This is a genomic window from Acidaminococcus fermentans, from assembly GCF_009696675.1.
In the GTDB taxonomy this organism is placed as follows: Bacteria; Bacillota; Negativicutes; order Acidaminococcales; family Acidaminococcaceae; genus Acidaminococcus.
Map to the genome: position 1 here is coordinate 1 of NZ_VULN01000008.1, position 103906 is coordinate 103906.

The window sequence follows — 103906 nt, forward strand, 5'->3', positions numbered from 1 at the left end:
TATCGATGGCATGGTTTGTCTAACAAGCTTGAAGGATGTCAGAAAAGTTGATGAATCTTGTACATCGATTCGTTTTTTATGCCTGATTTTTTTAGTTTTGTGTCCAATTTTTGTTGACAAGTGCAAGTGACTGCATCTTTGATTGTATGAAGTGATGTATTAGTAATGGCAATAAGAGTGCTAATTGCTGATGATCACGCTCTATTGAGCCAATACGACCCGTTGAATTTGGCGGGTCGTTCAACAGATAGTAGGAGGTTATTATGAAGAAATTTTGTTTTTTGTTTTTGATAATCTGTGGCTTGATGGTTTTCTGCCTTCAGGATTGTCAAGCGCGGCAGAAATTAAATCTTGCTGATCTGGAAAATAAATATAACGCCGTGATTGGTGTTTACGCCGTTGACATGGAGAATGGAAAAAAAATTTGCTACAAACCTGATACGCGTTTTTCCTACTGCTCGACACACAAAGTTTTTACGGCTGCAGAATTGCTAAGACAAAAAAATACCTCCGATTTGAATGAAATTCGTAAGTTTTCGGCGGAAGATATTTTGTCCTACGCGCCAATCACCAAAGACCATGTTGCTGATGGCATGACGCTGGCGGAAATTTGTTCGGCATCGCTCAGGTGGAGTGACAACACGGCGGCAAATTTAATTTTGCAGGAGATCGGCGGCGTGGAAAATTTCAAGGTGGCACTTAAAAATATTGGCGACAAAACTACCAAACCTGCGCGAAATGAACCTGAACTTAATCTTTTCAATCCAAAAGATAATCGTGATACTAGCACGCCGAGACAGATGGTAAAAAATTTGCAAGTCTATATATTCGGCGATATTTTGAGCGACGACAAGAAAAAACTGCTGATTGATTGGATGAGCGACAATTCCATAACCGACACGCTTATCAAGGCAGAAACTCCGCAAGGTTGGAAAGTTATCGACAAGAGCGGTTCAGGCGATTATGGGGCGCGGAATGATATTGCCGTGATTTATCCGCCCAATCGCAAACCCATTGTCATGGCGATAATGTCGCGCCGCACGGAAAAAAATGCAAAATCTGACGACGCTATGATTGCGGAGGCGGCAAAACGAATTTTTGATAATTTAGTATTTTAAAGGGGCTTGATAGCATCGGTATTGCCGATGGGCAGAGAGGGCCATCACGCAAAAATATTTCGCCAAACATTTATATCTCACTCAAACTTCGCACACCTGAAACCCTTACTATTATATCATATTCCGATTTTCTTCATCAAAAATACGGCAGAGAATCCTGCGTTTCCTCTTGGATTCTCTGCCGTAATCCTTTTTTCCTGCTTATGCTCTGATTTCCGTCCCGTCCTTGAAGGTCACCCAGATATCGTCTTTGCTGTACACTGTGATGAAATCCACCAGGCTGCCCCACAGCCGGGCATCGAACTCCTTAATGAGATCCTGATTCCTAAGCTCCTTGATGAAGCTGTCCATCTGACGGCTCCGGGCCTTGCGATACTGGATGGCTTCACAGGTCTTGTCGTACTGCGTCTTCGCTGCTTCATACCGACTGACCAGTTCGTTGTAGTTCCGGTCATAATCATCCTGGTTCTGCGCGACCCTGGCGTTCTCGGCTATGAGCTGCTGTATCTTGTCGGCCAGCAGGTTCAAATCTGTGCTTATCCTGTCCCGCTCCTCTTCCAAGTCTTCTGTGTCAGTGAGCCGTTCCTTCAGCAGTGTGATGCTGTCAAGTACGTCCGCTTTGTTTTCGATGAGCTGATTGACGGCCCGGACGAAGGCTTCCTTGATATCATCCTCTGTCAGATGTGGTGTCTTGCAATGGCTCTTGAACTTATCGTTGCATCGGTAGATGGTTCTGCGGTACTTGTCGGTCGAATGCCAGACCTTGGCCCCGTACCAGCCTCCGCACTGGCCGCACTTGATTTTGCTGGAGAAGATGGATACGCCGCTGTAACGTCCCCTGCCTTCACGCCGCCGCTTGATTTCTTCCTGTACCCAGTCGAAGACCTGCGGGCTGATGATGGCTTCGTGGTTATTTTCCACATAGTACTGCGGCACTTCCCCTTCATTCGCTTTCGTTTCTTTGGTCAGGAAGTTGACGGTGAACCGCTTCTGCAGCAGGGCATCGCCCTTGTATTTCTCATTTGTCAGGATGCTCTCTACCGTCCCCGGATACCAGCGTTTCTTTCTTGCCGGAGTTTCCAGCCCTCTGGAAGTCAGCTCCCTGGCAATGGAGTGGAAGGTATACCCGTCCAGGAACAAGCGGTAAATCAGTTTCACCGTCTTGGCCTGTTCCCGGTTGACGACCAGATTCCCGTCCGGTCCCCGGTCATAGCCAAGGAAATGGCCGAACGGCACACACACCTTCCCGTCAGCGAATCGCTTCCGATGGCCCCAGGTGACGTTTTCCGAGATGCTCCTGCTTTCTTCCTGCGCCAGGGAACTCATGATGGTGATGAGGAGTTCGCCCTTGGCATCGAGCGTCCAGATATTTTCCTTCTCGAAATATATCTCGATGCCCTTGTCCTTGAGCTTGCGTACCGTTGTCAGGCTGTCTACGGTATTTCTGGCGAAGCGGCTGACTGATTTTGTGACGATGAGGTCGATTTTCCCATCCATGGCATCCCTGACCATCCGCTTGAAGCCATCGCGGTGACGCGTGTTGGTAGCCGAGATGCCTTCATCGGTGTAGATGCCGACAAATTCCCAGTCATCCCGTTCCCTGATATAGTTCGTATAATAATCGACCTGTGCTTCATAGCTGCTGATCTGGTCATCATGGTCCGTGGAAACCCTGGCATAGCCCGCTACTCTCCGCTTCTTCCGGCTGTTAATCGGAGCCGCCGTATAACGGCTGATGGTGGCCGGGATGGCCCTTACTGTCTTTGCCACTTTTCTCCGCTCTCCTTTCTCCGTGCCTTGGGACGCCGCTTGGATGGCGTAGGCGTATAAGAAATCTCTTCTGTTCTCCCACTCTTGAAATGGACAGTCAGGCAATTTGGCTTTCCGGCTTCGATATATTCCACTTTCTCCCTAAATCTATCCTCATCAAAAGCTTTTACCCCCATGGCCTCTGCGGCCACACGCTTCAGGTCATCTTCCCGGATGCTGACCGATTCACATTTGCCGCCTTTGCTGCATCGCCAATAAACAGGCCTGTCATGCTTCGTTTTGCACCGCCGGAAAGAGGATCCGCACAAGGCGCACCGGACACGTGTCGTAAAGGCGGAGAACCGTGTTCCCTTGCCATTGGCCATGTAGTTTTTCATCCATGCCCTCTGGCGATCCTTATACTCATCGGTCCAGCAATCCTTCTTCGCCGTTGATACCCAGTGCCGGATAAGTTTCTGTCCGTTTTTCATACAGAAAACCATCACATGGTATTCTGGCACTACTATCTTTTCGACCCGGTCAAGAAACGCCTGCTCATCGAAATCATCCAGGCCTAGGACTTCTGTACTCTCCTTCACGAGGACTGCATGCGGGATACTGCCTTTTGCGCCGCAATTCCGGCCTTTCAGTTTATGGGAGCCGCAATCCCAGAATTCTTCAAAGCCCCGGTCTGTGCGGCGATTGTGCATATAACTCCGACCGCAGATGCCGCATTTGATTTTTCCCGTGAAGCAGGTCGTGTTCAAGGACTTATTGGCCAGCGCCCCCAGTTCCTTTCGCCGCGCCATCTCCTGCTGCACGTAATCAAAGGTTTCCTTGTCGATGATAGGCTCATGCGTGTTTTCAACATAATACCTAGGAAGTTCGCCCCGGTTCTTCTTCCGCTTCTTGAGGATTGGATCCGTCACATATTCCTTCTGGAAAAGCATATTGCCGGTATAGGTAACATTGGTCAGGACAACCCTGATGTTGGAATCCATCCAGCGGCAGCCATTCCGGGTCGTGATGCCTTCGGCTGCAAATTCCCGTTCGGTTTCAAGACGTGACTTGCCATCCAGGAAATTCTGGAATATGCGTCTGACAACAGCCGCTTCCTTGGGGACTATCACCAGGGTATCCCCTTCCCAACGATACCCGTAAACACGGAACCGCCCGTTAGGATTCCCCTGCTCAAATTGTTTCTTGATACGCCACCGGATATTTTCACTAATGGAACGGCTTTCTTCCTGGGCAAAAGATGCGAGGATGGTCATCATCAATTCCCCATCCCCGCTCATGGTATGGATATTTTCTTTCTCGAACCAGACCTCGACGCCTTGCTCTTTCAGCTGGCGTACTGTCTGGAGGAGGTCGACCGTATTCCGGGCAAACCGCTGGATGGATTTGGTGAGGATGATGTCGATTTTGCCCGCTTCCGCATCTTCCAGCATGCGCTGAAAATCCTGCCGCTTTTTGATGCCCGTCCCGGATATGCCGTAGTCCGCATAGACACCGGCGTATTCCCAGTCTGGGTTCTTCTGGATCAGGCTGCTGTAATAGCTGACCTGTGCCGAAAGGGAATGCTGCATCCGCTCCGATTCCATGGAGACACGGGCATAGGCTGCGACTTTCTTGCGCTTCTTGATTTTAGGTATGCTTTGTTCGATTTTACGGATAGTCCGCATAAAATCAGCTCCTTTCGACACTATATATCACTCTGTTTGATACAATTAGCAAGTGTATAAGTCGCCGGAAAAGGGCTGATATTTGAGAAGCATCTCCTGCTCGAAAGCCCGGTATTCCTTCTCGGTGATGAGTTTCTCCGCCAGCATCGTCCTCGCCATATGCATCGTCACCTGGAAGGTTGCTTCATCATGAAATGTCCTTTTATCCATGGTGGCCACCCCCGAAGCGGTATTCGATATAACAGGCATGGGAGCAGAACTTCCGATGGCTGTTGCCGTAGACGCTGAACTCTTTGCCGCAGTTCGGGCAGGTGAAAGTATAGACTGCCTTCCGCTTCACCAGCTCCAGATGGGTATTCCACCACTTGTTCCGGCAAGAATCTGAGCAGAAGCGTTTCCGTTTCCGTCCAGGATTCTGTTCAATAGGTCTGCCGCACTGTTCACAGACTGATGCCGCCGTCTTCGCCGCCAAGTTATGACGCCTGCAAAACGACTTCACCGTATTGATGGAAATGCCGACTGCTGCCGCAATCTGCCCGTACCCTGCCCCATCCCGGCGCAGGGCGATAATTTTTTGCTTCTGTTCATCCGTCATCGAGGACACCTCCTGAAAAATTTGCTTTCAGGAGTAATAGGACAGAACGGCTATCGTTAAGTACTTCAAGGGCAAAAAAAAATTACGGACGCCCATGTGAGCATCCGATTTTTCATTACTTGTACTAAACAATAAGTACTGCTGTATTGTACCTATAGTAGCCTTCGTTGCAGTGTGTTATAATTAAAGAAATTCGATATAAACACACCATAGCTTAGAAAATTTACAGACGGTGTGTACAAGGAGTTTCTATGGCCGCTATCGTCACCTTGAATCAAGACAGTCCTTCTGTCCAATATTTATGCAAAAAAGATAAACGGCTTGCAAAAGTCATCAGTATGGTAGGTCCGATTTCCTATGAACCACACACTGATAATCCCTTTCCTTTTCTAATCCATGAAATCATCGAACAGATGCTGTCGGTAAAAGCCGGAGCAAAAATCTATGGACGGTTTGAAGAATTGTGTGAGGGTCAGATAACCCCGGAGGCTATCTCAAAGCTCTCCGTTGAGGAAATCAAGGCAATTGGTACTTCTACTGCCAAGGCTAACTATATAAAAAACGCAGCTTCAGCCGTCTTGTCAGGAGAACTCGATTTTACGAAGTTCCCTGATATGACGGATGAAGCTGCGCTCAAAGAATTAGTCAGCCTTCGCGGCATTGGTACTTGGACCGCAAAGATGTATTTGATTTTCGTCCTGGACAGACAGGACATCTTGCCATTCGAAGACGTTGCTTTTTTACAAAGCTACAAATGGCTTTACAAAACAGAAGATGTGTCGAAAGCATCTATAGAAAAGAAATGTAAAAAGTGGAAGCCCTACTCCTCCATTGCTGCCCGGTTTCTTTACCGTGCTTTGGACATGGGCTATACGAAAGAAGCGTTTCACTTATATAAATGAAGTGAGGAGATTTTGACATGAAAAAAATCTATCGAATTCATGGTGATAATATTGTTGAATGTGAACGGATTGCTAATTTAATTTTAAATGAAGTGCATCCTCAAAATATGAAAAAGACTCTTATATCTCCTGCAACTATTTCTGAGAATATAATTTTTTCCTATTCAGGGTTTGACTTTGAATGGGAGTTAATATTATTGCCCGGATTTAATAAAGCTGGTCGTTCTCGTTGGAAGGGAGATATATTTAAAGCATTAAGAGAAAATGGTAGTTTCTTAGATGAAACCCCTGATGCAATTATTACAGAAGTCACTAACAATAGTGAAAAAATCATATGCGCAATTGAGTTCTGTAGCGCATTACAAGCAGGTAATCAAGCTTGGCAAAGAAGTGGTCGTGCCTTTTCCACAGGAAGAACAGGATGTCCATATATCTATATCGTGGATTTTGTAAAATATGAACTCGATCCCCAAACACGAAATCGCAAAGCTTTACGATTTCCTAATGCAGCTGTCCCCTATAGCTATGTGAACTTTTCTAGAGTATCTGGAAATTTTGTTGCCCAAGTTTACGTTAAATCAGAATCATTTGATAAAGAATTCGACTCCGCGCTTAAAAATTTTGATGAAAATAACTTCGCTGAAAAAGATCTCTCTTCTTTTTTGGTGAAAACGATGGCGGGACTTGACACATCATCAGAAAGGAATTCTATACTCACTAAAAATTTTAATGTAGTTTGCTTTTTATCTGAATCTGCAAAAGAAAATACTAATTTTACATCTTCAGATTGGAAAAAAATCCAAAAAACAGGTCAAAATGTAATTGATTATTGTATTGCAAATGCACGTTTTAATTTTCACAAAAAAATCACTAAAAAGGGCGCCCATGGCCATATACTTGAAGTTTTAAGTTTAATCGATAAACTAAGCGTTGGTTTCACATCTCGAGATCTTCCAATTGGTATCATACCCGCAAAAAATCGTATTGCTTTAGCAAATGGGATAAAAAAGATTTATCCTAATTTCAATGATGCCACTATATCTCAATTAAGCAATACTGAAAAAAATCTTGTACTATGCTTAATTAAAGGGTTTAAACCTCGTGGAGATGATAATCGGCCAGACCGAGGATTACTCCCATTAGCCGCGATGCTTTCAGATAATAAAAACGAAACATTAACAATCATTTATGGCCCATTATTATTCAATAATTATAAACTACTATTAAATCATCCTAGGCAGCTAGCAAAGGCAAATGGATTATGGAAATCAATACTTTCCTTAAGTGATTTTTTGATTTTAGATGTTCCAATTCTCTCAAATTCAGACATCAAAGATGCCGAAGAATTAATTAGCACTTCTTCTTTAAAACAATATTATATAGGTAAAAATCATACTAATCCCAATTTGGAAAATGAAGTCTTTTCAAATTCTCCGCGTGAATATCATGAAGATGATGTTGATACAGGAATCCATTATACGTTCACAAAGGTCTTGAAAAAATACTGCTTTGAAGGAATGTGCAATCCTCCTGGTGGAGACTGGAGTGGATTTTCAATCATTGATAATAACAAAGAAAAACGATGGTTATCTCTGCCACGCGTAAGTGAAGATGTTAATGGAAAACGCCCGGATCACATTCTTGAACTTTTTGGTGTTTTTGACAAGCCATTACTTCTAAGTATCGAATCAAAAGAAAAATCATCAGACCTAGAGCCGTCAGTAGGCATTGGGTTAATTAATTATATAAAAAGTCTAATGAGCTACATTCCAAATGTCGAACGTTCTATAAATCCAGAAGGCCCTTGGTATCGTCCTATAAAAGCGGTAGATTTCGATAAATTTAAAGTAATCTCTGCCGCAGCTTATTTAGAGAACAATGCAGAAGAAGACGCAGTTGTGCATCGTAATAGTCAGTGCGATATGCTATTCATAATGGCTCCCAAATCAATAGGATGGAAAATAAAAATCGTACCATTTACTATGGACGCTACAACTCTAAAAAAAAGAATGGTCGAAATTATAAATTCATCAACTGATGGAACTATAGAAATTGAATAAAAATAGGGGGAGATGAACCTCCCCCCTATTTTTATTCAATAATTCATATATATGGATTCATACACTTGCTGCGATTCTTTATCCATAACCTTTTTAAAGCTAGAATTTCCAGAAGCAATAAATTTATGTCTTTTGTAAAGTTCTTTAGGGAGATTAACTGTATAATCAGTATCTCCGCGTTTTCCATCGAATGAAAGCATATACTTTATTCCCCGGCTGTTTAATTTCTCTAAAAAAATCACGAATTCGTCAAAATCAATAGATTTCGTCCCATAATACCGTCCTACAGTATGGAAATATGGCGGATCTAAATAAATAAAATCACCTGCGGTTGCACTTGCTGTAGTCGTTACATAATCGTTTGCTAGGAATAGCGTTCCTTTTATACGCTTTGACCAGTCCATAATAATTTTTTCCAGACTTTCAGGTTTAATACCTTTTCTCGTGTGATGCAATGAGTTATTAAACTCACCTTTGGCGTTAAATCGTATAAGGCCATTGACACATGTTCGCGATAAAAACATCAAATCTTCTGGCGAATGGGTCCGGTTAAAATCATCACGAATAGAATAATACGCCTCATATCCTTCGCTCTGTAATCTATTCCAGCGCAATGTATATGCTTCAGCTAACTCTTCTGGTCTATCTTTTATTTCATTCCAAAGAGCAATCAGTGGTTCGCAAATATCGCCACAGATAGCCTTTTGTGGATGAATTGCATATAAAATTGAACCACCACCAACAAAAGGTTCGAAATAAGTATTAAATTGAGCGGGGATATTTTTTAAAATCTCATCTGCCTGTGATCTCTTACTCCCACTCCATTTTATTACTGGTTTTATCATTTGATTTCATCTTTCTTTTCAATATTTATTTCCATATCAAATATGGATAATTGGTCATCATCAGTCTTTTTATTATTATTTTTTCTGCTTTCTTTCTTTTTAGATGCTGCTTCTTCAGTCATCTCATTTGGATTATCAATTTTTTCTTCATTAAATTCAATATCAGCATTTTTTAACCGTTCTTCTGCTATATTAATATATTGCTTATCTATTTCAAATCCAAGATAATGTCTTTGACATTCTTTTGCAGCTACACACTCACTTCCTGCTCCTGCAAACGGAGTCATCATTATGTCCCCCACCTTTGATGACAATCGAATCATTCTTTTTATTATCTTGATAGGCTTTTGTGTAGGATGCTTTCCATATGCTAACTCTTTTCGAGCTTTGTTATTAGAAATATCCCAAACAGTACGCATCTGCTTTCCTGAACTTTTTAATTCATCTTTGCTAAAATCTCCATTTTTCGAGTAATTGTAGTTGAAATAATATTCCCTTTTCTTTGCGCCTTTATTACACCACAGGATAGTTTCGTGACTTGCTGTTAATCTGCGACCAGAAAGATTAGGAAAAGCATTTTTTTTATACCAAATAACTTCATTGATGATTTCGATTTTCAATAATTGGCAAACAACATTAATGATTCCTATGTTGTGATAAGTTCCAAAAATCCACATAGATCCTGTTGGCTTTAAAATTCTTTTCGCTTCTGTAAGCCATGCCTTAGTAAATTCAAAATAGGTTTCTAAAGTATAGTCATCCCACGACTGCATGACTTTATTCCAATTTCCACCCATACCGTCAAGTTTTACACTATTATCCCATTTCCAAGTCCCACCTTTTGAAAGATTATATGGAGGATCTGCTATTATCAAACCTACACTATCATTTGGAAGTTTTTTCATACCTTCCACGCAATCTATATCATAAATTTTATCAATATCTAATATATTCATTTTTTCCTCTTAATCATTAAGATAGTATTTTGCTGGTTTTTTTGATGTTTGCTTAAAACGAACATGACTTGCGCTAGCAATATGTCTTCTAATGCTCGCATTTAATGTGTTTTCAGGTGTCTTACCCACAGAAATCAATTTTTTATCAAGTCTCATTTTTAACGCGTATTCCCAAATCTCCGGAATCGTCATTTCACATTTTTCTTCTCGTAACACTTCTTCAATAAGATCAAGATAAGTATATCCCTTATGCGACATTATATTCTCCTTTGCATTCAACAGTGTGATGGTTGCTGAATACATAATGATTATGGAACATCATTGCATTCAATCGTATTCCTATTATACAAAAAACTCAGTAGCAAGGCAAGAAAACAAAAGAATTATTTAAACAAGAGCAAAAAATAGTATTTTAGGCTTTACATGGCAATGAAAGCCGGTATGGAACATCTCCCTGATGTCCCATACCGGCTTTTCTCATGCAATCTTCTGTTTAATATCAGCTACGATGGATTTGACTGCCTGCTGCAGCAAAACGATATACAACCTGTTACGGATTTTGACCCACCAGCTCGTTGTGGTCTGGATTTCAGTTTCCAGCGGGTCGGTGAGGTTCTTCATCTGCGCTTCGACGAGCTGCTGCAGGTCATCAAGGTCGATGGCTTTGATGGCAGCTTCCGCTTCTTCCCTGGCAAAGGATACAACGGTTTCAGCTACGGCTTTCTTGATTTCTTCCCGGTTCATGATCATTTCCCTCCATAAATCAAAAGTTCATAATCGGTAATACCACGAGCTACGGCTCTGGCTATGGCGTCTTGGGAGTTTGCCAGGATTTCTTCATCGTCTGGATTGGTGATGAAAGCCAGTTCGACGAGGACAGCGGGCATGTCGGTATTGGTCAGAACGTAGAGTCCGTTGACGCCAGGGGTGGCAATCTTTACGCCACGGTCGGTCGTATCCAGAGCATCGACGAGCTGCTTCCGGATGCAGTTGGCCAGCGTGCTGCCGCGATAACTGCCCGCACAGGCCCAAGTCTCAGTGCCATTTGCCTGCTCTGCTTCAGCAGCATTACAGTGGATGGAAACGAAGATATCGGCATCACTGCCATTCGCTGCTTCGCAGATATCGTACAGGCTGTCAGACTGGAGCAGCTCTGTTTCAACACCAGCAGCATTCAGATAACTTGCCGCAGATTGACCGACCGCCAGGGCGACGTCGCACTCGCGCAGCCCCGTTTCTTCATTTACGGCACCGGGATCAGGATTGCCATTCGGCGCATGGCCGGGATTCAGGAATACTTTCATTGTTTTTCTTCTCCTTTCTGGTTGACGGCGGACTTGACCGTGCCGCCAATGTAGCCGAGCAAGCCGGATGCGATGGACATGGCCAGCTCGTTGAGGTTATAAAAAATGGCCATGATCAGGGCTGTGACCAGCCCGATGATGACCAAACAATCAGGAATATTGATTTTATCGATAAGCAAAAACTCACGCTCCCTTCGGGGTGACGCTTACAGCACCGTCTTTACGGACGATATCGAAATCTTCCATCGGCAGGATGCGGTCAGCTACAGACTTCCAATGGCTGTCTGCCTTATAGGCTTCCAATGCCGCCTTAGGTACAAGGACTTTCGTCTGAGATGGAATACCACGGTCACTATCTGTTCCACCCTCGACAACGAAATCAACGTTCACATTATCCAAGATGAGATATTCCAATGCGGTACAGGTAGAAAAGGTATGGTACGTATTGATAGTCGCATTGCCGACATTCCTCAGTGTATCGAAGTAGACACATTTGAGGCTCTTGCAGTATGCAAACAAGCTGTAGATGCCTTCAATGTCCCCAAAGCCGCTCATATCCGCTGATTCCAGATTGCTGTTGCCCAGGAACAGCGAGCCCAGGCTTGTGATGAGGCTTTTAGAGATACCGCTCAAATCGACATATTTTTCATCAAAACCTGTTCCCACATTATTACTTTTGGATGGGCAGAACAGGTTAAGAAGTGTATACGAATTGCGGGTAACATCCATGACGTAAATTTTGCTGTTGGCTTCGATCTGTCTCTTTGAAGTCAGTTCTACCGTCAGGCCCTGATCCTGATAGAGCTTGTTTTGCCCTAAGTAAACAGTAGTATATCCTTCCGGGACCGTGATGTCGGTCGGGATTTGAATTGCTTCCGAAGCCGTAATGGTAACGTCACCGCAAATCAATCCATCTTCGAGCTTTCCTGACACCACAGCCTTACCGCCGATCCACCCCGCGTCGGGTGTTATCTTTGTCTTGAAAGCATACGAAATACCAAGAGTGGCTTCAGATTCCAGATTTAGTGTTTCGTTTCCGGATTTTGCAAGGGTATTTATCGTTCCCGCCACTTGCGGGGTAAAAGAAGCAGAAATGGTCTGGTGCGGCACCTGCTGGATGGTCACCTTATAAGGTGTGGCAGTAACAGTGCTGGTGCTACCGCCGCTTCCCGTATTCGTCCCTGCCGTATAATTGCCGTCTGCATCATAGAAAGTCTTGCCTTTGGCCACATCAGCCGCTTTTGCCGTCGTATCAGATACTTCACAGAAACGAGCCTTGCCGCCACTCTTTAGCGGAATCAGGACGGCCGGCACTTCACTGTAACTGGCACCGGCAATCTTCACATCTACTTTCATATCTCTTCCTCCCTACACGACCGTCAGTACTTTCGTCAGGCTGTCCTGGGAAACGGAAACGGTCGTCAGGCTGCCTGTCACCTTGGTGCCGTTGATATAGGCCGTCTTACCGCTGACAATCGTCCCCGCAGCCGCAGTGGCATCACTGGTATCGACCACGCTGGACTTGCCGCTGATGCCAAGGACCGTCACCCCGGACTTGATGTTGCCGCTGACGAGTTTGGCCTGTTCCTCTTTGCTAATACGCACGGAGCCGCTGCCATTATGGAAGCCGGCCGGGATGGTATAGGCACCATCGGCTTTCGCGATGCTGCCGCTGACGGCACCGTTATTACTCATTGTCCCGGTAACAGCCCCATTTCCAAGAAAGGCCGACTTTCCGATCAGGATATCGCCGGAAGAGGCAGTAGCACCGGAGGTATCATAAAAGACAGCAGTACCTTCTCCTTCTGCCAAAGGAATTGAAACCTGCGGCACTTCTGCATAGATAACGGAATTGATTTTTACGTTCTTCGCCATGTTGATTGCTCCTTTACTCGACTTTTAACTCATAACCGTTGAAACTGATTCTGCCATAATTCGACGGAATGGCAGCCACCGTCACCTTCGAAAGAGCCGCATACCCGACATCTGCTGTGATGACCTGTTCCTGAGCTTCTGGGGTGACACATTTTTCCTGAAAGGCAGAAGAGGGTGTCTGCGGCATAGAAAGGATGCCGACCAGGGTATTCCGTTCATGTGCCATGCCCCATCACGCTCCTTTCCAGGAAAAAGTCTCTGGCCGGGATAAAGGTATCGGTATAACCGTTCTTCCGCATAAGTTTCATCTCATAGACGTAACGGCCACAGGCCAGCAGCTGTGTATCTTCCGGCAAAAACTGCAGTACGCAGCGTTCTTGCTCCTGCCGGATGCCTTGTCCCAGTGTTTTTGTGAGAACGGGTTCCTTATCCGTAATGAAGCGTTTCAACGTAAATGTCAACCGGTCGCCATCGTCCAGGATAAAGACGCTGCCCGTCACCCGGTCCCGGATGGTCAGGTCGAATTCTGCCGAATCGCCCCTCGTCAGGTGGATCCGGTTCTTTACTACAAAAAAGCTCATCCTCCTCACCCCTGTTCATGCTGGCGCTGCTCCATCACATCCAGACGGTGATGGGCATGTTCTGCCGATTCTTCCACACGGGACAGCCGCTCGGCCATCTTCTGCCGCTTCGCTTCCGTATCCGTCAGCTGTCGGCGCAGTTCAACGATGCAGTCCCGAAGGCCCCGCACCGATTCATTGAGCGGCTTGATGACGCTGAAATTGAAGATGATGCCACAGAGCATCAGGACGGAAACCAGGGAGCCTGCTACCTGCATCCATTCCATCATGATTCTCACCTCCTAACCTGTTCGCTGGAACATGTAGACCACCAGCGATGGCTGCATGTTGTTGTGAGCCTGGCCCCCGCCTGTCCGGGAAAGGCTGTGGGAATGATTGCCGTCCCAGGAGGTATGGCCATCCACCTGGTTGCCATGCCAGCAGCCGTCCCCATAGCCGACAGCGACGGGAGCATCGTTGCCTTCACAGGCATCCCACTGAAAATTACGGGGCAAGGCACCACAGGACCAGTGGTTATGGCCACCGGCATTCCCTACACTGTGATCATGGGGCGGTGCTTCCTGGAGGCTAAGAGTGTGCTTCTCTTCACCCAGCTTATCGCCGGCTTTATACATGGTCCCGCTGTCAGCAGCCCCCGCACCAATCAGGCAGCGGCCCATGGCAAACGCCACCCAGGTGGTTCCCGGCCAGTACGTTGCCGGATTCCTGCCGTCTACGGAAATATAGACAGAGCCTGTTGGGAAGGGGCAGGCCTGGATTTTGGCCACGGCTTCTTCATCCATATCAGCATAAGTGACCTTGCCCCATGCACCGTTGCTGTGCAGGACGGTGTTCATCCTGCCTGCTGCTGGTGCTGGCACGACACCACTCTGGCCAGCTGTCTTTTCGCCGCAGCCCGTAAAATCAGGTAAGGTAATATCCCGGGTGCCGTCAAAGAGGATCCGGTGAATCCTGCGTCCTGTCTGCAGCTTCGTCGCAGTAGCGGCATTGCCGCTGATGCCATTGGCATGAGCCTTGGTATCGGTCAGGTGCGCATTGATGTCCGCCGCCGTCGCCGAGATGCGTTCATAAAGCCGCGCATCATTACTGACGAGCTGCGAGACCGTCCGATTCTGTTGGTTAAAGACAACTGGATCTTCGGCTAGATACTGTGGAAAGCACACATCGTAATCAAGACTGTTTTCCACGGCTTCGCTTGGCCGCACTTCCTGCCCGGCACGGTCCGGGAAGTCAGCGGACCATTTCTCTTTACTGTATTCATCCATTTGTCGTCACTCCTTCCCTGGATACGACGGTCGCCGTCGAGAAGGTGGCTTCCCCGTTCCAGTAAATCTTGCCATTCCAGGAATAGCCAAGATAAATGGCATAACCCAGATGGGCCGGTTTATAGATATTGAGCTGCGTGATGAGTTTCTGTAAGGTCGCCGTATCTTTATCGTTCATGATGCAGTAGACCTTAAAGTAATATTCTTCATTGACTTCCTCGATGTGACCCACACTGTAGAGGTTGACGATGGATTCCATAAAAGCCTTCGTCGACACATCTGTGTGCTGTAGCTTGAAGAGGATGCGCTGGCGGCGGAATTCATCGGTTTCACCATCGCTTGCCCGGATGCCGAGGAACGATTCAAAGAGCGGCAACGCCCAGGTGGCCGTACTGACGAAGAAGTTATCCGCCAGGTCCTGCAAGGTTACACGGATGCGGTCATGCTCCTTGTTGCAGGTTTCTGCCGCGCGGCGAAACATCGGGTCCCGGGATAAGAAATGCGGCAAATACTTCAGGATATCCATCCGGCTCTGCCGCATCCAGTCATTGGCTGACAAGGTTCAGCACCACCTTTCCCGCAACTGGAATCTGCTCGTTTGTCAGTTCCACGTTGGCCGCTTTCCCGTTGAGCTTCAATTCCTTATAGTCCGTAATGCCGCTGATGGAAAGAAGGAGCTTTCCCATCTGGGCCAGACTGACATAAGAAAGCGTGAAACCTGTCTGTTTGAGATAAGTCATCATGGCGGCCTTCACGGCATCCGGATTGGCCGTACCATAGACATCTGCCGTAAGGTCAATGGAAAGTGGCGCCGGCGAAACGACAGTCACGGTTGCCCCAATGGGCCGCTGGCTTTCAATGTAGTCGTAGACTTCTTGGATTAATTCTTGGGAAGCCGACTCATTTTCTGCCGTGACGATGATTACCTTCACCGTACCATTGCCTTGCCAGAGCGGGATGACCTTGCAATTCCCGACGCCATCGACAGACATGGCCCAGTCACGGTAGTGATTGGCATTGCCCGAGGTGATGGGCTGGCGCACCCGGAAAAGCAGCCGGGCGAGGAGTGCCGCATCCGTTTCTTCATCCGCCCCATCGGTACATTTCTTATGGTTGATGACTGACGCTACATTGGGGATGGAATACGGAATTTCAGTAATCGTCCCTTCTGCCACATTGCCCACCGTGCCGGCATCGGCCGCTTCCACAGGAATGGTGATTTCTGTGGTATCCGCAGGGATCGTAGCGGACTCCAGAGTGTAAAAGCGCCGACCGTCCTTCGTCTGAAAGAGGCTGCTACGGATGATGTACGCACCGGCCATGCCCGTCACGGTCACTTCGCCTTTCGCCTTGACGGCCTTCTTGCGATCGACGCCAAACTCCGCTGCCCGCAAGGTCAGGTAATCACCCCAGGACGTTTCGGCAAAAGCCGCATCGCGCAGCATGGCCATCTCGGCATAGTTGCTTTCAAACTCTACGGCATTGGCGTCAATCAGGTCGCGGGCAAAGGTGCCTTCAATAGTACTCTGCTCTTTTTCTGCGATGGTGTGCAGGGTCTGTGCCATACGGCTTTCAATCACATCTTTTGTCTGTGCATCAAATAAATTACTCATGCCTCGCTCCTTCCTGCCGTTACGGTCAGCGATTCTTCGCTGTAGATACTCGTCACATCGACCGTGATGATAAGGTCATCGTATTCCCGTTTCTCCACATCGATATGGTTGATACGGACAATATAAGGATTGATTAGCAGCCCTTCACGAATGTTTTGTGAAATCTGGTCCGCCGTATAACGGCTGTTCGGTGCCCTGCCCTGGTACGGCTCGATAGTAATGCCGTAGCTGTCATCATACGCTAAGTAGCGATACCGTTCGGTAAGAATCGCTTTATAAATCCAGACCTTGAGGGCTTCATTTTCCGTCACCATCAGGTTCTGGCCTTTTTCGTCATAACGGAAACACTGCTTTTCAAAGTCATAGCCGTATTCTACGAAAAGAGGCAGCGATTCATTGGAATTCGCTGCCTGGGTACTATTCATTGCTACAAAAGGATTAGCCATGGCCATCAATCCTCACAATCTCGTCTAAAATAATGTACTGCTGAATCCTGCCGTTAATGAGCATGGGCATGATGGCCACGTACATGCCGGGCTTCAGGGTATCCGTGTAAATGACGGAATCGGTATAGTCATTATCGATGTCATGGTTATGGGACTGATAAGCCGCATCCCCACTGCCACCGGCTCGGTTCTGTGTCGCTGACACCAGATGGCCTTTAGCCGTGCGGCCATACCCTGCCAGGAGATAATGGGAAATCCACAGCTCCTCTTTCGTTAAAATGATGCCGTTGTAACGGACCTTGATATCTGGCGGCGAGGACAGAATCTGTCCAATCTGGATATCCGGGCTGTTGCTGCTACGGCTCACCTGCTCCATCAGATTCAGCAGGCCGATATATGGATTCTTCTGCACACGCTCACCCCCTTGAGGTCTTGATAATCGTTGCCGGATAATAATCGCCGCCCATGTCGATACTGCCTTCATAATGATGGAAGCAGCCATAGACATTGGAGCTGTTGCCCCAGCAGCCACCGCTGCCATCGTAGACCACGACATGCCAGTTCGGGTCCGGCTTACTGTAGCGGTTGTACATGATGATGTCGCCCTTTTCGAGCTGTGATGGATCATAAGGAATGGCCAGACCCTGTGCTTCTGCATCGGCCCGCAGCTGATCGCAGCCTTTGACGCCATTGTTATATTCCTGCGCTGCAAAAGGTGAATAGCCCGCCGCGGCAATGGTCGCCCGGTCTACACAGCCTTCCGAGCCATAGGGCGACACGGTGCCGTCGAAGTTTGCCATACACCCATCGACCACACTGCTGCCAGCAATACTCCCTCCTAACGAAGCCGCCTGGGCAGACGTCTTCGTTTCTGCCGGCGGTACATAGTCCGGATTGGCATTGTACGAAGCACTGTCCAGTTCCTTTTTCTGCTCATCCAGCAGCTTATGGAAGACCAAGTGCAGTTCCATCAGGTGTTTATTGCCTTCGATCTTATGGCTGTCTGACTTGATGAAGAACTGGCCTTTAAGCTGTTCTTCCTGGACCGAGACAGAAAAACCGGCGATGCACTGGATATGACCGATGGCCCGGATGGACATGTCATGGGCGACGGTCTTTAGCATGGCCCGCGCCTGCGAGGCATCATCCTGCTTCGGGTCCGCTTTGCAAATAGCCTGGATGAGACCGAAGCGGTCAATATCCGTCTGATTGGGCAGCTCCCCTTTCGTCTGCCCGGCACTGTCGACAACGATGACTTTAGAAACCATGTCTTCGACCGATTCAGAAACAGAAGCGCCCGTCAGATTCGTCACATCGCTAATCAGGAAATCTTCCACTACCTGGTCGTTCATACAGACCACGTTGAGCTTCCCCTCTGTCATGTAGATGTGGTAGCCCTTCTGGTCTTGGGCAGACTGATAGGATAATGCCTGCTTGATGGCTTCTGTAGCCGAGATGTCATCAGCAATGAAATTACAGATGACAGATAAATCCGGGATGGTCCCGGCAGGAATGGAGAAATCATTGATGGTCTGACGGATGGCATCGGCCACTGTAACGTTCGTATACTTCTTGGTAATGCGGGATTTGGCCAGATAGACGATATTGTCGAAGGCTGTAAAATGCATCACGGAAGAGCCGCTTTCCCGGCTGCGGCCAAAAATGCGTCCCTGGAAGAGATGGAAGGTTTGCTGCGAGGTATCGTCGATGCATTGCAGCAGTACTTCATCTCCCAGCTCCAGTTCCGGATTCTGCCAGGCTTTGTCCCGCGTCGTATAGGCCAGGTCGAATTCCAACTTGCGGCCGGCCTGCTCGACATCGCCGGACCAGGTTGCGGAAATCAACCAACCTGTAAGATCTGTATTCTCCGGCTGGTTGTTTTCCGCAGGTTGTGTGGACGCAGTATTCTCTTTTTTATTGATTTTTTGTAACTGGAACATTTTCATCATTCCTTTTGATGTTCATCGTTGTCAGGCGGATGATATCCCCTGTCGACAGACCGCCGTTACGGACGATGCTGCGATAAATCTGGAACTTCGAGAACTGCTCATTATTGAGCGTCACCGATTTTCCCACGGCCCGGCCGATGACGTTCCCAATGCTGTCCCCGGGATAATAAGTAATGTTTTTCTTCATCTTCGACCAGAACGATTCCGGCCGCTTCTTCAGTCCTGTCGTGGCATCGGTCTTCCCTGTCTCCGGTGCTGTGACGTAGCGGTACTCTGTCAGGCCCAGCTCGTAATAGACATCGCCGCTTCCGTCCTTTTCGCCAAACTTGAAGGATGAAATCAGACAGGGCATAGAAAGCGGCGTATCCGACACCGTCAGCTGACAGACGCTGTCGCCGGTACGCATCGTTTCCAGTTGGGCAATGTACGTATAAGGCGCCAGCCCCATCATGGCAAAGGGATAATCCTGGGCCGGGAAAAAGCCGGAGAGGGTCAATGTCTTGAGACCCGTCTTCCCTTTCATCAGATAATCGCCGAAGTTGTTAATGTTCACCGTGCCGTGATTCGTATTGACCGCAACCATCAGTTCCGAAGGCAGGACGGGAAAGACTACGGTTGCCGTATCCGAGGAAAGGGAAATGGTAATAGAAGACGCTACCAGGCCGATGGCGTTCAACAGAGATGCTAAAAATGAACTCATCAGAGGGTCGCTCCTTTCATGCGGTTCATGCCGTACAGTCTCATTTTTTCGACGAGCTTTTCAGCGACGGCATCGATATCCTGCTCGCTGCGAACATTCATGGTATCGATGCGGATCGTAATACCGCCGCTGCCGGCGTTCATGGCCTGGCGGATACTTTCATCATGGGGTACAACCGTGCTGCCATTGGGCAGATGGACCAGTTCTCCGCGCCGGTCTTCGTTGATGACGGCAAAACCGCCACGGAAATTCTCGACACCGCTTTCGAAGTGGCTGATGCTGGGGATATCAAAACCCACATGGGTCGGTGCGCCGCCAGTCAGGGATGGGATATCGATGGACAGACCGTTGATGCTGGAAATCAGGCCATTCACCTGGTCGATGACCCAGTTCACACCATTGCGGAAGGTATCCTTGATGCCTTCCCAGATGTTCGAGGCCGTTTGGCTGATAGCATTCATAGCGCTGTCCCAGGCCGAGCTGATCCAGTTCATCCCGGCATCGACGGCTTCCGACACAGCCTGGATAGCTTGTTCGATGTACTGCGACACCGTATCCCAGTTACTCCATAAGAGATACAAGGCGGCAATAATCGCGGCAATGATGATAATGATAGGATTGGCCATGGCCGCAGCGCCTACGGCACGGATGATGGTGATTATCATACGGCCGGCGGTAAGGAAAGTGCTGCCCATACCCTTGGCCACAATGGCAATGCCCCGGCAGACCGGAATGAGTCCTTTGAACTGCGTCGAGAGGTATTTCGAGACACTGCCGGCTTTACTGATGCCAGTAGCGATGGAGTTGAAAGTACCAAAAGCCCTGCCGCCGACCGTCAGGATACGGCCCAGGGTCGAGCCGAAAAGCTGAAAGGTCACGATGCCAAACGCCACCTGGCCAATGAGCGTTTTCTGTTCCGGTGTCAGTGTCCGGAACCAGGCAGCCAGTTCCTTGACGCGCATCGACATGGCCTTGAAATACGGCGTAAAAGATACCGCCAAATCCATGCCGGCATTCTTCAGCTGGTTCATGGCAATCTGCATCTGTTCGGACGGCGTCAGCATCTTTTCATAGGCTTCCCGGGTCATGCCGGCAGATTTCGCCATCTGGTCCATGACCTTGTCGAAGTCCCCGGTCCCTTTCCCTGTCAGGACCAGGACGCTGTTCAAGGCTTCCACGGAACCAAAGAGCTGTGCCATCTGCTGGGCATCGCCGCCAGTCGCCCTTTTTACTTCATCAAGGAATTTCACCCAGCCCACACTCTTGAGGTGCGCGGCATTGAATTCGACGCCCAGGGACTGGGCCAGTTTTGCTGCCTCGGACGAAGGCTTCAGGATATTGCTGTATGCCGCCTTCAGGCCAGTAACGGCTTCACTGGTACGGATACCATTCTTCGTAAGGACGGCGATGGAACCAAACAGTTCCTGGGTACTGACATTGAGCTGTGCGGCAATGGGGATGACGTTGCCCATGGCTTCAGCCATTTCACCAAAGGAAGTCTTGCCGAAGTTCTGGGCAAGGAGCATCTGGTCCGTGATGGCGGACGCTTCTTCTGCTGATTTCCCATAGGCATTGAGGACCGTCGTGACCCCGTTGACGGCGGTCGTCGTATCCGTAAAGCCGGCCTTGGCGGCAATCGTCATGTCTTTAACGAAACTTACCGCATGGGCCGCATCGACACCAGCCGAAATGGCCTGGTAGACGGATTCCGAAAGGTCGGCTACCCCTGCGCCCGTCTCATCACTGACGGCACGGATTTCGTTGCTGATTTTCTGCATGGAAACGACTGTCGTATCGACAAGGGTCGAAATCTTGGCGATGCCGTTGGCAAAATCGCTGTGAAGTTTGAAACCCGCCGTCGCTGCTGCCAGGATAGGTGCCGACAGCAGAGCCATCTTGTCGGACAGACCGGAAATCTTGCTGCCCGTCTGCTCGATGCTCTTGGCCGTCCGTTTCTGGATGCGTTCATGTTCCGTCAGCTTATCCGAAAAGCCGCTGACCGATTGTCTCGCCGCTGCCATCTGGGTTTTCATGGAACCCAGGCTGGCATTGACGCTCTTCACAGTCGGCGTAAACAAGTCCCTCAATCGGATGGCGGCATCGATGACGTTATTGGCCATGCTGTTTCACCTCTCTTTCCATCCCGACAGCCTATGCCAGGATCATCTAGCGATGGTTTTTCCTGTCGCCTTGCAAGCGACCTGTTTCAAAGAATTTTTTGTTATAATGAAGATAAATAGTGAAAAGGCTGATACGCCATAGAAGAAATGATTATGGAGGCGGGCATCATGAAATCTAAAAAGGTAGGGAAAGCTTTTCTTAATCATATTGCCTGTATAGAAAAGCTGATTTTTACAGATGGCGGCTTTTTTGACGGGTATAGAACGACAACGGTACAATTTGAGGGTGACCAGGTAGTGTATGAGGTCAAGCACTCACTTTCACCTGCTCCGTCTTTTCCTGAGATTGATTTAGATAAAAGCGAATTTATTGCAAAGCTTCAGTCGCTCCATCTTGAAGATTGGGATAGGGAATATGTAAATTCGGGTATCCTCGATGGAGAGCAATGGAAACTGACCATCCGGTTTTCAGATAAGAAGCGGCCACTGAAGATTTACGGAGACAATGCTTACCCACCGAACTTTAAAGAATTCCAGAAGTTAATGAAATCAGAAGACGTACTGCCGGAGTAAATGCTTTCACAAGAAATCGTAATGTAAGAACTATGAAGCAGGAACTTCACATCAGTGGAGTTCCTTTTTCATTGCGTTCTTCCATCTCATACCGGACAAAAGCGTACAGTATCTGCCGTTCACCATAGCCGCATTGCAGGACCGCTGACGGCAGCAGGTGATGGTCCCGGAATAAGAGATACATCGCCTGCACCTCGCCATCGGTCCGGATCAGTTTTTTACGGCTTGATCCACCTTGTCCTGTGTGGTATAACCGTTGAGTTCGGTAATCTGTGCAGTGAGATCTGCGATTTCGCCAGCCAGGAAGAGTTTCCGAATAATGTCTGCCGGAATAGCGGCACCGAATTTTTCTAAGAGGTCTTTGTTCTTAAGGTCCGGGTCGGCGATACCCGCCAGGAGCGTCTGGGTCTGCATCTTGTAAAGGTCGATGTTTTCTGCACTGCCGTTTGTGAAATCGACGGCCATCTTCTGAATATCGGCGTAGCGTTCCGGGTCAATGGCCTGCAGTGTCACGATGAAATCAAAGCCCAGGAGCTTACTCAATCGTTCCATTTTTACTTTTTTCGTCGGTTTATTCGCCAGTTTATTGGCGATGTCTGCTTTCAGCAGTTTGTCTACCATATTCATGTGCATGTCCTCCTTATGCTAAATCCAACAGGTCCCAGTCAGAGAAAGTAAAGCTGTAGCTTTCTTCGCCCATCTTATCGACTTCCCAGTCGGCCAGAATGAGGCTGTCGAAGGTGGCGTCCTTAATGACGATGCGTTCGCTGCCGATGGCATCTTTATCGTCAAGGACGGAAACAATGGTCACGACGGTCTGTTTGCCCGCCTTGATGTTATCGTTCATCTTCTTGATCATGTAGCTCGAGACTTTATGGAGCTTCAGCTGTCCTTTGCAGTCGTAGCCCGTGACCTTGTAGCCCTTGCCCACATGACGAAGCATCTTCACTTCTTCCTTGGTCAAGGTGACTTCGGCCTTGAAAGCCGTGGCTTCGGCCATCAGATCACCGTCGATATAGAGGTCGGCATACTTGCCGTTCATTACCCGTTTGGCTTCCATGCTGTTCACTGTACTTCACCTCCTCAGATATTGACGGCAATCGTGACATCTTCCATGGCATCCAGGAGCGAAGCATCTACAGAAATAAAGACATTACTGCCGATGTTGGCCAGTTTGATGTCCATTTCCGACATATCCGCCAGTTCCTCTTTCGTATACTTGCCATTGGATTCCAGCCAGATTTTCGTAGATTCTACATCGATATAAGCGGTGTTCTGACCCTGTTCTAACAAGCCCTCCTGGGCCAGCTGGTCCAGATAGCCCTGAACCGCCGTCACCAACAAACAGCGATTGGCATAGCTGTTCGAATACTTGCCAAGGTAATGGTCCTGGGCGGTCGTGCGGATATCGTCGTACATCATATCCATCAAATCGACAAGCTTGATTTTCTGGAATGATACCCCTTTGCCCTGGACGGTCGTGACCAGAGAGTTGATGCCGCGGCCCAGCTTGACCTTTTCCCCGTCAAAGAAGAAGAACAGTTTGCCGGCATCCGTCATGGTATCCATTTCTTCCTTCGTCCATACGTCGCAGCCAATGACTTCCGGCAGCGGTGCGTAGGTGCAGGCAATGGTCATGGGCGTTCCCGCGATGACGCCTGCGATGCGCCCGCAATACTGGGCAGTCGTGTAGGTCTTCGCTTTCGTGCGGATGACCTTGTTGACGAAGTTGATGACGCCTTCCGTATCCGCCGTGCAGTCCGGCAGGACTGCCTTGATGCGCTTGTTCTTATTTGTCCGCATCCCCTTGATCCAGGTCGCAATCGTGTCGATGTGGTTTTCTTCGATGTCCGGGATGACCAGATAATCGAAGCGCTTGTTTTCGATGGTCTTCAGGATATCGGTATAATCTTCTGCGTCCTTACTGATGATTTCGGCGATGACTTTCTTCGGGCTGTTCACATAGCCGCGGAGGGTCAGCTCCAGCTGCTCACGGTTGCTGTCCGAGAGTTCTTTGGGGATGTCATCCGCCGTATACAGGTTCACTTCCGTCTGGGACGGCAGTGTCTCTTCTTTCAGAATCAGAAGGACAATACCGCGTTCACTGCGTTCGATGGCACTGATGCCTTTTTCTTTGAACGCGATATTGATGGATGGCATTTTCATGGGTTACGTCTCCTTTCCCTGGTACCGCTGATGCAATACCTTCATAATTTCTGCCGTTTCTGCTTTTTCCTGGGCGTCATAGTACTGGAAGGTCAGTGTCAGGCGCCCGCCGTCATTGTCCGTTCCCATCAGCTCCTCACTCATAGAAACGACAGGAAGATAGCGGTCACTGACTTTCAGCCCGTCCCGGAACAAATCTTCCGCAGCAAAAAGCACGGCGTAGATAGCCGTGCTTTTTTCCTGCTTCTTCGGCAGATAGGTAATGTAGAGGTCCGTATCCCGGTAGACCTCGTTTTCTTTCTGCGGCGTCGCCACCGTCATCGTTTTCAGGAAAAAAGCCGGCGGCGCAAAGCCTTCCTTGACTTCCTGCAGATGGACGGGATACGGGAACCGCTCTTTGAGTTTCTGCTGCACTGCCTGCAGGATATCGATGTCATGGATCATGTGCCGCCTGCTTTCTTAAGGAGCTTTTTCGTGAGTTTCTCCAGTCCCGGATGCAGGTCACTGGCTTCGAACTGCTTGACCGATTTTTCCGTATAGTGCTGGCCTTCATAGTAGCCCACGGTCCTGCCGCCAGGCGTTTTCTTCACATGTCCGTTGTTCAAGAGGTGATGGACGGGATGTGTATTGTGCAGCTCATAGACCAGTTCGGAACCGTTGTAGCCTTCCACTTTATGCTTCCAGCCTTTCTTCAGCTTTCCTGTACTGCCTTCGGGGGTATTTTTCACGCACTCCTTCTTGAGCTTGTTGCCGATGGTAATCAGGCCCTTTTCGGCAGTCCCCGGGAAATCATCGACGGCAACCAGCAGTTTGGAAGACAGCTCCTCCAGGCCAGTCATGTCAAAGTCGCCTTTACTCATGTATCCGTCCCCCTTATTTCTTCCGTACAGTACAGCTCCAGTGCTTCATGGCGCATGTATGGGTCTACGATGGTGTCGATGTCGTAGAGGTGGTCCTGGTACTTCACTTTCATGTCGTGCGTAATATGCGGACGCCAGCGGATGGTGATCAGGGTGTACTCGGTATCCGCCTTACGTTCCAGTTCATAGAACACTTTGCCCCGGGCCGGCTTGATGGACGCCCAGCAGCGGCAGATGACTGCATCGACCTGGGTATCGAAGCCGTATTCATCGGTCATGGCCTTTTTGCCCAAGATTTCGATGCGCTTATTCAAGAGTCCCGTCTTCATGGCACACCTCCTTAAAATGCGCTGCGGCGTACCCCGAAAAGAAGCCAGCGCAGGCACTTCAAAAGGCCTGCGTAGTCCGCTTCCTCCCGGTGTTCATACAAAAAAGCCGCGGCGTAGAGAATCGCTTCGTGGAAAACCACGGGATTCTCTTCGGCATCGGCTTCCTCGCAGCGGGATATATCCAGGCAGAGCGCCTGGGCTGTTTCCAGGGAAGACTGGATGACCTCGTCGTTCGAGGTGTCACCCTCGTCAATCCGCAGGTATTCCCTGGCTTCTTCCAGCGTCACAATCATGGCTTATCCCTTCGCTTTCATCTCCAAGGCCTTGACCGCTTCCTTGAGCATCAGCATACCGTCCACGCGCTGGCTGGCGAGGAAGCCAATCTGGCCGTTCGCAGCATACAGTTCATTGAGACGCTTAAAGGAGCGGTATTCACGGTCCGCAATCCAGTAATAACTGAAGTCCCCGAAGAGTATGGGCCGGTTGCCCGCCACCAGTTCCGGTGCAAAGGAAGTGCAGTAGCAGGGACGGTTCAGGATGGTGTCCGGCGTACCTGCCGTGACAGACGGCTGCCAGATGTAGTTGCCGTTGTTATCTTTCACTTTGCGCAGGGCCTTGATGGTTGCATCGTTCAGGAGCCAGACAGCCTTGCGGCGATACGGGATGCGCAGGGAATGATAGAGGTCGATGACGTCGTCAAAGGTGATGGAAGCGGTCGTGACCGTAACCCCCACTTCGGCAGACGGGAAGACGCCGGTCGGCTTATTCTTGCCATCGCCAGTCAGGAAGGCTTCTTCTTCCTTCGTACCGATGCGGCGGGCGAATTCGCCAGCAATGTAGCTTTCCAAGTCGAAAACGCTGTCGTTCAGCAGTTCTTCGGAGACACGAATGGCCGTACCCAGCTTGTAGGCACCGATGGACTGCTGGCCGAAGGTATCCTGGCTGTCCGGGTAGAGTCCGTTCTCTTCCATCCAGGCCGCTTCCCCATGGCCCGTCACGACGGGAATCTTGCGGTCGCCGCTGGTGTGGATGACCGTCGCCAGACTGCGGAAGAAGTTTTCTTCCTGCAGCTTGTCGATGAGCTGATGTTCAAATTCGTCCGGCACCAGATAGCCGCCATCGGCATCGGTCCCTACGCTCAGGGCGTTCTGTACATCGATGAAGTTCTTATGGCGGATGCTGTCCCAGAAGGCCTTACGGTAGGTATCGGACGCCCGGCCCTTCTTTTCCGCTCCGCCCTGGCCTGCACCAGGGAATTCGGTAATCGGTGTCGTAGTTGGCTGGGCAAGCTGGGCATCGAGCTGCTGCTGGCGTTCCATGCGGTCGATCTCTTTGCCGAGGTTCACCACATCCTCTTCCATCTTGTCGTAGCGGGCTGCATCTTCCGCAGACACCATGCCGTTTTCATCACGGACCGTGTCCAGAAAGGCCTTGGCTGCATCCCACAAATTCTTACGTTTTTCACGCAGTGCTAAAATCGTATCCATTGTTGTCCTCCTTAATGAATGAGCAATGCCAGCCGTTTTTCTAAGGAAGCGGCTGGCACTTTATGAATCGGTTCATGGGGTTTCAGTTTTTGTACCAACGAATTGGTAACAGTGACCGGCGTATAAATCATGGCTTCCGGCTGCTTTCCATCGTCCTTCTTCTGGTCGAACAGGATTTCATCCGCAAAGCCAAGTTCTACCGCCTTTTTCGCATTGAGCCAGGTCTCGTCATCCATCATGTGAGAAATCTTCGTACGGGCCAGGCCGCTCTTGATTTCGTAAGCATTGATGATGCTTTCCTTGACTTCGCTCAGCATGCCGATGGTCTTTTCCATCTCTGCCTGGTCGCCATAAGCCAGGGTCGCCGGATTGTGGATCATCAGCATGGCCACCGGCGACATACAGACCTTGGTCCCGGCCATGGCGATGACGGAAGCTGCCGATGCCGCCAGGCCGTCGATTTTGACGGTGACGTTGCCCGGATAATCCATGAGCAGGTTATAGATCTGTGCAGCCGCGAAGCAATCCCCGCCCGGGCTGTTAATCCAGAGCGTGATGTCACCACTTCCCGCGTTCAGTTCATCCTTGAACGCCTTCGGCGTCACCTCATCGCCCCACCAGGTTTCGTCAGAAATCTGTCCGTCCAGGTAGAGTGTGCGCTCACTGCCGAAGGCATCCGGCGCTTCGTTCGTCACCCACTTCCAAAATTTATGTTTCATTCGTGTCTCCCTTCTGGGCAAAAGCCCCGGCATCCTTGAGTTTCGTCATGCTGCCGTTCACAAGATACAGATTGCCACCTTCTTCATCCGGTACCGGGTTCATGTCTTCCATTTCCCGGATATCGTTGGCAGACAGCCAGCCATTCTGCCGGCCGATGCTGTAGCCGGTCATGCGGCTCTCATAATCGCCGCGCATCAGGCCGTTGACATTGAACTTGAGGAAATACTGCTTCTTCTCTTCTGGCAGGAACAGGGCTTTCTGCATGGCCTGTTCCCAGCGGATGACCCAGGGGTCCAGGGTATATTTCACAAATTCCATGGACTGCTGCTCTATATTATTGAAAGAACTTTTCTCCAGGTCCCCTATCATGTGCGGCGGGATGCGGTAGAGCCTTGCGATTTCATTGAGCTGGAACTTCCGCGTTTCCAAAAACTGTGCTTCTTCCGGCGGGATACCGATCTGCTGGTACTTCATCCCTTCTTCCAGCACAGCTACCTTATGGGCATTGGCACTCCCTTGATAGACAGCGTTCCAGGAATCCCGGACTTTCGCCGGGTCCTTGAGGACGCCCGGATGCTCTAACACACCGCTTGGGCTGGCACCGTTGGCAAAGAAGGAGGCGCCATATTCTTCACAGGCCATAGTCATGCCTACGGCATTCCGTGCCATGGCAATGGGCGAATAACCGACCAGGCCGTCAAAGCCAAGGCCTGGGATGTGCAGCACTTCGTCTTTCCGAAGCGGCACCTGGCCATAGGGTTTGATGGCCGGATTCTCGTCGGTGGTCTTGGTGTAGATGTAATAAATCTGGCCGCTTTCATCACGGCAGACTGTCATCTTATCCGGCCTGAGCGGATATAAGCCCTGTACCCTTCCTAACCTGTCTCGGATAATCTGGGCATAGGCATTACCCCAAATCAGCAGATGACTCATCAGGGTTTCCCGGAAGATAAATGATGTCATCTCCGGATTCGGCTCATCATGCAGGATATGGTAAAGCGGATGGTCATAGACCCTTTCTTTGCCGCCCGCTGTGTAGCGGTAGAGCTGCAGCGGCAGTGCCGCCAGCGTTTCCGACAGGATGCGGACACAGGCGTAGACCGCCGTCGTCTGCATGGCCGTGAACTCATTGACGTTCTTGCCGCTGGTGGACGGCCCGAAGAGATAGCGGAAATCCGTGCCGATGTAATAATCCCGCGGTTTGTCCCTTGTCCGGAACAGTTTCGAAAAGAATGGGATGTGCATAGAAGTCTCCTTCCGTTAAAACGAAATGACGCCCCGTTCGTCATAGACGCTGCCGCTGCCTGTCCCGTTACGGATGCAGCGGTCGAGGGCCATGATGCAGGCTACGATGCCGTCGATCTTTTCGACGGATTTTTCTTTGTCCGGCTTGATGTTCCCCGCCGGGTCCTGGCGCATGACCACGTTCCCGGCCATCCACTTGAGGACAGGATTGCCGCCATGGATGATGTTCCCTTCCATCAGAAGCTTGAACAGTTCCTTTGAAGGAGGCGACATATCCTTGAAGCCCTGGCCAAAGGGCACCATGGTGAAGCCCATGTCTTCCAGATTCTGCACCATCTGGGTGGCGTTCCAGCGGTCATAGGCGATTTCCCGGATATTGTAGGTTTCCCCCAGCTGTTCGATGAATTTCTCGATGAATCCGTAGTGGATGACGTTCCCTTCGGTGGCCTGGATGAAGCCCTGTTTCTGCCAGACGTCATAAAGCACATGGTCGCGCCGGCAGCGCAGTTCCAGGGTGTCTTCCGGTAGCCAGAAAAACGGCAGCAGGACATATTTCTCATCCTCCGTCCGTGGCGGGAAGGCCAGGACCAGGGCCGTGATATCCGAAGTGCTGGATAAGTCCAGGCCGGCATAACACATCCTCCCCCGAAGGGCATCGCGGTCGATAGGGAGATTGCCCTTGTCGTAGACCTGCTCCGGAATCCAGCGGATGCTGGCACTGGTCCAGATGTTGAGCCGCAGCTGCTTGAACACATTTTCTTCGGCAGGATTCTCGACAGCGTTCTGATACGCTTCCCGGACACGGTCGATCTGGATGGTGTGGCCAAGGGAAGGATTCGCTTTGTACCAGTTGGCTTCATCCGTCCAGTCCGCTTCCCCTTCCAGACCATAGACAACAGGGTAAAAGGTGTAGTCTTTCTTCCGTCCTGCCATCAGGTCAAGGGCTTTCGTGTGCAGTTCATAGCAGATGCTGTTCTTATCGTTGCCCGCCGTCGTGATGATGAAGAAGAGCGGCTGTTCCCGGGCATCGCCGGACCCTTTCGTCAGGACATCGTAGAGCTTTCGGTTTGGCTGCGCATGGATTTCGTCGAAGACCAGCCCCGACACATTCAGGCCGTGCTTGGTCCCCGTTTCCGCAGACAGCACCTGGTAAAAGCCGGCATTGCGGTAGTTGATGATGCGCTTCCCTGCCGTCCGGATCTTAGAGCGGCGCATCAGGGCGGGACTCATTTCAACCATCTGACGGGCCACATCAAAGACAATGGACGCCTGGTTCCGGTCGCAGGCGGCACCATACACTTCGGCGCTCGGTTCGTTATCGGCATACAGCAGGTAAAGAGCGATGGCTGCTGCCAGCTCTGACTTCCCGTTCTTCTTTGGAATCTCTATATAAGCCGTCAGGAACTGCCGCTTCCCGTTTTCCTTGACGATGCCGAAGAGATCACGCACAATCTGTTCCTGCCACGGCAGGAGCAGGAACGGTTGTCCGGCCCATTTGCCTTTTGTATGACAGAGATTCTCGATGAAAGCAACCGCCCTGTCGGCCTTGTCCTTGTCGTAATGGGAATCCGGCAGCATGAACGCTGACGGCCTATATACAAACGCCAAACCACTCACCCCCTTAAAATCAATTCCATTTCATCCACTCCCCGTTCACTGCCCGTGTCTTCTCCAATCATGCGGCTCCGGGCAGACGGCGTCAGGCCGAACTGCTCGCAGAACTTCAGCATGATCTTGAGGTTCGTCTGGGCGATGGACACCTGCGGCACCTGCTGCAGGTAGCCGTTCGGTGTCCGCACCATGTCGCCGTGCTGGGTAATGAATTCTTCAGCGCCTTTCCAGCGGGCGTAGGCCTGACAGTAGCCTGCAAAGGCCGCACGGTCGATTTCGGTCAGCATCCCCATCTCGGCGAGAACTTTTCCCAGCCGCTTCCATTCTTTCTTGGCGTCGTCTTCCAGCCACTCCGGGCAGCGCGGCAGTTTGCCCTTGGGCATGGGTTCTTTCTTATTGAGCGGCCGATGGCCGGGATTGCCCTCCAGCACTTTGAGGGCTGTCGGCTTCGGCTTCCTTCCTCGTACTGCCAAGCCATACACCTCCTTTCTGTAATAAAAAACAGCCCCGCAGGGCTGTCTGTGTGTTAAGTTAGAAATCTTCCAGTTCATCCGCTACGCTTTCCAGCCAGGGGCCGACTTCTTCGAGACTGCTAAATTCGGCTCTGGGAAAACCGTAAGGGCTGTCCATGGTGCCATCCCCAAATGCTGTAAGCCAGAGGCTTTCGTCGGTAATGATGTACTTCCCAAGGTAATGGAAAAGGTAAGCAGTGTCATCCAGGTACTCCAGAGCTTCTTTCGCCTTTTCGGAAAGGTCTTCCGGCCAATCCATCGCTACTGCGGTGGCTCCGTATACTCCGTCCAGGTTCTGTTTGTCGATTGCGTTCAAGTTTTTCATGTTCTTTCCTCGCTTTCATGTGCTTTTCCTTTGGGGGTGTTCCCCTTTGGCATGTATATATATCACTCTAAAGGCACATAATAGCAAGCTTTATATTGAGGATTTATGCATTTTATTAGGAATCTGGATGAGAAAAGAGGGCTGATTCCCAGCCCTCTTTCGGTACCTGCTTCTTAGCGGAAGCTGATGTTCAGCATCCCTGTTCCCATCCACCAGCTGTTTTCGACCCATGGATCTTCTCTAAAAATCTGCTTTGCTTCTTTAATTTTTCTTTCCATTTCTTCTTTGCCGAACTGTTCGCAGGCGGCTTTCTTGCTGATTTTCTTTCCATCCAAGGTAATGATTGTTCTCATCGTTGTTTCCCCGCTTTCTTATGCTTTGCGTGTTTTCCCTTTCGGTATGTATATATATATCACTCTAAATGCATAATATAGCAAGTTATTTCTGATGGATTATTTGAGGATTTTCCATTCATCAACACCCGGCACCAGACCGAGACTGCAGCCTGTATCCCAGGCCACATGGATGGTCCCCAGGTCGTCGATGTACTGTACCGTCCCTTCCGTCCCTGGGGCCGGCGCTTGCGGGTCTTCCATGTAGATCAACTTCACCCGCATCCCCGCCATACGTTCTTTACTGATGGCCAGGGCGTTTTTCAGAATGGTGCGGTCAAAGCCGAACTTCTGGTAGTCCCGGTCCATCTGCTCATAATACCAAGGGAATGGCATACCACAGTGGCGGTCTTCATGCATGATGTAGACCAGCCCTGTAATCGTCCCATCTTTCATCTGCACTTCGATGTCCTTCTTGTAGTAGAACGTCGGGAAACCTTCGTAACGGTCCAGCCGCTTCTCGTCGGCTTTGGAAATCGTCCAGACGGTGACAGGGACTCTGCTTTGTTCCTTGGACTCGATGGTGGCGTAGCAGCCTGTCAGCGAGCCTTTGAAAAGCAGCTCGTAGCCTTGAATGAATCCTGTCCCCGTAAGGACTGCATCGCGGCACCGTACGGCCATCTGCCGCTCGTCCATATTGCTTCCGTAAGCGATATAGTATTTCTTCATGTTGCTCATCCTTTCTGAAGGGAATGTCCTTCTACCCCCTTAAGGGCAGCCAAGGCTGCCCTGTATGCAGTTATCGTTCCCTTCAGGCGGCTGCGTGTCTCCATGCGGCGTTGCCCGTCAGATTCTTCAAAAGGTGGTGGCGGCAGGTCTTGAACTCGTCACCGATCAGGCCAAGGCGGAGCATCCAGCAGCGGAAGGCGTATTTTTCATTGTCTGTTTCCGTTTTCCGTGCCGAGGCTTTCTTCTGGGTCAGCGCCTGATGGGTCATGGCAAGGCAGAACTGGATGTAGGCTTTGATTTCGCCGGCGTGGAGGGTGCCGTTGAAAAGGCGGAACTCGACGGTCCCCTTGGTGAAGGTGGCGTGGAGGTTCAGGCCGTGGTAGCGGCTGCTGTTGTAATGCATGTTCCGTCCGCAGGGGGCTTCCATGTACCAGAGGTCTGCGAATTTCGCCATCGTCGCCGGCCGTTTCTTGTTGAGTTCCTTGAGGAACCGTTCGTTGGTCTTGCGGCAGTAGCGGTGTTCCCTGCCCGGGTCGATGCTCAGTGCGCGGTAAATCAGGTCTTCCTTGCTGTAAAAGACGTTCACCAGATTCCGCAGGGTCTTCGGCGTGAACCGTTCCGCTCCCACATGGATGTGGATGCCGCAAGAGCTGTTGGCGAAGGCGCCGGCTCTGCGCAGGGTGCGGATGAGTTCCTGCAGGCTCGGGATGTCGTCGTAGGAAAGGATGGGGCTGACCACTTCGGTGCGGTAGTTCGTCGTTGCTTCAACGGTGCGTCCGCCGACCTTCTTTTCGGGATACAGGCTGGAGTCGTTCATGGCTTTCCATTTCCGTCCCTGTCCGTCTTCTGCGATGTAGGTATCGTAGGCGCCGCCTTCGTGGTATTTGCGTTCCGTCCCGAAGAAGGTGGCCATCAGGCTGGCCGCCTTGCTGCGGGTGATTCCTGTCATTTCGATTTCGATGCCAAAGTGTTGTGTTTTCATAATTATCTCTGTCCTTTCTATGTGTGCGTGTGTCCTTTCGGTACACTATATATCACTCTAAAGGCACACAATAGCAAGTCATTTTGAGAATAATTATGGATTAATTTTACCGATTCCGGTGTGCTTTCACCCGCTCTGCATGACGCTTTGCTGCTTCTTCCGTGCGGAAAGCACTCCAGCCGTTGAGTGCCTTCATCAGGGCCATGCGGGATTCATGGCTGGCTTTGGTCCCCATGCCGATGCGCAGGAGCCAGCTCCTGAAGTAGTACTTTTCATTTTCCGGTTTCTTCACCGCAGGCTGTACCCGCTTTGCCTTGCGGGCCGCGCTGATCAGGAAGGCGAAGAGTTCCACCATGGCCCGGTTCTTTACGGTGTTCCCCGTGTCGGCAAAGCAGAAGGTCACCGATTCTTCATTCAGACGGATGCCCTTATTGCCATTCTGGCAGGCACCGTACACCTTGAAGAAGGAAGCGGCGTCGGTCAGTGTAGCTTCTTTCAGGGCCGTTACGCAGTCTTCGGTAATCTGGAAGTTCTCAGAGCCTGCAGCGCGGTTCAGCAGGTACTGCTGGGCGCTTAGGGTGAAGATCAGGCTGCGGAGGTGGATGCCATCCATCCCGTCAATGGGCACACTGACTTCGATGGTTTCCGTTTCGGTGTCTGCTTCCGGTTCCACCAGCCCTTCCTCTTCGAGGAAGCGGCGCAGGGCCTGCTGCGTCTTTTCGTTGTCGCATTCGATTTCTCCGCTTCGGAGGATGCGGAAGCCGCGGCCTTCAAAGGCGAAGGTCGGGGTCCCTGCGTAATGCAGCTTTTCGTTATGGTTGAAGGGAATCAGGCGTTTCGCCAGTTCCTTGCGGTCGTCCAGATTGGTTTTGATGGTCATAGGTATGTACCTCCTTTTTTTTGTTAGTACATATATCACTCTGAACGCCGATAATAGCAAGTTATTTCTGCATCTTTTTGAGAAATTAATCATCTGCTTCCGGCACAATATCGCCGTAGGGAATTTTCTCATCCCCGCGCAGTACAAACACACCTGCGTCCCCGCATTCGCTGATGTATCGCTTTACAATGACATCGACGAACTTCTCATCAAGCTCGATACCGTAACAGATGCGATTCGTCTGCTGGCAGGCCATGAGCGTCGAACCGGAGCCGAGGAACGGGTCCAGGATGATGCAGTGGCTCATGGACGAATTCTGTATGGGGTACGCCATCAAGGCGATGGGCTTCATGGTCGGATGCTCTTTGCTGGCTTTCGGCCTGTCGTATTCCCAGATGGTCGTCTGCTTGCGGTCGGAATACCATTGATGCCTGCCGTTCAGCTTCCAGCCAAAAAGACACGGCTCATGCTGCCATTGGTACGGGCTGCGCCCCAGCACCAGGGCGTTCTTCTTCCAGATGCAGCAGCCGGACAGGTAAAAGCCTGCGTCCTTGAATGCCTTGCGGAAGTTCAATCCCTGGGTATCGGCGTGGAACACATAGATGGAAGCATCCTGCTCCATGTTCTGTTCCATATTGACAAAAGCCGCAAAGAGGAACTGGTAGAACTTATCGTCCGGCATATTGTCGTTCTTGATCTTGCCGGCTGTTTCTTCCACATCGACGTTATAGGGCGGGTCCGTCAGCACCATGTTGGCTTTCTTCCCGGCCATCAGCCGTTCATAAGTCTCCGGCAGTGTGGCATCGCCGCAGATGACGCGGTGGTCACCCAGGAGCCAGATATCTCCTTCCCTGGCAACAGTCGGCTTTTCCAGTTCTCCGTCGACGTCGAAGTCATCTTCCTTGATTTTCTTGTTGTACACTTTCGAGAAGAGCTGCTCGACTTCCGGTGCTTCAAAGCCTGTCAGGTCGACGTTGAAGTCGACGCTCTGCAAATCGACGATAAGGTCGGCCAGGAGCTGTTCGTTCCAGGCACCCGTGATTTTATTGAGCGCGATGTTGAGTGCCTTGACCTTGTGTTCATCCTCGATATGAACGACGACACACTGGACTTCTTCGTAGCCCAGGTTCTTCAGCACCGTCAGTCGCTGATGTCCGCCGATGACCGTCATGTCGTAGTTGACGATGATGGGTTCCACATAGCCGAACTCCTCGATGGACTTCTTGATTTTCTCGTATTCCTTGTCGCCGGGCTTCAGCTGTTTCCTGGGGTTATAGGCTGCCGGCTTCAGTGAACCGATGGGCAGCATCTTCCATTCCATATCCGATGTCTTCACACGCTTGCTCCTCTCTGAAGGCAGCTGCTACCGCCCGGCCGTAACCGGCGAGGTGGTGCCACCTGCAATAATTCCGTACGCTGTCCCGTGACAGCTTGGTCTTCCTGGCGATGGCCTTATAGCCCATTCCCTGTTTTCGCAGGCTTTCAATCTGCCGCCGTTGGCAGTCATTCATACGCGGCTCCTTTCACACAACAAAAAAGCCCCGGGCCAATCGGCCTAGAGCAAAGAATTCAATTTTAGATGCCGGGTATCCCCCCTTATGAATTTCGCGTTTTTTCACGTTTGAGGGGGCGGCGGTCATGGGCAGAAGGGTCACAGAGATTTGCATCCCCCCAGCCCCATTGGTCTTTTTGAGACGCTGATGCTTGTTTCCGTCAGTTGCTCAATGATAAACTATAAGTAAATGATGATAAGGAGTTGGTACTATGCTGGCAAACCGGAAAAGGATTCACCTGTTCGCCGCTGTATGGCTGAGTCGTTTCAAAAGACATTCCTGCCAACCGAGTAATTTCTTTCTCAATGATTTTGAACATTGGTTTGGTGAGGAATGCCGTTTACTTGGATTTGAAATGGATTGCAGCAAAAGGTACGAACAGAGGATAACGGAAGAACGCCTGAAGTCTGATAACAATGCCACTGACTTAAATCTCATTCCTAATATATACAATTGGGAAACCCTGGGGTCTGGCTTGATCTCCCAATGGCGTTATCTAACACATTGGGAAATGGGGCCCTTGGAAAAGGTCATGCCAGAATACCTTCCATGGTTCATTCTCATGCTGGAGCAACTCTACAAAAGCTCAGCGCCCAAAAAAGAAAGCTAATATTTATATTCGACGTTCCGGTCTTCCGTCATCGTCTTATGGTCATGGCAGCTCTTGCAAAGGGGCTGCCAGTTCTTTTCATCCCAGAACAGCTTGGCATCGCCGCGATGCGGTTTGATGTGGTCCACAACCGTCGCAGGGACGAGGCGTCCCTTTGCCTTGCAGCGGACGCACCAAGGATGACGTTTCAGATAGAACTTCCTGGCTTTCTGCCATTCCCGTCCGTAACCGCGCGTCTCTGCACTGGCCCGGTCGCCCTGGCACTGCCGTTCGTGTTCGTCACAATATTTTCTTCCATAGGGTACCAGCCTGGGGCAGCCCGGATACTTACAGGGCGTCTTCGGTCTTCTTGGCATCTTCATCATCTCCGGCATCAAAAAAGGACCGATGGCATTTCGCCACGGTCCTTTATCCTTTTCTTGGTGATTCTATCATATCACACAGATGGGACTGTAAACAAGAGAAACCTACTGCAACTTCGTGCAATCCGGCTGATTAATTTCTGTCAGATCAAGGTGTGACAGGGCATCCCGATGGATCTGGTACACACGGCGGGGCTGCAGCTTCATTTTCTCTGCAATCTCCGGCCAGTCTTTAAAGGCCAGGTATCGCAGTTCCAATACGATTCTTTCTTTGGGGTCATCCAGCTTGCGGATTGCTTTCATGATGCTGCCTTTGATGTCCACTAAGCGGTCGATGGTTTCGTCCACCTCTTTTTCCAGGTCCACGAACCGGATGATCACGTTTTCCATCCGCTTGGGGTCCGGCGTACCACTGGGCGGTGTTTCACTAAAGGTATTATTCACCTTGCAGGCCAGATGCCGCAAGGCCGTCACATGCTCCAATTTGCTATCGATTTCCATGTTGATGTAACGTGCCCGTTCTAAAAATTCTCTTACTTCCATCTGTTTATCTGCTCCTTCTCTTTCCTCTTTCATAGTATACCCCCATTTCACACATTCGTCATTTTCAAGTCCGCTTGAACGGCATCAATCAAAGCCGCCTGGGTTCCGTCCTTCTGCTCCAGCACCTTCAGGATGCGTTCGTCGATGGTGCCTTTGGCCACGATGTGCTGGACGACGACAGTCTGATCCGTCTGCCCCTGCCGCCAAAGCCGGGCCACCGTCTGCTGATACAGCTCTAGGCTCCAGGTCAGGGTGAACCAGATCAGGATGGAACCGCCGCGCTGCAGGTTGAGTCCATGGCCGGCTGAGGCGGGATGGATGAGGGCCACTGGGATTTTCCCCGCGTTCCAATCGGCAAAGTCCTTCGAAGACTTCAGCTCCCGGGCCTTCATCCGCTTCTGGATGCGTTCCTTATCATGCTTGAACCAATATGCCACTAGGACCGGTTTTCCGTTCGCACTTTCCACCAGATCTTCCAGGGCATCCAGCTTCCGGTCATGGATGGTCACGATGCCTTTGTCATCGGTATAGATAGCCCCGCTGGCAATCTGGCAGAGTTTCAGCGTGAGGGAAGCGGCATTGGCAGCGGTGACCTCGCCACTCGGCAGTTCCAGGACGAGGGACTTCTTTAACTCCTCGTACCGCTTCCTTTCCTCATCACTGAGATGGACTTCCTTGGTTACGCTCACGAGTTCCGGCATCTTCAAGTAGTCCCGGGCTTTCATCGATACGGTAATGTCCGAAATTTGATGATAGATGGCATCCGCCGCACCCGGAAGCGGCTTATACGAATAAACAATGGGGCCGTTGTACCGGTCCGGTTTGAAGTACTGGTTCCGGTACTGGCTGATGAACCGTCCCAGCCGTTCGCCCATATCCAGGAGCCGGAATTCGGCCCAGAGGTCCATCAGCCCGTTCCCGGTCGGTGTCCCGGTAAGCCCTACGATGCGTTTCACCTTCGGCCGCATGGCCTTCATGGCTTTGAAGCGTTTGGACTGGTGGTTCTTGAAACTCGACAGCTCATCCAGTACGACCATGTCAAAAGACAGCTTGCAGTGTTCATAGAGCCAGACCAGGTTCTCCCGGTTCACGATATAGATATCAGCCTGTTTCTGCAAGGCCCGCCACCGTTCTGCCACGCTGCCGACCACAACGGAACAGGTCAGGTCTTTCAGGTGATCCCATTTCCGGATTTCTTCCGGCCATGTATCCCTGGCAACCCGCAGTGGCGCTACGACCAGTACCCGCTTCACTTCAAAGGTATCATACATGAGGTCACGGATGGCCGTCAGCGTCGTCACCGTTTTGCCCTCAGCCAAGGCCCATATCAAGAAAGACTGCAGCGATTTTATGTTGCTTGATATAGTCAATGGCATATTCCTGGTAGTCATGTGGTATGAACCTCATTTGGCATCACCCCCTTTCCCATCAGGTGTGTGGGCGATAGTTTCCAGCACTTCGGGAATCGTCTCAATGGCATCCAGGACGAATACCTGGTAGCCCAGCCGCCGCAGCATGGCATGACGCTTCAGTTGCAATGGCCGCGGCTTTTGCCCCGGCGCCTTCACTTCCACAAAGCCCATCTTCCCATCAGCCAATAAGACTAAGCGGTCCGGCATACCGGCAAATGACGGCGAAACAAACTTCACTGCCTTACCGCCAGCCTTCTCCGTTTCCATCACCAGATGGTGTTCGATTGCTTTTTCCCGCATATTTATCACCTTTTCTTTATAGGGGTGCAGGTCGGTGAAGGTCGTTTCATAAACTCCTCTTAAAGACATTTTTTCTATTTTTCAGCCCTAAAGGGGGTTTATATATTGACCTGCACCGACCTGCACCCTTCACTTTTTTTACAGGAAATCTGTAACTTTCAGCTTCAGTCCATAAATGAAATACCCGGCTTTCCGCTTACGCCTGTCGAACCCGGCTTTCTCTAATGCTCCGTAAAAATCCGTCGTGCTGCGGGTATACTCGTTCATCTGCTGGCAATATGCCCGGTAGGCCGTATAAAGCTCCCCGGACTTCTCGCTGAAAGCGGCATCTTCTTCACAGCAGTCATCCAGGAAGTGCCGAAGCCAGTCATTCTGCCCGCGATATTCATTGATGGCAGATGCGACACATTCGGGCGTATCCAGGTGATAATTTTTGGCAATGACCCTCTCCGCCCCTTCGATGATCCACTGCAGGATGGCAGGGCCGGCTTTCTCCACCAGGTAATCTGCGTAATTCTTGATGTCGCTCTTTCCTTCGAACTGGGCCTTGAAAGGCATGACGATAAGCCGCCGCCACGTCCCTTCATCATTGGCGCCTACCCTGGGCAGGTGGTTCGTATAGAGGACCAGCGTATGTGTCGGTACGAACTTGAAAGGATCCTTATACTTCTTTTCACCACTCACCTCATCGGTCGAGCAGAGCTGTTTCAGGATGGACGTAGAGAGCCGGACGCCTTCTTCCATTTCAGCAGCAATGATCATACGCTTCCCTTTCAGCTCTGCCATTTCCGGACGGACGTTTCGTTTGCAGCCTGCCGTCAGGGCATCAGCAGAGATGCCGCCGCAGTAGCTGCCGAGGACCCGGGCCAGGGAGTTCCAGTAGGTCGATTTGCCGTTGCGGCCATCGCCATAGGCGATGACCAGAGCTTCTACATAGACTTTGCCGATGGCCATAAGGCCGCTGATTTCCTGGGCGTAGTCGATGAGCACCGTATCGCCGGTAAAGAACTGCTGGACGGCCTGTTCCCAGATATCTTTTCCTTCGCTGCCCGGGTCGACAGAAGTACATTTCGTGATGAAATCCGTCGCTTGGTGTTCCTGCCGTCCCCGCATCCCCTTCCGCAGATCATATGTATAAGATGGGGTGTTCAGCAGAAACTCATCTGCGTCCAGTGCCTGGATGGGCATCTGGACCATGGGCTTCAGTGCCTGCAGAGCCGACAGGATATAGCGCATATCGCGGCGCTTCAGGACAAACTTCCGGTACGCTTCTGCGGCAAGGTAGGCGGCGTAGGCTTTGGCCTGTGCTGGCCCAATCATCTTTTCCAGCGTCCGTCCTCCCTTACGGATGATGTCTTCCGAAATCCCTGTCCTGGCTAATTCTTTCAAAGCCTGCTCGGACTGTTCATTGGCATCGGCGAGCTGCAAATCCAGGAATTCTTCTGCTGCACCGACCGCTGCCTGCCGCGATTCTTCCCAGCAGATGCCGTCATAGCGGATGAAATCCGTGCTGTCGGTATAGCGCAGTTCATTGCCGTATTCCCTGGCGATGACCTTTGCCTGGCCGATATCCGAGTAATCTTCCGGCCGCAGGGAGTCCCGGGTGCCGAAGTCGTTGTTGTATTCATCCGGGCTGACGTAGCCGTCCTGTTGGGCGATGCGCTTGCCGAAACGCACAGCACTGTTCCAGATGGTGTTCAGTTCGGCATCGGGAAGCGGCGGGTCGCACTTTTCCGCTTCGTCGAGGAAAATCTGGTACGCCTTCTCCGTCGCTCCATAACGTTTGATGACGCGGCCGGCAAAACGGCTCATGGTGCTGTTCCGGCGTCCGGCCGGGATGCTGCGCGACTCGGTATCTCCCACTTTGAGTACCTGGTCGATTGTCACCTCTCCGTCCTGCCACAACACTTTCTCGACGGGACAGCCATAGATGAACCGGGCCGCATCGAGAGCCGCTTCATCGAAGAAGGGATAGGCACGATGGATTGCCCGTTTCAGTTCCGTATAGTGCTGTTCATCCGTGATATCGGGAATCCCGAAATAAGCATGGAAGCGTGGTCTGGCACACTTCCCTTCCTTGGGTTTCATGTGATTCCTTGATGGCACGACGGCAACCGAGACGTTCGGCAGCATGGCCAGGAGCTTTTCCATGGAAATCCAGTCAGCAGGATTCTCCGAGTGGGTGTTGTCACAATCCATGACCAGGACGTCGGCAGAGAGAAAATTTTCCCGCTTCCGATAATAATCTTTGAAGGCCACGCAGACATGGTCAAAGGCTGCTGTCTCCTTCAGGTCTTCTGCGCGGCAGATGTTCTGCTGCCTGGGATAGCGGCAGTTTGCTTCCACGCCAGCAAAATCTGACCTATAAAGTGTAAAATCCATTTATTTCACCTCGTTAATATACCGAATTGGCTTTCCTTTTCTTTGGGCGTACTGGATCTCTTTTTCCATTCCCGCCGAAATCACATCGCCAAATACCCAAAGTTCGACGCAGCGGGATAATAGGGCGATATCCATAAAGAGCGCCAGTTCCCATTCCGATTCTTCATCGAGGAACTGTGGCAGATATAGATGCGGTGCCAGAGGGATACATCCCTGGTCTACTGTATAGCGGCAATAGGTACAGGCTTTCCGGATATTTTCTTCCACATCACCGGCATAGGGCGAACAAACGTATACAACCGGCATGAACGGGAACCTTTGGGGTTCCACGTTCCTGATTGCCTGATACGCCGTCGGGTCCGGATAGTACTCTGCATTACGTTTCGGATTTCTTTCCATGCAGTTCCATCCACCCCTCCGCACATTCATCGCACAATACTGCCGTCCCCACCAAATCGGCGTCCCCGTCTGACAGGACATCCTGCAGGTCGACAGGTACTTCCCTGCCGCAGACCGGGCAGCGGCAGAAGACGTTTTCATCATTGATTTCGACCGTCACATCGACACCATCCTTAAGTGCTTCTTTTACGTAAAACATGTGTCATACCTCCAATTCAGTCTTGTAATATGCCATTAGCAGCTGTTTCCGCTGCTGGAAATCCGGGCAGGAATACAGAAGGCCGTAGTCCAGGTGCTGCAATCGGTCCAGTGCATGAATCTGTTTTGCTGTCAGGTACGGCCGGATACTCTGCCCCTTTTCGATTCCGTTGGCCAGCCGGAACTGTTTAGCTGACATTCCCAGGACGATGCGGTTCAGCATGTCGGCTTCATTGCTGAAGTGATATGCCTTTGGGCTTTCATGCAGCCGGCAGATCATCTCGGTCAGCATCGGGAATTCCTGCCGGGCAGATAGGAGTGACCGGACACATTGTTCCATCTCGTTGAAGCGCTAAATGTAGAGTTCCTTGAAGTGCATCGCCTTCGGTCCTGTATAGCCCATGACCAGCATAGTGAAGCCATCGCGAGTCAGAAGGTAACGTGGCAGTTTTCTTCCTCTGGCATCACGATATGTATTGCCCTCAAAATTGAGTGCAATGAATTCTGGGCTTAATCCAGAATTGGATGCGGTGATTCGTCCGATATCACGCAGAACGTTGTAATGCTGCTTTTCAAAAGTCGCTGCGACAAACAGACTGTCAACCCTAGCCACACCTCCCTGATCTGCAAACACGCCGAACTCATCTTCCGGAACCAAAAACTTCATAGCGAATCCCGCCTTTCGTAAAATAAATGTCCGAGGAAATTTCCTCTGATAGTGAAAGGACAGGAACCGCTATGTTAAGTACCGGGAAATCAATCTTTTTTATAAAAATTACATTCATAGCCGTCAGCCCGTAACAAAAGCCCATCTGCCCAGGGCGGTGTCCGGCCCATCTGCTCACAGATGGCAGCCACGCTGGTGTCTTTCGGGCACTCGATAATCAGTTCATCATGGACATGACCCACGATGGCACAGCAGCGCAAGGTCTGCATGGCATAGCAGAGGATATCCCGGCTGATGGCCTGGACGATGTTCTCTACGAACTTCGGTCCATAACTTTCCAGCCGTTCCCATTTCTTCGTGGCTCCGATGCCTTCATAGGTGACGGATTCGCCGCCGAATCTGTTCTGGCCGATTTTCGGTTTGACATAGGAAAGCCGGCGACCACTCGGCAGCCGGATGAACAGCATCCCGCTCTGCCAAAGGAAATGGATGCCTTGGGCCATCTGCGGTATGTGTGTCTTGATGACCTGTTTCACACAGCGGTCGACGTCCCACCAGAACTGAACGATGTGAGGATTCGCCGAGCGCCAGGAATCGACCAGGGGCTGCAGTTCTTCTTCGGCAAGGCCCATGTCAAGCGCACCCATTGCTTTCAAAGCACCGACTGAGCCCCCATATCCAAGGGCCAGTTCTGCAATCTTGCCTTTCTGGCGCAGATGCCCGTTGACGCCATGTTTGACGACCGGGACGCCGAACATCGAACTGGCTGATGCACAATAGATATCCCCGTTCTGGGCAAAGACATCTGAACGCCAGGTTTCCTGGGCCAGCCACGAAAGGACGCGGGCTTCGATGGCCGAGAAATCCGATACGACAAATTTCAGTTCGTTCCTCGGGACAAAGGCAGTACGGATGAGCTGAGATAAGACATCCGGCACCGAATCATAGAGGAGCGTCAGGGCTTCGTAGTTTCCCTGCCGCACCAGCGCCCTGGCTTCTGCGAGGTCGGGCATATGGTTCTGAGGAAGATTCTGCAATTGGATATGGCGGCCGGCAAAACGCCCGGTCCGGTTGGCACCATAGAACTGGAACATGCCGTGCGCCCGGCCGTCCTCGCAACAAGTCATTTCCATAGCCTGGTATTTCTTCACGGACGATTTCGCCAGCTGTTGACGCAGCAGCAACACAGAGCGAAGCGGTTCCTTGGCTGTTTTCAAAAGCTCCTGCACCTGCTTCTTGCCAAGAGAATCCGTTTCCATCCCCTGCTCCGCCAGCCAGGAACGCATCTGCAGCACAGAGTTCGGATTTTCCAGCCCGGTCTTTTCTTTCAAAACCGCCATCAGATGTTCCCGAGATACTGCATCCATGGCCACGGCCTGCTGCACCAGTTCCTTATCGATAGCGATGCCCCGATCGTTGATTTCCTGGTCGATATGATATTCATCCCAGACCTGTTCAGGCACCGGATAATGGTGGAGCCGCTGCTGGATGGCCATCTCCACCTCCACATCCCGCTTGTTGTAGGATTTAAACATTGTCCATTTTTCTAGTGCGTGAAGCGGCAGATTCCGTCTCCTGCCGCCATTGGCCTTCGTCGGTTTACAGGGAACACAGAAATAGCGGATGAGGTCTTTGCCTTCTTTCATCTTCTGGCTGTCCAACTGCAGGACTGCCCCCGCCCCTTCCAGGGAAAGCGGCAGTCCCATGTAGGCCGACCAGATCATGGAGCATTTCCACCCGGCCGGATTCAGGAAACGCGCACACTCCCGGGTAAGCGGATGATGGTCGTGGAAAGGGTCCACACTCCTGCCAAGGTTAAGCAGATACCGTGACAGGCAGACCCGTTCGAAGCTGGCATTGAACGCCCATTTGGTGACGGACTCATCCGTCAGGGCGTCCAGGATATCTTCGGGGATAGTTTCTCCTTTGGCAAGGTCGATGACCTGTACTTCGCCACCATCGACGGCATAGCCAAAAAGCAGGATTTCAAATGCCGGTGATTCGGCGTATTTGTACACGCCACACTTGGCCAGATTAACGTCACTGAAGGTTTCGATGTCGATGCTAATAGTTTGCATATTTTTCACCTCGATAAAAACGGCGAGGCACAAGGCCCCGCCGCCACTATTTACCAATACTTATTTCCTAAAGGATTCCATCTGTCTGCGGTGATATGCTTCTTCCCGTTCATCCCGGTGGCGGGCCATTTCTTCATCCCGCTGGTCCTTTTTAAGATCCGTATAAATCAGGGCTACGAAGAATCCGCCGGCGCACAGTGCCACCAGGCAATACAATACTTCCAGAATCATTTTCAGTGTCGTTTCCATTATGAATCACTCCTTACGCCAGAAAATCATCATCGGCAGCTGTCGCAAAATCATCTTCTGCACGCGGTTTGCCGCCGAGAGGTTCCCCATCACGGATTTTCTGCAGGTTGTTCAGACCGCAGGCGATGCCTTTGTTGCCGTTGCTGTTGAAAGCATAGAAACTGATAGAAGCGCGGCCATACACACCGGAGTAGACTTCCGAACGTTCAATGATGTGCTGGCAGTCGGCGTCGACGATGCCCGGCTTCGTAGCAGAGTTGGCATTAATAAAATAACTGTCTTTATAAGCATCATCGCCCGGGCGTTCCAGGTCGCCGTCGCGCAGCGGGGTCTTGATGGCTTCGAGAGCCGGTACGACGCGGCCATTACCCTTGAGCTTGCCTTCGCCTTCTTCGTAGGCGGCTCTGATAGCAGCTTCGATTTTCTTGACGGTCTTCGTATCAGACTTCGGGATGATCAGGCTGACACTGTATTTCGGCGTACCGCCGTTGATGGATTTCGGTTCCCAAACGTTGGCGTAAGACCAGCGCGTATTGACCCCGGTGATTACCTTGCACGGATTGACGTAGTTGTTAGACATAATAGTTTCCTCCTTAATTTGCATCATTAAAATCATCAGCCGCTGTATGCATCGCCGGACGTTTGTCCGATTCCGGTACTAGGACCGGCTTGCCTTGCGGCTTTTCGACTAAGTTTGACAGCAGTTCTTCGAACCGTTTCTTCCCGAGCTGTTTTGTCATGGCTGTGATGCCGAGCAGCTTCTTTTCATAAGGGTCGAATCCTGCTTTTTCCACGGCTGCCGCTACCGCTTCTTCGTTCACATAGCGGCGGTTAGAGCGGCCTTCGACGAGTTTCCACCCTTCCCACTGCTTGCCTGACAGAGCCTGCTGCAATGCATATTCCTTGATATCTCCGGCCCAGTTGACCAGTTCATCGGCCCTCTCCAAGACGGCTTCGATTTCTTCATCCTGGAGCGTGGACGGAACGGCGAAATCGTACCGGGCCAGTTCCAGGTTGTACTCGGCCCGCTTGCGGCAGGTCGCCTTGATTTTGCAGAAACGGCAATGGTCGCCGGCGTTATATTCGCCCTCCCCTTTCGCCGCCAGTTCTGCCGTCGGCTTGAGTACCGTTTCGGCCCAGTGGAGCAGTTCGTTCTTGTCCAGACAATAGGTGCTGACGTTGTCACGGCGCGGCTGGAAGATGGTCATCGATACATGGTTGATATCGTAGATGCCGTCAAAGAGCTGGAGCGCCCCCAATGCGTAACACATCATCTGACTGTTCTTCTCAGCATCGACGAGGACGCCAAGGCCGTGTTTATAATCGATGATGGTCAACGTATCGTCGGCTACGATGACACAGTCGCCGGTACCGAAACCACCCGGTACCCACTTAGAAAAGTCCAGCCGCTGCTCGATCAGGACCAGCGGGTCTTTGCAGACAGCTTTGGCAGCTTCGACCTGCTCCATCACGAACTCCGTGTACTCGGTTGCGCATTCGTCCATTTCTTCATCGAAGAAAGTGAGTCCCTTCGTCGGATCTGCCGCATCACGGCCCAGCGCCGACAGCACCTTATACTCACAGAGACTGTGGGCATCGGTACCCTGCAAGGCAAACTCGCTGGGCGTATCCGGATAATTGGCGCATTCCTGCGCAGACGGCGGGCAGGCCAGCCAGCGATAACTGGAGGAAGCGGAAAGGACCGCGTGTTTAGTCGGCATGGCCCATCGCCTCCAGTTCTTCCATCAAGGCCGGATACTTGGTCGCATCGACACCGGAAAGCTTATCGGCACCGAACTTCTGGATGAGCTGTCGTACTTCGTCCGTGTGTCCCTGGCGTGCCTTATCGGCAGCCACTCTGCGGACATCTTCCAGGGACAGCTTCTTCTCCGGTTTCTTTTCTTCCTCGGCAGCAGGTACTTCTTCCTTTTTCTCCATCAGGGCATCGGCCATACGGAGAAGTGCCTTCCCGAAATCGGACAGTCCTGCCGCCAATTTCTGCAATTCATCGTTTGTCATTCAGGTTGACTCCTTTCGCTTTTCGTTGACCATTCAAAATCTGAAGATGTCTGGCGATGCTGTTCGTGGTGACACTGATGGCCATCAGCACATCGGCCAGTTCCTGGTCCAGTCTTTGCTGCACCAGATTTTCAGGCATTCGGACGTAGTTCATATTTTTCTCCTCCTTCCTGAAGGTTTCTTCTTTGCCCTTCACCAGTAGTAGGACAACTGCGTCATCGTTAAGTACCGATTTTCCAAAAAAAATCCGGCCGCTTTTTTCACGGCCGGATTTCCTACCTACTTAGCGATAGTCTTTAAGACGGTCCTGCAACAATGCAAAGAGCTTGTGCTTGCGCTTATTCACCGCTTTCTGGCTCAGCCCGACTGACTCCCCGACCGCCGCTTCGCTGAAGCCGTCGGCAATCATCGTCAGGATGGTCCGGTCGATGTCTTGCAGTGCAGCCAGTTCTCGCCGGAGAGCCATCAACCGTTCTTTCTTCAGAATTGACTCCTCTAAATCAAAGTCGTCGGGTACTTCCAGCTCGTAGTCATCCCGCACTTTGTCCGCCGATACTTCATCGGCACCATGCCGCTGCTGGCGCTTATCTTCCCGCCAGAGCGGACGCATGTATTCACGATACTGTTCTTCAGTTGCCGGAATCAGGACAGTACGAACCTTACGGCAGCCGATTTTTGACCAGCGGACTTCACAGTCCTTGTATTCCTCGGTGATGACGGTTTCTGGAGTGCGTTCCAGAGGAATGTAGTATTGCTTCTGTTTGTTTGTCTGTAGATTGGCCATGCGCGATCTCCTTCGCATAATGCGAAGCGAGAATCCACGCAGGCAGCCTGTCGAAATTGACCATAAGATGCATCCTCGCTTCTATGGCCAACCATCCCAGTAGGCTGACGTGATTAACTTTCCAGACCGTCTCTCGGCTCTGGGCACACCCGCGTCCGGGAGTGAACGTTGAGACGGAAATTTCATTCAAATGTCTTTATAAGCTCATCTATTTCCCCAAGGTATGATAAAATATAAGTAATTCATGGTGTTTCCTTGGTTGTCCAGATGCTTGCTCATTGGTTCTGCCTTAATTCTAGCAATTCCCTCTCGTCAAAAATCGGACTGGATGGACAGCCTCGGACAATTTCGGACAGCATCAATCGGTTAAAGGGAGGTATATGATTTGAACTTTTCAGAATTTGCAACCGGGTTGTTTCCTTTTTGCTCTGGTCACCTAGGCAAAGAACAATACTTTAATGAAATTATTGGAAATTTTATTCAGGATTCCGCCATGGATTCATGTCCGATTCTTGAGAAGAAGCCTGACACTAAATATCGTTATTTAAGCGGCAAACGTGTTATTCCACTTAAAGAGGCTAAATACATTTATAATCATCGTGATAAGAAAAAATTTTCCCAATGGATTGCAACTCAAACCGATGAATTTGATTCATATGACGGTGTAGTAGGCTGGTTAAAAAGCAATGGTATAAATGATACTTATGCAGACGATGCTTGTGCCGATTTATTCGAGCAGATTTTATGTGATATTGTTTCTTCATCAAAAAATAAGCGCTCTCTTAAACCACCAATATCAAAGCTATTATCAGGCAGAGACTTAGAGCATCTTGATAAATTTATGAACGATTTTAACGAAATTCTGAAATTTTGTATTAGCACAGATCCTACAATTGAACCTATGCCACTTGAACTTCCAACACAATTCGATATGTTATATGAAATGTGGAAATATAGAGATACCGATTTTAAAAATGCGAAGCTCAATTCACTAAAATATGATATTATTAATAATCTCTACGATTATTTTTCTTATTGGGGACTTTTGATGTCATATGATACAGTTAGCGGCTATTGTGTATATAAAAAGCCACTTTATCCAAGAAGTGAAGAAGTTAAAAAATCCCATCAAAAAAAGATGCTTGCTTTTAGAAAGATATTTGCTAATTTGCATGAAAATCTATGTGAATTCGTTAATAATGCCGATTTGCCGATACAATAAAAAAAGAGCTATCTACATGACCTTTCAGTCAATATAGATAGCTCCATTTTACAGCTCCGCATAAAACACATCGGGCTATTGAGGTAACTTCTACTTTATCTTAGTAAGCTTATATCTTTTGCTGCATCCACCTGGGATACAACATCTTCCCAAGGGATCTGCACAAGTTTTCTTTGACTAGTCTTAATTTCGAGTATGACTTTATCTCCTTCAACGATAGCATCAAAAACTCGTTGTCCATTAAGAGTTGTATCGTGCAAATTTCTAATCTGTTTCCTAATTTTCACCATATACACTGCCTCCTCTTTTAAAATGGAATTTCTTCATCAAACTGTTGTGGCGGATCATCCTCATTTTCACCTTTCATGAAAGAATCAATGATATACCTGAATTCCTGCTTTACTTTTGGATGCTTTGTATTTTCAGCCACTGCTGCATAAAGGTTGTTAATGAACTCTGCCAGTTTGGAATCGCCATGATCACTGCACAGATATTGCGGTTCTTGTCCCGGTATGCTCATCCATATCTCTTTTGCAAAGACCTCCGAGTCATTGGTACGATACACACTCTTAGAAATATTCATGAGGTGCAAGTAGGCTCCATTCTTTAACCTCAATTCGAAACAATCCCCATGAATCGAAGTATGAACACCGAACGAATTTGAAACAAATACGACTCTTGAAACCTCTTCCGGGTACTCGCTCTCTCCCTCTTCATAGAAACGATGAAAATCAAATAATGGATGATTTGTAATACCATTCTGATCCGTTTCCATGTTGTTTAAACTTTCTGCCGAAACTCTTTCCCAGGCTAACAAATCATGAACTGTATCATGTTCCAACTTTTTCAAAAATGATATTAAATATCGTTCCGTCGGTGTGAGCGAAGATATATCCACTTTCAAAAGAGTATCGATACTAACATGGAGTACTTTTGCTATATTCATAATGAAATCAATACCTGGCCGACTTCCACCGTCCTTGCTAGTTCTAGATATATATCCGGCGCTGACACCTGCATCACTTTCAACCTCACCAATTTTCCGGTTCTCACTTTTTATTAAGAAGTCAACATTGTCAAACAGTACCTTAGGATTGAACTGTTCCGTCATATCTATCATTCCTCCTTTGATTATATGTAAATAATATCATGTTTTTACCTATACGTCAATATTTTAAAAAAGTTGATTTATAGGCCAATTATTCCGCAGTTCTGGTATCTTATTGAACTTAAGGATTTTCCCAGCGGTCATCCTTTACGGCAGTAACGATAAAAAGCTATCGTTACTGCCGTATTCTTATTGCCGTCTTTTTCTTCGCCTTTGCCTTAAGGCCACTCCCCTATTTCCAGGCACAAAAAAAGCCGGCCATCTGCCGACGTTTGCCAAGCCCCCGCTATATATGGACTTTTCCACTATGCACACCGTCCCCAATATTGTATCAATCCCAAGCATCTTTGCTCACAGATTACATCTTCCGGGTTGGGCGTCACCAGGTCCACCATCATACGGATGATATGCCGGGGCGTACGGAACTGACCATTGGTCCCGGCAGTAGCGATTTTGGACAACAGGTATTCATAGAGATCTCCCCGGATATCGCTGTCCTTCCAATCGATTTCGTCCATGGCCGTAACAATCTGTTCCAACAGTTGGGGTGTGGGAATCTTGAAAATGGCATCGGCCATGTATTTGGAATAGGCACTTTCTTCATCCCCGTGAAGTCCCTTGATAAAAGGAAATACCTGTTCCTGGACAATTTTATACATTTCTTCAGCAGGATAGTTTTTAAATTGGGACCACCGGCACAGCTGATGAGTTTCATCGAAGATACTGTTATAAGGAATTCCCAGCATCAGGCTGCTGGAACTTTTTTCGTTGTCCACCACATCCAGTTCCCGGATGAACATCAGGTACGTAATCTGTTCGATCACATCCAGCGGATTGGTAATTCCACCGGTCCAAAACATTTGCCAAAGACGGTCTACTTTATTTTTCAGTTCACCAGTAATCACAGCCAGCACCCCTTGTACGGATTATTCATTCAAGCAAAGCATCATGAAGCCATTATATCATACTTTTCAGTTTTCCTCTTCTCAAGGAAGCAGGTCATTTGTGTCAACAGGTTCTCGTTGAAACCTTTATCACAGTATAGTTATCCATTCATATCCGAAAGTGAAGCGTGCTGCATGACCTCCGGCCAAACCCATCCACCGTCCTGTGGACGGTCCCCCTTCCCTTTCAGGGAAGGACTTCAACGTGGTATGCCTGCTTATGCCCCCATGGTATGTAGAGCTTTGTCTTTTTGATCTTTTTTTCTCTTATTAAACTATATTATATTAATCTATACTATACTAATCTATGCCGCCATCTGACGGACATCCTGGATACCCGTTGGTATGCCATTGGTTGCCCGGGGAAACGGACCCCCGTGCAGGCGGGCGGCTCTGGCGATATTTTGCCTTCGGCAAAAATCTTGAACCGCCCCTACGGCGGTGGGCGTGGCATAGGATGAAAATCGGACCGCACGACTGTACCGGCTGGCACCAACGCAACTGTCTTTACATCCTTGCCCTTCCATGTAAACTGTGGGATAATTAATAGAGTGAAAAAAAGAAGCAAAACAGCACTGGAAACAAGGAGATGGCACTATGGTAGCAGCAGACTGTATGGGAAAGTACATTCTCCAGCACTTGGAGGAGGCACTGGAAAACCACTGGGTCCAGGTGTATTATCAGCCGGTGATCCGTACCCTTACAGGGGATCTGTGCGGTCTGGAGGCCCTGGCCCGATGGGTGGACCCCCAGTCGGGAATCCTTTCCCCGGCCACCTTCATCCCGGTGCTGGAAGAGGCCCGGCAGATCCACCGGCTGGATGCTTATATGCTGGAAGAAGTGTGCCGCACCATCCGCCAGCGGCTGGATGCCAACCTTCCCATCATCCCGGTTTCCTTCAACCTGTCCCGGTATGATTTCTCCAGCCTGGATGTTTTTTCCCTGGTGGAAGATACCCGGCAGAAATACAACATTCCCCGGGATTTCCTCCATGTGGAGATTACGGAAAGCGTCCTGGCCCAGAATGCGGGAGAGGTGCATCAGGAAGTGGACCGGCTCCGGGCTGAAGGCTACGAGGTGTGGCTGGATGATTTCGGCAGCGGCTTCTCTTCTCTCAACATCCTGAAGGACTTCCAGCTGGATCTGATCAAGCTGGACATGGGCTTCCTCCGGAATTTTACGGAAAAGTCCCGGACCATTGTTTCTTCAGCCATTACCATGGCCAAGCGTCTGAGGCTCAAGACCCTGGTGGAAGGGGTGGAAACCCGGGAACAGGCGGACTTTTTGGCCTCCATCGGCTGCGGACGGCAGCAGGGCTTCTACTATGGAAAGCCCCAGCCTCTGAAGGATACCCTGGCTTTGATGGAACAGGAAAAACGGGTGGTGGAACCCCGGAAGTGGTGCCACTATTATGACCGGGCCAGCGGCGAAATCCACGAAACGAACAGTCCCCTGGCTCTTTTTGGCATGGATGAAAAAGGGGCCATCCGTTATCTTTATACCAATGGGGCTTATGACAATGCCATCCGCCACATGGGCTATACCCTCCAGGAGATCCAATACAATCTGAATCATCCGGAAAACAGGGATGCCCTCCGCACCTACCTGTTCTGTGTGGAACGGTCCCGGACCACGCACCGACCGGAATCCTATGTCTACATCGACGGCGGAGATTACGTGCTGGTCCGGCTCCAGGTGGTCTGTGAGATGAACGGCCATCTGCTGATCACCACCACCCTCACCAACGTTTCCCAAAGCAACGCCCAGATCCGCCAGAACAAAATGGATGCCAATCTCCGGTATCTGTACAGCATGTTCGATGATGTGAACCTGGTGGATTTGAAAAAAAATACCATTGAGATGCTTTATGCCAACAACAACTCCAGCCATGTGTCCAGTCCCCGGAAGTTCCAGGATATCCGGACGGCCTTGAAGGATTTTGCCCGGAAGAGGATATTCGAGGAAGACCAGGCGACTTATCTGGCCTTCACGGACCCGGACACCGTGCTGGCCCGCATCCAGAAAAGCCCCACCGGAAGGATTTCCCAGCTGTTCCGGTGCCGGAACAGCACGGGCAACTACACCTGGCGGGAATGTATGGCCATCCAGCTGACCCATGGGGACAGTTCCCAGATCAAATATTTCTGGAAGGACCGGAACCGCCGTTTTCGGGGGGCCAGCCAGGCCTTTCTGGACCATTACGGCTTCCAGTCTGAAAAAGAGATTATCGGGAAAACCGATGAGGACATGAACTGGCACCGGGATAATATCCCCTACCGACAGGATGAACTGGATGTCCTGCAAAAGGGAATCACTGTTAAAGACGTGCCGGGAGAATGTATCGTAAAAGGCCAGCTCCATCCCATTACCTGCAGCAAATGGCCCCTGTACTGGAACGGGCAGATCATCGGGCTTATGGGATATTTTCTGGATATGGAGAAACTGAACCGAAAGCTGCGTCACGAACTCCCCACACCCTATGATGATGTAATATCCGGTCTGCGGAACCGGCAGGGATTCCTGGAAGACCTGATCCACTGCCAGGAAGATACAGAAGGAGAGGCCCGCCTCTATTGTCTGATTTTACTGGAAAGCTGTTTTGACAACTATCTGAAAAAAAGCTACGAACCGGCTCTGCTCCAGGATCTGATCCGGAAAGAGGCTCAGATTATCCAGAACCTGGCTGGCAAAGATTCCGCCATTTCCCGGCTCTACAATTCCACCTTTGCCATTATCCGCCGGGAAGCCAACCCGGAAGAATCGGAAGCCCTGGCCCGGAAGATCCAGAAACGGCTCCAGGCCATCCACCAGGTCAACGGGAACCCGGTAACGGTAACTTTCCGCTGGAGCATCGTCCATTCCACCGATCCTCTGCTGAAGAAAAAAATCGGTCCCAGCCAGATCTATCGGCTGGTGCTGAAGAAGTTGAGGGAAGAATAAAAGGGACTGCTGCACGCAACGTGCAGCAGTCCCTTTTATTCTTCCACCACTTCCGCCTTGAACACCATAATGGTATCCGCATCGCTGCAGCAGAACTCGGCGGTGCCTTTAGGCTGGCCGGGGATCTGGCCTCCGTACCGGAGAATGTCGATGTAGGGAAAGGCACAATGCATGGCCATGGGGCAGATTTTGCCCCGGTCTTCGTCGAAATCGAAGACCTCCCCCACATGATGGCCCCGGTGGCAGCCCATCTTCCCCCGCCGGTCGGTAACGGTGATCCGGATCTTCGGTCTGCGTCCAGCCATGGCTTTCTCCCTATTCCAGGGTCAGCAGCAGAGCCATTTTAAAGGGCTTTTCTGCCTTCACCCAATGGAGCCCGTTTTTGGCGAACCGGAACTGTTCCCCCGCTTTCAGTGTATGGGCCTTTCCTTCGTAACCGATGATCCCTTCCCCGTCCAGGGCAAAGATCAGGGCATCCCCGGGGGCCGCATGTTCACTGAGACCGGTGCCGGCGTCAAAAGCCATGACCACGAATTTCATCTTTTCATTGTGGACCACATCCATATTCACGATCCGGCCTTCCTGATAGGGCAGCAATTCTGCCAGTTTGAATGCTTTGCCTGCTTCCACTGCTTTGTTCATGATATCCTCCTTCTGAATCTCTACTTCCACATACACCGTATCCACTTCTGCGCTCATGCCCACAGGGACTCCTGTAGGAGTCAGGATGCTCTGACCCGGTTCCAGCACCGTGCCTGCCAGGGCTCCGGTGAGCTGGAGCCGGCCTTCCTGGACCAGGAGCAGTTTGTAATAGGGATAGATCTCCCCGCTGATGTCCGTCCCAGCCCCCAGAGAAAAGACCCACACCGGGTTCCGTCCTCCGGCGATCTGCTGGGAAACCGTGCACCCGGCCACCGGCTGATGGGTCCGGCCCAGAGAAAACACCTGTCCCGCCGTCAGTTTCATGGGTACCACCTGCTTTCCTTTTGTTGGTTGTATTGTAACATGGGAAAAAGGGAAAGTACGTTGGTGAGACAACGGAAAAGGGGTGTTGCACGTTATGTTCAACACCCCCCTTTTTTATTCCTCCCCCTCCGGCAGCTTCTGGAAGAACTTCCGGATCAGCACAACTGCCAGGAGGAAGCCGCAGAAATCGGAAACGCTCTGGCTCCATTCCAGGCCGGTGATCCCCAGAGCCCTGGGCAGCACCAGCAGAGTGGGAATCAGGAACAGACCGCTGCGTCCGGCGGCCACCAGCATGGCTCCGGCGGTTTTCCGGGTGGTCTGGAGACACATGTTGGTTAAAATGGTGAGAGGCACCAGGAAGAAGGTAAGGGCCTGGCACCGTAAGGTACGGGACCCGATGGCAATCACCAGGGGATCATCCCGGAACTGTTCCAGAATGGGTACCGCCCACACAATGGCAGCGGCAGCGGCTATGAGAGCGAACAGGGTGCCGCTTTTCACCGCAAACCAGAAGCCTTCCCGGAGCCGGCGGTACTTTTTGGCTCCGTAGCTGAACCCGCACACCGGCTGGAAACCCTGGCCGAAGCCGATGATCACGGAGGCCGCAAAGAAACTGAGCCGGGTGACGATGGACATAGCCGCAATAGCTGCATCCCCGAAGGCCCCGGCCGCCACATTGAGGAAAATGGTGGACAGGCTCTGGGTGCCCTGGCGGATCAGGGACGGAGCCCCGCCGGCGATGATTTCCTTCAGGATGGGCCAGGATGGATGCATGTTCTTCAGCCGGATGGGGATGTTGGCCCCCTGCCGGGTCATGAAAAGGAGGATGCAGAAACTGACAAACTGGCTGAGGATGGTGGCATAGGCTGCCCCGGCCACCCCCAGATGGAACTGGAAGATAAAGAGAGGATCCAGGAACACGTTGAGGAATCCTCCGATGGTGATCCCCACCATGGCAAAGGCGGCGCTGCCCTGGAACCGGAGATGGTTGTTCATCACCAGGCTGGACATCATTACGGGCGCCCCCACCAGGATCACGCTCATGTACTGGACTGCATAGGGCAGGATGGTAGGGGTGGAACCGATAAGGGTAGCCAGCTGGGGAGCGAACAGGTTCCCCACCACTGCAATCAGAAGGCCGCAGAGAAACACGTACAGGAAGCTGGTGGAAGCCATGGTTTCCGCCTCCGGCCGGCGTCTGGCCCCCAGGAGCCGGGAGATGCTGTTGCCGGAGCCGATGCCGAAAAAGAAGGCAATGGCATGGATGATGGCCATGGTGGCAAAGGTGACCCCCACCGCTGCAGTGGAGGCGGTATCGATTTTGCTGACGAAATAAGTGTCCGCCATATTGTAGAAGCTGGTGCACATCATGCTGATAATGGAGGGCAGGGCCAGGGAAGCAATCAAAGGCTTCACCGGGGCCTCCAGCATCTTCTGGTACTTTCTGGCTTCTTTGGAAGGCTGAGGTGCTGTATCTGACATAAGAAAACCGCCAATCTGTCCGGACTGGGCTGGACAAGTATTTTTTCTATTATACCATAAAGGAGCTGTTGCATGAGCAACAGCTCCTTGTCAATGGTCAATTGTCAATGGCCGATGGAGGCTCTTATTTCCCCAGGGCATCTGCCTGGATGATGGCGGCATAGAGCTGATCTTCGGTTACGTCGGCCACCATGTTGTGGATGCTTTCTCCGGGCACACAGGCAGCTCTGGCAATCTGCCGGATCTGTTCATCGGTGGTGATGCCCAGTTCGGCCAGGGTGGTGGGCAGGCCTACTTCTTTGCAGAAGCCCTGGACATCCCGGAATTCATCCTCTTCCACCCCTTCCAGCACCAGCTGGACCAGGGTACCGAAAGCCACACAGTTTCCGTGAGGAGCGCTGTGACCGCCCAGGGAGGTGATCCCGTTGTAGAAGGAATGGGCACAGGCCAGCCCGCCGTTGTCCGCCCCCACCCCGGACAGGTACACATTGGTCTCGATGATGGCATCCAGGGCCGGGGTCACCACCTGGTGTTCCACGGCGGTTTTGGCCTGGGCCCCGTAGTTCCGGAGGTTTTCGTAGCACAGTTCACACAGGGCCATGGCGGACCGGGTGATCCCGCCGTTTTCCAGGCTGGGCGCATCGGTCCGATAGCAGGCCCGGGCTTCAAAATAGGTCCCCAGGGCATCCCCCATGCCGGCCACCAGGAACTTCACCGGTGCATGGGCGATGATATAACTATCCACCAGCACCCCGTCCGGATTGTTGGGATAGAACAGGTAGCTGTTGAAGGAACCGTCGTCGTTATAAATCACGGACAGCCCGGTGCAGGGAGCATCAGTGGCTACCACTGTGGGAATGATCACCACCCGTTTTCCTTCGTAATGAGCCGTGGCTTTGGCGGTATCGATGGCGGACCCGCCGCCGACCCCTACCACCACATCGATGTTTTCCGCCCGGACCATTTTCCGGAACTTGTCGATTTCCCCTACACTGGAGATGCCTCCGAACACTTCGTAGTGCCGGTGGGTATCGCTGGTGCCGAAGCTTTCTTCCAGTTTGTTATGGCAGGTCCGGTGGCCGCTCCGGCTGCAGATGAACAGCCAGTTCTTCCCCAGATCCTTGAAATAATCGTAGAATTCCTTCAGGGCTCCACTCCCCTGTACATATTTCAGCGGTGCACGCATGAGACGCAGTCTTGCCATAGTGAGTTCCTCCTTTGTACTGAAAATCTCTCTCAACCAGAGAAATCGTGTCCTTTGGAGACAGATTTTTGTTTATTGTATTATACCATAAAAGATAAGTTTTTAACAATAATTATTGATTCTTTAAAAGATAAACAAAACGGTTTTCTATAAGTTTTATGCCTTGCGTGTTTTTTCCAAAAATTCAGTAGGCGAACGTTCCAAAATATGTTACAATAGTTTTACAGAGTTTTTACATTTTTACAAAGTCTTTATAAAGGAGGAAGATTTGTATGAAACTCAAAAAGTGGCTGGCTGCGTCCGCCATCTGTGCCCTGGCCCTGGCTGTTGGTGCCTGCGGGGGCAAGAAAGCTCAGAAAGCGTCCGGTGAATGGAAACCCAACAAGGACATCAAGGTCATTGTAGCCTACAAGGCAGGGTCCGGCACGGATACCGGTGCCCGGGTACTCTGCAAGGATGCGGAAAAATTCGTAGGCAAGACCCTGATCATCGAAAACAAACCCGGCGCTGACGGAAAGATCGGCTGGACGGAACTGTCAAAAGCCAAACCGGACGGCTACACCATCGGCTTCATCAACCTGCCCACCTACACCACCCTGGCTCTGGCCAAGAATGCTTCCTTCGATGACAAGAGCATCGTTCCCATCTGCAACCATCTGAAGGAAACCGGGGTTGTGGTAGTCCGGAAGGACAGCCAGTTCAACAGCCTGAAAGATCTGGTGGAATATGCCAAAGCCCATCCGGGCGAACTGAAGGCTTCCACCAACGGGGTACAGGCTTCCAACCACACGGCAGCCCAGCTGCTGTCCACCACCGCCAAGTTCAAATACAATGCGGTGCCTTACGGCGGTACTGCTGACCAGCTGCTGGCCCTGCGCCAGGGCGAAGTGGACTTCTCCTGCGCCAAACTGGGGGATGTGGAACCTCTGATCCGGGGCAGCAACGCAGCCCTGAAACTGTTGGGCGTATTCTCTGAAAAACGCCTGGACAACTACAAAGATGTGCCCACCCTGGGTGAACTGGGCTACTACAACAAGTGGTACGGCTCCGCCCGTGCTCTGGTGGCTCCCAAAGGCACTCCGGAAAACATCATCAAATTCTATGAAAATGCCTTTAAGATGACCATGACCGATGAACAGACCATCCGTGACCACAAGAACGCCGGTCTGGAACTCCACTACATGGACAGCAAGGAACTGGGCAAACTGATCCAGGAACAGATGACCTTCTGCAAAGACGTGGTCAGCAAACTGTACCAGGACGCCTGAATGACACAAGCGGAATAAATCGGGGGCTGCCAGGGTGCAGCCCCTCTTTTGAGGGGAAACCATTATGAAAAAATCGGAACTCAGTGTAGTGATCTTCATGCTGGGATTCTGTGCCTTCTTCTTTTACGAGACACTGCAACTGCCTCCGGCGGCACAGAGCTATCCCAAATTCGTCATCGGCCTGTTGGCCGTGCTGACTCTCATGCAGCTGGTGAAGATGGCCTGCAGCTGCCACGGCCATTTCACCATTGTCAACGATCTGCCGGAAGTGTGGACCCATTTCCTGCCCAGGCAGTTCTTCACCTTCCTGATTGCCTCCATCCTTTTCTTTGTGCTGATGGTGCTGATCGGATTTTATCCTTCTGCTATTTTATATCTCCTGTTCATGCTGCACTTTTTCCACATTGAAAAGAAGTATATGGCCATCACCCTGGTGGTGCTCATGGCCCTGATCTATATTGTCTTCAGCGAATTCCTGTCCGTGCCTCTGCCGGACGGCCTGCTGCTGGAAGAACTGCTCTAGGAAAGGGAGGATGAAAGAATGGAAAATCAATACGCATTGATGGCCATGGGGTTCATCAACGCCCTTTCGCCTATAAATATCGTCATTATGATCGCCAGCGTGACCATGGGGATCGTCATCGGGTGCATGCCCGGGCTTTCGGCGGCCATGGGGGTGGCCCTGCTGCTGCCCCTGACCTTTGGGATGGAACCTTCCGCCGGGCTGATCATGCTGGGAGGCATCTACTGCGGGGCCATTTTCGGGGGCTCCATTTCCGCCATCCTGATCCACACCCCCGGTACACCGGCATCGGCGGCCACAGCCATCGACGGGTATGCCATGACTTTAAAGGGCAAGGCCGGGAAAGCCCTGGCCACTGCCTGTATCGCTTCTTTCTGGGGCGGACTGTTAAGCTGCATTTCCTTGTATTTCTTTGCTCCCATGCTGGCCAAACTGGCCATGGAATTCGGCAGTCCGGAATACTTCTGGCTGAGCCTCTTCGGCCTCACCATCATCGCCGGGATCAACACGGATTCCATGATCCTGGGGCTCATGTCCGGGGCCTTCGGGCTGGTTCTCTCCACCATCGGCATGGACCCCATGCAGGGGGTAGAACGGTTCATGTTCGGCCAGGATTCTCTCTATAACGGCATCAACATCACCTGTGCCCTGATTGGTCTCTTTTCCATGAGCCAGGCCTTTATCCTGGCGGAAAAAGCCATTGTGAAACGGGCCAAAGCCGCCAAGTTCAGTGACCGGATCATGCTGACCCTGAAGGAAATGAAACAGATCACCCCCACGGTGCTCCGGAGCTGGATCATCGGGAACATCATCGGCATCCTGCCCGGAGCCGGGGCTTCCATTGCCTGTTTTTTAGGCTACAACGAAGCCAAACGGTTCTCCAAACATCCGGAAGAATTCGGCAAGGGCTCCATTGAAGGGATTGCCGGGTCGGAAGCGGCCAACAACGCAGTAACCGGCGGTTCCCTGATTCCCACACTGACTCTGGGGATTCCCGGGGAAAGCGTTACCGCCGTGCTTATGGGCGGGCTGATCATCCACGGGCTCCAGCCGGGACCGGAACTCTTTACAAAGTATGCTCCCATGACGTATACTTTCTTTGGCGGATTCGTGGTCATCCAGTTCTTCATGCTGCTGATCGGCCTTTTGGGCTGCCGTCTGTTCGCCAAGATTGCCCGGGTGTCCGATGCCATCCTGATTCCCAGCATCTTCGTGCTGTGCGTGGTGGGTTCTTTTGCCATCAACAACAGTGCCTTTGATGTGAAGGTGATGTTTGTGTTCGGGGTCATCGGGTATCTCATGCGGAAATGCAACATGAACACCGCTGCGGTTGTGCTGGCTCTGATTTTGGGGCCTTTGGGCGAAAAAGGACTGCGCCGGAGCCTGAGCCTTTCCGGCGGGGATACCAGCATCCTGCTGTCCACCAACATCTGCAAGATCCTGCTGGCCCTGTGCCTGCTGTCCCTGCTCTCTCCCTTTGTGATGAAGTTCTTCAAGAAGGAAAAGAAAGCGGACGAAGCGGCCCTCGCGGCAGAAGACAAGGAAATAGACGAAGCAGACAAAAAATAATAAACGGAATGGAACAAGTGCCTTCTCACATCAAAAGACCCCTTGCGATGGAAGACGGACGGATTAAAGGGGGTGCTGCGCTGCAGCACCCCCTGTCAATTCTCAACGGTAAAAGGAAGGAACCCGGCAGCGGGTTCCAGTAAATGGAAACGCAGCCTGCGGCTGCTAACCCACCACCAGCCTGACGGCTGGTCCCCCGCCCTTGAAAAGGGCGGATAATGGGTATGTGAGGAGGTCTTTTTATGGAAGAAACCCGTGTGGCGATTTTGGGAATCATTGTAGAGGATCCGGATGCGGTGGAGGACCTGAACTCCATCCTTCATGACTTTGGTCCCTATGTAATCGGGCGGATGGGGATTCCCTACCATGCCCGGAACATCCACATCATCAGCGTGGTGGTGGATGCCCCTCAGGACATTATCAGCAACCTGTCCGGCCGGATCGGGAAGCTGCCGGGGGTGTCCTCCAAGACAGCCTATGCCAAGGTCACTTCCGGCCACGAGAACCATGAAGGGTAAGATCCGGTTGGTCCTGCCCTTTGTGCTGGTGTTCCTGCTGTGGGCCTGGGCATCGGCAGAAGGGATCTGGAGCAGCTACATCCTCCCCTCTCCCGGCCAGGTGTGGGACACCTTTCTCCACATGGTCCGGAACGGGGAGCTGGTCCGGCACATCCTGATCAGCCTCCGGCGGATCCTTACCGGGTTCTTCTGGGCCTTTCTGGCCAGCTGCCTTCTGGCCAGCCTGAACCTGCTGTTTCCCCGGCTCCGGGCCTGCTACGGAGGGCTCCTGGAAGTGTTCCGCCATGTACCGCCCCTGTCCCTGATTCCCCTGCTGATCCTCTGGTTCGGCATCGGGGAACTGCCCAAGACCATCATCATCGTGCTGGCTTCCTTCTTCCCCATGTACCTGAACATGGACGACGGGTTCCGCCGGTGTGACCGGAAGCTGCTGGAAGTGGGCCAAATGCTGGGGTTCTCTCCCTGGAAGGCCCTGTGGAAGATCCGGCTGCCAGCGGCCCTGCCCGGGATCCTCACCGGACTCCGGGTGGGCATGGGCTACAGCCTCCGGGCCATTATCGGGGCGGAAATGATAGCTGCCGACAGCGGACTGGGGTATCTGATCCTGGACGCCCAGGCCATGAGCCGCAGCGACAAAGTGTTCATCGGCATCCTGACCATCGGAGCCCTGGGCCTTTTGCTGGATGGGATCTTTGCGGCAGTGGAAAGGAGGCTGCTCCGTTGGATGCGCTGAAGCTGGACCATATTACCAAAACCTATGGTGCCCGGGTGGTGCTCCGGGACCTTTCCCTGGCTCTTTCGCTCCGGGAATGTACGGTGATCCTGGGGAAAAGCGGCTGCGGGAAGACCACCCTGCTGCGCATCCTGGCGGGGCTGGAAACGCCGGATGCCGGCACTGTGGAAAAACCGGCCGGGCTGAAACTGGGCATGATGTTCCAGGAGGCCCGGCTGTTCCCCTGGCTCACCTGCCGGGAAAACATCGCCCTGGGACTGCCCAAAGGGGCGGACCCGGGAGAAACGGACCACTGGCTGGACCTGGTCCAGCTGACGGATGCAGCGGGCCAGTACCCGGCCCAGCTGTCCGGAGGCATGCAGCAGCGGGCCTCCCTGGCCCGGACCCTGGCCATGCACAGCAGCCTGATCCTCATGGACGAACCCTTTGCGGCCCTGGATTACTTTACCCGGGGCCAGCTCCAGCAGGAACTCCGGTCCATGGTGGAAAAGCTTTCCATGGGAGTGGTGCTGGTGACCCACAATGTGGACGAGGCCCTGACCCTGGGGGACCGGCTTCTGATCTTGAAAGAAGGCCGGATTGCCCAGGAACAGTACCTGCCCCCGGGCCAACGGGACCTGCTTTCCCCGGGGCTGATCGAAGCGAAAAAAAAGCTGCTGGAGGGGCTGCTGCAGCCCGGCAGCGGCCCGTTAAACGGTCAACGACTGAAAGAAGGAACCTGCTCCAGCCGGTTCCTTTGAAGAGAAACGCCGCTGAAGCGGCTAACCCACCACCAGCCTGACGGCTGGTCCCCCGCCCTTGTCGAGGGCGGATATCCCCTGAGACGAAAGGATCTGTTACAAATGTCATTGAAGAAAAAACTCTCTGTTGCTCTTGCCTGCTGTCTGGTGGCAGTGGGAGCCCTGGCTGCCGGGTGCGGCAGCGGCAAATCCGCCCAGAAGGCGGCTCCCAAAATGGACAAGGTGAGCATCACCTATGTCCAGGCACCCCTGAACATCCCTTCCATTGTGGAAAAGGCCAACCAGAGCTTTGAGAAGAAGTTCAAGGAAAAGAACATCACCGCCTCCTACTCCACCATCACTTCCGGAGCGGATCAGACGGCTGCCCTGGCCAGCGGGGACATCCAGTTCCTGAACTGTGTGGGCGGTTCTTCCGTGCTCCTCAGCGCTGCCAACGGCAACGACATCAAGATCATCAGCCTGTACTCCCAGGCTCCCAAGGCCTTCAAGCTGTTCTCCAAGGACGGCAGCATCCAAAGTGCCGCTGACCTGAAGGGCAAGACCATTGCCGGGCCCAAGGGCACCATCCTCCACGAACTGCTGGCCGCTTATCTCCAGCAGGCCGGGCTTTCCATGAACGATGTGAAGTTCGTTTCCATGGGCCTTCCTGCCGCCGCTTCCGCCCTGGAAAACGGCAGTGCTGACTGTGCTCTCCTGGCCGGTCCTCTGGCCTACAATGTGGAAAAGAAGGGCATGCACGTGGTCACCACCGGAGAAGGGCTGGTATCCGGCCTGACGGTTACCGCAGTCAGCGGCAAGTTCTACAAGGAACACAAGGACCTGGTGGATACTTTCCTGGCCGTCCAGAAGGAAACCCTGGACTTCATGAAGAAGAATCCGGACAAGGCCCTGGAAATGACCGCCAAAGCCACGGAACTGAAACCGGAAGCCGTAAAGGAAATGGCTCCCCTCTATGATTTCAGCATGACCATTACCCCCGAAGCCATCGCCTCCCTGAAGAAGACCCAGGATTTCCTGGTTGCCTCCGGGATGATGGAAAAGAAAGTGGATGTGGATGCGTTGTTTGTAAAGTAAGTAAAAAAAAGAAGCTGTTGCCAGCTGCAACAGCTTCTTTTTTTTACTTTCAGCGAGGTTCCACCAGCAATTTGATGGCGGTCCGTTCTTCACCGTCGATGTTGATATCAATGAACGCGGGAACACATACCAGATCCATACCATGAGGAGCCACAAACCCCCGGGCAATGGCGATGGCTTTCACTGCCTGGTTCAGGGCACCAGCCCCAATGGCCTGGATTTCAGCTTTACCGTTTTCTCTCAATACACCTGCTAACGCACCTGCTACAGAATTCGGATTGGATTTTGTCGAAACCTTTAGTACATCCATGTTCGGTTCCCCCTCATCATTTTTTGTGATGTTTGGAAAATGTTCAATACGCAGTACTCCAATCAGTGTTGCAATGAGTGAATCGTTTCCCAAAAATCAATTTATGGATATTATAACATACTTTAGGAAATTTGTTACACATTTTTTTGATTTTACAAATTTATTACATGAATTTTTAACAGGCTTCTTTTTTCAGGAAGTACAGTAGAAGCGCTGACAGGGTTTTTGCATCAAAAATGTCTTCTGACATGACCATCTGTTTAACTTTTTCTTCCGGAATCACTTCCACCTGGAGGAATTCATCGGCATCGGGATGCATCTTTCCCTGGTGGAGACCGGTGGCCAGGAACAGATGGATGGTTTCGTTGGTGAATCCGGGGGTAGTGACAATAGAAGTCATCCGGGTCCAGTGATCGGCGGTAAGACCGGTTTCTTCGGACAGTTCCCGCTGGGCGCTGGGGAGGATTTCTTCCCCTTTTTCCAGTTTGCCCGCCGGGATCTCGTAGATCACCGAATGGACAGGATACCGGAACTGCTTTACAAACACCATGCTGCCGTCTTCCATTACCGGCAGGATCCCCACGGCTCCCTGGTGGAGGATGTATTCCCGGGTGGAATCATTGCCGTTGGGCAGTTTCACCTGGTCCACATAGAGATGGAGCAGACGGCCTTCAAAGGCGGTCCGGGTAGAAAGCTGTTTTTCATCCAGCCGATCATCGTGTAGGGTTTTCATGAATGTCAGACTCCTTCGTTTCTTTGAATTTGGCGGCCATAGCCAACAGTTCCTTGGCATTTTCCCGGGCAGAACGGGAGGTATTGGTGCCGCCGGTCATACGCATGATCTCCTGAATCCGTCCTTCCGGATCCAGCACATCCACCTGGCTGATGGTGCTGCCTTTTTCCGCGCTTTTATGGATGTACAGCTGATGGTCGGCGAAGCAGGCGATCTGGGCCAGGTGGGTGATGCACAGCACTTGCCGCTCCCGGGCGATGAGGGCCATTTTTTCCGCCATTTTCTGGGCGGTAACGCCCCCCACCCCGGTGTCGATTTCGTCGAAGATCATGGTGGGCACCCCGAACTTCTTCATCATCACCGTCTTGAGAGCCAGGGCGAACCGGGACAGTTCACCGCCGGAAGCGATCCGGCCCAGAGGCTTCAGATCCATCCCCGCATTGGCGGAAAACAGGAACTGGATGCTGTCCTGGCCCCGGCCGTGGCATTCGGGCAGCCGGGTAAACTGAAGATCCACCCGGCCTTCAGGCATGGCCAGGTCCCGGATATGGGGCAGCAGGGCCTTCACCAGGCCGGCAGCGGCTTTCTTCCGGGCGGCCGTGAGTTTGTCCGCTTCCGTCTGCATTTCTGCCTTCAGGATGGCTTCCTGTTTCCGGAGCCGGGCCAGGGTGGATTCCAGGGACAGGAGCCCTTCATATTCCGCCTGGGCCTTGTCCCGGTAGGCCAGTACCTCTTCCAGGCTGCCTCCGAATTTCTGCTTCAGCCGGTACAGCAGGTCCAGCCGTTCCTGGGCCGCTTCCAGGGTATCCCGGTCATCATGATCCGCCGCCAGAATGTCCCCCAGGGACTGGCGCACGTCTTCCAGGGTTTCCCAGGCAGAATCCATACTTTCCGCATAGGGTTTCAGCTCAGGCGCATAGTCCAGCACCCCTTCCAGAGTGGTCCGGGCGGTGTTGATGGCATCCAGGGCACTGGGGCCGCTGTCTTCGCCCCCTTCCAGGTAGTGATGGGCTTCCCCCACTGCCTGGAGGATTTTTTCCTGGTTGCTCAGCTTCCGGACCGTTTCCCGGAGCTGATCATCTTCTCCCGGCTGGATATGGGCTTCGTCAATTTCCTTGATTTCTGCTTCCAGCCGCTCCAGGTCTTCGGTCTGGTGGGCATCCTTCAGCAGCCACTTTTTCACCGTTTCCCTGGCTTTGTCATAGGCCACGAATTTTTCCTGGTATTTTTCCAACAGGGTCTGGAGCCATGGTTCCAGGTGGTCCAGGATGGTGAGAGCCGCCCCGGGGGCCAGCAGAGTCTGGTTCTCGTGCTGACCGTGGATGTCCACCAGCTGGCTGGCCAGACGGGTGAGCACGTACACCGGCACCTGCCGCTCGTTTACAAAGGCCTGGCTCTTGCCCCCGGCAGTGACCTTCCGGCGGAGGAACAGGGTGTCTTCCCCCAGATCCAGATCCAGTTCCCGGAGGATGTCATGGACATTTTCCAGCCCCTCGATGTCGAACACCGCCTGGATCCAGTAGGAATCCGCCCCTTTCCGCAGGTAGTCCCCGCTGGCCCGGCTGCCCAGTACAATGCTGAAGGCGTCGATCAGGATGGATTTCCCGGCGCCGGTTTCCCCGGTGAACACATTGAACCCCGGGGTAAAGTCCACCCGCAGATGGTCGATCAGGGCAAAATTGTGCACTTCCAAGGAATTCAGCATGTCAGCGTCCTTTCTTGACCATGAGCCGCTGCTTCACCGTCTCCACATGGTCCTTGGAATCCACGATCAGGAGCACCGTATCATCGCCCCCTACGGTCCCCAGCAGTTCCTTCCAGCTGAGATGGTCCAGGGCATAGGCCACAGCCTGGGCAGTGCCCGGCAGGGTATGGAGGACGATCAGGTTCTCGGCGGAACTGATGGTAAGGGTGTAGCCCCGGAGGGTGTCCTCCAGCCGTTCCGTGGTCAGGATCTTGCTGTTTTCCGAAGGGAAGGAATATTTGTACCGTCCGTCCTCATCGGGGATCTTGATCAGCATCATTTCTTTGATGTCCCGGGACACGGTGGCCTGGGTCACGTTGAAGCCAGCCTTCTTCAGAGCTTCTGCAAGATCACTCTGGGTTTCGATCTGCTGGTTCTTGATGATGTCTTTAATGGCTTCCTGTCTGGATATTTTCATGGTCTTTCCGCTTGCCTCCTAAAGAATGGTCTGACCTTCATTTTTCAGCATCCTGTCCTGCCAGGTCGCATAGTAGGACAGGGGATTGATGCGCACGAACCGGGCATCACAGGGACTTTTTTCGATCAGGGCCCGCTGGTTCCAGGCCAGATGGCTTACCGTCATCCCGTCCGCGGAAATCAGGATGGTTTCGTAAGGAGGACGGGGGGCGATTTCAATGGCATGCTCCATGGGGATCACCAGAGGACGGGCATGGAGGGCATGAGGGCAGATGGGGGTGATGATGCTGGCCTTCAGGCTGGGATGGACCACCGGTCCCCCTGCCGAAAGGGAATAGGCCGTAGACCCGGTGGCGGTGGCAATGATCAGCCCATCGGAAGGGGCGTTGGCGGTAGGTTCCCCGTCGATCTTCAGACTCAGCCGGGTAAGCCGGGACCGGTCCCCGCTTTCCAGCACCATGTCGTTGAGGGCATGGGCCTTGCAGATCATCTTCTCTCCCTGCCATACCGTAAGCTGGAGCATGTTCCGTTTTTCCAGGATGTATTCTCCCGCCTTTACCTTCAGTAGGGCCTTGTACAGATCCGGAGCCCCCACTTCCGTCAGGAATCCCAGTTTCCCCATGTTCACCCCCAGCAGGGGGATGTTCAGCTGGGTCACGTACCGAGCAGCCCGGAGGATGGTCCCGTCTCCCCCCAGGGTCAGAGCCATGGAAAGCTGGGACAGACTGGCCGGGTCTTCCTGGTCATAGCCGGGTACTCCGTAGCTTTCGGCGATTTCCCGGGGGAACACCACCGGGATCTCTTCCGCCTTGCAGAATTCCACCAGCTTGGGCAACAGGGCCCGGACCTTCTCTTTGGGCAGATTGGGGAACACCCCCAGCCGCAGTCTTTTTTCCATTGTGCCACCCCTCATTTCTCCATTTCTCCTGGTTCTTTTTATTTTTCCAGGGTCTCATGGGAAGCTGCCACCACTTCCCGGATCCGTTCCGGTGTTACGGTGTCTTCCCCTTCTTTCCCCATGTAGAACAGGTATTCAATGTTCCCTTCCGGTCCCCGGATGGGCGAAAAATCCAGTCCCCGGGCCGCAAAGCCCAGTTCCCGGGCCTGGGCGATCACCTTTTCGATGACTTCCAGGTGCACCGCCGGATCCCGGACCACGCCTTTTTTCCCCACTTTCTCCCGTCCCGCCTCGAACTGGGGCTTGATCAGGGCGATGCCGAAGCCGTCGGGCTTCAGGATCTTGTAGGCACTGGGCAGCACCTTGTCCAGGGAAATGAAGGCCACATCAATGGTGAACACATCCACCAGTTCCCCCAGGGAATCCGCTTCCAGGAACCGGACATTGGTCCGTTCCATGTTCACCACCCGGGGATCCTGCCGGAGCTTCCAGGCCAATTGGCCATAGCCCACGTCGATGGCATAGACCTTGCTGGCTCCGTGCTGGAGGGCACAGTCCGTAAAGCCTCCGGTGGAGGCTCCCAGGTCCGCCACCACCTTCCCTTCCAGGGAAATGGGGAACACCTTCAGGGATTTGTCCAGTTTGTAGCCGCCCCGGCTCACAAAGGGCATCTTTTTCCCCAGCAGGGTGATCTTGGCATCGGGCTTCACCATGGTGCCGGGCTTGTCGATTTTCTGGTCGTTCACCAGCACTTCCCCGGCCATGATCACCGCCTGGGCCTTGCTCCGGGATTCAAAGAATCCCTGTTCCGTTAAAAACACATCCAAACGTTCTTTTTTCATAGTTCCTCTTTCCAGGCTTTGGCAATCACATCTGCCGCCCCTTCCGGATCCAGTTTCAAATCCTGGAGCAGCCGTTCCCGTTTCCCGTGGGGCACGTACAGATCCGGGATCCCCAGGTTCAGCACCCGGCAGTCTTTCAGCCGGCCCAACCGGTTCAGGGCATCCAGCACCCCTTCTCCGAAGCCTCCCGCCAGGGAGTTCTCTTCCAGGGTCACCAGCAGCTTTACCTGATGGCTGGCTTCTTCCAGGTCTTCTTTGTCCAGGGGCTTTACGAACCGGGCGTTCACCACCCCGGCGGAAAGGCCCTGTTTTTCCAGGATATCCGCCACTTTCCGGGCTGTATCCACCATGGTCCCCACCGCCCACAGGTCAATCTGATTTCCTTCCCGGAGCCGCCGGCTCTTCCCCATGGGCAGGGTGTGGATTTCCGGATCCAGGGGCACTCCCAGCCCGGACCCCCGGGGATACCTGAGCACGGAAGGCCCGTTGTATTCCAGAGAGGTTTTCAGCATGTGCCGGAGCTCGTTTTCGTCCCCCGGGACCATCATCACCATATTGGGCATTAGCCGCAGGTAGGACAGGTCATAGGCCCCGTGATGGGTGCTGCCGTCGTCCCCCACCAGCCCGGCCCGGTCCAGGCACAGGGTAAAAGGCAGGTTCTGCATGGCCACATCGTGGAGCAGCTGGTCAAAGGCCCGTTGGGCAAAGGTGGAATACAGGGCCACCAGAGGATGGTACCCGTTGGCCGCCAGCCCGGCGCCCATGGTCACTGCATGCTGTTCCGCAATGCCCACGTCAAAGAACCGGTCCGGGTAATATTTCCCAAATACGTCCAGGCCGGTGCCTTCCGGCATGGCGGCGGTAATGGCCACCACTTTCCGGTTCTTCTCTCCCAGTTCCACCAGGGCATCGCTGAACACTTTGGTATAGGTGGCAGGAGCCTGGGGATTGGAGAATTTCTTCCCGGTGGCAATGTCGAAGGGGCCGGTGCCATGGAAAGCGTTGGGCCGCTCTTCCGCCGGTTTGTACCCTTTCCCCTTGGTGGTGAGCACATGGATGAACACCGGCTCATCCAGCTGCTTGGCCTTTTCAAAGGTTTCCATCAGGGCAGTCAGGTCGTGGCCGTCCACCGGTCCCAGGTATTTAAAGCCGAAGTCTTCGAAGAGCATCCCGGGCACAAAGAAGTACTTGAAGCTGTCCTTGAGACGGCCCACCGCCCGGGCCACACTGCTGCCGATGGAAGGCAGCCCTTTCAGGAAGTTTTCCACTTCCGTTTTCACCCGGGAATAGGTGGGATCCGTCCGGAGTTCCGTAAGATAGGAAGACAGGGCCCCCACGTTTTTGGAAATGGACATTTCGTTGTCATTGAGGACCACGATCAGCTTCTTGTGGAGATCCCCGGCGTTGTTCAGCCCTTCCATGGCTTCCCCGCCGGTAAGGGCTCCGTCCCCGATGACGGCAATCACATTGTAGTCGTCCCCGGCCAGGTCCCGGGCACAGGCGATTCCCAGAGCCGCCGAAATGGAGGTGCTGGAGTGGCCGGTGCCGAAGCAGTCATATTCGCTTTCCGTCCGTTTGGGGAAGCCGCAGAGGCCGCCGTACTGCCGGAGAGTGGGGAATTTGTCCAGCCGGCCGGTCAGCAGTTTGTGGACATAGGACTGATGGCCCACATCCCAGACGATCTTGTCCCGAGGCATGGAAAACACCTTATGCAGGGCGACGGTCAGTTCCACCACTCCCAGGTTGGGGGCCAGATGCCCTCCGTTCCGGCTGGTCACTTCCAGGATCTCCTCCCGGATTTCCTGGCACAGTTCCGGCAGCTGGGCATCGGGGATTTTTTTCAGGTCCGACGGTGCATGTATGGTTGGCAAGAGTTTCATAAGGGTCCGTCCTCCCCCGTCCTTATTTCTTCCGGTTGTACAGATAGCGGGTGATTTCCACCAGGGGCTGGGCCTTTTCGCCCAGGGGCGCCAGGGTCTCTTCCGCTTCTTTCAGGGTCTGGGCGGCCATTTCTTTGGCTTTTTCCAGACCGAACAGAGACACATAGGTGGATTTGTGGAGTTTTTCGTCGCTGTGGGCCGGTTTGCCCATAACCTTGGCATCCCCTTCCACATCCAGGATGTCGTCAGTGATCTGGAAGGCCAGACCGAAGAGAGCGGCAAAATGGGTCATGGTCCGGAGGGTGTCCGGATCCGCCCCCCCCAGCATGGCGCCGCCCCGGACCGCAGCCACGAACATGGCCCCGGTCTTGGCTTCGTGGAGCTTCTTCATCTGTTCCAGGGTCAGCTGCTGGTCTTCAGAGGTAATGTCCAGAGCCTGGCCGCCTACCATGCCGGTAGGGCCGGCGCATTTTGCCACCAGACGGACCACCTCCAGGAGCACCTTGGGATCCACTCCCCGCTGTTCCAGCATCACTTCAAAAGCCTGGGTCAGCAGGCCATCTCCGGCCAAAAGGGCCATGGCATCCCCGAACACCTTGTGGTTGGTGAGGCGGCCCCGGCGGTAATCGTCATTGTCCATGGAAGGCAGGTCGTCGTGGATCAGAGAATAGGTATGGATCATTTCCAGTCCTGCAGCCACCGCCACAAAATCCGTACCGTTGGCCCCCACCGCATCTGCTGCCGCCATGAGCAGGATGGGCCGGAGCCGCTTGCCCCCGGCCGCCACAGAATACATCATGGCCTTGTCCACCGGGGAAATGCTCCCCACTCCCAGGCGCACCTGGAGATATCCGTTGACCAGAGCCCCACGGCTCCGTAAATAACTGCGCAGTTCCATTATTCCTTCTCCTCCGGAAACAGGGCCAGGGCAAAATCATCCTGGCTGGTTTCCACGATTTTTTTCACGTCCTGCTGGACTTTTTTCAGCTGGGCCGCACAATTCCGGCTCAGTTCCATACCTTCTTTATAGAGAGCCACTGTCTCATCCAGGGACAGTTCCCCGCTTTCCAGCTTTTCCACAATGGTTTCCAGCCGTTTCAGGCCCTCTTCAAAGGAAACCGTTTCTGCTTTCTTTCTGGGCATTATGCTTTTCCTTCCTTGACCGTTTCCACCTGGGAGACTGCCGCTCCCTGAGCGAACCGGGTCACCAGGGTATCACCGGGCCGGAGATCCGACGCCTGCCGGACCACCTTTCCCTGTGCATTTTCTGTTATGGTATAACCCCGCCGGAGCACCCCATAGGGATCCAGGGCCCCCAGCTTGGCGGTAATCACTTCCAGTTTCTGCTGCCGGTTTTCCAGCAGCCGGTCCCCGGCCTGTTCCAGCCGCTGGCTCAGGCTGTCCAGGGTCTGGCCGGCATTTTCCCACAGCCGTTCCGGATGGAGGAACACCCATTCTCCCTGGAGCTGTTCCAGAGCCCGGGTGCTGTCCTGGAGCCGGGTTTCCATGGTCCGTTCCAGCCGGCGCACCAGCTTGGCCAGATTTTCCCGGTCCCCGCTCCGTTCCGGCACTGCCAGTTCCGCGGCTGCAGAGGGAGTGGGAGCCCGGAGGTCTGCCGCAAAATCGCTGAGGGTAAAGTCGATTTCGTGACCCACGGCAGAAATCACCGGGATTTCCGAAGCGGCGATGGCCCTGACCACACCCTCATCGTTAAAGGCCCACAGGTCTTCCATGGAACCCCCGCCCCGGCCTACGATCAGCACGTCCGCCAGTTTGTGCCGGTTGAAGAACCGGATCCCCCGGATGATTTCCGGAGGGGCTTCCGTGCCCTGGACCTTTACGGGATACAGCCGGAGCTTTACGGAAGGATCCCGGCGGCCGGCCACGTTGATGATGTCCCGGACCGCTGCCCCGGCAGAAGATGTGACGATGCCCACCACTTTGGGATAGGCAGGCAGGGGACGCTTCCGGCCGGGGTCGAAGAGCCCTTCGGCGGTGAGTTTTTCCTTCAGCTGCTCATAGGCGATCATCAGGTTCCCGGCTCCCAGGGGCATCATCATGTCCACGTAGAACTGATAGACCCCGTCCCGTTCATACAGGTCGATCCGGCCCACCCCCAGCACCTGGTCCCCGTTTTTGGGCAGCTGCTTCAGGCGCCGGGCCGCACCGGCGAACATAACGGCTTTCAGCAGGGTCTTGCCGTCTTTTAAATTAAAATAACAGTGACCGGAAGGATACTGGCGGAAGTTGGACACTTCCCCCTGGATCTGGAGGTTGGCGAATTCCGGTTCCTTCCGGAACAGCCCCTTGACGATCCGGGTCACTTCCGACACCGTATAGATTTTTCCAACGATCATGGTTCCTCCTGCCTTTCCCGGAGTACGGCGGCCCAGGCATTGCCCACGGCACCGTCCACGCTGTACCGGGGATCCGGGGCCCACAGGCCGATCTGCCGCCGGCTGAGGAAAGCTTCCAGCTGATGGCGAATTTCTTTGTTGGCGCTGACCCCTCCCACCAGGAGCACCTGGGAAAGGGCTTCCTTCTGGCACACCCAGCCGATGGTCCGGGCCAGGGCTTTGCCGATGGCCTGTTCCACCCCCAGGGCCAGGGAAGCCGGATCCGCCCCCTGGTCAATGGCCCGGAGAGCCTGGGTGCAGGGCCCGGACAGGGACAATTCCCCCTCCTGGCTCCATACCTTCAGAGGATGGGGTTCCGCTGCGGTCTCTCCCAGTTTCTCCAGCCGGGCTCCGGCGGGAAAGGCCAGGCCCAGAGCCACCCCCACCCGGTCGATGAACTGGCCGGCGTGGAGGTCGATGCTGGTGCCCCGGGGTTCCAGAGTGAATTCCCCGTCCTCCTGGCGCTCACACAGGAGGAGGTCCGTGGTGCCGCCGGAGATGTGGACCAAAAGGAACCGGTCCGGGGCCGTTTTCCCCACGGACCAGAGACCGGCATACATGTGATTGTGCTGATGGGTAAAAAAATGGACCGGCACACCCAGCACCTTTCCCAGGCTCCGGGCCATCCCCAGTCCCACCAGAAAGGCGGGCATGTAGGAATCTTCCCGGGGCCGGGGTTTGGCGCTGACGCCGATGGCCGCAATCCGGCGGCCGTCCAGTTCCAGGGCTTCCAGCAGATCCGGCAGATTCCGGGTATGCTGGTAGACCATTTCCGACTGGGCCAGGCCCCGGCGACCCGGTTTCACCGTCAAAAGCCGCCGCTGGTCTCCCATCAGGTTCCCCTGCCGGTCCATGAGCGCCGCCGAAGTGGTGTAGCAGCTGGTATCCAGCCCCAGGACCGCTTCCTCAGCGGCCATGCTTCTTCACCAGGCTCCCCAAAAGGCCGTTGATGAAGGCGGGAGAATCATCCCCTCCGTAGATTTTGGCCAGTTCCACGGCCTCATTGATGGCCACTGCCGGAGGCACCGGTTCCGGGCTGCAGAACATTTCCCAGGATGCAATCCGCAGCAGGTTCCGGTCGATGCCGTTCATCCGCTTCAGGGTCCATTTGGCGTCCAGGCCGTTCAGTTCCCCGTCCAGGGCTTCCCGGTTTTCCCGGACCCCGTTCACCAGTTCCAGGGCATAGGCCAGGTCCTTTTTCCGGGTATCCTGGATGTCTTCTTCCTCCGCCATGGTCTTCACCGTTTCTTCCGGAGACTGTTCCGGAGAGAATTCCAGGGCAAACAGGCTTCTCATTGCAATGGTACGTGCTTCTCTTCTGCTCATATGATTGGTAAACTCCTTTTATTTATGGTACGGAGGCAGCAGGTTGTCCAGCAGATCCACCAGATCTTCCCCTGCATCCATTTTGTAACCGATGTAAAAACCCAGGCCGATGCAAAACAGCAGGAACACCGCCCGGAAAAAGCCCAGGAGAAGGAACAGGATGCCCACCACCAGGCCCACCGAAGCGCCTATGATCCGCCACCGGCTGGTTTCAAACAGTTTGCGTAAAATTTCCTGCCACATGGTCTTCCACCGCCTATTCCTTGGCCTTGATGTGCTTGAAGTACACGGACACTTCCGCCACTTCCACGCCCACCACGTTCATGATGTTCTTTTTCACCGTCCGCTTCACTTCGTCGGTGGTGTCCGGGATGTTGATCCCAGGCTCGATGGAAGCGTTGATCCGGACGCTGAGCTGGTTGTCCTTCAGCAGCTTTACCCGGCATTTGGCGCCGAACACCCCGTATACATCATTGGTGAACCCGGAAATGTAGTCTTCCATGGCCCGCTGGCTTACATGGATCTTCCCTTCCCGGTCGTTGTCAAAGGTCAGGTCGTTGCTGCCGCCCCGGCTCCAGCTGGCAAACAGCAGCCGGAGGCTCACCAGGAAAATCACCACCCCGCCGATGGTGTATTCCCAGCGTCCGGGGACCCGGGCGGCAAACTCTGTAAGATCATGGACCGGGATGCCGTTGACGCTGACAATGACAATCAGCACCGCCACTGCTGCCATGATGATGGTGTACATGGTCAAAATGATCCGATCGAATATGCTCATGCTTCTCCCCCCGACGTTTCCTGGCCTTTGGGGTCAGATTCTCCTTCCGGCGGCCGGACCGGTTCTGGAGCTTCCTTTGCTTCTGGCTGTGCTTCCACCGATTCCCTGTTTTCCGAAGTTTCTTCCCCGGCGGCAGTCCCTTCCGGCAGTGCCGGGCTCCCGGCCGGTTCTTCCTCCCATTTCTTCATCAGTTCATCCGTATCGTCTTTCTCTGCAAAGGCCTTTTCTTTTTTCTTCTTCACACCTTCCACATGGATGTCCACCCCGGTGACTTCGTAGCCGGTCATGTTCTCCACGGCTTCCTTGACCTTTTCCTGGAGCTTGATGGCCACATCCGGAATGTTGAACCCGTAGGTGATGATCACATGGACCTCCACCCGCACCGTATGGCCTTCCGTATAGACCTTGATGCCCTTGGAGAAATTCTGTTTGCCCAGCATGTCCGTGAGCCCTTCCCGGATGCCCCCGCTCATGCCGTAGACCCCGTTCACCTCCGAAGCAGCCAGCCCCGCCACAATGCTCAGGACTTCGTCGGCCACCTTGATGGCTCCCATATCGTCCGTGTCCGGACTGTTTTCCAACTGCGCCTGCTGTTTTACTTCTTCGTCGTTCATAGGCTTCTCCTCAAACGCAAGTTTATTCATTTTAATTATTTTATTATACCATATCCCGGGGAATGTGGGTAGGTAGGAAGCGAGTCAGGGGGATTAAGTGGTTAAGTGGTCAGGTACAACCGTAGGGGGCGCAGGCCCGGCGCCCCGCTGTGGTCAGGTGGTTTTGGCATCAGAAATCCCACTTGGTCAGCCCGCCGCTCTTTACTCCCTGCCCATGCATCTGTTATGATAAAAGAAACAGCAGAAAGAAGGTAACTGTCATGGCTTTCCCGTTCTGGCTTGCTTTCGTATTTTTTCTGGCTCTCCCGGTTTCTCCGGGCGAAGGGGCCCCGGTGGACCCTTCCCAGGCCGATCCTCCGGAAAAACAGGAACAGCGGAACACCCCCTGGCTGGAACTCCACGGGGACTACCGGTATCTCTACGGCAAGGGCCGGTTTGCCGCCCGGACCCCCGTCAACCTGAAAAAAAGCCGCTGGCCCCGGACGGATCAGGATGTGTTCCTGCTCCAGCGGCGGCTGCGGCTGTTCCCGGTGGTCCACACCAGCCAGGATACCCAGCTGAAATTCATGATCGAAGACAAACGGAACGACAAGGACCACACCCAGGACCACCATCCCACCCTGTCCCGGGCCTATCTCCAGCACGAAAACAGCCACACCAAATGGGAACTGGGCCGGTTCAACCTGTATCTCATGGACGGGAATGTCATCGACAAACGGGTGGACGGAATCCGTACCAGCTTTGGGAAGAATACGGATCCAGGCGGCCGGATCACCCTGTTTGCCGGCCAGACCACCGGAAATGACAACCTGCACCGGAAGACCGGCTGGTTTGCCCTGGAAGAAAAGCAGCTGGGAAAGCTGAACCTCCGGTCCGCCTTCCTGGATTTCCGGACCCGCCAGTCCCTGCCTGCCAGCCTGCCGGCCCTCCAGCAGCTGGGACTGGAACCGGGGGCCAGCGGCACCGGGTTCGACCGGCAGCAGATCTGGACCACCCGGCTGGAATACCAGCCCCGGGACCGGTGGCTTTTCGACCTGGAACTGCTGGGGTCCAAAGGCTCCCAGGGCCGGGACGGATACCGGGAGCGGAAAACCGGCTTTGTGGCCGCAGTGACCTACGGGGAACTGGATGAGCGGAAGGGCGGCACCTGGGAAACCTGGCTCCGGTATTACGACCAGCCCCAGTCCAGCATTCTCTACCACACCATGGACGGGGATACGGGATTCTTCCAGCGCCAGGGGTTCCGGGGCTGGGGCGCCCGGATGGACTATGTGGTATTTCCCGGACTGGTCTGGGCCATAGAAGGATTCCGGCTCCAGAACAGAAAAACAGGACCCTTCACCCGGGATTTCCGGGAGTGGGTCCTGGGGACCAGCGTAACGGCGTATTTTTAACCAAACCCTTCTTTGATCCCCGCATAGTTCTCATAGCTGTCCCGCAGCATATGGATCACGTGGGCAGGGTCTTTCTGCAGCCAGTCCTGCCGCTTTTCCGGCATGATGGTGAACCAGGCCGGAGCTCTCAGGAGATTGTTCAGGGATCTGTACAACTGCTGTTCGGGGATTTTCTTCAGTTTCCCGGTCTCTGGCTGTACCTCATAGCCCTGGTCCCTGCCCTCTCCTTCGGCATTGACCAGGATTTCCAGCTCACCGTTCCAGTCCATATCCAGCACGGCGATGTTCACCAGACCGTCCCATTGGGGGACCCGGTCCCACTGTTCCCGGTTGGCCAGAAGGATCTGGAGCTGGTGCCGGAGCGCACCGGGGGCCAGGGGCCGGGGTTCAGAGACACCGCCGGGCCACTCATGTCTGTGGGGAAGGTCCCGTTCACAGGCCAGAGCCGGAGCTGCTCCCAACAACAGAACGAGCAGTCCCCAGGCGGCACGTTTTTTAATGGATCCATCCATTGTTCCCCCTCCCTTCTTCGGCTCTCTTTACCTTTCAACCATCTGGCTCACGGTTCCTCCTGCCAGGTCCATATCATTGATCCTTCCCTGGACATTCTTGAAGGTACAGTCGATCAGTTCCAGCCGGGACTGGGCCACGGCGAAAAGGGGGAGATTGGTGCTGGTGTCTTTGAACAGGGTCTGGATGATCTTCATATCCCTGCACTCGATGGCATTGATCAGGCCATAGGTGCAGCTGCGGATCACACTGTCCCGGAGGGTAACGCTTTCACAGCCCAGGGCTTCGTACCCATAGGTCCCGCACCCGTACAGGTCCAGATTTTCCAGCCTTGCGTCCTGCACCAGATCCAGTTTCAGTACGGCTCCGCTGCAGCGGCCAGCCTGCAGGGAATGGCCGACCCGGAGATGGGCCAGCCGGAAGTTCTGACAGTTCCGGAAATGCAGCACCGGAGTATAGGGATCCTCTGTTACGATTTCTGCCGTGATCTTCTCCGTATCCTGGCCCCGGATGGTGAGATCCTGGAATCCGGCCAGCTCCAGGTCCTCATAGGCCATATACAGGCCTGGAGGGCTGAGGGGATTCCATGGGAATCTGTGGATCACCTGCCCCGCAGCGGTGCTGGCCAGCCAGGTGGACAGGTTGTAGCGGCCCGGTGCCAGGATGACTTCCGTATGGTCATCCAGGGCCTCCATCATTTCCTGTACATTGTGGACCAGGACGGTTTTCCGGGGAGCAGCAAAACCCCCGGCCGCCAACCCCAGAACCAGGACCATACACAGCAGCAGAGCCCGTATCAGGTCCGTCCATAATTTACCGATCCGTTTCATCAACTGTCACCTCCCTGTTCCTCCCGCACCACCAGGCTGCCGTCTTCTCCGCTGAGCTGGAGGATCTTCCGATGATACCCCTTCCGGTCGTAATAGGACAGGCCGGTGGCCCGGGCCGTCCCTTCCAGATTTATGGGGTAGTTGTATCGGGTACCCGGTTCCAGGTTCCCCAATGGTTCATCCGTTTCCACCTGCCAGGTCACCTGACCGCTGTCACTGACCTCTGCCACCTGGAGGGTGAGCAGGTGCACATCTTCCAGGGTCTCTCTGGGAATCACCGCCAGCAGGGGTTCTCTGAACTCGCCGGGCTGAATCAGGGAAAATTCCACGCTCCCTTTGCCCCACCAGGCCAGGGACTGCCAGGACAGCGTTTCCACCTTGCCCATCCGTTCTTTCTGAAGTTCGAAGAACTGCCCCGGTGTCATGGCCTGTTTCTTCGACAGGGCTCTGTCCGGGACTCCATGGTTGTTCCAGTACACTTCCTCCTTCTCCTCAACCGGGTCCCAGTTGGTAAAGGTACAGCTTTCGCACACCAGGTTCCCGTCCCCGTCGAGATGGTACTCGCCCAGGATGGAAAGCCCCGCGCCTCCGGCTCCCTGGTTCAGGAACCGCCCGTTTCCCAGATAATACCAGGCGTCCCGGTACCAGCCGCTGAACACCCGGTGGGGCCGGCCCTCCCGGAGGGTGAACAGGTTGGTGATCCTGTTGTCCTGGCCCGTCAGCAGTTCCGGCTCCCCGTTCCCGTTGCAGTCCAGCAGCTGGTACTTCACCTGTTCCAGCCCCTGGGCCGGGGACAGTTCCCGGATTCCCTCCCAGACAGCCACCAGTTCCTCCCGGTCCTCTCCATAAGAGTCAGGGTCTCTGCCTCCCTGGATCATATCATACAGAGTGTCCAGTTCCCGGCCATAGATTCCTTCTCCGCTGGAAGCTCCTGCCAGGACCGGCAGACCAGTAAGAAAAGCCATGAGGCACAGACAGGCCAGCGGCCTCCAAATGTCCTTTCTTTCCATGGCTCCTCCTTTTCAGAACTTTCCGCCGCCGCCCCCATGATCCTCATCGGTACTGTCGGCCTTGGCGTTTTCGCGGCTCTTCTTCGGCTTACGATGGACCGTCATGTACAGGTAGTTGTCCGCATTTTCTTCCAGCTGGAAGCTGTCCCGGTCCAGATAGACCCCGGCTTCCAGAGCCGGCATCACATTGTTCATCTGGCCGATGAGGATCCGGCGCACCAGGAATCCGATGCCCAGGGACACCGCCGCCCCAATGGCCAGGGCCAGGGGATTGAAGGCGTCGGCCGGATCATAGGGTTTGCCTTCTTTCTGGTAGTAGGCCAGCAGTTCATCCGTCCCTTTGGCAAACTGGCCGAAGGCTTTCGGATAGTTGTTCTTTTTCAGGGCCGGCAGGAATTTTCCGCTGAGGGCCTTGATGCCGGCTTTGTCGGTGATCATTTTCCGCATGCCGTTGTCGGTGGAAATGTACCAGTCCCGTTCCTTCATGGACAGGAGCAGTACCATATTCCCCTTGAGCCTGCTGTCTTTGATCTTGTCCAGCAGTACATTGGCGAACTCTCCGGTTTTTACGCCTCCGGTGCTTTTCACCGTGACCACCGCCAGCCGTACCTGATATTTCTGGTTCACCTGGTCCAGGGACTGCTGGAGGACTTTCTCTTCCTGGGGCCGCAGGAGATCAGCCTGATCCAGCACCAGGGCAGAGGCTGCCGATGCGGAAACGGCCATGCCCACCAGAAGCACCAGGAGTGCCAGGATGCGCAGTAACTTCTTCATGATGACCTCCTTACGTCAGAAACATCTTTGCCACAAAATACAGCGCCGGTGTGAGGATGGCCGCCACAGCCCCCATGATCATCAGGGATTTCTGGTTGTCATAGGGCAGTGTCCCCACCATCTTCCCGGTCTGTCCGTTCATCATAAAGGTGTAGGGTTTGTCCTGATACCGGGTGGTCAGGATCCACACCGGAGCCAGGGCATAGGCCACCTGGTCTTCTTCCTTCCGGACCACGCTGTCCTTGAGGATGGTCCGGTCATAGCCCCTGGCCTTGACGGTTTCTTCCAGCACCCCTACGGCGGACCGTTCCACCCGTTCATCGGCCCGGGGCACGGAAGCTTCCGCATCCACATCGTATTTATCCGCCAGGAAACCGGTGAGATAGGCCGGGCTGAAGGGCACCATCTGGGAATAATCGAAGGGTTCGATGCTTTCCATGTAGGTATCGTCCATTTTGCTGGACCCATCCACCGGAATCTTGTGGAAACTCATCCGGCCGCTGCGGATGCACTGGAACACCCGGGTTTCCGTAATGATCTCATCGCTGGTTTCCATCACATTGTCGTCTTCCCCCTGGAAGTCGGCACTGGCATGGATCTTGGAATCAAAGAGCCAGAAGGGCACGTACATGGGCTGGATGTCCTGGATCCGGTTGTTGGCCGTAAAGGCCGCCGGCAGCAGGCGCTTGCCCTTGTAGAATTCCTTCAGGGCCGCCACTGCATCTTCTTTGGTCTTTTGGAAGGGGATCACGTAATCCGGCTTCAGCATGCCGCTGAACCGGTTGGGAAGCATGGTGGGATTCCCGCAGTAGCAGCATTCGGTAGCCAGGGTGTTTTCGTCACAGACGATTTCCGCCCCGCAGGCGGAACAGGTGAAGGCTTTCAGGATGGCAGCTTCTTCCGTGCTCCATTCCTTGCCCGCCATTTCCGTATTCCAGCGTTCTTCTTTGGCCTCCTGGGCCGCTGCCGCCCGTTCCTGCTGCCGGGCAAAGAGGGCTTCCATCTGTGCCACGTCCAGTTTGGTATCGCAGTAGGGGCAGACCACCTGGCTTGCCCCCGGCTGGAATTCCAGGGGCCCGCCGCAGTTGGGACACTTGTAGGCAACAGAGGTATCGGTCATTTTCACTCACCTCCTGTTTCAGGTCTTGTCGTTGTCGTCAAAAGGATCTCCGCACTGGGGGCAGAATTTCGGGGGATGATGGGGATCGGGGGGCTGCCAGCCGCATTTGTCACAGCGGTACAGCGGTGCATCCTCCGGTTTTTTGGCTCCGCAGTTCATGCAGAATTTTCCCTGGTTCACCGTGCCGCAGCCGGGGCAGGTCCATCCCTGGGGCTGGGCTTCCGGTTTGGGAGCGCCGCATTCCATACAGAACTTCCCGGTATTCCCTTTGTGGCCGCAGGCGCAGTCCCAGGTCCCTGCCGGTTCCGGCTTTTTGGCGCCGCAGGCCATGCAGAACTTCCCGGTATTGCCCTTCTGGCCGCAGCTGCAGTCCCAGCCATTGGGAGCCGCCGCTCCTGGGGCAAACCCATTGGGCTGACGTGGTGCTTCTGCCGGCGGTGGGGCCGGCTGCTGGGCCGCCGCCTGGCCTGCCAGGGCCTGGAACATGTTCGCCCCGGCATTCCCTGCCATATTCATGCCCATGAACCCGAAGGCGGCTCCGGCGTTCTGGTTTCCTGCCGCTATCCTCATGGAATCGGTGCTGGAATCCACCACGGCCCCCATGGCTATCCGGGGATCGCTGCCCATGGTCATGCCCATCTGGACCTTCTGGATCTTTTCTTCATCCGCTTCATTGGCTTTGATATTGCTGATCCCGAAGGAAACGATTTCAATACCCCGGAGGTCCCGCCATTTTTTGCTCAGGACATCGTTGAGGGCTTCCGCCAGTTCAAAGGTATGGGCCATGATTTCCGTGTAGTCGATCCGCTGAGCGCTGAGCTGGGCAAAAGCCGGTGCCAGGGCCATGAGCAGTTCGCTTTTCATCTGGCTGTCCAGGGTTTCCCTGCGGTATTCGTCGAAATCGTTCCCGGCCACGTGGGTATAGAACAGGATGGGGTCCGTGATCCGGTAGCTGTATTCTCCGAAGCACCGGAGCCGGATGGTCAGCACCTGGCCAGTGGTGTCATCCTTCACCTTGAAGGGGATTTCGCTGGGAGTCCCGTATTTGTTCCCGATCAGTTCCTTGGTATTGAAATAGTATACCCGCTGATCCTTACCGGTATCCCCGCCGAAGGTGAACCGTTTCCCCATCTGTTTGAAGATTTCCTTCACATTGTCTTTCAGGTCTCCGGTAAAGATGGACGGTTCGGTGCTTTTGTCGTAGGTGTATTCCCCCGGTTCTGCACACAGATCCACCACCTTGCCGTTTTCCACTATCATCATGCACTGGCCGTTGTTCACAGCGATCCGGGATCCGTTGCTGATGATGTTGTCGTCGCCCTGGTTGGAGCTCCGGCTCCCGGTCCGTTTCTGGCCTTTCATCATCAGGATGTCCGGTGCCATCTGGCAGTAGAAAAACTCTTTCCATTGATCGGCCAGCACGCCGCCTACAGCGCCCATCCCTGCTTTGATCAGTCCCATAATTTACCTCTCTTTCTTCAATCCGTTCCTATTTTCCATATCTTCTACACTCTTCCCTCTTTTCTCCCCTACAGATCCATCCGGTACAGTTTGGCTTCGCCTTTCTCCCGGCTGATCCGGCGGTAGATCAGGATGGAATCGTTTTTCATGGGGGTGAGGATTTCCATGGTCAGTTTGGGTTCTGTCTTGAATTTCCCCAACAGCTTTCCATCCTTCTTGCGGTAAATCCAGTAGATGCCGCCTTCTTGTCCCAGCACCACCCGGTGCTCGGTGACCACGTACCCACGGCCTTCTTTGGTAAGAGGTCCCTCAAAGGACTGGATCAGCTGTCCGTCCTGCAGACTGTACTGCCGGACCACATTTTGATTTTCACCCTTGTCGTTTTTCATATACCCCATCAGGTATAATCCGTCCTTGTCCGCCCATTGTTTCTTGATGTTCAGTCCAGCCTTCCTTATCGCCTCTACGGTAAGGAGTTCCTTCCCCTTGGTAAGGGTCCCTTTGTCCAGGATCCCGGTCCAGTAGTCCCATTTTTGGGTAAAGACCACATCCTTCCCCTGATCGATGGGAATCAGAGTCGTGCCGGTGAAATCGGTGGGCACCATGGTCTTTCCGTCGTAATAATGCCAATAGGAAGCTTCATTTTTCTTTTCACGACTTTTATAATCCCCTTGTTTGTGCCAGTCATAGACAGTTCCGTTGGATACCACCAGTTTGTCCCGCCAGTAGGCCCGTTCATCCAGCACCTTCAGGTCACTGAGCGTCTCATCCTTGAAACTGACAGACCGGAGTTTGGTCCGGTATGTTTCGTCCTTGTTGTCGAAGCCGAAGAAGTAAATCCGGTCCCCGTCCACCGCCAGGGTGTCCGTCCACAGGATCTGGTCCTTGAAGGTCAGCCCGGTATATTCATAGATGTTCACCGTCCGGCCGTCTACTTTAAAACTGGATGCCACCGGGGTGCTGATTTTCTTCCGCACCGGCAGGTCGGCGTTGGGGTCTTCAGGGGTTCCTCCGCCCCCGTTTCCCCCACCGCAGCCGGATGCCAGGACACACAGGGTCAATGCTCCCAACAGAATTTGTTTCCATGTCTTTTTCATAGTATGCTCCTTTCTCCAGATATCCGTTCGTTCTCTTTCTGCTTTTATTGTACAGAATTTTCAGAAGGAACACACTGTACTAAAGTACAGGTTTTGGTAAAAAAGAAGTCAGACCCAGCCCCTTAAGGGCCGGGTCTGACTTCTTATTTCCTATTTACTTGAATCCGTCCCTGTCCTTCCGGCTTCCGATAGGCTTCGCTGACGCCCTGTTTCTGGACGTAATCAGCCAGGATTTCCACGTCGGACAGGCCCGGTTCCGCTACCAGGGTGGTGTCCCGGAACATGGTATAGCCGTTGCCGCCGTCACTGAGGATGTAGCTGGTCCCGGCCACCAGATAGTCTTCCGCCGGATCCAGGGGTTTGCCGCCGATCATCACCTGGCGGACCCTCCGTTCCCCTTCCACCCGGGCGAAATTTCCCTGGTCATCCAGTTTCACCGGCGAGGGGATGGCCGGATCGTAGACAAAGGTCAGCCCGGATACCTGGAGGAACCCGCCGTTTTCTTCCGGCGCATGGGATACACTCAGTTCCAGGGCATCCAGCAGCTGCTGGCCGGAAACGCTCCGGAGCACCGCCTGGTTCCCAAAGGGGAACAGTGTCAGAAGGGTCTTCCGGGTCCAGGCGCCCCGAGGCAGACCGGAACGGAAGGAGCCCCCGTTGATCAGGGCCGCATCCGCCTTGAAACAGGTCCGGAAAGCATCTGCGGCAAAATCCCCCAGATTGGTTTCCTTCTGGCGCACGGCCCGCTGGCCCTCCAGGGAATCCACCAGTTCTACAGAGGATTCTCCCACCTTCTGGGACAGAACCTTGTCCACTTTAGCCAGTTCTTTCCGTACCAGTGTCTCCACTTTGGGATCCGGTGCCGGCAGATTTCGGATCAGTTCGCCCCGGATGGTACCGTCATCTTCGATGACCATGCGTCCCAGGGTTTGGAGCTTGGTCCCGGTCTGGGCCACCGGGATCATTTTGCCCTTCCGGTCCGGGTAATACACTTCGTCCTGTTCGTGGGAATGGCCGTCGATGAGCCCATCCACTCCCGTTACATGGGCCAGGAGCGCCCGGCTGCTCCACACGGGGATGGAGCCGTCGCTGCCCAGATGAGATACCAGGATCACCGTATCCGCCCCTTGTTCCCGGGCTTCCTCTACGGTATCCTGGACCTGTCTGTAAAGCTTTACCCCTTCCTTGTCCTCGCAGAACCCATAGATGAAACGGCCTTTCCCGTCCTGGAAGAACCGGGGCGTGGACGAAACCAGGGTACCGGGGGTGGTGACCCCGATAAGCGCCACCTTCCGTTCTTTAAAGGGAAAGATCCGGTAGGGCGCCAGCACCGGTTTCCCCGTATCCCGCCGGACGAAGTTGCAGCTGGTATACCCACACTTCAGCTTTTGGGCCAGGGACAGGAAATTGTCCATACCATAGTCGAATTCATGGTTGCCGGGAATGGCGAAATCATACCCGGCAGCGTTCAGGATCCGGACCATGGCCCGGCCGTCGGTGAGCTTCCCCAAAGGTTCCCCCTGGATGGCGTCCCCGGCGTCCAGGAGCAGGGTCTGGGGATTTTCCGCTTTCTGCTGCTTTTTATAGGCCGCCACCCGGGCCAGGGTGAGATTTTTGTCCACCCCGCAGTGGATGTCGTTGGTGTGGAGCAGCACCACCTGGGCCCAGGCCTGGAGGGGCATCAAAAGAGCCAGGAGAGCCGCAGAGGCACCGGCCCGGAAAAGTTTTTTGCGGTTGGTCATAGTTTTCTCCTTTTGGTTACAGCCGGTCGAAGACTTTTTCCACCATGGGCCACAGCCGGTCCTGGTCCACGGCAAAGACGATCCGGGCCTTCTGGGTCCCTTCCGGTCCGAAGCCCCGGTAGGCCATGGTATCTCCATAGCCCGGTCCCACCTGGTCATTCACATCCACCGGCAGGGTTTCTTCCCGGGTGATCACCTGGGGATCGATGACCACCGCAGCAGCCAGCACATCCCAGACATAACTGGAAAAGCCCGGATCCTGCTGGAACAGAGGTCCGGCCCAGTACTCCTTCCACATGGTGCGGGCCCAGGGCTGGGTGATTTTCCCTGTAAGCCGCTGGTATTCCTGCCGGCTCAATTTGGCCGTGTTGCACACATCCAAAGGCAGGAACACCTGTTCCGTCCAGGGTGCCCGGTACACTTTCCGGGCGGATTCCGGGTCGATCCACACATTGAATTCTCCATGGGGCATCACATTGCCTTCCACCATGAAGGCTCCGGCCATGTACACCACCCGTTTCACCAGCCCGGCAATGGCCGGATCCCGGTCCAGGGCCGCCGCCAGGTTGGCTCCGCTGCCAATGGCCACCAGGGTCACCTGACCGGGATTATTCCGGATGGTCCGCACAATGAAGTCTGCCGCCCTTTCCTTCCGGGGCTCCAGTTCCGGTTCCCGGTGGTACCGTTCCCGGTATACCTGCTGCCAGGAAGCCGGACGGGGATAGCCGGCGGCTCCTTTATGGCTGTCGAAATTCTGTCCGTACAGGCGTTTTTCTTCCGCCATATGGGCAAACCGGTCTTTCCGGGTGGGTTCATTCACCCCCATGAACACCGGGATATCCTTCCGTCCCATCCCTTCCAACTGACGGATGGCCGCTGCGGTGCCGGTTTCCACCCAGGTGTTCCCAAAGACGATGGTCACCCCTTCCAACTGGATGTTGGGGGCCTGGGCCAGCATCATCATGGCCACCCCGTCATCCAGCAGTTCCACCATATCCGTATCCAGGATCACCTTTTCCTTCTCAGCCGCCAGCCCCCGCCCCAAAGGGGCCAGGACCGCAAGCGCCAGGATCCCTACAATACGAAAGAATTTTCTGAAATCATTCTGTATCTTCATTATCTTCACCTCCTGTCTCCAGTATACCGGAAGAAGGAGATTTCCGCACTGTACTAAAGTACAGGGTTGAGAAAAATGGAGGGGTTTTGCACAAAAAGTACAACACCCCTCCATTTTGTCAGCTTGTTGCCCTTGTTCAAAGCCAGTTTACTGGCTTCCTTCGGCAGTTGACAGTTGACTGCTGACAGGGTCTGTTGCCCCAGCAACAGACCTACTCCCTCCCCGCATACCCTTTCTCTGCCGCTTCCACAGCCAGTCCCACCAGGCTTTTGTGGCCGGTTTTGCTGAGCATGTTGCTGATGTGGAAGCTGACGGTCCGGCGGGTCAGCTGCAGCCGGTCGGCGATTTCCTGATAGCTCAGGTTCTGGCAGACCAGGTGCAGGATCTGGATTTCCCGCTGGGTCAGGGTGGCGTTGTAAAATCCAAAGGTGGTCCGTTCCTGTACATCCGGGAACAGATGCTCCCCCTCCATGGTACGGTGGATGCAGTCCACGAACTGGTCTGCAGCACTTTCTTTGTAGATGAAACTGTCCGCCCCCGCCTCCTGGGCCAGTTCCACAAAATGCACATCCTGGAAACCGGTCATGATGATGACTTTGATCTGGGGAAAATGCTTTTTGATCTTCCGGGTACATTCGATCCCGCTGGTCTTCCCTTCCATGCAGATATCCATCAGTACCACATGGGGCTTCAGCCGGCCGCAGGCTGTTTCCACCATTTCCGAAAAGGGCAGCTGCCCCACCACCTCCAGGTCTTCATACGGTTCCAGCAGCCTGGCCAGCCCATCCAGCAGGATTTTCTGGTCATCCACCAGCAGAATACGGATCATCGTTCGTCCCTTCCTTTTCTTCCATCCCAAAACGGATTTTCAGTATAAAATGAGGGGTCCCGGAAACGTCCAGTTTCCCGCCCCGGCTTTCCACTTTTTCCCGGATCCCGGTAAGCCCGCCTCCTGCCTGGACGGGTCCGGTGCAGCCCAGTCCATTGTCCTGGATCAGAAGGTTTTCTTCGTCCAGGACCAGAGCCACCTGGCTGGCCCGCCCATGGCAGACGGCATTGGTCAGGGCTTCCCGGATGATCTGCACATACAGTTCCCCTTTCCATTCCTCCTCCGGCAGATTTCCCCGCACGGTGACCAGTACCCCCAGCTTCCGGTACACAGAAACCAGTTCAGCCAGCCGCACCTGGGGTTTCACCCGGATTTCCTGCCGCACATCAGAAAGCATGTTGACCAAAAGGGGCATGATTCGCTGGTAATCGGCGAAATCCCTGTTGTTCAGCACCTGCTGGAGCAGGCTGATCCGCATCCCCATCAGATCATGGATCCGGATCCGGATTTCCCGGAGGGTTTCCCGGCTCTGGATTTCCTGGACATGCTGGAGCAGTTCCTTCAGCTCAGCATTTTTCTGCTGCAGCTGCCGGTTCTGCTGGTCCAGGGACTGGTTCAGCCGCTGGAGTTCCGTGACATCACTGGCAGTCAGCTACCAGTGGGACTGCCCCTGGAAATAGATCTTGACCCGCTGGAACAGCAGCCAGCGGCCGTCCGGCAGCCGGAAAAGCAGCCCTCTGCCCTGGTTTTCCCGATGCAGCCCGGGCCTGCGGACTTCCTGGAGCAGGTGCCACAGCATATTGCCGTTCCGGATCCCCACCCCCAGGACACTTTCCGTATACCGGAACAGGGCCCGGTTCATCAGCACCGGTTCGCCGCTAGCCAGCGAGATCAGGACCCCTTCCTCTAAAGAATCAATGGCTTCCTGGATGGAATACTCCGTGATCTGCATCCGTTTTTCCTGGATGGTTTCCGGCAGGAGATCCAGGGACCGCACCAGAAAAAGCCCCAGGGCCAGGCCCATCTCCCAGGGATAGCTCCCGTCGAAAAAGGGCAGGATCGCCATTCCGGCCAGGCACAGGGACAGACACCTGATTGAATCTCCCTGCTGCCACAGGGCCAGCACCAGGAGACTGCCGCCAAGGACCAGACGGAACCCCGTACCATAGGGCTCTTCCCGACCCAGCTGGATATCCTGGATCAGATCGCTTTCCAGGAGGATCAGGAGGACCAGGATCACCCCTTCCAGCGCTTTCCGGCGGCGAAACCGGAACCGGGGAAGGGGCTGGAGGAAATAGATCAGGAGGCTCTGGCTCATCAGCCCCACAAAGCCCAGCAGCACCAGCACCCGGTGGAACAGAGGTCCCAGCTTTACAAAATCTACCATGATCCGTCCCCCTTCTGGTGCTGAAGAACCAGACTGCTCCCGTATTCCAGTTCCCGGCAGAACAGGCCCCTGCCATAACGAGATTGATGCTGCGCCACAAATTCCCGGACCCAGGGCCGGGGATCCCAGAGCAGGGACAGCTCCCATCCCTTCTCACTTTCTTTGAAGCAGCAGATCTGGGAACTTTCCCCCTGGCGCACCGCCTCTTCCGAAGCCTCCTCCAGCAGCTGGAAGAAAGCCAGGGACGTTGTCACCGGCAGCTGCCCCTCCAGACGATCGTCCACCAGCGTCTTCAGTCCGGTCCGTTCCAGGTAATGGCAGAGTTCCCGGACCGCCAGCTGCAGTTCCCGGACCGGCAGGCTGTTGTCTTCCCGTCCCCGGAGCAGCAGGACACATTCTTTCTTCAAATAACAAGCCAGCACATTGAGCCGTGCCACCATCTGCCGGGTGCCCTCTCCTGGTTGGGCCTGCTCCAGGGCCCGGGCATACTGCAGGAAAAGGGGCCCTTTGCTCTGGAGTATGCCCTCCACTTCCTCATAAATCCGTTGCCGGGTCTGCTGATGGATCCGTTCCCGCCGGATCTTTTCCCAGTTCCGCCGCAGCCGGTAGACCCGCTGCAGGGTCTGGGCCGTCAGTTCCAGTTTTTTCTTTTTTTGGCGCAGTTCGCCCATGTCCTGGTACCATACCACCTGTCCCCCGGAAATGGGCATGGTCCTCCGCTGCCAGTCTCCGTCCGGAGGGACGGGCAATTGTTGGCACTGGTACACCGTCCGTCCCTGCCGGTCCAGGATGGTCAGCCCCAGGCGGGAATGGAGAAAGCAGTCCCGATACTGGCTGTTCCCCGGCAGCAGCCGGGACCGGAGCAGGGCTTCCATCCAGAGGAAACCGAAAAATGCCGTCCACAGGACCAGTTCACTCCGGAAGATCCAGGAAACCCGCAGGATATAGCCGGCAATGTATCCTCCGTACAGCAGGATGACCGTAAAGGGCTGCCACAGCCTCTCCAGACTGATTTTTTCCCGGAAAGCCCTCCAGCACAGCCACCCATTGGCCAGAAGCAGCTGGGCCAGATAACTGAACAGGATCAGGTAATACACAAAGCCATAGGTATAGATATCCTGGTGGGGATTGGTACTGGGCTGGATCTGGAACACCAGCTGATGCCAGTCATTGGTCAGGGCCAGCCCGGCTAAAAGAAGGTCAACAAGCAGCAGGCCCTGGAGCCAGCGGGGAAGAGCCCTGTCTTCCGGTCTCCGGTTGCTGGCATAGCTGATCCAGACCACCAGAAAAGCCAGCAGCCCCATGCAGGGATAATAGCCGTACCAGAGCAGGCGGGCCAGGGCAGCCCAGCCGGTAATCAGGGTCAGCCGCAGCAGCCGGATGGTCAGCCAGACCAGCCACACCCAGATGCTCCAGCCCACCGCCTCCCGGGCCCCCAGCTGGAAGATCCGTTCCCGGAGGGACCCACCCCACAGGATCACCCCGATCATTATGATCAGATACAATACAGGCAGAGGAATGCCAAACCGGGGTTCCTGCAGGAACGGCAGGAGCTCTGTCATTTCCTGTAAAAATTGCTCCATGGTCCCCTCCCTCCTGTCAAGCTAAGTGATTAGCATGACTTTTTCCTCATTATACCATGAAGGAAAGGGAAAGAAAAAGGGACTGCTGCCTGCGGTATGCGGCAACCAGTTTTTGCAGCATATTCAAAAATTTGCCTGCAAATTCAACATTTGGCTCCAGCCTTCAGGCTCCAGACTTAAGCCGCTATGCGTCTCTACGACTAGGGGGTTGTTGCACAGAACGTGCAACAACCCCATCCCGGCCTCCCTCTTCACTCTTCCCTATTTTCTTTTTTCACGGTACAATAGAAAGAGAAATCTGATAAAAGGAGGCCTTACCATGCTCGTCCACCATCTGTTGTCCTTTGGTGAACCGGACCGGCTGGCGGTCTTTGACCAGGGCCGTTCCTATACCTACCTGGATCTCCGTACTCTGGTCCGTCAATGCCGGAATGCCCTGTATGCCCAGGGGATCCGGCAGCAGACCCGTGTTGCCATTTTTTCCCGGAAAACCGTCCACTATATCGTTGCTTATCTGGCCCTGGCTTCCCTGGGCGCCATTGCCGTACCCATCAACAGCCAGCTGAGCCAGCGGGAAGTGGGATTCATCCTCCGGGATTCTGAGTCCAGTTTACTGCTCTATACCGGTAATCCTTTTGCCTGGAACGCCCTGGAAGCCACGGCGGATCTGGAGGGATCCATCCGCCAGCTGCCTCTGGACGGGTATCTGGACAGCCCGGCCCCGGAAGCGCCGTCTCTTTCGGAAACCTTCACGGACCAGGAGCCTTTCCTCATCATCTATACTTCCGGCACCACCGGCCGGCCCAAAGGGGCTCTGCTGTCCCACGCCAATGTGACCTGCAACGCCCGCCAGTTCCAGGAAATCCTCCGCATCACCCCAGAGGACCGGGTGCTGGCGGTGCTGCCCCTGTACCACTGTTTCTGCCTGATCACCGCCTTGATCAATCCACTGCTGGTGGGAGCCTCCCTCTTCCTGTATGACAGCGTGAACCTGAAGGACATTGTCCATTTCATCCGGGACCAGCAGCTGACGGTGCTGTACCTGGTGCCTTCCCTCTGTTCCCTGCTCATCCGCCGGGGACAGCCGGAGGACCTGACCTCCGTCCGGTACACCGTGGTGGGAGGCACCGCCATGCCGCTTTCCCTTCTCCAGGCTTTTGAAGCCCGGTACCATCAGCCCATCATTGAAGGATACGGCCTTTCGGAAGCTTCGCCGGTGGTGTCCGTCAATCCCCCGGAGAAGGTGAAAAGCGGCACCATTGGCCTGCCCCTGCCGGAGATCCAGGTGAAGGTGGTGGATCCGGAGGGACGGGAAATGCCCCAGGGCAGCCGGGGCGAACTGCTGGTCAAAGGACCCAATGTGATGCTGGGCTACTGGCATCTGCCGGAAGCCACGGCAGATGCCCTGGTGGACGGATGGCTCCACACAGGCGATGTGGTGGTGGAAGATCAGGACGGATACCTGCGGATCGTGGACCGTCTGAAGGACATGATCATCAGCATGGGGGAAAACATCTATCCCCGGGAAATCGAAGAACTGGTCTATGCCTACCCGGGCATCGACGAAGCGGCGGTCATCGGCATCCCGGACAAGCTCCGGGGCCAGGCCGGATGCTGCTTCTACACGGTCCGGGAAGGGGAAACCGTGGACCCCAGGGCCCTGAAAAAATACCTGCAGCAGAATCTGGCCATCTACAAAGTCCCCCGGGTATTCCGCCAGCTGGAAGCCATGCCCCACCTGGCAACGGGGAAAATCGCGAAGAAGGAACTTAGATGAAAAAGGAGTACTGCACATGAGCGTGCAGTACTCCTTTTTTGTCAGCTGACCGTTGACAGGGCTGTTGCTCACGCAACAGCCCCATTTTTTTATCCCCTTACCAACCGGTAGTACTTCTTCTTCCCCTTCCGGAGCAGCAGGCTTTCTTTGCCGTCGAACAGAGTGTCGTCCACAACGGTGTCCACGTCGGTGATCTTGGCATCTTCGATGGACAGGCCGTTCTGCTGCATCAGCCGGCGGCCTTCGCTCTTGGTGGCGATCACCTTGTTTTCTGCCAGGAGATCCAGCAGACGGCAGCCCCATTCGTCCTTCCGGACGGTGATGGTGGGCACATTGTCCATGTTGCTGCCAGAACCGAACAACGCTTCCGTGGCGTTTTTCGCCTTTTCCGCTTCTGCTTCCCCATGGACGATCTTGGTCACCTCGTAGGCCAATACCTTCTTGGCTTCGTTGATTTCCGCACCCTGGAGAGCCCCCAGCCGCCGGACTTCATCCATGGGCAGGAAAGTCAGCAGCGCCAGGCATTTTTCCACATCCGCATCGTCGATATTCCGCCAGTACTGGTAGAAATCGTAAGGAGAGAATTTCTCCGGATCCAGCCACACAGCGCCGCCTACGGTCTTGCCCATTTTCTGGCCCTGGCTGTTGGTCAGAAGAGTGTTGGTCATGCAGTAGGCAGGCTGGCGGTCCTTCCGGCGGATCAATTCCACCCCGGCGATCATGTTGGACCACTGGTCGTCCCCGCCCAGTTCCATGACGCAGTTGTATTTCTTGTGCAGGGTATAGAAGTCATAGGCCTGCATGATCATGTAGTTCATTTCGAAGAAGGTCAGCCCGTTGTCGCTGGCCAGACGGGTTTTGTAGCAGTCAGCGGCCAGCATCCGGTTCACGGAGAAATGGACCCCTACGCTCCGGAGCATGTCCACATAGTTCAGCTTCAGCAGCCAGTCGGCGTTGTTGGCTACAATGGCCTTCCCTTCGGACAGGTCGATGAACCGGCCGATCTGTTTCTTGAAGCATTCGATATTGTGGTTGATGAATTCCGGGGTAAGCATCTTCCGCATTTCATTCTTGCCGCTGGGGTCTCCGACCATACCGGTGCCCCCGCCCAGCAGGATAATGGGACGGTGGCCGGCCCGCTGCATATGGGCCATGACCATCAGGGCGATGAAGTGACCAACATGGAGGCTGTCCGCAGTAGGGTCAAAGCCAATATAGAAAGTGATCTTTTCCTTTCCCAGCAGTTCTCTGATTTCATCCGGGTGGGACATCTGTTTCAGGTATCCCCGTTCTTCCAGTACATCCAATACGTTCATGGAACATCCTCCTGTAGCAATTTTCAACACAAAAAAGCCGGCTGGCCCGGCCGATGGCAGCCTGACCAGCCCGGTTCCTTATTTCTTGGGTATTTCAGACGTGCAATGAGGGCAGCGGGTAGCTTCCGGATCCACCGGCATTTTGCAGAACGGACACAGGGTGGGTTCTGCTTTGGGTTCTTCTTTCTTGAACCGGTTCATCAGGGACACCAGGCAGAAGATCACAAAGGCCATGATGATGAAATCGATGACATTGGTGATGAAGCTGCCATAGGCGATCACCGGCAGGTTGGCGGCTTTGGCTTCCGCCAGGGTATTCACCTTTTTGCTGGACAGATTGATGAACAGGTCAGAAAAATCCACGCCCCCGATCAGGATCCCCAGAGGGGGCATGATAATGTCGTTGACCACGGAAGAGACAATCTTCCCGAAAGCACCCCCGATGATAACACCGACGGCCATGTCCACCACGTTGCCCCGGAGGGCGAAGTCTTTGAATTCCTTGAAAAAGCTCCCCATCATTGTTCTCCTTTATTTTTTCGGCGGCAGGATTTCCAGCCAGTAGTTGTCCGGATCGGTGATGAAATAAATCCCCATAGCCGGGTTTTCAAAACAGATGCAGCCCATTTTTTCATGCTTGGCATGGGCGGCGGCAAAGTCGTCGGTTTCAAAGGCCAGGTGGAATTCATTGTCCCCCAGGTTGTAGGGTTCCTTCCGGTCCTTCAGCCAGGTCAGTTCCAGCAGATGGCTGGTCTGATGGTCCCCCAGGTACACAATGGTGAAATCCGGGGTTTCGATCCGCCGGGTCTCTTCCAGGCCCAGGGCTTCCTTATAAAAAGCCAGGGATTTCTGAAGGTCCAGCACATTGAAGTTGTTGTGGACAAATTTGAAGTTCATGGATTCTTCCTTTCTTCAGGCTGCCTTTTTCCGTTTGGAAATAATGGACAGGCAGGAACCGAACAGGATCAGGGCGATGCCCACGATCATGTTCACCGTAATGGGCTCATCAATCACCAGCCAGGCCATAAAGGCGGTGAGGATGGGTTTGATGTAAAAAGCCAGGGACGCGGTAGCAGGGTCCGTATATTCCATGGCCAGGAAATAGCTGGCGTATCCCAGCCCCGTCACCCCTACGGCGATGTAGGCCAGAGGCGGGATGTGGGCAGCGGTAAGGCCGCTGAGAATGGGAATGTCCGTAAAGACTTTCAGTCCCAGGGACAGCATCAGGTTCCGCACCGGTTCAAAGGTGGAGATCCCGATCAGGACCAGCATTTCCAAAGACCCGCAGATGAAACTCAGGCTGGTCATGGCAATGCCCCCGTAGCGTTGGGCGTGTTTCCGTCCGGCGATGCCGTACAGGGCAAAAGTCAGGGCAGACAGCAGGATCAGGATGATGCTCAGCTGGCTGCCGGACATGTTCACCGGGTTTACGATGCAGATGATCCCGGCAAAGCTGGCCATCAGGGAAAAGACGGTCAGTTTGTCAATGGGCTCACCCAACAGGAAATAGGCAAACAGCACCACGAACACCGGGTTGCAGCTGAAGATGACCCCGTTTACCGAAGCCTTGCCGTAGACAATGGCCATCTGATACAGGATCATGCTGACCACAACCCCCAGGAAACCGGAAAACAGGAAGAATTTCAGATCCTGTCCGTTCAGCTGGACGTTCTTTTTCTTCAGGGCGCTGAAGGCCATGGGCATCAGCACCAGTCCCCCGATCAGGAACCGGAGGAATGTGATCTGGATGGGATGGAACATGTTCCCGAAAAACTTCAGGGCCGTTTCCATAGTCCCAAACAGAAAGGCGGTTACAAGGACGAAAATATACCCCTTATTCATAAAATTTTACTTGACTCCTTCCAGGATAAAATCCAAAGGAAGCGTCGCGGAGGCGTTTCCTGGGTATAACAGATGGTTATTTCTCACCGATGATCCGGACTTCCGGCTCCAGCCAGACGCCGCTCATGGCGTGGACCCGTTCTTTCACGTCGTCCATCAGCTGGAGGATCTCCGTGGCCGTGGCATGGCCCCGGTTCACCACAAAACCGGTGTGTTTCTCTGATACCTGGGCATCACCTACCCGGTAGCCCCGAAGGCCTGCCTGGTCGATCAGTGCCGCTGCAAAATATCCTGGAGGTCTCTTGAAAGTGCTTCCCGCACTGGGGAAATTCAAAGGTTGTTTACTCACCCGTTTTTGGGTCAGATCATTGATCCGCTGCCGGATAGCTTCCGGATCATCCCGGGTCAGTTCCAGGGTGGCATCCAGAATGATGTCCCCGGTCTCCATCACCACAGAATGGCGGTACCGGAAGTCCATTTCTTCCCGGTCCAGGGTCCGGCATCTGCCCTGGGTATCCGCCACAGTCACCGTACGGACCAGGGTGCCGATTTCGCCCCCGTAGGCACCGGCATTCATAAGAATGGCGCCCCCCAGGCTGCCGGGGATCCCGGAAGCGAATTCCAGGCCGGACAGTCCTCCTTCTGCCGCCGCCGAAGCCAGCCGGGAAAGAAGCACCCCTGCTTCCACCCGGATGGTGGTACCTTCAATGGCCAGCTTCTTCAGGCTGCGGCCCAGTTTCACCACACAGCCCCGGACGCCTTTGTCCAGGACCAGCAGGTTGGATCCGTTGCCGATTACCGTAAGCGGGACGTTCTGATGGTGGATCTCCTGAAGGAGGCTGCACACCTCTTCCCGGGTCTCCGGTGCCACCAGAAGGTCCGCCGGCCCCCCTACCCGGAAGGTGGTGTACTGTTCCATAGGGGCATTGATCTGGAATTTCCCGGGCAGGTGTTCTTCCAGAAAAGAAAGTAAACCAGACATGGTCATCAGTCCATAACTTCCTTCAACGTATCACTGAGGGTCTTGGACAGGTCTCCGAACATCATCTGGAACCGGATGTAGGCCTGGATGTATTCTGCGGCCACCGGGTTCAGCTGGAGCACGTTGTACAGTTCCTGCATTTTCTTCACTTTGGCATCATCAGGTTTCTGGCCCTGGTACTGGGCGATTTCCAGTTCCTGTTTCTGCTTCAGGAAATCCTTCACCATGGATTCTGCAGAAGAATCCGAGGCCAGTTTCCCTTTGGCTTCCACCAGCACTTTATATTCATGGGATTCCTTAATGGCTTTGCAAAGATTGTTCATTTCGTCATAAACGTTCATGGTCTGAACCTCCTAAAAATAGATTCATATCTTATTAATTTTACCATAAAAGGATAAAATTTGCAGACAAATTTTTCCAAAGGAAACGCAGCCGGCTCCTTTTCACTGGTTCAGCACCTGGTACCGGCTGCCGGCGTCGTAATCGAAATGCCACCATTCCATATCGCTGGCCGTAAAGCCCTGCAGGGTCATCTGCTGCCGGAGCAGGTCCCTCAGGTACCGCTGCTTCTGGGTCCCTCCGGCAAACTGGGCATACTGGGCCGGGGAGGGTTCGTCAAAATCCGAGATCATGGGTACTTCTTCTCCCGTGTCCAGGCTGTACAGGCTCACGTCGATGCTCCGGCCGGAATTGTGGGAATACCCTTCTTCCGCCTTGGGAAGCATATCTGCATGGTCCTTGCCCAAAGCCAGGGTGGCCAGTTTGAAATCCTGCCAGGACCGGTAGGCTTCCCACACCACCAGGCCGTATCCATAGGGCCGCAGTCCGTTCTGGACCCTGGCCAGGGCCTGGGCGGCGCTCCGGTCCAGCAGGGCGTTCTGGCGCAGCACCAGAGGCGCCCCGAAAAGATTGTTGTCCGTGGTGTACCGGAGATCCAGCTTTACCCCGGGTACGGTCTGGGCCACATCCACCAGGTCCGCAGTCTTGTCATAGGGCAGACTGGGTGGCACGGCTGCCGCCGCTTCCTTCCGGAGTTCTTCCATGGGGTTGGGAGGCGTCACCCGGACAGGTTTGCCGTTTTCCCCACCGGTGAATCGGCGGGTATAGCTTTTCTGGCCCAGGTTCAGGCTGATCCCCAGGCCGTTCTTGTCACGGTCGAACCGGACCGTGCTGTCCGCATCGGTGTTGGGTCCCACTTCCCGCAGGTCATAATTGTCGTAATGGTTCTTCACCAGCTGGTACACATTACTGCCGGTGTAATCCCGGTCCTGGCTCTGGAACCGGTACAGCAGCTGGAGCTGGCCCTTATTTTCCCGGACCGCCACCTGCTCTCCGTTTCCCTGATAAAAGCCCACCAGGGCCGCTTCTTCCCGGTTCAGTTCCTCCGGTTCCCAGGCTGCCGCCCGGGCCGTCAGTGCCAGCCCCACACAAAGACAGGCTGACAGGATTGCCGTTTTCTTAAACATCCCGGTTCTCTCCTTCCTGTTCCACCGTATCGTCCTCCGGCAGGGGATGGACGTTTTCCACCACTTCCGCCTCGTGGGCCCCGTTGGCATCCACCTTAGACGGAGGGGCACAGGGCGGGAAGGTGATCACAAAGGCCGTGCCCTTGCCCACCTTGCTCTGGACCTGGACCCTGGCCTTGTGCATCCGGATGATTTCCCTGCCGATGGCCAGTCCCAGCCCCGTCCCGGGAATATGCCGGGAATGGGATTTGTCCGCCTTATAGAACCGCTCCCAGATATAGGGAATGTCCTCTTCAGGAATTCCGAAGCCCTGGTCGGCCACGGTAAGCACGGTACCCTTCTGGCGGTTTTCCATCACCTGGAACCGGATTACCGAACTGTCCGGGGAATACTTCATGGCATTGTCCCCCAGGATCATCACCAGCTGATACAGCCGGTCCCCGTTGCCGTACACCAGAAGGCTGTCATCCACATACTGTTCCAACCGGATATCCCGTTTCTTGGCCCGGCCTTCCAGCATGTTCACCACGCTTTCCACCACTTTGCCCAAAGGGATGGGTTCCATTTCCTCTCCTTCACCCCGCTGGAGCCGGCTGATGTCCAGCAGTTCGTTGATCAGCCGTTCCAGCCGCTGGGTTTCGTCGTTGATCAGCTTCCGGTATTTCCTGATGTCTTCCGGATCCGTAATGGTCCCATCGGACAACGCTTCATTGTAGCCCTGGATAATGGTAATGGGAGTCCGGAGCTCGTGGGACACATTGGCCACGAAATCCCGGCGCATCTTTTCCATTTTCCGGCTTTTCCGTACGAACTGTTCCAGATCCCGGCCCAGGGAATTCAGACTCCGTCCCAGGTCCGCCACTTCGTCATCTCCGTCCACTGCCACTTTCAGGGAATAGTCCCCCAGAGCAATGGCCTTGGCGGAATTCTTCATGGAAATCAGAGGCTTCACCATCCGCCGGGTAAGCCCGCTGACAATAATCACACTGACGAACAGGGCGATGATCCCCACAATGATGGTGTAGATGTAAATATCCTTCAGCACCTTGTTCAGGCCTCCCAAAGGAGACGCCAGCAAAAGGGCCCCGGTCACTTCCCCCCGGGTGTCCTTCAGGGGGATCCCCACCATCAGCACCTGTTCCTTGTAGTAGGGATGATAAATCCGTTCATTGACCCGGTCCCCGCTGTACACTTTCGCCAGGGTTTTCCGGAACCGCTCGCTGTTGGGGCCTCCTTCCTGGATCTGCTGATCGATGGCCGCCACGCTTTTCATCCATTTTTCCCGGCGCTTGGCTTCCCGTTCCTGTTTGGAGGAATCTGATCCATCATGGACCTGTTCGTATTCCGTACCAGTTTCCGAAGCCCCGATCAGGTCGAACTGGTTGTTGAACACCCAGATCCGGGCCCCCACCAGCTGGTCCATGGAAGTAAGATATTCCCGAAGGATGGTCTTGTCCATGTGCGTGGCGTCGAAGTACCGGATCATCATGGCCACCTGGCCGCCTTTGTCATTGAGTTCCAGTTCCTTGGTCCGGAAGAAATAATCGGTGATCAGGTAGCTGAGGCCTACGGAAATTCCCACGATAATAGCCAGAATCAGGCCCATGTAACTGTACATGAGCCTGGTGCTTAATGACTTCTTCACTTTTTGACCTCAAACTTGTAGCCCACACCCCAGACGGTCATAATGTCCCAGGTGGAATCCGGCGGAATGTCCAGTTTGTGCCGGACCCGCTTGATATGGGTATCCACAGTACGGGTATCCCCGTAGTAGGTGTAGCCCCAGATCTTTTCCAGCAGCTGGTTCCGGCTGAACACGATCCCCGGATTGGAGGCCAGGCACCAGAGCAGTTCCATTTCCTTGGCGGTGAAGGTGATTTCCCGGCCAAAGGCAACCACCCGGTATTCGCTGAGATTGATCATCAGGTTGGGATATTCCAGCACCTGTTTGTTCTGGCTGTTCATGGAGGCGTTGGTCCGGCGGAGCACCGCTTTCACCCGGGCCACCACTTCCCGGGTATTGAAAGGTTTGGAAATGTAGTCGTCCGCCCCGATCTCCAGTCCCAGGATCCGGTCGTCATCAGAATCCTTGGCCGTGAGCATGATAATGGGAATGTCGGAAATCTTCCGGACCTGTTTGCACACTTCCAGTCCGTCCAATACAGGCATCATAATGTCCAGCAGGATAATGTCCGGCTTGCCGGCCTGGACCTGGACCAGGGCTTCTGCCCCGTCCGCCGCTTCAATGACCTTGAAGCCCTCTTTTTTGAAATAAATGCTTAAAATCTCACGGATCTGCGGTTCGTCATCCGCGATCAATACGGTCTGTTGTTTGTTCATAGAAAGCCCTCACTCTTCTGGCAGAAAGCTGCCGGATTGAAAGAATCCCTTCTTCCAGGACCCATAACTGAGTGTCCAAAAGCGGCACTCCATTGGTTTATTATATCATAAAATGTCAACAGAGGGGGACCGTTGCCTTTGCAGCAGTCCCCCTCCTGGCTCATTTCTTCGACCGGAGCCGGAGATATTCTTTTTTCAGAGCATCAAAGGTTTCGTCACAGATATCGTGTTCGATTTTGCAGGCATCGTGTTCCGCATGTTCCTGGGAGACGCCCAGGGATATAAGGATGTGGGTCAGCACCTGGTGCCGCTCATAGATCCGTTCCGCAATATCCCGGCCGGTTTCCGTCAGGTTCACAAAGCCCGATTCGTCCACCGTAACCAGGCCCTCTGCCCGGAACTTTTTCATGGCCACACTGATGGTGGGCTTGGAATAGCCCATTTCGTTGGCAATATCAATGGAGCGTACCAGCCCCAGACGATTTTTCAGCACCAGGATGGTTTCCAGGTACATTTCCGTGGATTCTGATTCATGGTATTCCATACGTTTTCACCTTATTGCTGCAGCATCGGAGATGCTGGTTATTTTGGTTAGTGTTTACATTTTATTCTACACTATGTTCAGCAATTGTGCAAACGGGGAAGGATCTCCGGTATGTGTCAACAAGTTCTCAGTAAAACCTTCATCACAGTATAGTTATTCATTCATGTCCGAAAGTAAAGAGTGAAGAGTGCAGAGTGAAGAGCATGGGCCCGTAGAGGACGCACAACAGGCGGTTCGCCAGATGTACGAGTCTCCGACCCCAACGCTGTAGGGGCGGGCCTGTCAGGCCCGCCCGTCCCGGCCGCCCAGAGGGCAAAAAATTCTATACCCATACACCCGCGTGCTCCACCCCAGGAGCGACAACACCCGATGTTGTCCCGTAACCAAGGAATCCAGATGTGTCCCCCTTTCAGGGGGACACAGAAGAGGGGCTGCTGCATGCGCAGCAGCCCCTCTCCTCAGGCTGGAGACTTTCCCTTTCCTTACATCAGTTTCCGGAACATTTCGATGACCTGTTCCTTGGTGGCTTCTCTGGGGTTGCCGGGATAGCAGGCGTCGGCCAGAGCGTCTTTGGCCAGCTGGTCCAGGTCTTCTTCCCGGATCTTTTCGTTCTTTTCCGGGATCCCCACGTCCTGGGACAGCTTCCGGACAGCGGCAATGGCAGCATCCCGGTATTCTTCCTGGGTCATGGAATCCACTCCTTCCACCCCCATGGCTTTGGCGATGGCTTTGTATTTGTCGCCGGTGTATTCCTTATTGAATTCCATGGAAATGGGCAGCAGCATGGCGCAGGCTACTCCGTGGGGAGTGTCATAATGGGCGGACAGGGTGTGGGCCATGGAATGGTCGATGCCCAGTCCCACATTGGAAAAGCCCATGCCGGCAATGTACTGGGCCAGGGCCATGCCTTCCCGGCCTTCTTTGGTGTTGGCCACTGCGCCCCGGAGGTTTTCGGCGATCAGCCGGATGGCTTCGATGTGGAACATGTCGGTCATTTCCCAGGCGGCTTTGGTGGTATACCCTTCAATGGCGTGGGTCAGGGCGTCCATGCCGGTGGAAGCGGTGAGGCCTTTGGGCATGCTGGACATCATATCCGGATCCACGAAGGCCACTACAGGCATGTCATGGGGATCCACACAGACGAATTTCCGTTCTTTTTCCACGTCGGTGATCACGTAGTTGATGGTCACTTCCGCAGCGGTACCGGCGGTGGTGGGCACAGCCAGGATGGGCACGGAAGGATTCTTGGTGGGAGCGCAGCCTTCCAGGCTCCGGACGTCAGCAAATTCCGGGTTGGCGATGATGATGCCGATGGCCTTGGAGGTATCCATGGAGGAGCCGCCGCCGATGGCGATGATACAGTCAGCGCCCGAGGCTTTGAAGGCTTCCACCCCGTGCTGGACGTTGGCAATGGTGGGATTGGGTTTGATGTCGGAATAGACGGTGTAGGGAATGTTGGCCGCATCCAGCAGATCGGTGACTTTGGCGGTGACGTTGAACTTCACCAGGTCCGGATCGGAGGCTACGAAAGCTTTGGTGAACCCTCTGTTCTGGAATTCGGTGATGATGTCTTTAATGGCACCGCTGCCGTGATAGGAAGTACCGTTCAAGGAAATTCTGTTTGCCATAAAAAAACTCCCCTTTCTTTTGTTACGGAATCGGAACACAGTCCGTTGTTCTTTGATTCCATTGTAAAAAAGAAAGAGAAGTTCCACAAGTGACACTTTTCCTCATCTGTCACCTTGACTGTTCAGTCATTACCGGAGCAGGTCACAGCGGACGAAAAGGTCCGTAAGAGCAGGCGGCATGGCCTGGAGCATCAGGTCCGCCAGCTGTTCCGGAGCTGCATCCCGGGTTCCCCGTCCCACCCATTTGGCGGTCATGTAGACGGAGGCCTGACAGTACATTTCCAACAGGGCCAGCACTGCCCGCTCCAGGTCTTTCCCGGTCTTTTTCCGGTACAGGTCCTGGTAGAACCCATAGATTTTCCGGAAGTCGTGGTCTTTCAGATTGTTCTGCTGGTCCGACTGGAACGCCGCCCGGAAGAACACCTTTTCCGCCTGGATATAGCGGAATTTCCGGACCAGGCCTTCGTAAATGGTCCTGCCGTAGCCCATTTCCCGGAAGGAATTGGCCAGCAGTTCATCAAAGTACCAGTTCACCAGATCATATTTGTCCAGAAAGTGCCGGTAAAAGGTCTGGCGGGATACCCCGGCCTCCCCGGTGATTTCCTTTACGGTGATGTCTTCCAGGCTCTGCCGGGCCATCAGCCGTTTCACCGCCTCTGCCAGCCGGTATTTGCCCCCGGATTCCCCGGTATGCTGTGATTCCTGTGGTTCTGCCATTGGGTCCGTCCCTCCTGAAGTGGTAAACTAAAATTGGACACGGAGGGGGTAATTTTTGGACATACGGTGTATACTGTACGGATAGTACGAAATTAATTATCGGACAGAAATTCTCCCTCACAGGACAGGAGGTTTGCCGTG

Annotated in this window: 116 protein-coding genes and 3 pseudogenes; 16 read left to right on the forward strand and 103 right to left on the reverse strand. The window is 53.6% G+C overall.

From position 1 onward, the window contains the following. Positions 1-263: 263 nt before the first annotated feature. Complete coding sequence (locus tag FX155_RS06320; protein WP_006555379.1) at positions 264-1118, forward strand: extended-spectrum class A beta-lactamase ACI-1; 855 nt, start codon at positions 264-266, stop codon at positions 1116-1118. A 201-nt stretch (positions 1119-1319) separates the two neighbouring features. On the opposite strand, the gene FX155_RS06325 is transcribed toward FX155_RS06320, so the two are convergent. From FX155_RS06325 to FX155_RS06335, 4 genes are read right to left on the reverse strand one after another with little or no spacing between them, the layout of a single operon-like run. After that, positions 1320-2888 (reverse strand): recombinase family protein, encoded by a 1569-nt coding sequence (locus FX155_RS06325; RefSeq protein ID WP_298762063.1) that lies wholly within the window; start codon positions 2886-2888, stop codon positions 1320-1322. Next, positions 2873-4552 carry a recombinase family protein gene (locus FX155_RS06330; protein WP_154488114.1) on the reverse strand — a complete coding sequence of 560 codons (1680 nt, stop codon included), beginning with the start codon at positions 4550-4552 and terminating at the stop codon, positions 2873-2875. The genes FX155_RS06325 and FX155_RS06330 overlap by 16 nt, the downstream gene beginning before the upstream one ends. Before the next feature lie 45 nt (positions 4553-4597). Beyond that, the gene (locus FX155_RS11400; RefSeq protein WP_195839622.1) at positions 4598-4762 is read right to left on the reverse strand and encodes an SHOCT domain-containing protein; all 165 of its coding nucleotides are present in this window, start codon (positions 4760-4762) and stop codon (positions 4598-4600) included. Beyond that, positions 4755-5147, reverse strand: coding sequence for an RNA polymerase subunit sigma-70 (locus FX155_RS06335; protein ID WP_154488115.1), 393 nt, complete (start codon positions 5145-5147; stop codon positions 4755-4757). Before FX155_RS06335 ends, FX155_RS11400 begins: the two co-directional genes overlap by 8 nt. Before the next feature lie 251 nt (positions 5148-5398). Here FX155_RS06335 and FX155_RS06340 point away from each other — a divergent pair, with 251 nt between their 5' ends. Together FX155_RS06340 and FX155_RS06345 are read left to right on the forward strand one after the other, a co-directional pair. After that, the gene (locus FX155_RS06340) at positions 5399-6049 is read left to right on the forward strand and encodes a DNA-3-methyladenine glycosylase family protein (RefSeq protein ID WP_154488116.1); all 651 of its coding nucleotides are present in this window, start codon (positions 5399-5401) and stop codon (positions 6047-6049) included. A 17-nt stretch (positions 6050-6066) separates the two neighbouring features. Next, the gene (locus FX155_RS06345; RefSeq protein WP_154488117.1) at positions 6067-8109 is read left to right on the forward strand and encodes a hypothetical protein; all 2043 of its coding nucleotides are present in this window, start codon (positions 6067-6069) and stop codon (positions 8107-8109) included. Positions 8110-8144: 35 nt separating this feature from the next. Here FX155_RS06345 and FX155_RS06350 read toward each other — a convergent pair whose 3' ends face one another. The 19 genes from FX155_RS06350 to FX155_RS06440 all read right to left on the reverse strand — a co-directional run bounded on the left by FX155_RS06350 (position 8145) and on the right by FX155_RS06440 (position 21763). Next, the gene (locus FX155_RS06350) at positions 8145-8954 is read right to left on the reverse strand and encodes a DNA adenine methylase (protein ID WP_154488118.1); all 810 of its coding nucleotides are present in this window, start codon (positions 8952-8954) and stop codon (positions 8145-8147) included. After that, the gene (locus FX155_RS06355; protein WP_229778464.1) at positions 8951-9910 is read right to left on the reverse strand and encodes a DNA-methyltransferase; all 960 of its coding nucleotides are present in this window, start codon (positions 9908-9910) and stop codon (positions 8951-8953) included. The genes FX155_RS06350 and FX155_RS06355 overlap by 4 nt, the downstream gene beginning before the upstream one ends. Positions 9911-9919: 9 nt before the next feature. Further along, complete coding sequence (locus FX155_RS06360; protein WP_195839623.1) at positions 9920-10168, reverse strand: winged helix-turn-helix domain-containing protein; 249 nt, start codon at positions 10166-10168, stop codon at positions 9920-9922. 219 nt (positions 10169-10387) lie between these two features. Continuing rightward, positions 10388-10654, reverse strand: a complete 267-nt coding sequence (locus tag FX155_RS06365; RefSeq protein ID WP_229778465.1) for a hypothetical protein — start codon at positions 10652-10654, stop codon at positions 10388-10390. Between the two features lie 2 nt (positions 10655-10656). Then, positions 10657-11214, reverse strand: coding sequence for an N-acetylmuramoyl-L-alanine amidase family protein (locus tag FX155_RS06370; protein WP_154488121.1), 558 nt, complete (start codon positions 11212-11214; stop codon positions 10657-10659). Further along, positions 11211-11393 (reverse strand): hypothetical protein, encoded by a 183-nt coding sequence (locus FX155_RS06375; RefSeq protein WP_154488122.1) that lies wholly within the window; start codon positions 11391-11393, stop codon positions 11211-11213. The genes FX155_RS06370 and FX155_RS06375 overlap by 4 nt, the downstream gene beginning before the upstream one ends. A gap of 4 nt (positions 11394-11397) precedes the next feature. Next, positions 11398-12570, reverse strand: a complete 1173-nt coding sequence (locus tag FX155_RS06380; protein ID WP_154488123.1) for a hypothetical protein — start codon at positions 12568-12570, stop codon at positions 11398-11400. A 12-nt stretch (positions 12571-12582) separates the two neighbouring features. After that, positions 12583-13089: a hypothetical protein gene (locus tag FX155_RS06385; protein ID WP_154488124.1), complete on the reverse strand. Its 507-nt coding sequence runs from the start codon at positions 13087-13089 to the stop codon at positions 12583-12585. Between the two features lie 13 nt (positions 13090-13102). Next, positions 13103-13315, reverse strand: a complete 213-nt coding sequence (locus tag FX155_RS06390; RefSeq protein ID WP_154488125.1) for a hypothetical protein — start codon at positions 13313-13315, stop codon at positions 13103-13105. Continuing rightward, positions 13305-13670: a hypothetical protein gene (locus tag FX155_RS06395; RefSeq protein ID WP_154488126.1), complete on the reverse strand. Its 366-nt coding sequence runs from the start codon at positions 13668-13670 to the stop codon at positions 13305-13307. Before FX155_RS06395 ends, FX155_RS06390 begins: the two co-directional genes overlap by 11 nt. Before the next feature lie 5 nt (positions 13671-13675). Further along, entirely contained in the window at positions 13676-13939 is a 264-nt protein-coding gene (locus FX155_RS06400) for a hypothetical protein (RefSeq protein ID WP_229778466.1), read from the reverse strand. A 12-nt stretch (positions 13940-13951) separates the two neighbouring features. Then, positions 13952-14935, reverse strand: coding sequence for a phage baseplate protein (locus tag FX155_RS06405; RefSeq protein ID WP_154488127.1), 984 nt, complete (start codon positions 14933-14935; stop codon positions 13952-13954). Then, a complete protein-coding gene (locus tag FX155_RS06410; RefSeq protein WP_229778467.1) occupies positions 14928-15494 on the reverse strand; it encodes a putative phage tail protein in 567 nt (188 codons plus the stop codon). The genes FX155_RS06405 and FX155_RS06410 overlap by 8 nt, the downstream gene beginning before the upstream one ends. Further along, the gene (locus FX155_RS06415; protein WP_154488128.1) at positions 15481-16548 is read right to left on the reverse strand and encodes a baseplate J/gp47 family protein; all 1068 of its coding nucleotides are present in this window, start codon (positions 16546-16548) and stop codon (positions 15481-15483) included. Before FX155_RS06415 ends, FX155_RS06410 begins: the two co-directional genes overlap by 14 nt. Further along, positions 16545-16994 carry a DUF2634 domain-containing protein gene (locus FX155_RS06420; protein ID WP_154488129.1) on the reverse strand — a complete coding sequence of 150 codons (450 nt, stop codon included), beginning with the start codon at positions 16992-16994 and terminating at the stop codon, positions 16545-16547. Before FX155_RS06420 ends, FX155_RS06415 begins: the two co-directional genes overlap by 4 nt. Further along, positions 16987-17406 carry a DUF2577 domain-containing protein gene (locus FX155_RS06425; RefSeq protein WP_326831116.1) on the reverse strand — a complete coding sequence of 140 codons (420 nt, stop codon included), beginning with the start codon at positions 17404-17406 and terminating at the stop codon, positions 16987-16989. The genes FX155_RS06420 and FX155_RS06425 overlap by 8 nt, the downstream gene beginning before the upstream one ends. Before the next feature lie 4 nt (positions 17407-17410). Continuing rightward, a complete protein-coding gene (locus tag FX155_RS06430) occupies positions 17411-18934 on the reverse strand; it encodes an XkdQ/YqbQ family protein (RefSeq protein ID WP_229778468.1) in 1524 nt (507 codons plus the stop codon). Further along, on the reverse strand, positions 18909-19643 hold the full coding sequence (locus FX155_RS06435) for a hypothetical protein (protein ID WP_154488131.1): 735 nt from the start codon (positions 19641-19643) through the stop codon (positions 18909-18911). The genes FX155_RS06430 and FX155_RS06435 overlap by 26 nt, the downstream gene beginning before the upstream one ends. Beyond that, the gene (locus tag FX155_RS06440) at positions 19643-21763 is read right to left on the reverse strand and encodes a phage tail tape measure protein (RefSeq protein WP_154488132.1); all 2121 of its coding nucleotides are present in this window, start codon (positions 21761-21763) and stop codon (positions 19643-19645) included. The genes FX155_RS06435 and FX155_RS06440 overlap by 1 nt, the downstream gene beginning before the upstream one ends. Before the next feature lie 168 nt (positions 21764-21931). On the opposite strand from FX155_RS06440, the gene FX155_RS06445 reads away from it, so the two are divergent. Further along, complete coding sequence (locus tag FX155_RS06445; protein ID WP_154488133.1) at positions 21932-22336, forward strand: hypothetical protein; 405 nt, start codon at positions 21932-21934, stop codon at positions 22334-22336. A gap of 210 nt (positions 22337-22546) precedes the next feature. Here the strand turns inward: FX155_RS06445 and FX155_RS06450 are convergent, their stop codons facing one another. From FX155_RS06450 to FX155_RS06535, 18 genes are all read right to left on the reverse strand, one after another. Further along, positions 22547-22963 carry a phage tail assembly chaperone gene (locus FX155_RS06450; RefSeq protein ID WP_154488134.1) on the reverse strand — a complete coding sequence of 139 codons (417 nt, stop codon included), beginning with the start codon at positions 22961-22963 and terminating at the stop codon, positions 22547-22549. 13 nt (positions 22964-22976) lie between these two features. Then, positions 22977-23396 carry a phage tail tube protein gene (locus FX155_RS06455; RefSeq protein WP_014128573.1) on the reverse strand — a complete coding sequence of 140 codons (420 nt, stop codon included), beginning with the start codon at positions 23394-23396 and terminating at the stop codon, positions 22977-22979. A gap of 23 nt (positions 23397-23419) precedes the next feature. Further along, positions 23420-24502 carry a phage tail sheath subtilisin-like domain-containing protein gene (locus FX155_RS06460; protein WP_154488135.1) on the reverse strand — a complete coding sequence of 361 codons (1083 nt, stop codon included), beginning with the start codon at positions 24500-24502 and terminating at the stop codon, positions 23420-23422. A 3-nt stretch (positions 24503-24505) separates the two neighbouring features. Beyond that, positions 24506-24946 carry a phage tail terminator family protein gene (locus FX155_RS06465; RefSeq protein WP_229778469.1) on the reverse strand — a complete coding sequence of 147 codons (441 nt, stop codon included), beginning with the start codon at positions 24944-24946 and terminating at the stop codon, positions 24506-24508. Next, a complete protein-coding gene (locus FX155_RS06470; protein WP_154488136.1) occupies positions 24943-25362 on the reverse strand; it encodes an HK97 gp10 family phage protein in 420 nt (139 codons plus the stop codon). Before FX155_RS06470 ends, FX155_RS06465 begins: the two co-directional genes overlap by 4 nt. Next, positions 25359-25691 carry a phage head closure protein gene (locus FX155_RS06475; protein WP_154488137.1) on the reverse strand — a complete coding sequence of 111 codons (333 nt, stop codon included), beginning with the start codon at positions 25689-25691 and terminating at the stop codon, positions 25359-25361. The genes FX155_RS06470 and FX155_RS06475 overlap by 4 nt, the downstream gene beginning before the upstream one ends. Before the next feature lie 11 nt (positions 25692-25702). Continuing rightward, positions 25703-25984 (reverse strand): head-tail connector protein, encoded by a 282-nt coding sequence (locus FX155_RS06480; RefSeq protein ID WP_154488138.1) that lies wholly within the window; start codon positions 25982-25984, stop codon positions 25703-25705. Positions 25985-25987: 3 nt separating this feature from the next. Then, positions 25988-27178, reverse strand: a complete 1191-nt coding sequence (locus tag FX155_RS06485) for a phage major capsid protein (protein ID WP_154488139.1) — start codon at positions 27176-27178, stop codon at positions 25988-25990. An 11-nt stretch (positions 27179-27189) separates the two neighbouring features. Then, positions 27190-27897, reverse strand: a complete 708-nt coding sequence (locus FX155_RS06490; RefSeq protein WP_154488140.1) for a head maturation protease, ClpP-related — start codon at positions 27895-27897, stop codon at positions 27190-27192. Then, positions 27887-29143 (reverse strand): phage portal protein, encoded by a 1257-nt coding sequence (locus tag FX155_RS06495; protein ID WP_154488141.1) that lies wholly within the window; start codon positions 29141-29143, stop codon positions 27887-27889. The genes FX155_RS06490 and FX155_RS06495 overlap by 11 nt, the downstream gene beginning before the upstream one ends. A gap of 15 nt (positions 29144-29158) precedes the next feature. Continuing rightward, entirely contained in the window at positions 29159-30721 is a 1563-nt protein-coding gene (locus tag FX155_RS06500; protein WP_154488182.1) for a terminase large subunit, read from the reverse strand. A 35-nt stretch (positions 30722-30756) separates the two neighbouring features. After that, a complete protein-coding gene (locus FX155_RS06505; RefSeq protein WP_154488142.1) occupies positions 30757-31227 on the reverse strand; it encodes a phage terminase small subunit P27 family in 471 nt (156 codons plus the stop codon). Between the two features lie 58 nt (positions 31228-31285). Next, entirely contained in the window at positions 31286-31591 is a 306-nt protein-coding gene (locus FX155_RS06510) for a hypothetical protein (RefSeq protein ID WP_154488143.1), read from the reverse strand. 173 nt (positions 31592-31764) lie between these two features. Further along, on the reverse strand, positions 31765-31944 hold the full coding sequence (locus FX155_RS06515) for a hypothetical protein (RefSeq protein WP_154488144.1): 180 nt from the start codon (positions 31942-31944) through the stop codon (positions 31765-31767). Positions 31945-32043: 99 nt separating this feature from the next. After that, positions 32044-32652, reverse strand: coding sequence for a DUF4314 domain-containing protein (locus tag FX155_RS06520; protein WP_154488145.1), 609 nt, complete (start codon positions 32650-32652; stop codon positions 32044-32046). An 82-nt stretch (positions 32653-32734) separates the two neighbouring features. Next, positions 32735-33634, reverse strand: a complete 900-nt coding sequence (locus tag FX155_RS06525) for an amidoligase family protein (RefSeq protein WP_154488146.1) — start codon at positions 33632-33634, stop codon at positions 32735-32737. Between the two features lie 106 nt (positions 33635-33740). Further along, complete coding sequence (locus FX155_RS06530; RefSeq protein ID WP_154488147.1) at positions 33741-34514, reverse strand: hypothetical protein; 774 nt, start codon at positions 34512-34514, stop codon at positions 33741-33743. Positions 34515-34599: 85 nt separating this feature from the next. Continuing rightward, a complete protein-coding gene (locus FX155_RS06535) occupies positions 34600-35835 on the reverse strand; it encodes a site-specific DNA-methyltransferase (RefSeq protein ID WP_154488183.1) in 1236 nt (411 codons plus the stop codon). A 443-nt stretch (positions 35836-36278) separates the two neighbouring features. Between FX155_RS06535 and FX155_RS06540 the strand changes: the two genes are divergently transcribed. Next, a complete protein-coding gene (locus tag FX155_RS06540) occupies positions 36279-36677 on the forward strand; it encodes a hypothetical protein (RefSeq protein ID WP_154488148.1) in 399 nt (132 codons plus the stop codon). Here the strand turns inward: FX155_RS06540 and FX155_RS06545 are convergent. The 15 genes and pseudogenes from FX155_RS06545 to FX155_RS06610 form a co-directional block, all read right to left on the reverse strand. Continuing rightward, positions 36674-37033 carry an HNH endonuclease gene (locus tag FX155_RS06545; protein ID WP_154488149.1) on the reverse strand — a complete coding sequence of 120 codons (360 nt, stop codon included), beginning with the start codon at positions 37031-37033 and terminating at the stop codon, positions 36674-36676. The genes FX155_RS06540 and FX155_RS06545 overlap by 4 nt on opposite strands. Before the next feature lie 111 nt (positions 37034-37144). Then, positions 37145-37582, reverse strand: coding sequence for a sigma factor-like helix-turn-helix DNA-binding protein (locus FX155_RS06550; RefSeq protein ID WP_229778470.1), 438 nt, complete (start codon positions 37580-37582; stop codon positions 37145-37147). 47 nt (positions 37583-37629) lie between these two features. Beyond that, positions 37630-38989, reverse strand: a pseudogene (locus FX155_RS06555) (SNF2-related protein). Next, a complete protein-coding gene (locus tag FX155_RS06560) occupies positions 38986-39363 on the reverse strand; it encodes a VRR-NUC domain-containing protein (RefSeq protein ID WP_268234268.1) in 378 nt (125 codons plus the stop codon). The pseudogene FX155_RS06555 and the gene FX155_RS06560 overlap by 4 nt, the downstream one beginning before the upstream one ends. Before the next feature lie 69 nt (positions 39364-39432). Continuing rightward, on the reverse strand, positions 39433-41676 hold the full coding sequence (locus tag FX155_RS06565) for a phage/plasmid primase, P4 family (RefSeq protein WP_154488151.1): 2244 nt from the start codon (positions 41674-41676) through the stop codon (positions 39433-39435). Further along, complete coding sequence (locus tag FX155_RS06570) at positions 41677-42075, reverse strand: DUF4406 domain-containing protein (protein WP_154488152.1); 399 nt, start codon at positions 42073-42075, stop codon at positions 41677-41679. Continuing rightward, positions 42053-42274 carry a hypothetical protein gene (locus tag FX155_RS06575; protein ID WP_154488153.1) on the reverse strand — a complete coding sequence of 74 codons (222 nt, stop codon included), beginning with the start codon at positions 42272-42274 and terminating at the stop codon, positions 42053-42055. The genes FX155_RS06570 and FX155_RS06575 overlap by 23 nt, the downstream gene beginning before the upstream one ends. A gap of 3 nt (positions 42275-42277) precedes the next feature. Further along, positions 42278-42940, reverse strand: a pseudogene (locus FX155_RS11740) (Rha family transcriptional regulator). Between the two features lie 89 nt (positions 42941-43029). After that, complete coding sequence (locus tag FX155_RS06585) at positions 43030-45018, reverse strand: DNA polymerase (RefSeq protein ID WP_154488185.1); 1989 nt, start codon at positions 45016-45018, stop codon at positions 43030-43032. Between the two features lie 60 nt (positions 45019-45078). Then, positions 45079-45267, reverse strand: coding sequence for a hypothetical protein (locus FX155_RS06590; RefSeq protein ID WP_154488154.1), 189 nt, complete (start codon positions 45265-45267; stop codon positions 45079-45081). A gap of 13 nt (positions 45268-45280) precedes the next feature. Beyond that, positions 45281-45847, reverse strand: a complete 567-nt coding sequence (locus FX155_RS06595; RefSeq protein ID WP_154488155.1) for a DUF2815 family protein — start codon at positions 45845-45847, stop codon at positions 45281-45283. Positions 45848-45860: 13 nt separating this feature from the next. Continuing rightward, positions 45861-46988, reverse strand: coding sequence for a DUF2800 domain-containing protein (locus tag FX155_RS06600; protein ID WP_154488156.1), 1128 nt, complete (start codon positions 46986-46988; stop codon positions 45861-45863). Further along, positions 46978-47286, reverse strand: a complete 309-nt coding sequence (locus FX155_RS06605; RefSeq protein ID WP_154488157.1) for an rRNA biogenesis protein rrp5 — start codon at positions 47284-47286, stop codon at positions 46978-46980. The genes FX155_RS06600 and FX155_RS06605 overlap by 11 nt, the downstream gene beginning before the upstream one ends. Beyond that, positions 47273-47440: a hypothetical protein gene (locus FX155_RS11405; protein ID WP_195839625.1), complete on the reverse strand. Its 168-nt coding sequence runs from the start codon at positions 47438-47440 to the stop codon at positions 47273-47275. The genes FX155_RS06605 and FX155_RS11405 overlap by 14 nt, the downstream gene beginning before the upstream one ends. A gap of 129 nt (positions 47441-47569) precedes the next feature. After that, positions 47570-48070 (reverse strand): RNA polymerase sigma factor, encoded by a 501-nt coding sequence (locus FX155_RS06610; RefSeq protein ID WP_154488158.1) that lies wholly within the window; start codon positions 48068-48070, stop codon positions 47570-47572. Between the two features lie 385 nt (positions 48071-48455). Here FX155_RS06610 and FX155_RS11410 point away from each other — a divergent pair, with 385 nt between their 5' ends. Beyond that, positions 48456-49292, forward strand: a complete 837-nt coding sequence (locus tag FX155_RS11410; RefSeq protein WP_179286733.1) for a hypothetical protein — start codon at positions 48456-48458, stop codon at positions 49290-49292. A 95-nt stretch (positions 49293-49387) separates the two neighbouring features. Here FX155_RS11410 and FX155_RS06620 read toward each other — a convergent pair whose 3' ends face one another. The 3 genes and pseudogenes from FX155_RS06620 to FX155_RS06630 all read right to left on the reverse strand — a co-directional run. After that, positions 49388-49582: a hypothetical protein gene (locus FX155_RS06620; protein WP_095340931.1), complete on the reverse strand. Its 195-nt coding sequence runs from the start codon at positions 49580-49582 to the stop codon at positions 49388-49390. 17 nt (positions 49583-49599) lie between these two features. Further along, a complete protein-coding gene (locus FX155_RS06625; protein ID WP_095340932.1) occupies positions 49600-50403 on the reverse strand; it encodes a helix-turn-helix domain-containing protein in 804 nt (267 codons plus the stop codon). Positions 50404-50750: 347 nt separating this feature from the next. Beyond that, a pseudogene (locus FX155_RS06630) lies at positions 50751-51305 on the reverse strand (type I restriction-modification system subunit M N-terminal domain-containing protein); the annotation flags it as partial. A 654-nt stretch (positions 51306-51959) separates the two neighbouring features. On the opposite strand from FX155_RS06630, the gene FX155_RS06635 reads away from it, so the two are divergent. Beyond that, the gene (locus FX155_RS06635; protein ID WP_229778473.1) at positions 51960-54284 is read left to right on the forward strand and encodes an EAL domain-containing protein; all 2325 of its coding nucleotides are present in this window, start codon (positions 51960-51962) and stop codon (positions 54282-54284) included. Positions 54285-54319: 35 nt separating this feature from the next. On the opposite strand, the gene FX155_RS06640 is transcribed toward FX155_RS06635, so the two are convergent. From FX155_RS06640 to FX155_RS06655, 4 genes are all read right to left on the reverse strand, one after another. Then, positions 54320-54589 (reverse strand): TIGR04076 family protein, encoded by a 270-nt coding sequence (locus tag FX155_RS06640; protein WP_022487793.1) that lies wholly within the window; start codon positions 54587-54589, stop codon positions 54320-54322. 10 nt (positions 54590-54599) lie between these two features. Then, the gene (locus tag FX155_RS06645) at positions 54600-55250 is read right to left on the reverse strand and encodes a cupin domain-containing protein (protein WP_022487792.1); all 651 of its coding nucleotides are present in this window, start codon (positions 55248-55250) and stop codon (positions 54600-54602) included. Positions 55251-55364: 114 nt separating this feature from the next. After that, complete coding sequence (locus FX155_RS06650; protein ID WP_229778474.1) at positions 55365-56732, reverse strand: MATE family efflux transporter; 1368 nt, start codon at positions 56730-56732, stop codon at positions 55365-55367. A 124-nt stretch (positions 56733-56856) separates the two neighbouring features. Further along, the gene (locus FX155_RS06655) at positions 56857-57936 is read right to left on the reverse strand and encodes a glycerol dehydrogenase (RefSeq protein ID WP_154488160.1); all 1080 of its coding nucleotides are present in this window, start codon (positions 57934-57936) and stop codon (positions 56857-56859) included. 272 nt (positions 57937-58208) lie between these two features. Here FX155_RS06655 and FX155_RS06660 point away from each other — a divergent pair, with 272 nt between their 5' ends. The 7 genes from FX155_RS06660 to FX155_RS06690 all read left to right on the forward strand — a co-directional run bounded on the left by FX155_RS06660 (position 58209) and on the right by FX155_RS06690 (position 64361). Continuing rightward, positions 58209-59204: a Bug family tripartite tricarboxylate transporter substrate binding protein gene (locus FX155_RS06660; protein WP_022487788.1), complete on the forward strand. Its 996-nt coding sequence runs from the start codon at positions 58209-58211 to the stop codon at positions 59202-59204. 64 nt (positions 59205-59268) lie between these two features. Further along, positions 59269-59727 carry a tripartite tricarboxylate transporter TctB family protein gene (locus tag FX155_RS06665; RefSeq protein WP_022487787.1) on the forward strand — a complete coding sequence of 153 codons (459 nt, stop codon included), beginning with the start codon at positions 59269-59271 and terminating at the stop codon, positions 59725-59727. Between the two features lie 18 nt (positions 59728-59745). Next, the gene (locus FX155_RS06670; RefSeq protein ID WP_022487786.1) at positions 59746-61296 is read left to right on the forward strand and encodes a tripartite tricarboxylate transporter permease; all 1551 of its coding nucleotides are present in this window, start codon (positions 59746-59748) and stop codon (positions 61294-61296) included. A 242-nt stretch (positions 61297-61538) separates the two neighbouring features. Continuing rightward, the gene (locus FX155_RS06675; protein ID WP_022487785.1) at positions 61539-61814 is read left to right on the forward strand and encodes a TM1266 family iron-only hydrogenase system putative regulator; all 276 of its coding nucleotides are present in this window, start codon (positions 61539-61541) and stop codon (positions 61812-61814) included. Next, positions 61804-62547 (forward strand): ABC transporter permease, encoded by a 744-nt coding sequence (locus FX155_RS06680; RefSeq protein WP_022487784.1) that lies wholly within the window; start codon positions 61804-61806, stop codon positions 62545-62547. The genes FX155_RS06675 and FX155_RS06680 overlap by 11 nt, the downstream gene beginning before the upstream one ends. Then, positions 62535-63287: an ABC transporter ATP-binding protein gene (locus FX155_RS06685; RefSeq protein WP_022487783.1), complete on the forward strand. Its 753-nt coding sequence runs from the start codon at positions 62535-62537 to the stop codon at positions 63285-63287. Before FX155_RS06680 ends, FX155_RS06685 begins: the two co-directional genes overlap by 13 nt. Positions 63288-63389: 102 nt before the next feature. Continuing rightward, the gene (locus FX155_RS06690; protein WP_022487782.1) at positions 63390-64361 is read left to right on the forward strand and encodes an ABC transporter substrate-binding protein; all 972 of its coding nucleotides are present in this window, start codon (positions 63390-63392) and stop codon (positions 64359-64361) included. 49 nt (positions 64362-64410) lie between these two features. Here FX155_RS06690 and FX155_RS06695 read toward each other — a convergent pair whose 3' ends face one another. The 15 genes from FX155_RS06695 to FX155_RS06765 form a co-directional block, all read right to left on the reverse strand. Next, on the reverse strand, positions 64411-64671 hold the full coding sequence (locus FX155_RS06695) for a stage V sporulation protein S (RefSeq protein WP_012938234.1): 261 nt from the start codon (positions 64669-64671) through the stop codon (positions 64411-64413). 175 nt (positions 64672-64846) lie between these two features. Next, positions 64847-65404, reverse strand: coding sequence for an NUDIX domain-containing protein (locus FX155_RS06700; RefSeq protein ID WP_154488161.1), 558 nt, complete (start codon positions 65402-65404; stop codon positions 64847-64849). Continuing rightward, entirely contained in the window at positions 65385-67109 is a 1725-nt protein-coding gene (recN, locus tag FX155_RS06705; RefSeq protein ID WP_154488162.1) for a DNA repair protein RecN, read from the reverse strand. The genes FX155_RS06700 and recN overlap by 20 nt, the downstream gene beginning before the upstream one ends. A gap of 1 nt (position 67110) precedes the next feature. Further along, positions 67111-67566, reverse strand: a complete 456-nt coding sequence (gene argR / locus FX155_RS06710) for an arginine repressor (RefSeq protein ID WP_022487779.1) — start codon at positions 67564-67566, stop codon at positions 67111-67113. 18 nt (positions 67567-67584) lie between these two features. Beyond that, entirely contained in the window at positions 67585-68463 is an 879-nt protein-coding gene (locus FX155_RS06715; protein ID WP_154488163.1) for an NAD(+)/NADH kinase, read from the reverse strand. A gap of 38 nt (positions 68464-68501) precedes the next feature. After that, on the reverse strand, positions 68502-69305 hold the full coding sequence (locus FX155_RS06720) for a TlyA family RNA methyltransferase (protein WP_022487777.1): 804 nt from the start codon (positions 69303-69305) through the stop codon (positions 68502-68504). Beyond that, positions 69302-71185, reverse strand: coding sequence for a 1-deoxy-D-xylulose-5-phosphate synthase (gene dxs / locus FX155_RS06725; protein ID WP_154488164.1), 1884 nt, complete (start codon positions 71183-71185; stop codon positions 69302-69304). Before dxs ends, FX155_RS06720 begins: the two co-directional genes overlap by 4 nt. A gap of 22 nt (positions 71186-71207) precedes the next feature. Continuing rightward, the gene (locus FX155_RS06730) at positions 71208-72083 is read right to left on the reverse strand and encodes a polyprenyl synthetase family protein (RefSeq protein WP_022487775.1); all 876 of its coding nucleotides are present in this window, start codon (positions 72081-72083) and stop codon (positions 71208-71210) included. Continuing rightward, positions 72083-72328 carry an exodeoxyribonuclease VII small subunit gene (gene xseB, locus FX155_RS06735; protein ID WP_022487774.1) on the reverse strand — a complete coding sequence of 82 codons (246 nt, stop codon included), beginning with the start codon at positions 72326-72328 and terminating at the stop codon, positions 72083-72085. Before xseB ends, FX155_RS06730 begins: the two co-directional genes overlap by 1 nt. Further along, positions 72328-73542 (reverse strand): exodeoxyribonuclease VII large subunit, encoded by a 1215-nt coding sequence (xseA, locus tag FX155_RS06740; protein WP_154488165.1) that lies wholly within the window; start codon positions 73540-73542, stop codon positions 72328-72330. The genes xseB and xseA overlap by 1 nt, the downstream gene beginning before the upstream one ends. Then, positions 73539-74498 (reverse strand): peptidase M22, encoded by a 960-nt coding sequence (locus FX155_RS06745; protein WP_022487772.1) that lies wholly within the window; start codon positions 74496-74498, stop codon positions 73539-73541. The genes xseA and FX155_RS06745 overlap by 4 nt, the downstream gene beginning before the upstream one ends. After that, complete coding sequence (gene nusB / locus FX155_RS06750) at positions 74488-74907, reverse strand: transcription antitermination factor NusB (RefSeq protein ID WP_022487771.1); 420 nt, start codon at positions 74905-74907, stop codon at positions 74488-74490. The genes FX155_RS06745 and nusB overlap by 11 nt, the downstream gene beginning before the upstream one ends. A gap of 18 nt (positions 74908-74925) precedes the next feature. Further along, a complete protein-coding gene (locus FX155_RS06755) occupies positions 74926-75150 on the reverse strand; it encodes a DUF2273 domain-containing protein (RefSeq protein WP_012938222.1) in 225 nt (74 codons plus the stop codon). Positions 75151-75163: 13 nt separating this feature from the next. After that, on the reverse strand, positions 75164-75685 hold the full coding sequence (amaP, locus tag FX155_RS06760) for an alkaline shock response membrane anchor protein AmaP (RefSeq protein ID WP_022487770.1): 522 nt from the start codon (positions 75683-75685) through the stop codon (positions 75164-75166). Beyond that, entirely contained in the window at positions 75682-76299 is a 618-nt protein-coding gene (locus FX155_RS06765) for an Asp23/Gls24 family envelope stress response protein (protein WP_022487769.1), read from the reverse strand. The genes amaP and FX155_RS06765 overlap by 4 nt, the downstream gene beginning before the upstream one ends. A gap of 260 nt (positions 76300-76559) precedes the next feature. On the opposite strand from FX155_RS06765, the gene FX155_RS06770 reads away from it, so the two are divergent. Further along, positions 76560-77693, forward strand: a complete 1134-nt coding sequence (locus FX155_RS06770; protein WP_154488166.1) for a hypothetical protein — start codon at positions 76560-76562, stop codon at positions 77691-77693. Here the strand turns inward: FX155_RS06770 and FX155_RS06775 are convergent. The 13 genes from FX155_RS06775 to FX155_RS06835 all read right to left on the reverse strand — a co-directional run bounded on the left by FX155_RS06775 (position 77690) and on the right by FX155_RS06835 (position 91153). Then, positions 77690-78205 (reverse strand): hypothetical protein, encoded by a 516-nt coding sequence (locus FX155_RS06775; RefSeq protein WP_154488167.1) that lies wholly within the window; start codon positions 78203-78205, stop codon positions 77690-77692. The genes FX155_RS06770 and FX155_RS06775 overlap by 4 nt on opposite strands. A gap of 27 nt (positions 78206-78232) precedes the next feature. Next, the gene (locus FX155_RS06780; RefSeq protein WP_154488168.1) at positions 78233-79033 is read right to left on the reverse strand and encodes a right-handed parallel beta-helix repeat-containing protein; all 801 of its coding nucleotides are present in this window, start codon (positions 79031-79033) and stop codon (positions 78233-78235) included. Next, complete coding sequence (locus FX155_RS06785) at positions 79033-80043, reverse strand: hypothetical protein (protein WP_154488169.1); 1011 nt, start codon at positions 80041-80043, stop codon at positions 79033-79035. Before FX155_RS06785 ends, FX155_RS06780 begins: the two co-directional genes overlap by 1 nt. A 12-nt stretch (positions 80044-80055) precedes the next feature. After that, positions 80056-80817: a TPM domain-containing protein gene (locus tag FX155_RS06790; RefSeq protein ID WP_022488111.1), complete on the reverse strand. Its 762-nt coding sequence runs from the start codon at positions 80815-80817 to the stop codon at positions 80056-80058. A gap of 10 nt (positions 80818-80827) precedes the next feature. Beyond that, positions 80828-81937 (reverse strand): TFIIB-type zinc ribbon-containing protein, encoded by a 1110-nt coding sequence (locus FX155_RS06795; RefSeq protein WP_022488112.1) that lies wholly within the window; start codon positions 81935-81937, stop codon positions 80828-80830. Between the two features lie 18 nt (positions 81938-81955). Then, positions 81956-83398 carry an SPFH domain-containing protein gene (locus FX155_RS06800; RefSeq protein ID WP_154488170.1) on the reverse strand — a complete coding sequence of 481 codons (1443 nt, stop codon included), beginning with the start codon at positions 83396-83398 and terminating at the stop codon, positions 81956-81958. 68 nt (positions 83399-83466) lie between these two features. Further along, on the reverse strand, positions 83467-84495 hold the full coding sequence (locus FX155_RS06805; protein WP_154488171.1) for a hypothetical protein: 1029 nt from the start codon (positions 84493-84495) through the stop codon (positions 83467-83469). 143 nt (positions 84496-84638) lie between these two features. After that, positions 84639-86237 (reverse strand): bifunctional metallophosphatase/5'-nucleotidase, encoded by a 1599-nt coding sequence (locus FX155_RS06810; RefSeq protein ID WP_154488172.1) that lies wholly within the window; start codon positions 86235-86237, stop codon positions 84639-84641. A gap of 16 nt (positions 86238-86253) precedes the next feature. After that, positions 86254-87354: a nucleoside hydrolase gene (locus tag FX155_RS06815; RefSeq protein ID WP_022487608.1), complete on the reverse strand. Its 1101-nt coding sequence runs from the start codon at positions 87352-87354 to the stop codon at positions 86254-86256. 211 nt (positions 87355-87565) lie between these two features. Then, positions 87566-88183, reverse strand: coding sequence for a response regulator transcription factor (locus FX155_RS06820; protein ID WP_012938209.1), 618 nt, complete (start codon positions 88181-88183; stop codon positions 87566-87568). Beyond that, positions 88158-88667, reverse strand: a complete 510-nt coding sequence (locus FX155_RS06825) for a sensor histidine kinase (RefSeq protein ID WP_154488173.1) — start codon at positions 88665-88667, stop codon at positions 88158-88160. The genes FX155_RS06820 and FX155_RS06825 overlap by 26 nt, the downstream gene beginning before the upstream one ends. A 168-nt stretch (positions 88668-88835) precedes the next feature. After that, a complete protein-coding gene (locus tag FX155_RS06830; RefSeq protein ID WP_154488174.1) occupies positions 88836-89570 on the reverse strand; it encodes a hypothetical protein in 735 nt (244 codons plus the stop codon). After that, positions 89564-91153 (reverse strand): hypothetical protein, encoded by a 1590-nt coding sequence (locus FX155_RS06835; RefSeq protein WP_022487605.1) that lies wholly within the window; start codon positions 91151-91153, stop codon positions 89564-89566. The genes FX155_RS06830 and FX155_RS06835 overlap by 7 nt, the downstream gene beginning before the upstream one ends. A gap of 319 nt (positions 91154-91472) precedes the next feature. Here FX155_RS06835 and FX155_RS06840 point away from each other — a divergent pair, with 319 nt between their 5' ends. Further along, a complete protein-coding gene (locus FX155_RS06840; protein ID WP_022487604.1) occupies positions 91473-92930 on the forward strand; it encodes a class I adenylate-forming enzyme family protein in 1458 nt (485 codons plus the stop codon). A gap of 89 nt (positions 92931-93019) precedes the next feature. On the opposite strand, the gene tyrS is transcribed toward FX155_RS06840, so the two are convergent. The 12 genes from tyrS to FX155_RS06900 form a co-directional block, all read right to left on the reverse strand. Beyond that, positions 93020-94246 carry a tyrosine--tRNA ligase gene (tyrS, locus tag FX155_RS06845; RefSeq protein ID WP_022487603.1) on the reverse strand — a complete coding sequence of 409 codons (1227 nt, stop codon included), beginning with the start codon at positions 94244-94246 and terminating at the stop codon, positions 93020-93022. Between the two features lie 78 nt (positions 94247-94324). Next, the gene (mscL, locus tag FX155_RS06850; protein ID WP_195839627.1) at positions 94325-94765 is read right to left on the reverse strand and encodes a large conductance mechanosensitive channel protein MscL; all 441 of its coding nucleotides are present in this window, start codon (positions 94763-94765) and stop codon (positions 94325-94327) included. A 12-nt stretch (positions 94766-94777) separates the two neighbouring features. Further along, on the reverse strand, positions 94778-95143 hold the full coding sequence (locus FX155_RS06855) for a VOC family protein (protein WP_012938203.1): 366 nt from the start codon (positions 95141-95143) through the stop codon (positions 94778-94780). A gap of 15 nt (positions 95144-95158) precedes the next feature. After that, positions 95159-96088 carry a DMT family transporter gene (locus tag FX155_RS06860; RefSeq protein ID WP_022487602.1) on the reverse strand — a complete coding sequence of 310 codons (930 nt, stop codon included), beginning with the start codon at positions 96086-96088 and terminating at the stop codon, positions 95159-95161. Between the two features lie 76 nt (positions 96089-96164). After that, complete coding sequence (gene murB, locus FX155_RS06865; protein ID WP_022487601.1) at positions 96165-97076, reverse strand: UDP-N-acetylmuramate dehydrogenase; 912 nt, start codon at positions 97074-97076, stop codon at positions 96165-96167. Further along, entirely contained in the window at positions 97076-97411 is a 336-nt protein-coding gene (locus FX155_RS06870; protein WP_022487600.1) for a YlbF family regulator, read from the reverse strand. Before FX155_RS06870 ends, murB begins: the two co-directional genes overlap by 1 nt. Positions 97412-97513: 102 nt before the next feature. Then, positions 97514-98536 (reverse strand): M15 family metallopeptidase, encoded by a 1023-nt coding sequence (locus FX155_RS06875; protein ID WP_195839626.1) that lies wholly within the window; start codon positions 98534-98536, stop codon positions 97514-97516. After that, complete coding sequence (locus FX155_RS06880) at positions 98529-100181, reverse strand: sensor histidine kinase (protein ID WP_279127104.1); 1653 nt, start codon at positions 100179-100181, stop codon at positions 98529-98531. Before FX155_RS06880 ends, FX155_RS06875 begins: the two co-directional genes overlap by 8 nt. Beyond that, positions 100178-100876: a response regulator transcription factor gene (locus FX155_RS06885; RefSeq protein WP_022487597.1), complete on the reverse strand. Its 699-nt coding sequence runs from the start codon at positions 100874-100876 to the stop codon at positions 100178-100180. The genes FX155_RS06880 and FX155_RS06885 overlap by 4 nt, the downstream gene beginning before the upstream one ends. Before the next feature lie 160 nt (positions 100877-101036). Continuing rightward, positions 101037-101420: a metal-dependent transcriptional regulator gene (locus FX155_RS06890; protein WP_022487596.1), complete on the reverse strand. Its 384-nt coding sequence runs from the start codon at positions 101418-101420 to the stop codon at positions 101037-101039. 482 nt (positions 101421-101902) lie between these two features. Further along, positions 101903-103048, reverse strand: coding sequence for a lactaldehyde reductase (gene fucO / locus FX155_RS06895; protein WP_154488177.1), 1146 nt, complete (start codon positions 103046-103048; stop codon positions 101903-101905). A 129-nt stretch (positions 103049-103177) separates the two neighbouring features. Beyond that, positions 103178-103765: a TetR family transcriptional regulator gene (locus FX155_RS06900; RefSeq protein WP_022488300.1), complete on the reverse strand. Its 588-nt coding sequence runs from the start codon at positions 103763-103765 to the stop codon at positions 103178-103180. Between the last annotated feature and the right edge of the window lie 141 nt (positions 103766-103906).

Excerpts from the sequence above, each read along its gene's own strand:
- FX155_RS06515 (WP_154488144.1), bottom strand. The coding sequence starts at position 31,944 with ATGAGAACAATCATTACCTTGGATGGAAAGAAAATCAGCAAGAAAGCC.
- fucO (WP_154488177.1), bottom strand. The coding sequence starts at position 103,048 with ATGGCAAACAGAATTTCCTTGAACGGTACTTCCTATCACGGCAGCGGT.
- FX155_RS06605 (WP_154488157.1), bottom strand. The coding sequence starts at position 47,286 with ATGACAAACGATGAATTGCAGAAATTGGCGGCAGGACTGTCCGATTTC.
- FX155_RS06815 (WP_022487608.1), bottom strand. The coding sequence starts at position 87,354 with ATGAAGATACAGAATGATTTCAGAAAATTCTTTCGTATTGTAGGGATC.
- FX155_RS11405 (WP_195839625.1), bottom strand. The coding sequence starts at position 47,440 with ATGAACTACGTCCGAATGCCTGAAAATCTGGTGCAGCAAAGACTGGAC.
- xseB (WP_022487774.1), bottom strand. The coding sequence starts at position 72,328 with ATGCCCAGAAAGAAAGCAGAAACGGTTTCCTTTGAAGAGGGCCTGAAA.
- xseA (WP_154488165.1), bottom strand. The coding sequence starts at position 73,542 with ATGATCGTTGGAAAAATCTATACGGTGTCGGAAGTGACCCGGATCGTC.
- FX155_RS06665 (WP_022487787.1), top strand. The coding sequence starts at position 59,269 with ATGAAAAAATCGGAACTCAGTGTAGTGATCTTCATGCTGGGATTCTGT.
- FX155_RS06370 (WP_154488121.1), bottom strand. The coding sequence starts at position 11,214 with ATGAAAGTATTCCTGAATCCCGGCCATGCGCCGAATGGCAATCCTGAT.
- FX155_RS06795 (WP_022488112.1), bottom strand. The coding sequence starts at position 81,937 with ATGACCGATACCTCTGTTGCCTACAAGTGTCCCAACTGCGGCGGGCCC.
- murB (WP_022487601.1), bottom strand. The coding sequence starts at position 97,076 with ATGACCATGTCTGGTTTACTTTCTTTTCTGGAAGAACACCTGCCCGGG.
- FX155_RS06635 (WP_229778473.1), top strand. The coding sequence starts at position 51,960 with ATGGGAAAGTACATTCTCCAGCACTTGGAGGAGGCACTGGAAAACCAC.
- FX155_RS06690 (WP_022487782.1), top strand. The coding sequence starts at position 63,390 with ATGTCATTGAAGAAAAAACTCTCTGTTGCTCTTGCCTGCTGTCTGGTG.
- FX155_RS06495 (WP_154488141.1), bottom strand. The coding sequence starts at position 29,143 with ATGCACATCCCATTCTTTTCGAAACTGTTCCGGACAAGGGACAAACCG.
- FX155_RS06770 (WP_154488166.1), top strand. The coding sequence starts at position 76,560 with ATGGCTTTCCCGTTCTGGCTTGCTTTCGTATTTTTTCTGGCTCTCCCG.
- FX155_RS06565 (WP_154488151.1), bottom strand. The coding sequence starts at position 41,676 with ATGGATTTTACACTTTATAGGTCAGATTTTGCTGGCGTGGAAGCAAAC.
- FX155_RS06585 (WP_154488185.1), bottom strand. The coding sequence starts at position 45,018 with ATGCAAACTATTAGCATCGACATCGAAACCTTCAGTGACGTTAATCTG.
- FX155_RS06715 (WP_154488163.1), bottom strand. The coding sequence starts at position 68,463 with ATGGAAAAAAGACTGCGGCTGGGGGTGTTCCCCAATCTGCCCAAAGAG.
- FX155_RS06475 (WP_154488137.1), bottom strand. The coding sequence starts at position 25,691 with ATGAAGACGGGACTCTTGAATAAGCGCATCGAAATCTTGGGCAAAAAG.
- FX155_RS06790 (WP_022488111.1), bottom strand. The coding sequence starts at position 80,817 with ATGAAGAAGTTACTGCGCATCCTGGCACTCCTGGTGCTTCTGGTGGGC.
- FX155_RS06600 (WP_154488156.1), bottom strand. The coding sequence starts at position 46,988 with ATGCCGACTAAACACGCGGTCCTTTCCGCTTCCTCCAGTTATCGCTGG.
- FX155_RS06810 (WP_154488172.1), bottom strand. The coding sequence starts at position 86,237 with ATGACCAACCGCAAAAAACTTTTCCGGGCCGGTGCCTCTGCGGCTCTC.
- FX155_RS06655 (WP_154488160.1), bottom strand. The coding sequence starts at position 57,936 with ATGGCAAGACTGCGTCTCATGCGTGCACCGCTGAAATATGTACAGGGG.
- FX155_RS06590 (WP_154488154.1), bottom strand. The coding sequence starts at position 45,267 with ATGGAAACGACACTGAAAATGATTCTGGAAGTATTGTATTGCCTGGTG.
- FX155_RS06480 (WP_154488138.1), bottom strand. The coding sequence starts at position 25,984 with ATGATTGTGACGCTGGAAGAAGCCAGGGAATACCTGCGGATTGACGAG.
- FX155_RS06890 (WP_022487596.1), bottom strand. The coding sequence starts at position 101,420 with ATGGAATACCATGAATCAGAATCCACGGAAATGTACCTGGAAACCATC.
- FX155_RS06595 (WP_154488155.1), bottom strand. The coding sequence starts at position 45,847 with ATGTCTAACAACTACGTCAATCCGTGCAAGGTAATCACCGGGGTCAAT.
- FX155_RS06395 (WP_154488126.1), bottom strand. The coding sequence starts at position 13,670 with ATGAGCTTTTTTGTAGTAAAGAACCGGATCCACCTGACGAGGGGCGAT.
- FX155_RS06465 (WP_229778469.1), bottom strand. The coding sequence starts at position 24,946 with ATGATCCATGACATCGATATCCTGCAGGCAGTGCAGCAGAAACTCAAA.
- amaP (WP_022487770.1), bottom strand. The coding sequence starts at position 75,685 with ATGAGCATATTCGATCGGATCATTTTGACCATGTACACCATCATCATG.
- FX155_RS06485 (WP_154488139.1), bottom strand. The coding sequence starts at position 27,178 with ATGGATACGATTTTAGCACTGCGTGAAAAACGTAAGAATTTGTGGGAT.
- FX155_RS06785 (WP_154488169.1), bottom strand. The coding sequence starts at position 80,043 with ATGGAAAGAAAGGACATTTGGAGGCCGCTGGCCTGTCTGTGCCTCATG.
- FX155_RS06885 (WP_022487597.1), bottom strand. The coding sequence starts at position 100,876 with ATGAACAAACAACAGACCGTATTGATCGCGGATGACGAACCGCAGATC.
- FX155_RS06745 (WP_022487772.1), bottom strand. The coding sequence starts at position 74,498 with ATGGCCGCTGAGGAAGCGGTCCTGGGGCTGGATACCAGCTGCTACACC.
- FX155_RS06520 (WP_154488145.1), bottom strand. The coding sequence starts at position 32,652 with ATGAAGAAATACTATATCGCTTACGGAAGCAATATGGACGAGCGGCAG.
- FX155_RS11400 (WP_195839622.1), bottom strand. The coding sequence starts at position 4,762 with ATGGATAAAAGGACATTTCATGATGAAGCAACCTTCCAGGTGACGATG.
- FX155_RS06620 (WP_095340931.1), bottom strand. The coding sequence starts at position 49,582 with ATGGTGAAAATTAGGAAACAGATTAGAAATTTGCACGATACAACTCTT.
- FX155_RS06525 (WP_154488146.1), bottom strand. The coding sequence starts at position 33,634 with ATGAAAACACAACACTTTGGCATCGAAATCGAAATGACAGGAATCACC.
- FX155_RS06835 (WP_022487605.1), bottom strand. The coding sequence starts at position 91,153 with ATGGAGCAATTTTTACAGGAAATGACAGAGCTCCTGCCGTTCCTGCAG.
- FX155_RS06430 (WP_229778468.1), bottom strand. The coding sequence starts at position 18,934 with ATGTTCCAGTTACAAAAAATCAATAAAAAAGAGAATACTGCGTCCACA.
- FX155_RS06800 (WP_154488170.1), bottom strand. The coding sequence starts at position 83,398 with ATGGGACTGATCAAAGCAGGGATGGGCGCTGTAGGCGGCGTGCTGGCC.
- FX155_RS06805 (WP_154488171.1), bottom strand. The coding sequence starts at position 84,495 with ATGAAAAAGACATGGAAACAAATTCTGTTGGGAGCATTGACCCTGTGT.
- FX155_RS06380 (WP_154488123.1), bottom strand. The coding sequence starts at position 12,570 with ATGAAAGTAGATGTGAAGATTGCCGGTGCCAGTTACAGTGAAGTGCCG.
- FX155_RS06420 (WP_154488129.1), bottom strand. The coding sequence starts at position 16,994 with ATGGCTAATCCTTTTGTAGCAATGAATAGTACCCAGGCAGCGAATTCC.
- tyrS (WP_022487603.1), bottom strand. The coding sequence starts at position 94,246 with ATGAACGTATTGGATGTACTGGAAGAACGGGGATACCTGAAACAGATG.
- recN (WP_154488162.1), bottom strand. The coding sequence starts at position 67,109 with ATGCTGAATTCCTTGGAAGTGCACAATTTTGCCCTGATCGACCATCTG.
- FX155_RS06575 (WP_154488153.1), bottom strand. The coding sequence starts at position 42,274 with ATGTTTTACGTAAAAGAAGCACTTAAGGATGGTGTCGATGTGACGGTC.
- FX155_RS06535 (WP_154488183.1), bottom strand. The coding sequence starts at position 35,835 with ATGGAATGGAAGATGCTGCCCATCGGTTCACTGAAGCCGGCAGCCTAT.
- FX155_RS06405 (WP_154488127.1), bottom strand. The coding sequence starts at position 14,935 with ATGGATGAATACAGTAAAGAGAAATGGTCCGCTGACTTCCCGGACCGT.
- FX155_RS06755 (WP_012938222.1), bottom strand. The coding sequence starts at position 75,150 with ATGTGGCAGGAAATTTTACGCAAACTGTTTGAAACCAGCCGGTGGCGG.
- FX155_RS06660 (WP_022487788.1), top strand. The coding sequence starts at position 58,209 with ATGAAACTCAAAAAGTGGCTGGCTGCGTCCGCCATCTGTGCCCTGGCC.
- argR (WP_022487779.1), bottom strand. The coding sequence starts at position 67,566 with ATGAAAATATCCAGACAGGAAGCCATTAAAGACATCATCAAGAACCAG.
- FX155_RS06825 (WP_154488173.1), bottom strand. The coding sequence starts at position 88,667 with ATGGGGATGCGGATCAGCCTGCTCCAGCAGGTGCTGAACAACAGGGAT.
- FX155_RS06470 (WP_154488136.1), bottom strand. The coding sequence starts at position 25,362 with ATGAGTAAAGGCGACTTTGACATGACTGGCCTGGAGGAGCTGTCTTCC.
- FX155_RS06500 (WP_154488182.1), bottom strand. The coding sequence starts at position 30,721 with ATGCTGCCGGATTCCCATTACGACAAGGACAAGGCCGACAGGGCGGTT.
- FX155_RS06855 (WP_012938203.1), bottom strand. The coding sequence starts at position 95,143 with ATGAACTTCAAATTTGTCCACAACAACTTCAATGTGCTGGACCTTCAG.
- FX155_RS06775 (WP_154488167.1), bottom strand. The coding sequence starts at position 78,205 with ATGGATGGATCCATTAAAAAACGTGCCGCCTGGGGACTGCTCGTTCTG.
- FX155_RS06700 (WP_154488161.1), bottom strand. The coding sequence starts at position 65,404 with ATGAAAACCCTACACGATGATCGGCTGGATGAAAAACAGCTTTCTACC.
- FX155_RS06435 (WP_154488131.1), bottom strand. The coding sequence starts at position 19,643 with ATGAGTTCATTTTTAGCATCTCTGTTGAACGCCATCGGCCTGGTAGCG.
- FX155_RS06650 (WP_229778474.1), bottom strand. The coding sequence starts at position 56,732 with ATGTCAGATACAGCACCTCAGCCTTCCAAAGAAGCCAGAAAGTACCAG.
- FX155_RS06625 (WP_095340932.1), bottom strand. The coding sequence starts at position 50,403 with ATGACGGAACAGTTCAATCCTAAGGTACTGTTTGACAATGTTGACTTC.
- FX155_RS06355 (WP_229778464.1), bottom strand. The coding sequence starts at position 9,910 with ATGAATATATTAGATATTGATAAAATTTATGATATAGATTGCGTGGAA.
- FX155_RS06490 (WP_154488140.1), bottom strand. The coding sequence starts at position 27,897 with ATGAAACATAAATTTTGGAAGTGGGTGACGAACGAAGCGCCGGATGCC.
- FX155_RS06545 (WP_154488149.1), bottom strand. The coding sequence starts at position 37,033 with ATGCCAAGAAGACCGAAGACGCCCTGTAAGTATCCGGGCTGCCCCAGG.
- FX155_RS06360 (WP_195839623.1), bottom strand. The coding sequence starts at position 10,168 with ATGTCGCATAAGGGATATACTTATCTTGATCTTATTGAAGAAGTGTTA.
- nusB (WP_022487771.1), bottom strand. The coding sequence starts at position 74,907 with ATGAGCAGAAGAGAAGCACGTACCATTGCAATGAGAAGCCTGTTTGCC.
- FX155_RS06675 (WP_022487785.1), top strand. The coding sequence starts at position 61,539 with ATGGAAGAAACCCGTGTGGCGATTTTGGGAATCATTGTAGAGGATCCG.
- FX155_RS06340 (WP_154488116.1), top strand. The coding sequence starts at position 5,399 with ATGGCCGCTATCGTCACCTTGAATCAAGACAGTCCTTCTGTCCAATAT.
- FX155_RS06460 (WP_154488135.1), bottom strand. The coding sequence starts at position 24,502 with ATGAAAATGCCATCCATCAATATCGCGTTCAAAGAAAAAGGCATCAGT.
- dxs (WP_154488164.1), bottom strand. The coding sequence starts at position 71,185 with ATGAAACTCTTGCCAACCATACATGCACCGTCGGACCTGAAAAAAATC.
- FX155_RS06510 (WP_154488143.1), bottom strand. The coding sequence starts at position 31,591 with ATGAAAAACTTGAACGCAATCGACAAACAGAACCTGGACGGAGTATAC.
- FX155_RS06350 (WP_154488118.1), bottom strand. The coding sequence starts at position 8,954 with ATGATAAAACCAGTAATAAAATGGAGTGGGAGTAAGAGATCACAGGCA.
- mscL (WP_195839627.1), bottom strand. The coding sequence starts at position 94,765 with ATGGGGAGCTTTTTCAAGGAATTCAAAGACTTCGCCCTCCGGGGCAAC.
- FX155_RS06730 (WP_022487775.1), bottom strand. The coding sequence starts at position 72,083 with ATGGAACTGCGCAGTTATTTACGGAGCCGTGGGGCTCTGGTCAACGGA.
- FX155_RS06610 (WP_154488158.1), bottom strand. The coding sequence starts at position 48,070 with ATGGCCAATCTACAGACAAACAAACAGAAGCAATACTACATTCCTCTG.
- FX155_RS06695 (WP_012938234.1), bottom strand. The coding sequence starts at position 64,671 with ATGGATGTACTAAAGGTTTCGACAAAATCCAATCCGAATTCTGTAGCA.
- FX155_RS06390 (WP_154488125.1), bottom strand. The coding sequence starts at position 13,315 with ATGGCACATGAACGGAATACCCTGGTCGGCATCCTTTCTATGCCGCAG.
- FX155_RS06765 (WP_022487769.1), bottom strand. The coding sequence starts at position 76,299 with ATGAACGACGAAGAAGTAAAACAGCAGGCGCAGTTGGAAAACAGTCCG.
- FX155_RS06445 (WP_154488133.1), top strand. The coding sequence starts at position 21,932 with ATGAAATCTAAAAAGGTAGGGAAAGCTTTTCTTAATCATATTGCCTGT.
- FX155_RS06450 (WP_154488134.1), bottom strand. The coding sequence starts at position 22,963 with ATGAATATGGTAGACAAACTGCTGAAAGCAGACATCGCCAATAAACTG.
- FX155_RS06400 (WP_229778466.1), bottom strand. The coding sequence starts at position 13,939 with ATGATGGAATGGATGCAGGTAGCAGGCTCCCTGGTTTCCGTCCTGATG.
- FX155_RS06560 (WP_268234268.1), bottom strand. The coding sequence starts at position 39,363 with ATGTCTTTAAGAGGAGTTTATGAAACGACCTTCACCGACCTGCACCCC.
- FX155_RS06570 (WP_154488152.1), bottom strand. The coding sequence starts at position 42,075 with ATGGAAAGAAATCCGAAACGTAATGCAGAGTACTATCCGGACCCGACG.
- FX155_RS06385 (WP_154488124.1), bottom strand. The coding sequence starts at position 13,089 with ATGGCGAAGAACGTAAAAATCAATTCCGTTATCTATGCAGAAGTGCCG.
- FX155_RS06900 (WP_022488300.1), bottom strand. The coding sequence starts at position 103,765 with ATGGCAGAACCACAGGAATCACAGCATACCGGGGAATCCGGGGGCAAA.
- FX155_RS06455 (WP_014128573.1), bottom strand. The coding sequence starts at position 23,396 with ATGGAAGCCAAACGGGTAATGAACGGCAAGTATGCCGACCTCTATATC.
- FX155_RS06345 (WP_154488117.1), top strand. The coding sequence starts at position 6,067 with ATGAAAAAAATCTATCGAATTCATGGTGATAATATTGTTGAATGTGAA.
- FX155_RS06780 (WP_154488168.1), bottom strand. The coding sequence starts at position 79,033 with ATGAAACGGATCGGTAAATTATGGACGGACCTGATACGGGCTCTGCTG.
- FX155_RS06440 (WP_154488132.1), bottom strand. The coding sequence starts at position 21,763 with ATGGCCAATAACGTCATCGATGCCGCCATCCGATTGAGGGACTTGTTT.
- FX155_RS06870 (WP_022487600.1), bottom strand. The coding sequence starts at position 97,411 with ATGAACGTTTATGACGAAATGAACAATCTTTGCAAAGCCATTAAGGAA.
- FX155_RS06840 (WP_022487604.1), top strand. The coding sequence starts at position 91,473 with ATGCTCGTCCACCATCTGTTGTCCTTTGGTGAACCGGACCGGCTGGCG.
- FX155_RS06640 (WP_022487793.1), bottom strand. The coding sequence starts at position 54,589 with ATGGCTGGACGCAGACCGAAGATCCGGATCACCGTTACCGACCGGCGG.
- FX155_RS06530 (WP_154488147.1), bottom strand. The coding sequence starts at position 34,514 with ATGACCATCAAAACCAATCTGGACGACCGCAAGGAACTGGCGAAACGC.
- FX155_RS06830 (WP_154488174.1), bottom strand. The coding sequence starts at position 89,570 with ATGGTAGATTTTGTAAAGCTGGGACCTCTGTTCCACCGGGTGCTGGTG.
- FX155_RS06820 (WP_012938209.1), bottom strand. The coding sequence starts at position 88,183 with ATGATCCGTATTCTGCTGGTGGATGACCAGAAAATCCTGCTGGATGGG.
- FX155_RS06875 (WP_195839626.1), bottom strand. The coding sequence starts at position 98,536 with ATGTTTAAGAAAACGGCAATCCTGTCAGCCTGTCTTTGTGTGGGGCTG.
- FX155_RS06320 (WP_006555379.1), top strand. The coding sequence starts at position 264 with ATGAAGAAATTTTGTTTTTTGTTTTTGATAATCTGTGGCTTGATGGTT.
- FX155_RS06645 (WP_022487792.1), bottom strand. The coding sequence starts at position 55,250 with ATGAAACTGACGGCGGGACAGGTGTTTTCTCTGGGCCGGACCCATCAG.
- FX155_RS06335 (WP_154488115.1), bottom strand. The coding sequence starts at position 5,147 with ATGACGGATGAACAGAAGCAAAAAATTATCGCCCTGCGCCGGGATGGG.
- FX155_RS06365 (WP_229778465.1), bottom strand. The coding sequence starts at position 10,654 with ATGAACCGGGAAGAAATCAAGAAAGCCGTAGCTGAAACCGTTGTATCC.
- FX155_RS06670 (WP_022487786.1), top strand. The coding sequence starts at position 59,746 with ATGGAAAATCAATACGCATTGATGGCCATGGGGTTCATCAACGCCCTT.
- FX155_RS06860 (WP_022487602.1), bottom strand. The coding sequence starts at position 96,088 with ATGAATAAGGGGTATATTTTCGTCCTTGTAACCGCCTTTCTGTTTGGG.
- FX155_RS06720 (WP_022487777.1), bottom strand. The coding sequence starts at position 69,305 with ATGAAAAAAGAACGTTTGGATGTGTTTTTAACGGAACAGGGATTCTTT.
- FX155_RS06415 (WP_154488128.1), bottom strand. The coding sequence starts at position 16,548 with ATGAGTAATTTATTTGATGCACAGACAAAAGATGTGATTGAAAGCCGT.
- FX155_RS06680 (WP_022487784.1), top strand. The coding sequence starts at position 61,804 with ATGAAGGGTAAGATCCGGTTGGTCCTGCCCTTTGTGCTGGTGTTCCTG.
- FX155_RS06330 (WP_154488114.1), bottom strand. The coding sequence starts at position 4,552 with ATGCGGACTATCCGTAAAATCGAACAAAGCATACCTAAAATCAAGAAG.
- FX155_RS06540 (WP_154488148.1), top strand. The coding sequence starts at position 36,279 with ATGCTGGCAAACCGGAAAAGGATTCACCTGTTCGCCGCTGTATGGCTG.
- FX155_RS06550 (WP_229778470.1), bottom strand. The coding sequence starts at position 37,582 with ATGGAAGTAAGAGAATTTTTAGAACGGGCACGTTACATCAACATGGAA.